Below are 114,180 nucleotides of genomic sequence, written 5' to 3'. Positions count from 1 at the left end.
TGCGAAGGCCGAAGGGCTCCTGCAACCGTATAAGGTCTCGACGTGGAATTCGATTCCGAAGGAGTCGAAGGATCCGGACGGCTACTGGTATGGCGACTACTACGGCGTGCTCGCATTCGAAGTGAACGCCGACATGATCGACAAGGCGCCCGCCGACTGGAGCGACCTGCTCAAGTCCGACTACAAGAACGCTGTGTCGCTTGCCGGCGACCCGCGTTCCGCGAACCAGGCAATCCAGGCGGTTTATGCGGCGGGCCTTTCGCAAAGCAAAGGCGACGCGTCCAAGGCCGATAAAGCTGGCCTCAAGTTCTTCGCCGACCTGAACAAGAGTGGCAACTTCGTGCCGGTGATCGGCAAGGCGGCCTCGCTTGCGCAGGGCACAACGCCAATCGTCGTGCGTTGGGACTACAACGCGCTCGCCGACCGCGACACGCTCAAGGGCAACCCGAAGGTTCAGGTGGTGATTCCGAAAACGGGCGTGGTGGCGGGCGTCTATGTTCAGGCGATCAGCGCCTACGCGCCGCATCCGAACGCAGCCAAACTGTGGATGGAATACCTGTATTCGGACGAAGGCCAGATCGGCTGGCTGACCGGCTATTGCCATCCGATGCGCTACAACGAACTGGTGGCGGCAAAGAAGGTGCCGCAAGCGCTGCTCGACAAACTGCCGCCGCCGAGTTCATACAAGAACGTGGTGTTCCCGACACTGCAGCAGCAGGACGCGTACAAGGAAACCATCACCAAGCATTGGGACGAAGTGGTGGGCGCGAACGTCAAGTAATTGCAGCTTGACTGAGGTCGCGTGATGGAAGTGCGCCGCGGTGCCGTTCACAACGGACGGCAATCCGCGGCATTGGTTTTCAAGCCCAGAGGGTGAGCTATGAGCGCTTCATCGGATGCTGGATCGGTGCAGCCGGATTTGCCGGTGCCTGTGCCCACGCCGGCGCCGCGCGTCGACGGGCCGGGCCGCGCGTCGCAGATGCTGGCCTGGATCGGCGTCGTGCCGTTCTTCACATTCGCGCTGTTGTTCCTGATTTTGCCCACCGGCTTTCTGATGGTCGGTGCATTCCAGGATGCGCAAGGCCACTTCACGCTCGCCAATCTGCGCGATCTGTTGCAGCCCTCGGTGCTCGACGCCTACTGGATCAGCTTCAAGGTGAGCGCGGCGTCCGCGGCGGGCGGTGCGCTGATCGGCTCGCTGCTCGCGTGGGCCGCGGTGCAGGGCAAGCTGCCGCGCTGGATTCGTCCTACGTTGATGACCTTCTCCGGTGTCGCGTCGAATTTCGCCGGTGTGCCGCTCGCGTTCGCGTTCATCTGCACACTGGGACGCGTTGGGCTCGTCACGGTCCTGCTGAAGAAATACCTCGGCTTTAATTTGTATTCGACGGGTTTCAGCATCCTCAGTTTTTCGGGCCTTACGCTCACCTACCTGTACTTCCAGATTCCGTTGATGGTGCTCATCGTCACGCCCGCGCTAGACGGCCTCAAGCGCGAGTGGCGCGAAGCCTGCGATTGCCTTGGCGGCACCGCCTTTCAATACTGGCGTCATGTCGCGCTGCCGGTGCTGTGGCCGAGCGTGCTCGGCGCGACGCTGCTGCTGTTTGCCAATGCATTCGGCGCGGTGGCGACAGCGTACGCGCTGACCGGCAGCTCGCTGAACATCGTGCCGATCCTGCTGTTTGCGCAAATTCGCGGGGACGTCATGCATAACCAGAATCTCGGCTACGCGCTCGCGTTGGGCATGGTGCTCGTCACGGGCCTGTCGAACGGCGGCTACATCTGGCTGCGCTCGCGCGCCGAAAGGGGCCGCCGATGAAAAGCCAATCGCGCGTGGGCGCATGGACCGCAACGGTGATCGGTTCGCTGTACTTTCTGATTCCGCTCATCGCCACCTTCGAATTCAGCTTGCGGATGAAGCGCGGCACTTACAGCTTCGAAGCGTACAGCGTGGTGCTGAGTGATCCGCGCTTTCAGGCGTCGTTTGGCTATTCGATCCTGATGGCCTTGCTGACGATCGTTGTCGGCATTCTGCTCGTCGTGCCGACGGCGTACTGGGTGCAATTGCGTTTGCCGAAGCTGCGGCCGGTGGTCGAATTCATAACGCTGCTGCCGCTGGTGGTGCCGGCCATCGTGATCGTGTTCGGCTATCTGCGCATCTACAACAGCAGTTCGATCCTGCCGCTCACGAGCAACGAGCGCGCGACGGATCTGCTGCTCGTATTCGGCTACGTGACGCTCGCGCTGCCCTACATGTATCGCGCGGTGGATGCGGGCTTGCGTGCGGTGGACGTGCGCTCGCTCACGGAAGCCGCCGAGTGTCTCGGCGCGAACTGGCCGACCATTCTCTTCAAGGTGATCTTTCCGAATATCCGCTCGGGCATTCTGTCCGGCGCGTTTCTCACGTTTGCGGTGGTGATCGGCGAATTCACGCTCGCGAGCCTGCTCGACCGGCCCGCGTTCGGCCCGTACCTGCAGCTGATCGGCGCAAACCGCGCATATGAGCCGTCGGCGCTTGCGATCATCGCGTTCATGATCACGTGGGCGTCGATGGGGCTGATCCAGGTGTTCGGCTCAGCCCGCGCGGCAGCCGGCCAGAAACTTTGAGGCGCAAGCTTCGCACACTGCGTTTGACTCACTGAGGCGGCGAATCATGGCATTTCTCGAGATCGAAAATCTGCACAAGTCGTTTGGGGCGAACATCGCGCTGCATCACTTCGACATGAAGATCGAGCGCGGCGAGTTCATCACGTTTCTGGGGCCGTCGGGGTGCGGCAAGACGACCGTGCTGCGCATGATCGCCGGCTTCGAAACGCCCACGCGCGGTGCGATCCGGCTCGACAACAAGGACGTCACGCATTTGCGCACGCGCCAGCGCAAGGTCGGCATGGTGTTCCAGTCGTACGCGCTGTTTCCGAACATGACGGTGGCGGAGAACATTGGCTTCGGATTGAAGATTACGCACCGGCCGCAGGCGGAGATCAGTCAGCGCGTGGAAGAAATGCTGCATCTGATCAAATTGCCGCAGTTGGGCGGCCGTTATCCGTGGCAATTGTCGGGCGGCCAGCAACAGCGCGTCGCCCTTGCGCGCGCGCTCGCGGGCAAGCCGCAGGTGTTGCTGCTCGACGAGCCGCTCTCGGCGCTCGACGCAAAAATCCGCATCTCGTTGCGCCAGGACATTCGCGCGTTGCAGCGTGAGCTCGGCATCACGTCGATTTTCGTCACGCACGACCAGGAAGAGGCGCTGTCCATTTCCGACCGCATCGTCGTGATGAACGAAGGGCGCGTCGAGCAAATTGGCTCGCCTTCGGAGATCTACAACTATCCGCGCACGCGCTTTGTCGCGTCGTTCGTCGGCACGCTGAACATCCTGGCCGGCCACGTCGTCGACCCGGCAACCGGCAGGATGGCGGTGGACGGCCAGGAGCTCATCACGACCCAGGAACTGCCGGCCGGCGATGCAGGCAAAAAGCGCCTGCTCGCGCTGCGCCCGGAAGCGATCGTGCTGGAGCCGGCGGCGCCCGGCCGCAACACGCTGAATGCGACCGTGGAGGAAGTGAATTTCCTCGGCGCGGTGGTGCGTATCAGAACGCGCGTGAAAGACGCCGTCATTTCGCTCGACGTGTTCAACGACCCGAATCGCGGTTTACCCGAGCGGGGTCAGCCTGTCTCGCTCGGTTTCTCGCACGAGAACCTGCTGGTGCTCGAGGAAGGCAACGCCTGAAAACCGGGGGAAGCCCGCCAGAAAAGGCTCCGGGTTTTCCCGGACGCTGTGCAGTTATCCATTCCGGGTTTCCCGACGCGTGGAATCCGGATTTCCGGAATCCCGGAAGCCTTACGCCGTGCCCTTGTGGAAAATCGTTACGAATCAAGGGTATGTCTTAGGCATCAAGCTGGCATCGACCTTGCAAAATAGATGGCGCGGCCGCAACGGTCCGACAACTAAAGCAAGGAGACAACGATGTCCGATTTCCCTTCCTGGTATTTCTGAATTCGTCGTCTTGTCGCGGCCTAATGCCGTGCAGAGGCGACGATCATTCGTTCGCATGATGCGCAGCGTGGCAGGCCATGAGCTCACCCACATCGCAGGAAACATCGTGAAGAAACCTATCCACAAAGTGCTGTACGTCCAGGTGATCGTGGCGATCATCATCGGCATTGCGCTCGGACATTACTATCCGACTCTCGCCGTCGATATGAAGCCGCTCGGCGACGCATTCATCAAGCTCATCAAGATGGTGATCGGACCGATCATCTTCTGTACGGTGGTGACGGGCATCGCTGGCATGGAAGACATGAAGAAGGTGGGCCGTGTCGGCGGCAAGGCGCTCTTGTACTTCGAGGTCGTCTCCACGTTCGCGCTGCTGCTCGGCCTCGCCGCGACGCACCTGCTGCGTCCGGGCGTCGGCTTCAATGTCGATCCCACTACGCTGAACGGCAAGGAAGTCGCGTCGTACGCCGCGAAGGCGCACGGCCAGACCACCGTCGACTTCCTCATGCACATCATTCCGGACACGCTGGTGTCGGCGTTCTCGCAAGGTGAGATCCTGCAGATCCTGCTGATCGCGCTGCTGTTCGGCGCGGTGCTCGCCCATGTCGGCGAGCGCGGCAAGCCGGTGACGAGCTTCATCGAAAGCCTGTCGAGCATCCTCTTCGGCATGGTGGGAATCATCACGAAGCTGGCGCCGATCGGCGCGTTCGGCGCGATGGCGTTCACCATCGGCAAGTACGGCATCGGCTCGCTGCTGCCCATGCTCAAGCTGATCGGCACGTTCTATCTGACGTCGATCGTATTCGTGGTCGTGGTGCTCGGCATCATCGCGCGCGCGGTGGGCTTCAATGTGCTGCGCTTCATCGCGTACATCAAGGAAGAGATGCTGATCGTGCTCGGCACGAGCTCCTCGGAAGCCGCGTTGCCGCAACTGATGCTGAAGCTCGAGAAGCTCGGCTGCTCGCGCTCGGTGGTGGGTCTCGTGGTGCCGACCGGTTACTCGTTCAACCTCGACGGCACCAACATCTACATGACGATGGCCGTGCTGTTCATCGCCCAGGCAACCAACACCGACCTCACGTGGACGCAGCAGCTCACGCTGCTCGCGGTGACCATGCTGACTTCGAAGGGTGCTAGCGGCGTGACCGGCGCGGGCTTCATCACGCTGGCCGCAACGCTCGCCGTAGTGCCGACCATTCCGCTGTCGGGCATGGTGCTGATTCTCGGCATTGACCGCTTCATGAGCGAATGCCGTGCGCTGACCAACATCGTCGGCAACGGCGTGGCGACGGTGGTCGTGTCGGCATGGGAAAAGGAACTCGACCGCAGCAAGCTGAACGCCGCGCTGAAGGGCGACGTGCCGCTCAAGGAACCGGCCGGCGTCTGAGCCGGACCGTGTCTGGCATTGCCTGAAAAAACATGATCCTTGCGGCCGCGGACACCTGAACATGCAACCGGTGACCGCGCGCCCAACCCCAGTGCCCTCGGCCGAGGAAGCTCACGCCGAGGGCACTTCGCCTTATGCCACAATATCCGATCACACCCCTTCGGATATTGCCAACGTGACCCGCCGCCTGCTGATCCTCTTCGCGCTCGTCGCCGGGCTCGTTGCGGCGTGCTGGCTCACCTACAGCGTCGCGTGGCAAAGCGGCATCGACAGTTTGCGGTTGAATGCCGCCGGGCGCGTCGACCGCACCACCAGTTCGCTGAAAAGCACGCTCGAGCGCTATGAGTCGCTGCCGTATCTGCTCGCCGAGCATCCGATCGTGCAGGACGTGCTGGTCGATCCGTCGCCCGCCAACGTGAAGCGCGCGAATCTCTATCTCGAAGACCTGAACCGTCACGCACGCGCGACGGTGACCTACATCATTCCGCTGAACGGCTACTGCGTGGCCGCGAGCAACTGGCACGGGCCGGGCAGTTTCATCGGCGCGGGCTATCACTTCCGGCCGTATTTCGTCGATGCGATCAAGGGCGGCGTGGGCCGCTTCTTCGGCATCGGCACGATTTCGCAGGCGCCGGGCTATTACATTTCGCAGCCGGTGAGGCGCGACGGCAAGATAGTCGGCGTGGCGGTCGTCAAACTCGATCTCGAGTGGTTTCAGGGCGCGGACGCGTTCGAGCCGCTCGTGGTCACCGACGATCATGGCGTGATCTTTCTGTCGTCGGTGCCGGCGTGGAAATACCATACGATCCGGCCGCTCTCCGGGCAGGTCGCGGATTCCATCTACCAGGCGCGCCAGTACGCGCAGCAGCCCATCGAGCCGCTGCCGGTGACGATCGAGCGCAAGCTGGAAGGCGACGCGCAGATCGTGCGCGTCGGCGGCGGCCGCTACGCGCCGCGTTATCTCGCGTCGCGGCGCGGCATGGGCGAGCCGGACTGGCATCTGATCACCATGGCGCCGGTGAGCCCCGTCGACGCCGACGCGCGCAACGCGACCATCGTCACGGGCTTTGGCTACGTGTCGCTGGTGCTGCTCGCGTTTTACTGGAGAATGCGTCGCGCGCGCGTGCGCGAGGTCATGCGCAGCCGCGCGCTGCTGCAGAAGGCATATGCTGAATTGAACCAGCGCGTCGCCGAACGCACCGCGGATCTCTCACAGGCGAACGAGCAGTTGCAGAAGGAAGTCTCCGAGCGCACGCGCGCCGAGCAGGAACTGCGCGCCGCGCACGACGAACTGATCCAGGCGAGCAAGCTGGCCGCGCTAGGTCAGATGGCGGCCGGCATCACGCATGAATTGAATCAGCCGCTCGCTGCACTGCGTGGCTTTTCCGACAACACGCGGGTGTTGCTCGAGCGCGGCGATCAGGCGTCGGCGCGCGAAAATCTGGAGGCGATCGCGGCGCTCACCGAACGCATGGGCAAGATCACCAATCAGTTGAAGCTCTTTGTCGGACGGGCGCGGCCGCGCAGCGCGCGCGCGCCGGCGGTGAGGGCGCTGCGCAATGCGCTGGCGCTGCTGCAGAAGCGCTTGCAGGGCGTGGAGCTGGATCTTGCATTATTCGACGTGGAAAGCGGCACGCGCTCGCCCCTCGATCTTGCCGACGATCATCCCGACCTGATCGCGCATTGCGACGATCTGCGCCTCGAGCAGGTGCTGATCAATCTGCTCGGCAATGCACTCGACGCCACCGCGGGCATGGCCGCGCCGCGCATTTCGGTTCACATCGAAGTGACTGGCGGCAGCCTCTCGTTCGCGGTCGGCGACAACGGTCCAGGCATTCCCGAGGACGTACTGCCGCGGCTATTCGAACCGTTCTTCACCACCAAGGAAATGGGGCAGGGCCTTGGGCTCGGCCTGGCGATTTCGTCTTCGATCGCGCGCGATTGCGGCGGCACGCTGGTGGCGCGCAATGCGCCGCAAGGCGGTGCATTATTTGTACTGACGCTGCGCCGGCCGCGCGTGCAGACGAGCCATACCGCAGACCCGCTCACCACGGGCTCCTGAATCCGATGAGAAAGACATGCTGAACGACGGCTTGCAAGTGCTGTATATCGAAGACGACGAACTCGTGCGGCGCGCCAGCGTGCAGAGTTTGCAACTGGCGGGCTTCGACGTGGTCGGCCATGCGTCGGCGGAGTCCGCGGCTAAGTCGATCAGCGCGGACTTCTCTGGCGTGATCGTCAGCGACATACGGTTGCCCGGCGCAAGCGGCCTCGAACTGCTCGCGCAGTGCCATGAACGCGCGCCTGACGTGCCGGTGATTCTGGTCACCGGTCACGGCGATATTTCGATGGCGGTCCAGGCAATGCGCGACGGCGCCTACGACTTCATCGAAAAGCCGTTTGCGTCCGAACGCCTGATCGAAACCGTGCGGCGCGCGCTGGAGCGGCGCAAGCTGGTGCTCGAAAATCACGCGCTGCGCCGGGAGCTGGCGGGACAGAATACGGTGGCGCCGCGCATCATCGGCCGCAGTCCGGCTATCGAGCAGGTGCGGCGGCTCATCGCCAACATCGCGCCGACCGATGCGTCGGTGCTGATCAACGGCGACACCGGCGCGGGCAAGGAACTGATCGCACGCAGTCTGCACGAGTTGTCGCCACGACGCGACAAGCCGTTTATTGCTGTCAATTGCGGCGCGCTGCCCGAGCCGATGTTCGAATCCGAGATGTTCGGCTACGAGCCCGGCGCCTTCACCGGCGCCGCGCGGCGCCGCATCGGCAAGCTCGAGCATGCCTCCGGCGGCACGCTGTTTCTCGACGAAATAGAAAGCATGCCGCTCGCGCTGCAGGTCAAGCTGTTGCGTGTGTTGCAGGACGGCGTGCTCGAACGCCTCGGCTCCAATCAGCCGATTCGCGTGAATTGCCGCGTGGTTGCGGCGGCGAAGGGCGATATGGCAGAACGCGTCGCGGACGGCTCGTTTCGCCGTGACCTGCTGTACCGCCTGAACGTGGTGACCATCGCGTTGCCGCCGCTTGGCGAGCGTCGCGAGGACATCGTGCCGCTTTTCGAACACTTTCTGCTCGACGCGGCCGTGCGTTATCAGCGGCCGGCTCCGATACTGACCGACCGCCAGCGCGCGAGCCTGATGCAGCGCGACTGGCCCGGCAACGTGCGCGAACTGCGCAATGCCGCCGACCGCTTCGTGCTAGGGGTCGTCGACGATCCGGTCACGTCTTTCGGCGACGAAGGCGGCGAGCCGCAGCCGCTCAAGGAGCGCGTCGAGCAATTCGAGCGCGCGGTGATCGCCGAGGCGTTGGAGCAGTGCGGCGGCGCGGTGGCGCTCGCCGCGGACCGGCTGCAACTAGGCAAGGCGACGCTCTACGAGAAGATCAAGCGGTATGGGCTTGCGGCCAAAGGGGATGCGGAAAGGTGAAAATGAAAACGCCGGCAATTGATGCCGGCGTTTTTTTGTCGAGCTTAAACGGATTGCAGTGGATCCGGCGGGCTTTGCGACCCTTTGCGTTGCGAAGGTCAGCGAGCCGCCGTGACGCTCAGGCTGCGTTCAGGGCTTTTTCCAGCAATTGGTCGAGTTCCGCGAATTGCGGTTCGCCGACGTAGCGCTTCAGAATCTTGCCGTCCTTATCGACGAGGAAGGTGGTCGGCGTAAGTTGCACGTTGCCGAACTGCTTCGCGGCAGAGCCGTCGTCCATTGCGACCTTGAACGGCAACTGGCGCGTTTGCGTGTAGTTCGTCACGTACATGGGCGCGTCGTAGCTCATGGCCACCGCAACGAATTCGAGCCCTTTGCCCTTGAAGCGGTTGTATGTCTGCACCATCTGCGGCATTTCCTTCATGCAGGTGTCGCAGCTCGTCGCCCAGAAGTTGACGAGGTAAACCTTGCCTTTCAGGTCGCCCGTGGTCACTTTCTGCCCGGAGAGCAGCGTGAAAGTCGCGTCAGGCACGCGCTGCTGGCCGGCAAACGCGAAATAACCCGCCACGCCGATGGCGACCGCGACGGCGGCGATGATCAGGTAGCGAAGCGGATTCGTACGGGTGACGGCGCTGGTCGACGTAATAGAGCTCATGAAAGGAACCTCGGAAGTCGCGCCGGGGCGCGGGGCAGGGCTTCGGCCAAGACTACGAGCGCCCTGCGGAATGGCTTCGCTATTGTAGTCCGATTCCGGCGACGCGGCAGTGCAGGCGGCAGTGCGGGAGGCAGTGCAGACGGTGGTGCAGACGGTGGTGCAGACGGTGGTGCGGGCGGTGATGGAAACGGCGCCGTGTGACGGGCGGTGTAAATGACGACGGCTGAGCGACACGCTGCGGACCGCGGGTCGCGAGCCCGCGCAGGCCGGCGACAAAGAGTCGCACCCCGGCTTCCGGTGAACCGGACGACCGCGTGCGTTCAGGCCACCTCGACGCACGGCGACCGCTTGCAACGGATAATCACGCTTTATGCTGACGTCTTCCGATCCGCTTCACCGGCACCACTGTCCCATGCCCCAGACATTTTCCCGCGTTTTCCCGCTCCTCTCCCAATTTGCCTCGCGCTTCTTTCCTGATCTCGCCTCGAGCCGCAATGCTCCGAAGCGCGCGCTGCCCAGCCGGCCGCGCCTGCGCTCGCCTCTGCGCGTGGCGGCTTGCGCGCTCGCCGTCGGCGTAGCGCTGGGCGCCTGCTCGCCCACCTTCGATTGGCGCACCATCATGAATAACGACAACGGCTACACCATCGACTTGCCGGCCAAACCGGGCAACGATCAGCGCGCCGTGCAGGTGGACGGCACGCCCATGCAGATGGCCATGCAGACCGCCGAAGCTGGTGATGCCGTGTTCGCGGTGGGCACCCTGATGTTGCCGGACGAAAGCGAAGCGACGCAACGCAAGGCCCTCGAATTCCTGCGCACCGGTCTCGCGCGAAACGTGGGTGTGGCGCCGGAGGCGCACGCGGTGCAGATTCCGCTCGCGGCGGGCGGCAAAGTTCTGGGACTGGAAATGAAGCTGACGGGCGAGGCCGGCTCCGACCATGAGGCCCGGACCGTGTACGCGCGGCTCGTCGCGCGGGGACGGCACGTCTATCAGGCAGCGATCATCGCTTCAAAGCCGCTTCCGCCGGAACAGGTCGAGCAGTTTTTCTCGTCCTTCAAACTGTACTGAAAGCGGTAGTTTTGGCCGATTGGCCTTTTGCGCGACGCAGCTTCGCAGTGAAAGTTCCTTCGCAGCTTCTCGCGCTAATTTGCGGTTTACGTTGAAGTTTTCCCCGTCCCCGCGCTGCCTGTGGATAACTCTGTTGAGAAGTCCCGTTTTTTTGCCGAAGATGCCCGCCGGGCGGGCATTCCACGAGCGTGGACGCTCACTGACACAAATAAAATATCCTTCAAAATCAATGACCTGATACGAGCACCTTGGAGAAACCTTTCAGATGTTTCTAAATTTATCTGGAACGCGGGCGTGTGCATAAGTCAAGTCTTGACAGCATCTTTTTCTCCTTATCCAGAGCCAAAAGCGCGTCGGTACTGAACTGCCTCGCCGACCTGCGCCGCGCTTGGCATGCGCGCTCCTGCGAGGTCGGCGATCGTTCGCGCGACCTTGAGGACGCGATAATAGGCCCGCGCCGACCAGCCGAAACGTTCGCCGGCCTCGCGTAGCAGCGCCTCGCCGGCGCTGTCCAGACGGCAGACTTCGTCGACTTCCCGGCCATTCAACTCGCGGTTGGTCTTGCTTTGCCGCGCCAATTGCCGCTCGCGCGCGGCAAGTACGCGGCTCGCGATCACCTCGCTCGTTTCACCGGCGGCGTTCGCTCGCGCCGACAACTCCGCGGACGTGAGCGCCGGCACCTCCAGTTGAATGTCGATGCGGTCGAGCAGCGGGCCTGAAATTTTGCGCAGATAGCGCGCTGCGACCTCCGGCGTGCAACGACAACGTCCGTTCGGATCGCCGCGCCATCCGCAGGGGCAGGGATTCATCGCGGCGATGAGTTGGCACGCCGCCGGAAAGTCGGCTTGCAGCGCCGCGCGCGAGATCGTAATGCGGCCCGCTTCCAGCGGTTCGCGCAAGGTCTCCAGCACATCGCGGTCGAACTCGGGCAATTCGTCGAGAAATAGCACCCCCAGGTGCGCGAGCGTGATTTCGCCCGGCTGCGGCGGGTTGCGCCCGCCGACCAGCGCTGCCGCGCTCGACGAATGATGCGGTGCGCGAAACGGCCGCTGGCGCCACTGCGCGGGCGTAAAGCCCGCGCGGCTTGCGGAGAGCAGGGCGGCCGAGCAGAGCGCTTCGTCGTCGGTCATGGGGGGCAGCAGACCGGGCAGGCGAGCGGCGAGCATCGACTTGCCCGCCCCCGGCGGGCCGATCAGGAGGACGTGATGGCCGCCGGCGGCAGCCACTTCGAGCGCGCGGCGCGCGCCCCGCTGGCCGATCACATCGCCCATGTCCGGCATGGCGGCAGGCGTGCTGAGCGCCAGATCCGGCGCGGCGACGGGGTGAAGGCGCGCGTCGGGTGCATTCGCAAGGTGAGCGCACAGCGACGGGAGATCCGTCGCACCATACACATCGACGCCGGGGACGAGCGCGGCTTCGGCCGCGCTCGCTGCGGGTAGATACAGCTCTGGGGGGCGCTTGTTCGAGGCTTGGCCGGCCGTCGTGTCGGCGGCAGTAGTGGCAAGGATGGCAGACGCTCCGCACGCAACAGACGCACCGGACGCCGGACTCCCAGCCGCAGCACCCACCGCAGCGTTGCCAGCAGCGCTCGCACCGCCAGCACCCCCTCCCATCGCCGCCCCGCGCGCCGTACCGCAAGCCATCGCAAACGCCCCTCGCATGGGGCGCAGCGCACCGGTCAGCGATAGCTCGCCGGCGAACTCGCGCTCAAGCAGAGACTCCACCGGTATCTGCCCGCTTGCGGCCAGGATGCCCAAGGCGATCGGCAGGTCGAAGCGCCCGGATTCCTTGGGCAAGTCCGCCGGGGCGAGATTGACCGTGATGCGTCGCACGGGAAAATCGAAGTTGCAGTTTTGCAGCGCCGCGCGTACGCGCTCGCGGCTTTCGCGGACTTCCAGATCAGGAAGTCCGACGATGGAAAAAGAGGGTAGCCCGTTGGCGAGGTGAACCTCGACGGTTACTTCGGGCGCGCGGCCGGCGGCCGGCGCGCGACTGCGCACCACGGCAAGCGACATGTTTTCTCCCGTCGGACGGCGCGCGAGTGGCGCGGCTCAATCCCCTTAATACGCTGATGACGTCACGGCTCGCTTGCCTGTGATGTGCAGCCCGATGCAGCTGAAAGCGCCGCTTGCGAAACCGTCAGACGGCTTGCGAGGTAACCGGCAGCTTCTGTTCGAGCTCGGCGACGCGGCGCTCCAGTTCCTCGAGGCGCGCACGCGTGCGCACCAATACTTGGGTCTGCGTATCGAATTCCTCGCGCGTGACCAGATCGAGCTTCGAGAAACCTTGCGACAGCATGGCTTTTACGTTGCGTTCGACATCTTTGGCAGGCGAGTTTTTGAAGAGCTCGCTCATGCGCGCCTGAATGTCATTAAAAACATCGTTCGGTTGTTTCATGGTGTTCCCCTTGATGCACAAAAAATGTGCGGCGTTTCGTTACGTCTGTGCCTCGCTCCTCGCGATGCGCTCACTTGGTGCGTGTCCGCCGGGCGTGCCACCCGGCATGAGCCCCTTTGGTGCGCGGCTTTGCTTGTGGAGTCTGAGGACACTCTAGCAACGATCCCTGCGCCGCGCCACCGGGCGGGCCGCGCGTTGGCCATCTGGACAAGGGCCGCTGCGCCTTATCCGGCCACGCACGGCCGCAGTCTGACACAACATGGCATACGAGTTGCTCTTACTGCCCCGCGCGCTCTACCGGCACGGATTCCGGTAGAGCAACGAGACCACGTCAACCGGCTCTGAATGACGCCTGGCTTGCGCGAGCGGGTCCGTGGCGGCTTACGCAACGGTTACGGAAGCGGCGTCGAGCAGTGGCCATGCAAGCCGCTCGAGCAGCGCTCAAGCAAGCAGATTGAGCCGCGGAATGCGCAAAGCAGCGCAATTCGCAAGCAGGCAGGCAAGCAGGTAAGCAAACGCGCACGCAAACGGGTTACGCAAAAAGGTTTACGCAACTAAGCGAGGGGATTTCATGAAACTCATCACCGCAATCATCAAGCCGTTCAAGCTCGATGAGGCGCGCGAAGCCTTGTCGGCCATCGGCGTCTCGGGCATCACGGTTACCGAAGTCAAGGGGTTCGGCCGTCAGAAGGGCCATACGGAGCTGTACCGCGGCGCGGAGTACGTCGTCGACTTCCTGCCGAAGGTGAAGATCGAGGCGGCTGTCTCGGACGACATCGTCGACCAGGCGATCGAGGCGCTCGAGCGCGCTGCGCGCACGGGCAAGATCGGCGACGGCAAGATCTTCGTCACGCCGATCGAACAGGTCATCCGGATCCGCACCGGCGAGACCGGCGCGGACGCTCTGTAATACCAAAAGATAGCGACACAGATAGCGACAAGAGGAAACGAAAGATGCGCAAATTATTGATGTCCTTGCTGATGGCCGGTTCGCTGCTCGCGGGCGGTATCGGCGCCGCCCTCGCGGACGACGCTTCCGCCCCCGTAGCCGCCTCGGCCGCTGTTTCCGACGCAGCAGCAAGCGCGCCGGCAGCGGACGTTTCGGCCGCACCGGCTGCGTCGGCTCCCGCCGCGGCCGCGCCGGCAGCGAGCGCTGCGGCAGCAACGACGCCGCCGGCCCCCACCGCGCCGTTCTCGGTCGACTCGTCGAAAATCAGCTCGGGCGACACTGCCTGGATGCTGACCTCCACGGCTCTCGTGCTGTTCATGACGATTCCAGGCCTCGCGCTCTTCTACGGCGGCATGGTCCGCAAGAAGAACGTGCTCGCGACGCTCATGCAAAGCTTTGCCATCACCTGTCTCGTGACGATCATCTGGGCCGTGGTGGGCTACACGCTGGCGTTCACGCCGGGCGGCTCGTTCATCGGCGGCTTCTCGCGCTTCTTCATGTCGGGCATGAACTACATCAAGGGCGACACGACGACGCTGACGGTCAGTCATCTCGCGCCGACCATCCCGGAATCGGTCTACTTCGTCTATCAGATGACGTTCGCGATCATCACCCCGGCGCTCATCACCGGCGCGTTTGCCGACCGCATGAAGTTCTCGGCCATGCTGGTTTTCATGACGCTGTGGTCGATCATCGTCTACTCGCCGGTCGCGCACATGGTGTGGGAACCGACCGGCTGGCTGGCTAGCGCGGGCGTGCTGGACTTCGCGGGCGGCACGGTGGTGCACATCAACGCCGGTATCGCAGGTCTCGTCTGCTGCCTCGTGCTGGGCAAGCGCGTCGGCTACGGCAAGGAAGCCATGGCTCCGCACAACCTCACGCTCACGCTGATCGGCGGCGCGATGCTGTGGGTGGGCTGGTTCGGCTTCAACGCGGGTTCGGCAGTCGCGGCAGACGGCCGTGCCGGCTTCGCGATGTTCGCAACGCAAGTGGCAACCGCAGCGGCAGCGCTCGCGTGGATGTTCGCCGAATGGGCCGCCAAGGGTAAGCCTTCGGTGCTCGGCATTGTGTCGGGCGCGGTTGCCGGTCTGGTGGCAATCACGCCGGCTTCGGGCTTCGTCGGCATGACGGGCTCGCTTGTGATCGGCATCGTCGCGGGCGTGGTCTGCTTCTGGTCGGCAACGTGGCTCAAGCACAAGCTCGGTTACGACGATTCGCTCGACGCCTTCGGCGTGCACTGCATCGGCGGTATCGTGGGCGCGTTGCTGACCGGCGTGTTCGCGGTCAAGGACATTGGCGGCTTCGACGGCAGCGTCGTGCTGCAAGCCAAGGGCGTACTGACGACGCTCGTCTACAGCGGCGTGATGAGCTTCATCCTGCTGAAGGTCATCGACATGGTAATGGGCATCCGCGTGACGGAAGAAGAAGAGCGCGAAGGCCTGGACGTGAGCCTGCACGGCGAACACGTCGAATAAGAACGATGTCGCGCGGGCCCGTGCTCCCGGGCCCGACCATCGGCCCATGCCACCTGCCGCGCCGCCCGGCGCGGCGCCACTGGCGAGGGCAGCAACAAGCCGCAACAGGTAGTAGGCAACAGGCAACACAAGCGCAACGATTCGGCCCGCCTTCATGGCGGGCTTTTTTCTTGCTCGCCATCTTGTTAACAGCGCTTTGTGCTACCTATCATGGCGATAGTAAGAATGCATTCCGGCTAGCTTGCGAATGGAGAAACCATCCCCAATTGGGAAAAGCATTTGCTCTACAATCTTTTTTCTCCAGTCTGCGAGTGATCAATGGTTCCGCACCTAGTTACGGCGTTAAACGGCCCGCTGCTCGATCTCGAGCGGAAGATCCTCGACGCCACTCCTGCAATCGAACGCTGGTTCCGGCTCGAGTGGCAGGAGCACACACCGCCTTTCTACTGTTCGGTCGACCTGCGGAACGCGGGGTTCAAGCTGGCGCCCGTCGACACCAATCTGTTTCCCGGCGCCTTCAATAATCTGCCGCAGGAAGTGCTGCCGCTTGCCGTGCAGGCCGCGATGGCGTCCATCGAAAAGATCTGCCCGGACGCGAAGAATCTGCTCGTCATTCCCGAGCGCCACACGCGCAACGCGTTCTATCTGGAGAATGTCGCCCGGCTGGCGGCCATCATGCGGCAGGCAGGCCTGAACGTGCGTTTCGGCACGCTCGACGAAAGCATCAACGGACCCGTCACCATTGCGCTGTCAGACGGCCAGAAACTCGTGCTCGAACCGCTGGAGCGTTCGCAGCGGCGTCTGGGCCTGAAGAATTTCGACCCGTGCTCGATTCTGCTGAACAACGATCTGTCGGGCGGCATTCCGCCCGTGTTGGAGAATCTGCACGAACAGTATCTGCTGCCGCCGCTGCACGCAGGCTGGGCGGTTCGCCGCAAATCGACGCACTTTTCGTGTTATGACGACGTCGCCAAGAAGTTTGCGAAGATGGTCGAGATCGACCCGTGGATGATCAATCCGTACTTTGCACACGTGGAAGGCGTGGATTTCCAGGAGCGCACCGGCGAACAGGCGCTGGCGGAAGCGATTGACGGCGTGCTGAAGAAGATCGCGAAAAAGTATCGCGAGTACGGCATATCCGAGAAACCGTATGTCGTCATCAAATCGGACGCGGGCACCTACGGCATGGGCGTCATGACGGTGCACGACGCGTCGGAAGTCGCCGCGCTCACCAAGCGCGAGCGCGCGAAGATGGCGGCCACTAAAGACGGCCTGGAAGTGCACGACGTGATCGTGCAGGAAGGCGTCTACACCTTCGAGCGCATCGGCGAGGAAGTGGCCGAGCCGGTCGTCTATATGATCGACCGCTACGTGGTGGGCGGTTTCTACCGCGTGCACGGCAGCCGCGAGCGCGATCAGAACCTCAACGCACCGGGCATGCACTTCGTGCCGCTCGGCTTCGAGCATACGGCTTTGCCGGACGCGCACGCCAAACCCGGCGCGGCGCCGCCCAACCGTTTCTATATGTACGGCGTGGTGGCGCGCCTCGGCTTGCTGGCCGCATCGGTCGAACTGGAAAAGACCGATCCGGAAGCCATCCAGGTGTGAGCGCGGCGGCGCGGCTAACGCCCGCGCCGTTGCTCTCGCCACCTTCGCGGTAACTCACGATTAACGCCAGGCCCAGCAGGGCGCAACGGGACCTTCATGGACATTCTTTTCATCGCCGATCCGCTCACGCAGTTCAAGATCTACAAAGACTCGACTTACGCGATGATGGCCGAGGCCGCGCGCCGCGGCCATACGCTGTACACGTGCGAGCCGAAGCATCTGGCGTGGACGGGCGGCGACGTCGAAGCCAACGTGCGGCGCTTTGCGATCACCGGCGACGTGACCGATCTGCATCGCGACGAATGGTATGCGGCGGAAAGCGCAGCGCCGCGCGCGCTAAAAAGCTTCAGCGCCGTGGTGATGCGCAAAGACCCGCCGTTCGACATGGAATACGTGACCTCCACGTGGCTGCTTGAATTGGCGGAGCGCGCGGGCGCACGCGTCTTCAACAAGCCGCAGGCGATTCGCGATCATTCCGAAAAGCTCGCGATCGGCGAATTCGCGCAGTTCGTCGCGCCCACGCTCGTGACCCGCGATCCGGCGCGCCTGAGGGCGTTCCACGAGCAGCACGGCGACGTGATCCTGAAGCCGCTCGACGGCATGGGCGGCATGGGCGTATTCCGCGTGAAGGCGGACGGCATGAACCTCGGCTCGATCATCGAAATGCTGAGCCACGACGGTGCGCGCACGGTGATGGCGCAAAAGTTCATTCCCGAGATCAAGGACGGCGACAAGCGGATTCTGCTGATAGGCGGCGAGGCGGTGCCGTATTCGCTCGCCCGCATTCCGCAAGGCAACGAGGTGCGCGGCAACCTGGCGGCCGGCGGGCTGGGCGTGGCTCGTCCGCTTACCGAGCATGACCGCAAGATCGCGGACACACTCGCGCCCGTGCTGGCGGCGCGCGGCCTGCTGCTGGTCGGGCTCGACGCGATCGGCGACTGGCTCACCGAAGTGAACGTGACGAGCCCGACGTGCTTTCGCGAGATCATGGATCAGACGGGCTTCGACGTGGCGGCCATGTTCGTCGACGCGCTGGAGCGCGCGGCGGGCTGATTGCGTGGCGAATCGAGCCGCCGGGCTTGAAAGCGGGCCGCGGCTCCCAAACTGGGTAACAGGATCTGCACGATGTCCGCTGCGGGCGGGACGTCGGCGTGGGCTCGAAAACGGGCCTGCTACAATGCCCGCTCTCCGCATGCATTCGTGGCAGCGGGCTCCCGTCGGAGCCGCCGGCATGAACAGCGGAGCGTTGAGCAGGCAGGTTTGACAGGCGCTGGTGCAGCGCCGCGGTCAACCTCCTGCGCGTGAACTGTTGCAGTTCCGGCCCTCATGGCCCACGGCCGGCCGAGGGCGCGAGCATTCCGGACAAGGTTCCGACCCGCGTTTGGGGCCGTCTTTTTGCAGTAGGCTGACATGGCAGGCATTCTGATCATTGCGCACGCTCCGTTCGCCACCGCGTTGCGCGACTGTATTTCGCATATTTACGGCGGTTTGCCGGCTCGCATCGGCGTGATCGACGTATCGCCCGACTGCGATCCGGCACAAATGGTTTCTTTTGCGGAGTCGGAGATTGCGCGTCTGAAGGAAGAGAACGGCGCGCTGGTGCTCACCGACATGTTCGGCGCGACGCCCGCGAACATCGCGGGACGGCTTGCTTCGGTGCCGGACGTGCGCGTGCTGTGCGGCGTCAATTTGCCGATGCTTGTGCGCGCGGTCTGCTATCGCGCAACGCCGCTCGACACGCTGGTGGACAAGGCGCTTGCCGGTGCGACCAAGGGCATCCATGCGATCGGCCCGGCTACGCCCGCGCCCGCCGAGGCGGTGGCTGTAGCGGGCGACTGTCTGCCGGCCCTGCCGGCCGACGCCGACCTCACGCAAAAGAGTGGGACGGCGGGTCTATAGCCGCTCGCCCGGCGAGCCGCAGCGTAATGCGCGTTGCAGCTTGCATCTTCAACCGCTTGGCGCCTGACTGGCAGTTTCTTTTTTCACAACAACACTTACCCGCGCTTCGGACCATCACATGCTGCAACAGGAAACCACTATCGTGAACAAGCTGGGGCTGCACGCGCGTGCGTCGGCCAAATTGACGCAACTTGCGGGCAGTTACCAGTCCGAAATCTGGATGAGCCGCAACGGCCGCCGCATCAATGCGAAAAGCATCATGGGCGTGATGATGCTGGCTGCGGGCATCGGCAGCACGGTGCTGATCGAAGTCGAAGGCGCCGACGAAAAAGAAGCGATGGACGCACTGCTGAAACTGATCGCTGATAAGTTCGGCGAAGGTCAGTGAGCTTGAATCGCATGAAGACGAGTGAAGACGCCGCGGCCATCCGCGGCGTTTTTTTTAGCGCGCGACAATGTGCGGTTGGGGAGCGAACCGCCGACGCCAGGCAGGTGATGCGTGCATGCCGCCGCATTCCGCGCGGCAACTTGCCTACGCGCTTTCGTGCTGCGCTGCACACAGCATTCGCACACGAACAGCAGGCCGTGGAATTTATAATGACGACGAGAGTCTGAGAGCACTGCAGCGGTTTGCCGCGGCATCACACAACTAGAGGAGGTGCGCGTGTCGTTCACGCTGCATGGAATTCCCGTGTCACGCGGTATCGCCATCGGGCGGGCTTATCTGATCGCCCCGGCTGCACTTGACGTAGACCACTATTTGATCGAACCCGCGCAAATCGAAGGCGAGGTCGAGCGCTTTCGCACGGCGCAGCAACGCGTTCATGAGGAACTCGACGCGTTGCGTGCAGACCTCGCAGCCGACGCGCCCAGTGAAATGGGCGCGTTTATCAACGTACATTCAATGATCCTGAACGATGCGATGCTCGTTCAGGAAACCATCGACCTGATCCGCACGCGTCGATACAACGTCGAGTGGGCGCTCACGGAACAGCTGGAACGGCTGTCGCGCCATTTCGACGATATCGAAGACGAGTATCTGCGCGAGCGCAAAGCCGACATCGAGCAAGTGGTGGAGCGCGTGCTGAAGGCGCTTGCGGGCGCGTCCGCAACGCTCGTGGACGGCGTGCACGGCGCCTGTGACGAAATGATCGTGGTGGCTCACGACATTGCACCGGCCGACATGATGCAATTCAAAACGCAAACGTTCCAGGGCTTCGTCACGGATCTCGGCGGCCGTACTTCGCATACGGCTATCGTTGCGCGAAGCCTGGGCATTCCCGCCGCAGTCGGCGTGCAGCACGCAAGCGCGTTGATTCGCCAGGACGACCTGATCATTGTCGACGGCGATCATGGCATTGTGATTGTCGATCCCGCGCCGATCGTCCTCGAAGAGTATTCGTACCGGCAAAGCGAAAAGGCCCTCGAGCAGCGCAAGTTGCAGCGCCTCAAGTTCTCGCCTACGCAAACGCTGTGCGGCACGCGTATCGAGCTGTGCGCGAATATCGAGTTGCCGGACGACGCGCGCGCCGCGCTCGACGCCGGCGCGACCGGCGTCGGCCTGTTCCGCACGGAGTTCCTGTTCATGAATCACAAGGACCGGATGCCGGAAGAGGAGGAGCAGTTCGAAGCCTACCGGCGCGCGGTCGAGTTGATGAACGGCCTGCCCGTCACGATCCGCACCATCGACGTGGGCGCCGACAAGCCGCTCGATTCGATGAGCGGCGGCGACGGCTACGAGACAGCGCCGAACCCGGCGCTCGGGCTCAGGGCGATTCGCTGGAGCCTCTCCGAACCGCAGATGTTCCTCACGCAACTGCGCGCGATTCTGCGCGCGTCCGCGTTCGGTTCCGTGAAGATTCTGGTGCCGATGCTCGCGCATGCGCAGGAGATCGACCAGACGCTCGACCTGATCCGCGAAGCGAAACGGCAACTGGACGACGCCGGGATTGCCTACAACCCGAACGTGCAGGTCGGCGCGATGATCGAGATTCCGGCGGCCGCGATTGCCTTGCCGCTGTTCCTGAAACGGCTCGATTTTCTGTCCATCGGCACGAACGATCTGATTCAGTACACGCTCGCTATCGACCGCGCGGACAATTCCGTCGCGCATCTGTACGACCCGCTGCATCCAGCCGTGCTGCATCTGATCGCGTTCACGCTGCGCGAGGCGAAGCGCGCGGGCGTCCCGGTGTCCGTGTGCGGCGAGATGGCGGGCGATCCCACGCTGACGCGTCTGTTGCTCGGCATGGGGCTCACCGAGTTTTCGATGCACCCGAGTCAGCTGCTCGAGGTCAAACAGGAAGTGTTGCGCTCGCATCTGAAGACGCTGGAAAAGCCGGTGGCCGATGTGCTTGCATCGTTCGAACCGGAAGAAGTGCAAGCTGCGCTCAAGCGTGTCGCGCAAGCCTGATTCTGATCGACCGTGGCCGCTTGAACGACAAACGCCGCACTTGTGCGGCGTTTGTCTTTGCTGGCCTGGCGTTTGGTCGTTTGATTGTTTGGTCGCTTGCTTTTTCGTCAGGCGCGGTGGCGTTCCTTGCAGACCGGGCAATCCGTCTGCCGGCTAATGCGCATGGTGGTCCACTCCATTCGCAACGAATCGAGCATGGTCAGGCGGCCGCTGAGCAGCGTGCCGATCCTGCCGATGACCTTAAGGGCTTCGGCCGCCTGCATCGACCCGATGATGCCCACCGTGGGCGCGAATACGCCCATAGTCGAACACGCGACTTCCTCGAACGGCTGGTCTTCCGGAAACACGCATGCATAGCATGGCGATGCTTCGTCGCGGAAATCGAACGTACTGATCTGGCCGTCGAAGCGCAACGCCGCGCCTGACACGAGCGGCACGCCGTGCTTCACGCAGGCCCGATTGATCGCGTGACGCGTGGCGAAATTGTCGGTGCAGTCGAGCACAACCGTCGCGCCCGGCACTTCGCGATCGAGCCATGCGTCGTCGACGCGTTCGGCTACTGCCTTCACGTTCACTTCAGGATTGATTTGCGCAAGCGTGTCGCGACCGGACTCCACCTTCTTGCGTCCGACAGACGCGCTCACATGCAGGATCTGTCGTTGCAGATTGGTGAGGTCTACCGTATCGGCATCGACCAGCGTCAAGCGTCCGACGCCCGCCGCGGCAAGGTACATCGCCGCGGGCGAACCCAGCCCACCCGCGCCGACGATGATCGCGTGCGCGTCGATAAAGCGCTGCTGCGCCTCGATGCCGATTTCGTCGACGAGAATGTGGCGGGAATAGCGAAGGAGTTGATCGTCGTTCATGGCGGGAGCCAGCGTGTCTTCGCGGTATTGCACCGCGAAGACACGCGAGGTGGTGCTGCGTGCGCTGCTTACTTGCTTTGCGTTGCCGGAGCGGAAGCCGGCGCCGTATTCGACGCACCCGGCACCGGTTGCGTGGGCTTCACGGCGACCGGCGCGGACGCCGACGTGGCCGGCTTGTTCTGCGCGAGACGGCGCTCGGTGATCGACTTCGACTCCTGCACCGGCTTGCCTTCCAGTTTATTCAACGCTTGCGCCAGCATGAAGTCGTCGGCGGAACCGAATTCGACCGGCTTGCGTTCACGATCTTTCTGACGCTGCTCCGGCGTTTTCTTGTCGTTCTGCTCTTCCAGCAGACGCAACTGGTCCATACGATCCTGCTCGCGCTTCTCGGCTTCCTTCTTCTCGTTCGGATCTTGCGTGTTCGCAAGGTGATTCGAGTAGTCGACTTCGCGCGTGACGAGTGCGTCGTCCGGATCGCCTTCCGCGTACTGGTCCACCGCGATGTCAGGACGGATGCCCTTGTTCTGGATGGAGCGGCCGCTCGGCGTGTAGTAGTACGCCGTGGTCAGGCGCAACGCGGTGTCGGCGGTCATTGGGCGCACCGTTTGCACCGAGCCTTTGCCGAACGTGGTCTTGCCGACGATCAGCGCACGGTGCTGATCCTGCAGCGCGCCCGCGACGATTTCCGATGCCGACGCCGAATAGGCGTTAGTCAGCACGACCATAGGCACCGTCTTGAAGATCGGCGCCTCGTCTTTCAGCGGGTCGGTGTCGAAAGATTGCAGACGGTAGTTGTCGTAAGTGTCGCGATAGACCTGCTTGGAGTCCGGAATCTGCCCGTTGGTGGACACGACAACCGAATTGGGCGGCAGGAACGCGCCGGCCACGCCGACCGCGCTTTGCAGCAGACCGCCGCCGTTGTTGCGCAGGTCCAGCACGAGGCCCTTCAGATTGGGTTGCTGACGCGCGATGTCCTGCAGCCTTGCGGCGAGGTCAGGCGTGGTGCGTTCCTGGAAGCTCGTGATACGCACGTAGGCGTAGCCCGGCGCAAGAATCTTCATCTTGACCGACTGCACCTTGATAAGGGCGCGTGTGACGGTGAGCGGGAACGTGCGGTCGTCGGTCTTGCGGAAAATGGTGAGCGTGACTTTGGTGCCAGGCTCGCCACGCATCTGCTTGACGGCCTGGTCGAGCGTCATGCCCCGCACCGGTTTGTCGTTGATGCGCGTGATCAGGTCGCCCGGACGGATGCCGGCGCGGAACGCAGGCGTGTCTTCGATCGGCGAGATCACCTTGATCAGGCCGTCTTCCGACGAAATTTCAATGCCGAGGCCCGCGAAGCGGCCCTTGGTCTGCTCCTGCAGTTCTTCGTAATCCGTCTTGTCCAGGTAGGACGAATGCGGATCGAGGCTCGACACCATGCCCTTGATGGCGGCGGTGAGGAGCTTTTTATCGTCGACAGGTTCGACATACTCGTGCTTGATCTGCCCGAACACTTCGGCAAAGAGCCTGAGCTGGTCCAGCGGCAACGGCGTGGCCGCACTGGCGGGTTGCTGCGCCGAGGCCGAAAGTTGCAGGGTGGCAAATACACCGGTAGCAAGGCCCGCGGCGATCAGGCCGATATTTTTCAGGTTCTTTCGCATAGAGTCTGTTGCGGTCGGAAGCGCGTGGCAGCGTCAAGAGATGGGGACGGACAAGTATAACTGCACACCCGCCAGTCGAGGGCGGGGCGCAGGCAATCGTGGTTCGACAGCGCGACGGCTGCCGGGTTCGGCGTAACGCGCGTGCGGGGCGAAGTAATCTGCGGTAACGGCGCGCGGTGGGAAGAATGGCGCCGTTCCGGGGAAGCAGGCGGTGCCGACCGGTAGGTGTTGCCGGGCGGCGCCGCTAATGCGCGCCCCGAACGCGCCCTGAACGCGCGGCGCGCCGGTCGGAATCAGCCCGCCTTACCCTGCTTGGCGACGGCTGCCTGCGCCTTCGCGATGGCCTCCTGGTCGCCCAGATAGTAATGCTTGATAGGCTTCAGGTCCTCGTCCAGTTCATAGACGAGCGGCACGCCGTTAGGAATGTTCAGCCCGACGATGTCGTCGTCCGAGATGTTGTCCAGGTACTTCACCAGCGCGCGAATCGAATTGCCGTGCGCGGCGATCACCACCTTGCGGCCCGACTTGATGGCCGGCGCGATGGACTCGTTCCACAGCGGCAGGACACGCGCGACGGTGTCTTTCAGGCACTCGGTGAGCGGCAACTGTTCGCGCGGCACCTTGGCGTAGCGCGGATCGTCGTAGGGCGCGCGCTCGTCGGTCGGCTCTAGCGCCGGCGGCGGCGTGTCGTAGCTGCGGCGCCAGACGAGCACCTGTTCGTCGCCGAACTTCGCCGCCGTTTCTGCCTTGTTCAAGCCCGACAGCGCGCCGTAATGGCGCTCGTTCAGTCGCCACGAATGGACGACCGGAATGTACATCTGGTCCATCTGGTCCTGCACGTGCCACAGGGTGCGGATCGCGCGCCGGAGCACCGACGTGTACGCGATGTCGAACGTGTAGCCGGACTCCTTCAGCAGCACGCCCGCCTGCTGCGCTTCGCGATTGCCCTGCTCCGTGAGGTCGACGTCGACCCAGCCCGTGAAGCGGTTTTCCTTGTTCCACGTCGATTCGCCGTGGCGGATGAGAACGAGTTTGTACATAAGATTGCCGGTCGGTAGTAAGGAAGCGGTAAGCGCTGCGAAGCGCCCGTCGGGGAGCGCCGCCATCGCGTCAGACGGTTATTTTATAATGGGCGGATTGCCCTTTCCGATTTCTCTCTTTTTCGGCGGATTTTCCGTGAAGTTTTTCACTGATTACACAAACCTTGTTCTGATCGCGATCGTCCTCATCTCCGGTGGGTTGCTGCTGTGGCCGAGCATCAGCCGGCGCGGCCGCGGCGGCCTGTCGGCGGCCGAAGCCACGCAGCTGATCAACCGGCGCAATGCTGCCGTCATCGACCTGCGTCCGTCGGCCGACTTCGCCAAGGGGCATTTGCCTGCGGCGCGGCACCTTGAATTCGCCGAGTTGCAAGCAAAGGTCGCGCAACTGGTGAAGAATAAGAACAACCCCGTGCTGCTGGTGTGCCAGACCGGCCAGCAGTCGAACAAGGCAGCGCGTCTCGTGCAGGACGCGGGATATGCGGAAGTCCACGTTCTGGAAGGCGGCGTAGACGCCTGGCAGAAAGCCGGCATGCCGGTTGTGAAACAAGGAGTAGCCAAGTGAACAAAGTGATCATGTACAGCACGCAGGTGTGCCCGTATTGCCAGATGGCCGAACGTCTTTTAAAGTCGCGCGGCGTCGAGAATATCGAAAAAGTACTGATCGACAAGGACCCGGCCCGTCGTGAGGAAATGATGACCAGGACCGGTCGTCGCACGGTGCCGCAGGTGTTCATCGGCGAGAAGCATGTCGGCGGTTATGACGATCTGTCCGCGCTCGATCGCGCGGGCGGTCTGACGCCTCTGCTCGAAGCCGCCTGAACGCACGCGCCTTTGCGCGCGTGTACGGGCGGGTGAAACACAAGCCGGCGCAACGTCGCTCTTAGCGGAGCAGGCGGCGCGCCGCAACGATCCGGCGGCCACGGTAACGCGTGGGCTGCCGCTACGCATATCTATCAGGGAACCACACAATCATGTCCGACGAGAATAACCAGCCGTTCTTCAACATCCAGCGCATCTACTTGAAGGACATGTCGCTCGAGCAGCCCAATTCGCCGGCCATTTTCCTTGAGCAGGACATGCCGTCGGTCGAAGTGGAAGTCGACGTGAAGGCCGAGCGCCTCGCGGAAAGCGTGTTCGAGATCCTCGTGACCGGCACGGTGACGGCCAAGGTGTCGGACAAGGTTGCGTTTCTGATTGAAGCAAAACAGGCCGGCATTTTTGACATTCGTAACATTCCTGCTGAGCAGATCGATCCGCTCGTCGGCATTGCGTGCCCGACCATCCTGTTCCCGTACCTGCGCTCGAACATCGCAGACGCCATCACGCGCGCCGGCTTCCCGCCGATCCACCTCGCCGAGATCAACTTCCAGGCGCTCTACGAGCAACGCCTCGCGCAGATGAGCGGCCAGGACGGCGCAGCGCAAAACGGCGCGACGCATTAAGTGTCCCAGGCAGTGCCGGCCATGAAGGTTGCTGTTCTCGGAGCCGGCGCATGGGGCACGGCCCTCGCCGGCCATCTGGCCGTTCGGCATGACACGGTGTTGTGGGCCCGCGAGCCCGCGCTGGTTGCCGAGCTGTCCGCTTCGCACGAAAACGCCCGCTACCTGGCGGGCGTTGCTTTACCGGCGACGCTTCGGTATGAGGCGGATCTGAGCGCGGCGCTCGACCACGCGCTCGCCGACGATGCGTTGTGCGTCGTCGCCACGCCGGTGGCCGGACTGCGCAGTCTCATCCAGTCCATGCGCGCCGCCGGCAAAGTACCGGCGCATGTCGTGTGGCTTTGCAAGGGCTTTGAAGCGGACTCGCAGCTATTGCCGCATCAGGTGGTCGCGGCGGAGCTGCCGCAGCACGGCAGCAATGGCGTGCTGTCGGGGCCGAGTTTTGCGCGCGAAGTGGGGCAGGGCTTGCCGGTTGCGTTGACTATCGCCAGTGCTTCGGCCGCCTGCCGCGAGCGCACGGTGGCCGCATTCCATCACGGCGCGATGCGCATCTACACAGGCGACGACGTGATCGGCGTGGAAGTGGGCGGCGCGGTGAAGAACGTGCTGGCCATTGCCACGGGTATCGCGGACGGCCTCGGTCTCGGCCTGAACGCCCGCGCGGCGTTGATTACGCGCGGTCTCGCTGAAATGTCGCGCCTTGGCGTAACGTTGGGCGGACGTGCCGAGACGTTCACGGGTTTGACTGGGCTCGGCGACCTGATTCTGACGGCGACGGGCGACCTGTCGCGCAATCGCACAGTTGGCGTGCAGCTTGCCGCGGGCCGTTCGCTCGCCGATATTCTGGGTGGCCTCGGGCACGTGGCCGAGGGCGTGCGCTGCGCGCAGGCAGTTCTGGCTATTGCGCGCGCGCATTCAATTGAAATGCCGATCACCCAGGCCGTGTGTGCCGTGCTGTTCGACGGCGTGGCGCCTCGCGACGCCGTCAGCGCTCTGCTGCGGCGTGATTCCAAGGCTGAATGATCCGGCGGCACTGCTGCTCGAGTTCCGTCAATCAGCCGTTCGGCGGGCAAAACGCTGAACGGCTGCCTGCGCTCGCTGTCCATTGCATATTGACGCTTCGGACAAGCGAGGTTCCCATGCTCAGTATCGATCGTTGCACGCTGGAAGCACGCGTTGCTGACATCACGACGCTTGATGTGGATGCCATCGTCAACGCGGCCAATAGTTCGCTGCTGGGCGGCGGCGGCGTGGACGGCGCGATTCATCGCGCAGCCGGTAAAGAGTTGCTGCGCGAATGCGAAATGCTTGGCGGTTGCGCGACCGGCGACGCCAAGCTCACGCGCGGCCACGGCTTACCCGCGCGCTATGTGATTCACGCGGTGGGCCCTGTGTGGCGAGGCGGCACGCATGGCGAGCCCGATTTGCTCGCCTCATGCTACCAGCGCTCGCTCGAAGTGGCGCGCGAGGCGAATTGCGCCAGCATCGCATTCCCCGCCATTAGTTGCGGGATCTACCGTTTTCCCGCGGATCAGGCGGTTCGCATTGCGGTGGAAACGGTGCTTGAAAATCTGCCGCGCATGACGCAGCTCGAAAACGTGATCTTCGCCTGTTTCGACCATGCGATGTTCGAGCGCTACGCGGCTGAATTGAAAGGCCGTCAGGCGCCGCCTTCGAAGCCGGTCTGACGCCACGCTTCGAACACTACGATGGCAACCGTGTTAGACAGATTGAGGCTGCGGTTGCCCGGACGCATGGGCAGACGCACGCGCTGCTCGCCGGCGAACTGGTCCAGCACCGCGTCGGGCAGCCCACGAGTTTCCGCGCCGAAAACGAACCAGTCGCCCGCCCCGAATGCATGCTCGTGAAAGCGGCCTGAGCCGCGCGTGGTGAACGCGAACATGCGCGACGGATCGGGCGACTCCTTGGCGATAAACGCGGCCCAATTTGCGTGCACATTCATTTGCGCATACTCGTGATAGTCGAGGCCGGCGCGGCGCAGCTTGGCGTCGTCGAGCGGAAAGCCGAGCGGCTCGATCAGATGCAGGCGGGCACCCGTGTTCGCGCACAGGCGGATAACGTTGCCGGTGTTCGGCGGAATTTCCGGTTCGACAAGAACGACATTGAACATAAAGTGACCAGGTAGAAACTAGTTTTTCGGTGTGCGCAGCGCGACGAAGTTCGTGACCCGCCGCGCGCCGGCTGCCTTCAACGTGCGAGCCAGCGCTTCGAGCGTGGCGCCGGTCGTCATGACGTCGTCGACAATGCCGACGTGCAGATTCCCGACGTTTCCCGTCAGCTGGAAGGCGCGTCCCACGTTCATTCGGCGCGCGTCCAAGTCGAGCCGCGATTGCGGCGCCGTCTCGATCACCCGGCGCAGCAACGTTGCGTCGGCCGGCACGCGCAACGCGCGCGCGAGCGGTCTCGCAATCTGCCACGCCTGGTTGTAGCCGCGCTCGATCAGGCGTCGCCTCGCCAGCGGCACCGGTGCGATCACGTCCGGACAGTCAGACGGATCTTGCCAGGCGTCTTGCGCGAGACGCGCGAGGCGCCGCGCGAACTCCCCCGCGAGCATGAGCTGCGCGCGAAACTTCAGGCCGACCGCGAGCGCGTCGAGCGGCGCACGGTAGTCGGCAAGCGCGAAGGTCGCGTCGAACGGCGGCATTTCGGTGCTGCAGTCTGCACAACGATAAGACGCACGGCGTCCTCGAAACGTGACAGGCAATGGAACCGCGCACACACGGCAACGCAAGGCGCTGTCATTCCAATAGGATTTGTCGCAAAACGCGCACAGTGGCCTATGCGACAAATTGCCGCATAACGCGCAGGCGTTCGGCAACAGCGCCTGCGTGGCATGCGGCCACGCCAGCGCGAAGCCGTGGGCGAATCGCGCGAAGCGGCTTCGGAAAGACGAGGAAGAGTCGCGGAATGGCATGCGTTGACGGCGGCAAAGGCCTGTTGCGCTGAATCGGCGGAAGCGAACGAGTATACTTCGGGCTCTACGCCAGTACGACACCCATGTCCCCAACGCCCCCCCAATCTGGCCGTCCGGCCTACGACTCCCGGCGCCTGCGGCAGATTTTCGACCGCCGTGCAGCGAATTTCGACGACGTCGCCTTCCTGCCGCGCGAAATCGCGCAGCGCATGCGCGAGCGGCTCGAGTACATCAAGGTCGCGCCGGCGAGCGTACTCGACGCCGGTTGCGGCGCAGGCGAAGATATACCTGCACTGCGCGAGCGTTTTCCAGAGGCGCCGGTATTCGGCACGGATCTGTCGCGCGGCATGCTCGAGCGCGCGCGTCATCATGATTCCGGCGACACCAGTTGGCGGCGCTTCCTGCCGGCCACGCTCGGCAAAGCGCTGGGCGCACGCGGTCCACGCTTCGCACAAGCCGACTTTGCCGCGTTGCCTTTCGCGGCCGGCGCGTTCGACTTCATCTGGTCCAATCTCTCACTTCACTGGCACTCGCGGCCCGACCTCGTATTTCCGGAGTGGCAGCGCGTGCTGAGGGTGAACGGGCTGCTGATGTTCAGCACGCTCGGCCCCGACACGCTCAAGGAATTGCGCGGCGCCTACGCGGAAGTCGAAGCGGCGCATGGCGTGAGCTCGCGCAAGCATGTGATCGACTTCGTCGACATGCATGATCTGGGCGACATGCTGGTCGAAAGCGGGTTTGAAATTCCCGTCATAGACCAGGAAACCATCACAATCACCTATAAGTCGCCCGAGTCGCTGCTTGCGGACGTGCGCCGTTGGGGCGCGTATCCGTTCGAGCGCGAAGCTATTGCGGGCGCTGCGGCACGCCGGTTGCGCGAGGCGTTGCTGGCGGCGCTCGAGGCGCGCCGCCGCCCCGACGGCACGATCGCGCTGACGTTCGAGGTGATCTACGGGCACGCGTGGAAGGCCGTACCGCGCACGACGGCGGAAGGGCATGGCATCGTGCGCATCGAGGACATTGGACGAGGTTCGTCGAGGAATCGCTGAAACGGTAAAGAGGGCAACTGTTATGTCTGAAATTACCGTTTCCGGACACCTGCAAAAGGTGCGGCAAAACGGCGCGGAGGCTTGTCGCGCCTGGCTTGTGAGGCAGCCGGGGCTTGCTTGTGGATGCTATGGATCGCGCCTATAATGCGTCAGTTTGTCGCCCGGAGTTCCCACATTTGGGGCGGCAGGCCCGAGGCAAAGAACCGCCAGACGAGTGGGTCGAGTACGGCTCAGGCGGCAGCAACATGAGGGTGTGCTCGGGCTATCGCAGGCGGCCTTTGGGACGATCGGCGGGAGGCAGCGATGGAAGCATCTGATCTGCTGGCGGATTCAGAACCGGTCCTCAAGGACTGGACGATGAAACGCAACTGTTCCATGTCGCCGCGGCAGTTCATATGTTTCTACGTGTCGCTTGCGTTGTTCTCGTTGGCAATTGCTTTCATGCTGGTTCTGGTCGGCGCCTGGCTGGTGTTGCCGTTCACCGGAATCGAGTTGCTGGCGGTGGGCGTCGCGTTCGCCATTTACGCGCGTCATGCTGTCGATTACGAACGCATCCGGCTGTTTCCCAACCGGCTCGTAATCGAACAGGTGAGCGCGGAGCAGGTCACGCAGTTCGAGTTCAATCCGCGCTGGGTGCGGATCGAGGCTGGCGCAACACCGCGCGATCAGATCAGGCTGGTTTCGCGCGGCGAGACGATCATGATCGGGCAGCACCTCGCGCAGCACCGGCGCGCGCAATTCGCCGGCGAGTTGCGCACATGGCTTGCACGCTGCTAGACGCGGGCCGGCATGCACGGTTCAGGTTAGCGGGGTTGGCGGGTCAGCGGCGGGCCAGCGGGGTCGAGGGTTTGAATGGAAATTTTGGGTAAGGAAGCTATGAAAACAATCAAGCGAGCGCTCATGGGCGTGCTGGCGATGAGCGGACTGCTTTTCGCCGGTGCCGCCCTGGCAGTGGGCGATGTTCCGGGCGGCCCCGCCGTCAACGAGATCAATCTCCAGCCGCCCGCGACGAAAATCGCTGAGGAGCTCTACAGCCTCCACACGTTGATGCTGATCCTGTGCACGGTGATTTTCGTCGGCGTGTTCGCTGTAATGTTCTATTCGATCTTTGCTCACCGCAAATCGAAAGGTCACAAGGCTTCGAATTTCCACGAAAGCACCACCGTTGAAATCATCTGGACGATCGTGCCGTTCATCATCGTCGTGTTGATGGCGCTGCCCGCCACCAAGACGGTCGTCGCGATGAAGGATACGACCAACGCCGACGTCACCATCAAGGTCACCGGCTACCAGTGGAAGTGGGGCTATGACTACGTGAAGGGGCCGGGCGAGGGCATCAGCTTCCTCTCCACGCTGGCCACGCCGCGTGCCGAAACCGACGGCCGTCAGCCGATTTCCACAACGTATCTGCAGGAAGTCGACAATCCGCTCGTCGTGCCGGTCGGCAAGAAAATCCGCATCATCACCACTGCGAACGACGTGGTTCACTCCTGGTACGTGCCGGCCTTCGGCGTGAAGCAGGACGCGATTCCGGGCTTCGTGCGCGACACGTGGTTCAAGGCCGAGAAGGTGGGCACGTTCCGCGGCTTCTGTACGGAACTGTGCGGCAAGGAACATGCGTTCATGCCGGTCGTGGTCGAAGTGCTTTCCACGGACGACTACGCGAAGTGGGTCGACGCGCAGAAGAAGAAAATGGCCGCGGGCCAGGACGATCCGAACAAGACCTATACGATGGCCGAGCTGATGGAGCGCGGCGGCAAGGTCTACGCGGCGAACTGCGCAGTCTGCCATCAGCCCACGGGTAAGGGCGCCGGCGCGTTTCCCGCACTGGACGGCAGCAAGGTTGCCAACGGCGCAATCGCCGAGCACGTCAGCATCGTGCTGAAGGGCAAGAACGCAATGCCTTCCTGGGCGCCTACGCTGAACGACGTCGAAATTGCTTCGGTCGTCACGTTCGAGCGCAACTCGTGGGGCAACCACACGGGCGACATTCTCCAGCCGAAGCAGGTCGCCGACGCACGTAACGGCAAGCTGCCCGAAGGCGGCAACCATCTGGCCGACGCGGGTGCCGCGGCAAGCGGCGCGGAAGCTGCATCGGGTGCGGCAGCGGGTGCGGCGGCTTCCGAAGCAGCGGGTGCGCAAGCCGCCACAGCGGGCTCGGAAAGCGCGGGCGCAACGCAAGCGGCCCTGCCGGCGAGCGTCTACTTTGACACCGGCAAGAGCACTCTGCCGGCCGACGCGAAAGCTGCGGTCGAGGCGGCTGCGGCGTATGCGAAGGCGCATCCGGACGCGAAGTTCACGCTGTCGGGCTTCACCGACGCCAGCGGTTCCGCCGACACCAACGCGAAACTGGCGAAGAGCCGCGCCGAAGCCGTGCGCGACGCGTTGAAAGCGGCCGGCATCGCCGAAGACCATATTATTTTGAAGAAGCCGGAAACGATCACGGGCGGCAGCGACGCAAAAGAAGCCCGCCGTGTCCAGATTAGCCCGGCTGCCTGACGTGTCATGGTCAGCACCGCAGTATTCGCTTTAGGAGATTGTCATGTCTAGCATCGGACACGATGTAGTCGCGGGCCACGAGCACGTGCACGGCGACCATGCCCACGAAACGCCGCATGGCTGGCGTCGTTGGCTGTTCGCAACCAACCACAAGGACATCGGTACGCTGTACCTGATCTTCTCGTTCACCATGTTCCTCTCCGGGGGCGTGATGGCGCTGATGATCCGTGCCGAGCTGTTCGAGCCGGGCCTGCAGATCATGCGCCCCGAGTTCTTCAACCAGTTGACCACCATGCACGGCCTCATCATGGTGTTCGGCGCGATCATGCCGGCCTTCGTCGGCTTCGCGAACTGGATGGTGCCGCTGCAGATCGGCGCATCGGACATGGCTTTCGCCCGTATGAACAACTTCAGCTTCTGGCTTCTGCCGGTGGCGGCTGTTCTGCTGGTCGGTTCGTTCTTCTCGCCGGGCGGCGCGACTGCCGCAGGCTGGACGCTGTACGCGCCGCTCTCCACGCAGATGGGCCCGGGCATGGACTTCGCGATTTTCGCAGTCCACCTGATGGGTGCCTCGTCGATCATGGGCGGGATCAACATCGTCGTGACGATCCTGAACATGCGCGCGCCGGGCCTCACGCTCATGAAGATGCCGATGTTCGTCTGGACGTGGCTGATCACCGCGTACCTGCTGATTGCCGTGATGCCGGTTCTGGCGGGCGCTATCACCATGGTGCTGTTCGATCGCCACTTCGGCACGTCGTTCTTCAACGCGGCAGGCGGCGGCGACCCGGTCATGTACCAGCATATCTTCTGGTTCTTCGGGCACCCCGAGGTGTACATCATGATCTTGCCGGCGTTCGGGATCGTCTCGCAGGTGATTCCGGCGTTCTCGCGCAAGCCGCTGTTCGGCTATAGCTCGATGGTGTACGCAACGTCGTCGATCGCGATCCTGTCGTTCATGGTCTGGGCGCACCACATGTTCGCCACCGGCATGCCGGTCACGGGCCAGCTGTTCTTCATGTACGCAACCATGCTGATCGCCGTGCCGACGGGCGTTAAGGTGTTCAACTGGGTCGCGACGATGTGGCGCGGTTCGCTGTCGTTCGAAACGCCGATGCTGTTCGCCGTGGGCTTCCTGATTGTGTTCACGTTCGGCGGCCTGTCGGGTCTGATGCTCGCCATGGCGCCGCTCGACATCCAGTATCACGGTACTTACTTCGTGGTGGCGCACTTCCACTACGTGCTGGTGGCGGGGTCGCTGTTCGCGCTCTTCTCCGGCTGGTATTACTGGGCGCCGAAGTGGACTGGCTGGATGTACAACGAAACGCGCGGCAAGATCCACTTCTGGGCGTCGCTGTTCTTCTTCAACCTTGCGTTCCTGCCGATGCACTTCGTCGGTCTGGCAGGCATGCCGCGTCGTTATGCCGATTACCCGGCCCAGTTCACGGACTGGAACCAGGTGATCACCATCGGCGCGTTCGGCTTCGGTCTCGCGCAGGTTTACTTCCTGTTCGCGGTCGCGCTGCCCGCCTATCGCGGCGGTGGCGATCACGAAAAGGCTGGCGACAAGCCGTGGGATGGCGCAACGGGCCTCGAATGGACCGTGCCGAGCCCGGCTCCGTTCCACACGTTCGAAAATCCGCCGACCGTCGAGTAATCGGCGTCGGGCGAGGTGTCCGGTTCCGAAGCGGCGGTGGTGCCGCTCCGAGCCGGATAGCCGCGGTGGCGGCAGCGGCAAGCACGGCGATCGTGCAGCAACGGCCACAGTAAACGCAGCAGCAAGCAGCAAGCAGCAAGCAGCAAGCAGCAAGCAGCAAGCAGCAAGCAGCAAGCAGCAATCGTCGCATTGATCGCCGCGATAATCAGCGCAGCACCGGTCGCCGTAACAAGCGTAAAACGGTATTCAGAAACGTGAGCATGACGCGCAATCCACAGGAAAGACGTACCCCGGAGCAGATTCGCGCGGGCAACAGGCGGTTGGGACTTGTGCTGCTTGCCATCGCGGCGGTGTTTTTCGCCGCTGTCATCGTCAATCAAGGCTGGTTTTCCTGACCAGGGCGGGTAAGCCTCGTTTGCAGGTTTGTTGAGGATTGAGATGTCGACGCAGCCGCCGGCTCAGGCCGATCGCTCTTTTAACCGTTCGATGCTGATCAAGCTGTTCGTGGTCGCGTTGATGATGTTCGGTTTCGGATTCGCTCTGGTGCCCATGTACCGCGCGATCTGTCAGATCACCGGTATCAACAACCTCGTGCAGCGCGACGCGACGGCGCGCGAGGCGAAGAATACGCAGGTCGACATGAGCCGCACGATTTCGATCGAATTCGATGCGAACGCGCGCGGCCCGCTGGGTTTCAAGCCGGAGCAGCACAGTCTGGACGTGCATCCGGGCGAAGTGACGACCGTGATGTACGAGGTCAGCAACGAACAGGCGCGCACGATTCAGGCGCAAGCCATTCCGAGCTACGCGCCGAAGCAGGCGACCGAGTACTTCAAGAAGATCGAGTGCTTCTGTTTTACGCAGCAGACGTTGAAGGCGAACGAGACGAGGCGTATGCCGGTTGTGTTCGTCGTCGATCCGAAGCTGCCGAAGGACGTCAAGACGATCACGCTGTCGTACACGTTCTTCGAGTTGAACACGCCGGCAACGGCAAAGGTCGGCAGCGCGGCGCTTCCGGTCGAGACGGCGGCAACGACCGCCAATCCCGCCTGAGCGTCAAAGCCCTGGCGAAGGAAGACAATAATGAGCGATAACAGCGGTGGCCCGCGCAAGAGCAGTTTTGGTCAGTCGATGCGGGCGGTGTTCTGGTCGTTTTTTGGAGTGCGCAAGCGGCGCGATCTCGAAAGCGACGCCACGCAGCTGAACCCGCTGCATGTGATTGTCGCCGCACTGATCAGCACAGCAATTTTCATCGGCGTGCTGATTCTGGTGGTGCGTGCGGTGGTCGGCCACGGCGGCTGACACGGTCGAGCCGCACCACAATGCAGGGCCGGGCGCAGGGCGCCCACGAATTAGAGTGAAGCGGTGCGGATAGACGCGCCGTCGAAGAAGCAGCCGGAGCTTCCGGAACAACTGGACTGAAGTGGAGAATCAAGAATGAGCGGTCAAAACGAGAGCCCGTACTATTTCGTACCGCATCCGTCGCGGCATCCGATCAGCGCCGCCGTCGGCTTGCTGATCATGCTCGGATCGCTGGCGGCCTGGATCAACGAACATGAACTGGCGCCGATCGGCGTTGTGGTCGGTCTGTTGTGGCTGCTCTTTACGTTGTGGCACTGGTTTGGCGACGCAATCGCCGAGTCCGAAGGCGGCATGTACGGCAAGAACGTCGACAAGTCGTACCGCTGGAGCATGAGCTGGTTCATCTTCTCCGAAGTCATGTTCTTCGGCGCTTTCTTTGGCGCGCTGTTTTACGCACGCGCCATCGCGCTGCATGAACTCGCAAGCCTCGATTACAAGCTGATCTGGCCGGATTTCTCGGCAGTGTGGCCGAACAACGGGCCGGCGTCCCTCGTGTCCACGTTCAAGTCCATGACGCCGTGGCCCGTGCCGACCATCAACACGGCGTTGCTGCTGTCGTCGGGTGCCACGCTTACCGTGTCGCACCACGCGCTGCGTGAAAATCATCGCAGGAAGGCGATCATCTGGCTGGCCGCTACGCTCGTGCTTGGCGTTTGCTTCCTGTTCCTGCAAGGCTTCGAATATTTCCACGCCTACAACGAACTGAACCTGACGCTGGCTTCCGGCGTGTATGGCTCGACCTTCTTCCTGCTGACCGGTTTCCACGGTTTCCACGTGTTCCTCGGCGGCACGATGCTGGCGGTGGTGCTGGCGCGGATGATCCGCGGCCACTTCACGGCGGAGCACCACTTCGCGTTCGAAGGCGCAGCATGGTACTGGCACTTCGTGGACGTGGTGTGGCTCGGACTGTACGTCGTCGTGTACTGGCTGTGAGACTTGCTGTAAGGCGGGCTGGCCCGCGCAGAACCGGCGGGCCAGCTAATGCGGACCACCGCGCGTGGCCTGCGGCGTAGTGTGTATCGGGCTGCGCCGCCAACGCGGCAAGTGCGTGCAGCGCCGCCGCTGCCAGGCATGGCGAGTTGTACGCGAGACGCGTCCACAGCAGGTGAGACGAATATGGATGCAGCGCCGCCCTCGACCCTGTCAGGGCGGCTTTTTGTTTAAAGCCGGGGTTTGGCAGCGGTTTTGAGCAGCGGCTCAGGGCAGCGAAGTATCGCCTAAGACTCAGCGCCCGTATGGAATACCGGTCGAGTGAATCCAGCCCATCCAGTAGGCGAACAGGATGAAGAGGAACAGCGAGATCGACAGTCCGACTCGCGTGGCGAGCGACCAGACCATCCGCTTGGTTTTGCCCTTGTCATGCATCATGAAGTACAGCGCCGACACCATGCTGGCGATGATCAGTGCAAAGGCAATGGGAACGAGAATGTGCATGGAAGCTGCTGAAACGGGAAAGCGCGTAGGCAAGATGGTCATTATCTCACCGCGCGGAGGCGTTTGCCCGGCGTTCGTCGCGACGCTTCGCGCGGGCGTGGAGCATGATCGATGAAATTCCGGCTCATTCCCGCATTGTTGATCCTGATCGTGGTCGCGCTGACCGTGCGGCTCGGTTTCTGGCAGCGCGAGCGCGCCCAGCAGAAAGAAGCGCTCGAGGCGCGCATCACGCAGTTCGAAAACGCGCCCGCTCAAGCGGTGACCGGCGTGCCGGTGGCGCTGAAAGACATCGAATTTCACCGCGTGAAGGCGCGCGGTACTTTCGTCGCGGGCAAGGTTGTCTATCTCGACAATCGTCCGTATAACGATCAGCCGGGCTTTTACGTCGTCATGCCGTTTAAACTCGCCGATGGCGGGTACGTGCTCGTCAATCGCGGCTGGCTGCCGCGCAATATGAACAATCGCGAGACGATCGCCCCGTACGCAACGCCTTCGGGCGAGGTCGAAATAGAGGGCATTGCGCGCGCGGATGCTTCGCGCGCATACGAACTGGGGCAGGGCGGGTCGGCCGCGCATCAGTTGATTCGGCAGAATCTCGACGTTGCCGCTTACGCCGCCGAGACCGGACTGCCTCTGCAACCGTTCGTTATCCAGCAATTGAGCGACGACGGCGACCGGCTCGTGCGCGACTGGCCCGCTCCCGCGAGCGGCGTCGAGCGCAATTACGGCTACATGTTCCAGTGGTGGGGCATGGCGGCTGCGGCGCTGGTGTTCGGCCTGTACGCCGCGCGCCGCGCGGCCCGCAAAGAGCACGTGCCCGGTGTCTGATGCAGCGCGCGCCGCGGAGCCCCAGGCGGGTTCGACGCCAACCGCACAATCATTGAAAGAGGTCATGTAGTGTCTACGCAATCTCCCCGTTCGCCGCAATCCGGCAAGCCCGCCGCCACGACATCCGCCGCCGCGCCGGCTGCGCCGAGGCCGATGCCCGGCCAACCGAATGGCGGCGGCTCGTGGCAGCGCGGCCGGTGGATGCTGCTGCTGGTTGCCATTGTCTGCGGGGCGCCGATCGCTATCTCGTACTTCATGTACTACGTGGTCAAGCCAACGGGCGGGACCACGAGCTACGGCACGCTGGTGGAACCGCAACAGCCGATTCCCGAGTCGCTCGTCGTCACTGGTGAAGACGGCAAGCCGGCGAAGCTCGCGTCGCTGCGCGGCCGCTGGCTGCTGATCTCCGTCGACAACAGCGCCTGCGACAAAGCGTGCGCCACGAAGCTCTACTTCATGCGGCAAATCCGCGCGGCCCAGGGCCCGGAACGCGAGCGCGTCGTGGAAGTGTGGCTGCGCACGGACACGGGCAACGTGCCGGACGTGATACAAAAGGCTTACCCGGGCACCAACATGCTGATTGCTGATCTGGCGCAGGTATCGGCGTGGCTGCCGGTCGACAAGGACACCAAAGTCTCGGACCATATCTATATGGTCGATCCGAACGGCAATCTGATGATGCGTTTCCCGAAAGATCCGAACCCGAGCAAGATCAAAGGCGACGTGACCAAGCTGCTGAAGTGGTCGCGCATCGGCTGATGCCGCAACAAGGGTAAAACAAGATGTTCGTACTGCAATTGGGCCTGATCGGCTTGTGTATTGCGTTGTTGCCGCTCTCCTACGTATGGGTGAAAGCGGACGACAACAAATTCCGCAAGCTCGTCTGGCTCACCACTTTCCTCACGCTCGACCTCGTGATGTTCGGCGGCTTCACGCGTCTCACGGATTCCGGGCTTGGCTGCCCCGACTGGCCGGGCTGCTACGGCACGTCGTCGCCGTTCATTGCGCATGCTGCGATCACCGCCGCGCATCAGGCCATGCCCACCGGCCCGGTCAGCATGACGAAGGCCTGGATCGAAATGATCCACCGCTACTTCGCCATGGCAATCGGGGTGCTGATCATCGCGCAGACACTCATTGCGTGGGTCGCGCGTATCAAGCGTCGCCCGTTGCACGTGTCGCCCTGGTGGCCGACTTCGTTGCTGCTGCTGATTCTCGTGCAAGGCGCATTCGGCGCGTGGACCGTGACCATGAAACTGCAGCCGGTCATCGTGACCACGCATCTGCTGCTCGGTCTCGCGCTGCTCGGCACGCTCGGCTGGCTCGCCGCGCGGCAAACGCCGCTGCCGGCCTACGAGCCGGAGGCCGCCCGCTGGCGCGCCGCGGCTCTCGCGGGTCTTGTGCTGCTGATCGCGCAGATCGCGCTGGGCGGCTGGGTCAGCACGAACTATGCAGTACTCGCGTGTACGGATTTCCCGACCTGCAACGGCCAATGGGTTCCGCCCATGGACTTTACGCACGGCTTCCACCTGTGGCGTGCACTCGGCATGACGGGCGACGGCGACATCATCACGCAGGACGCATTGGTCGCCATCCACTGGACGCATCGTACGTTCGCGTTCGTGGTCATTGCGTACCTGGTGTGGTTCGCGCTGAAACTGCGTCGGTTCGAGTCGCTGCGTCGTCCCGCGGACGGCGTATTGCTGGTGGTGCTGCTTCAGTTCGTCACCGGCTTGTCGAACATCGTCCTGCAATGGCCGTTGCCTATTGCGGTAGCTCATAACGGAGGCGCGGCGGTCCTGTTGCTGCTACTCGTTATGTTAAACTTTCGAATCGCTTATAGCCGTCCCGGCCGCGCCGTGTTGCCCGCGCGCGATGCCGCGCCAGCGTGACTCCACATGGACAGCACAACACTCTCCCAAACGCCCGGCAGCCGGATGTCCCAGTACATCGCACTGACCAAGCCGCGCGTCACGCAACTCGCGGTGTTCTGCGCGGTGATCGGCATGTTTCTGTCGACGCCGGGCATGGTGCCGTGGACCGTTCTGATCGGCGGCACCGTCGGCATCTGGCTGCTGGCCGGCGCCGCGTTTGCCATCAACTGCCTCGTTGAACAGAAGATCGACGCGAAGATGCGGCGCACGTCGTGGCGTCCGTCGGCGCGCGGCGAAATCACCACTGCGCAGATTCTGCTGTTCTCGGCCGTGCTCGGCGGCCTCGGCATGTGGACGCTCTACACGTTCGCAAATCCGCTCACCATGTGGCTCACGTTGGCCACCTTCGTCGGCTACGCGGTCATCTACACGCTGCTGCTCAAACCAGCCACGCCGCAGAACATCGTGATCGGCGGTGCGTCGGGCGCCATGCCGCCGGCGCTCGGCTGGGCCGCCGTGACCGGCCACGTGCCGGGCGACGCGTGGATTCTGGTGCTGATCATTTTCGTGTGGACCCCGCCGCACTTCTGGGCGCTAGCGCTGTATCGCCGCAAGGATTACGAAGACGCCGGCCTGCCCATGCTGCCGAACACGCACGGCGAAAAGTACACGCGTCTGCATATCCTGCTTTACACGGTGATCCTGTTTGCCGTCACGATGATGCCGTTCATCTCCGGCATGAGCGGCGTGGTGTACCTTGCCGCGGCCGTCCTGCTCGGTGCGGTGTTTCTCGCCTATGCGTGGAAGATCTACCTCGAGTATTCGGACGATCTGGCGCGCCGCACCTTCCGTTATTCGATCGTGTATCTGTCGCTGCTGTTCGCGGCGCTACTGGTCGACCACTATGTGCGCGTTCTGATCGGCGCGTGATTCCCTATGCTCCATACCCGCTTCGCGCGCGCGGCGCGTGCTGCTGTGATTGCTTGCGCGCTCGGCGGCGCGTTATTCGTCGCTGGTTGCGGCAAAGAGCAGCCGGCATTCCAGAATCTCGACATTACCGGTAACACGCAGTTCGGCAGCAATTTCTCGCTGCCGGATACGTCGGGCAAGATTCGCACAATGGCGGACTACAAGGGCAAGGTGGTCGTGCTGTTCTTCGGCTATACGCATTGCCCGGACGTGTGTCCGACCACCATGGCGGAGCTCTCGCAAGCGCTGCAGCAACTGGGCCCTGAAGATGCGAAGCGCGTGCAGGTGCTGTTCGTCACCGTCGATCCCGAACGCGATACCGCCGCACTGCTTGCGCAATATGTGCCGGCGTTCAATCCGACCTTTGTCGGACTGCGGCCCGCAGACGATGCACAGGTCAAGAAGGTGACGAAAGACTTCCGCATCTACTACGCAAAGGTGCCGGGCAAGACGCCTGACAGCTACACGATGGACCACACCGCAGCGAGCTATGTGTTCGACCCCGAAGGCAAGCTGCGCCTCTTCGCGCGCGACGGCCAGGGCGCCGCGCCCTGGGTGCACGACATCAAGCTGCTGCTAGACTGACGCGCGTTCAATCGCAGCCGGCAGGGCTACATTCACGCCGCACGACTGCTGCATTGGCGCGCAATAAAAGCGGTGCGAAAACTGCACAGCGGCCGAGTTCGAATCGCACCTCAGCCTCTTCTAAATCACATGCCCGGGCAAAACCTCAAGCCGGTATCGGCAGATTCAAGCCCGGCGCGAGCCGCGTGGTCTTGAACTCCGTCACTTCGTAGCGCGCGAGCTTCTGCACGGCGAACGGATCGGTCGCGAGAATCGCGTCGAGTCTGTCGCGCTCGATGCGCACTGCGAGAATGATGCCGCCGTCGCGCGGCACTTTCGGGCCGGCGGCGACGAACACACCGTCCTCGAACTGCTTTGCGACGAACGCGCGATGCGCTTCGAGCGCGTCGTCGATCCGCTCGAGCGGCGCGGTGTAGATCAGGTTGATGACATACATGGATGGGCGTCCTCGCACGCAAATGAACATGCCGCGGAACTCGCGGCAACGTCTGCGATTATCGGCCACGGCGCGGCGCTTTCGCCAGCGCGCATCGCATACTCATATGCGATTGCGGTATTTCCCATCTTGCGCAGCATGTGAGACGATTTATGGTCCAGCCGGCGCACGCCTTCATTTGTGCCGCACATGTGTGTGCTCAGTAGCGGCGTCCGGCTATCACCTGCATCCGTCTTCCGATGGATCCGTTTAGAAACAGCGAGAATTACATGCAGCGCAGAAACATCCTCAAAGCTCTCTCCGCAGTGATCGCCAGCGCGGCGATCGTCACCAGCTTCGGCGCTCATGCCGACGAGAAAGCCATCAAGGTCGGCACCATCAGCGGCCCGGATGCGCAGATCTGGGAAGTGGTCACGAAAGTGGCAAAGCGCGAAGGCTTGAACGTGAAGGTCGTGGAATTTAACGACTATGTGCAGCCGAACGCCGCGCTCGACGCAGGCGATCTCGACGCCAACAGCTTCCAGCACCAGCCGTATCTCGACAGCCAGATCAAGCAGCGCGGCTACAAGATTGTCAGCGCAGGGCTCACGTACATTTCGCCGCTTGGCATCTATTCGAAGAAGCTGAAGTCGGTGAAGGACTTGCCGCAAGGCGGGAAGGTCGCGGTGCCTAACGACCCGTCGAACGAGAACCGCGCGCTGCTGCTTTTGCAAGCGCAGGGCGTCATCAAGCTCAAGGCCGGTGCTGGCACGAACGGCAATAACGCGACGGCGCTCGATGTGGCCGAGAATCCGAAGAAGATCAAGCTGGTCGAACTGGATGCCGCACAATTGCCGCGCTCGCTCGCTGATGTGGACGCAGCCGCAATCAACACCAACTTCGCGCTGGCTGCCGGCCTGCAGCCCACCAAAGACGCGATTGCACTCGAGGACATTCACAGCCCCTACGCGAATCTGATCGCGGTGCGCACGCAGGACAAGGACAAGCCGTGGGTGAAGAAGCTGGTTGCCGCGTATCAGTCGGAGGACGTGCGCCAGTTCATCAAGACGCAGTTCAAGGGTTCGGTGGTACCGTCGTTCTGAGGCCACGGCCTACAAGCCGAGCTCCCAGCGTTCGATCATCAGGTCCTTGCCGAAACGGCGCTCGGGCGCCGCGTTGACGAGCTCGAAACCGGCGCGCTTGCACAGGCGCCGCGCTTCTACCAACGTGCTGGCCGTGGTCAGCGTCAACTTCGTATAACCCGCGCGCTGGGCAAAGCGCGTCGCTTCCGCCACTATCCGCATGCCGATGCCACGGCGCTGCAGATCCGGCTCGACCCACAAGAGCCGCAAGCCTGCCACTGTGGTCGATACCGCGACCACGCACACCGCCCCAACCACCGCGCCGTGCTGATCCGCGACGACGCAGAACTCGCGCACCGTATCATTGCGCTGCGTGTAGTCGGCGACCACGCGCGCCAGCAGCCCTTCGAACGACTTGTCCCACCCGTATTGCCCGGCAAACCACTGCGCCTGCCGATGCACGAGCCAGCCGCATTCGCCTGGGCGCGGCGCGCGCAGTTCCACGGCGTCCGCTCGCGGCTTGTCGCCGAGCAGCCTTTCGACCAGGTTCATCGCGCCAATCAACTGCTCCTGCGATGCTTCGCTGAGTTTGTCGAGCAACGCCAGCACTTCCTGATTGGCGGCGGCGTCCAGCGGGGCGTAAGCCGCGTGGCCGTTGTGCGTGAGTGCGATCAGCGATTGGCGCGCGTCCGTCTCGGACGGCCGGCGCGTGATCAGATCGCGTCGCTCGAAGTTGGTCAGCAAGCGGCTCAGATAGCCGCTGTCCAGTCCCAGTGCGCGGCCGAGCACCGACGCCGTCTGCGCCCGCCCGCGCGACAGCTCGTGCAGCACACGCACCTCGGTCAACGAGAAGGAACTCTGTGCGAGGTGCTCGTGCAGAGCGCCGATAAGCCGCGTGTAAAAGCGATTGAAGCGGCGGACTGCCTGTGCCCGCTGCAGCGCCTCATAATCGGTCAAAGGCTGATCTCCGGTGTTTTTATGTATTCGCCTATCACTATATTGGAACGCGCACTTATAAACAAAAGACGCGCCGGGCCCAGTCCGGATTAACCGCTAACACCGTTGAGCGCGCGCATCGCAACAGGCGTCTGAAACTGGTCTGCAATTGGCGACATGTCTCCCGCTTTCTGTCTCGAATACGGGTAAGTCCTGGGCCCCCAGGTCGTGCTGCTATAGTCCTTCGCCGCGCCAAAACGCAGACGCGGCAAGGCTTTGCGCGGCTCAAGGCGGCGTATGACCTGTTGGTTGACTGGTATTATTGTGGTTATATAATGGGCTCTCATTTTTGCAGGCCGAATCTTTTCGGCGTCGCCCGGAGCGCCATGGAAACTCGCTGGTCCGCACTCATGCCTGACGCTCGCAACGTCACGCCGCTATATCTGCAGCTTGCGCGCAATCTGGCGACGGCAATTCATTGCGGCGTGTGGTCGGCGGGCGAGGCGCTGCCTTCGGAGCGCACGCTGTCCGATGCGATCGGCGTGTCGCGCATCACCGCGCGCAAGGCGATCGAACTGCTGGTCGAGCAAGGCTTGATCCGGCGCGCGCGCGGCGCTGGCAGCTTCATCACGCCGCGCGTTGAAGATCCGCTGTCGCGGCTTACCGGCTTCACCAAGAAGATGCAGCAACGCGGCTTCCGGCCCGACTCGGTATGGCTCGAGCGCGACATACGCGCCGCGAGGCGCGATGAACTCGTGCATCTCGGCCTGTCACCCGGCGCGGCGGTGGCAAGCCTGCGCAGGCTGCGTCGCGCGGACGGCATCGTGATGGCGGTCGAACATTCGGCACTGCCCGTCGCCGTCGTTCCCGATCCGCTTGCCATCGGCGTCTCGCTCTACAGCTATCTGGAACAGCGCGGCGCGGCCGTCGTGCGCGCATTGCAGCACTTTCGCGCGGTCAACGCATCGAGCGAGATCGCTTCACTAATGGATATCGAACCCCGTTCAGCGCTACTGGTCATCACTCGTATCGGCTACAGCGCCGACCAGCGCGCCATCGAGTTGACGGACACCTATTGCCGCGACGACTACTACGACTTCGTCGCTGAATTGCGCACCTGAGCCGCGTCCCGCTGCTCCGCGCGGGTTGCGCTGTGCACCCGGCTTTGTCGAGCGCAATTCAGCTTCGCCCTGTATCACGCCTTGCAAGAGAGACTCATGCTGACCGGAAACATACTCACCACCGACGGGTGGATTCACGGCACGCTCGAATTCGAAAACGGCCGCATTACGGCGCTCACCGGCGAGCGCGTCGATCCCGCGACGAACGACGCGCCATACATCCTGCCGGGCTTCATCGACCTGCACGTGCACGGCGGCGGCGGCTCCGACGTCATGGAGGCCGGCGACGCGATAGAGACCATCACCCGCACCCATGCGCGCTACGGGACGACGAGCCTGCTCGCCACCACCATGACCGCGCCGCGCGACGAGCTGATGAGCGTGGTGGCCGGTCTCGGCGACGTCGCGCGCGTGCGCACGCCGGGCTGCTCGCGCGTGCTCGGCGTGCATCTTGAGGGGCCGTACATCAACCCCGGCAAGCTCGGCGCGCAGCCCGACGCGGCCGTTTCCGCGGTGATGGACGAGGTGCTCAAATATCTGTCCATCGCGCCGATTCGCGTGGTGACGCTCGCGCCCGAGATCGCGGGCCACATGGACATCATTTCGGAAATGGCGGCGCGCGGCGTGCGCGTGCAGCTCGGCCACTCGCTCGGCACGTACGACGACGCCGTCGCCGCGCTCAAGCACGGCGCGTGCGGCTTTACGCATCTGTTCAACGCCATGTCGCCGCTGCATCACCGCAATCCCGGCCTCGTGGGCGCTGCGCTTGCGCACGCGGAGTTCGCCGAAATCATTCCCGATTTGCTGCACGTCCATCCGGGCGCGATCCGCGCCGCCTTGCGCGCGATTCCGCGCCTGTATGTGGTGACGGACAGCACGTCGGCGACCGGCATGCCCGATGGCGAATACCGCCTCGGCAGCCAACACGTGACGAAGTGTCTCGGCGGCGTGCGTCTTGCCGACGGCACGCTCGCCGGCAGCACCCTGACGATGGATCAGGCGCTGCGCAATCTGGTGTCGATCGGTCTGCCGATCGCCGATGTATCAAACCGTTTGTCGCGCTATGCCGCCGACTACCTCGGCATCGAAGACCGCGGCCGTATTGCGCGTGGCGCGTGGGCCGACGTCGTCGTGTTCGATCGTGAGCTGGCGCTCTGCGCGACCTACGTCGAAGGAGAAGCAATTGTCGAACATGCTTAAAGAGGCGCTCGCGTCCGCTGAAACGGTCGCCGCGCAACTCAAGGACACCTCGCGCGTCGAGGCGCTGGCCGCCCGGCTTGCCGAGAAGCCGCGCCACGTCGCGCTGACAGTCGCGCGCGGCAGCTCGGACCACGCGGCGAGTTACTTCGCATCCCTGACGATGAGCCGCCTCGGCGTGCCCGTCGCCTCTTTGCCGATGTCGGTGGCGACGCTGCAGCAGGCGCCGCTGCAGGTGCGCGAGCAACTCGCGCTGGCCTTCTCGCAGTCGGGCAAGAGTCCCGACCTGGTCGGCACGATGCAGGCGCTGCGGGCCGCAGGCGCGCTGACCGTGGCCGCGGTCAATGCACCGGCCTCGCCGCTTGCGGACGCGTGCGAATGGCATCTGCCGCTCGTCGCCGGCCCCGAGCTGAGCGTCGCGGCGACCAAGAGCTATATCGCGATGCTTTCCATTTCCGCGCAACTGGTCGCACACTGGCAGCATGACGCGGCGCTGCTCGGCGCGTTGAACACGCTGCCCGACGCGCTGCAGGCAGCGGGCACACTCGACTGGTCGCAGGCCGTGGAGCAACTGCGCGGTGTCGAACGCATGATCGTGATCGGACGCGGTCTCGGTCTTGCCATTGCGCAGGAAGCTGCGTTGAAGCTGAAGGAAACCTCCGGCATTCAGGCCGAAGCGTTTTCGAGCGCGGAAGTGCGCCACGGTCCGATGGAACTGATCGATCGCGACTATCCGCTCTTCGTTTTCGCGCCGCGCGGACCGGAGCAGGCGAGCCTGCTGCAACTCGCGCGCGACATGCAGGCGCGCGGTGCCCGCGTGCTGCTCGCGGCTCCGGCGGATATCGGCGAGGCCACGCTGCCGCTTGCCACCACAGCTCATGCGGCGCTCGATCCGATCGCCGCCATTCTGTCCTTTTACGTGATGGCCGCGGGCCTCGCGGCCGCGCGCGGGCGCAATCCCGACGCGCCGCGCCATCTCAACAAAGTCACCGAAACTCACTGACGAGAAATCAGATGCGACGTGTCGAGGAGTCCCGCTTGATGAGCCATTCTGAAGGCCATATTGTTTTGCTCGCGCCGCTGACCGGTCCGGTCGTGCCGCTTGCGAACGTGCCCGATCCGGTGTTTTCGGGCGGCATGTTCGGCGACGGCATCGGCGTCGATCCGCTTGAGGGGCGGCTCGTCGCACCATGCGACGCCACCGTCACCCATCTCGCGCGCACCGGCCACGCGGTGACGCTCGCCACCGCGGAAGGCGCGGAGATTCTGCTGCACATCGGTATCGACACGGTGGAGCTGAACGGCAAAGGCTTTGCGCCGATGGTCGAGCAGGGCGCGCAGGTGCGTGCCGGCGACGTGCTGATCGAGTTCGACCAGGATCAGGTGGCGCTGCGTGCGCCGAGCCTCGTTTCGGTGATCGCGATTGCCAATTCCGAGGCGTTCGAGATTGTCGAGCGCGCGCAGGGCGGCATGGTGAAAGCGGGCGAAACCCCGTTGTTGCAGCTGCGTGCCCGCGACGGCGCGGCGGCCGCGGCATCGCGCGAGTTGAGCGCGACGAGCGTCACTGAAGAAGCGCGCACCCAGGTCACCCTGGTGCACGCGGGCGGCTTGCATGCGCGGCCGGCGGCGCGCGCTCGCGAAGCGGCGCGGGGCTTCAACGCGCGTGTCGAAGTGCGTTACGACGGACGCAAGGCGCCCATCGAAAGCGTGGTCGGCCTGCTCGGGCTTGGCGCGGGCCAGGGCGCGACGGTCGAGTTGCTCGGCGTCGGTCCGCAAGCCAAAGCCGCGGTCGACGCAATCGCGCACGAACTGACGCGCGAAGCGCTCGGCGAAGTCGAAGAAAAGCCGGCGCGGCAAAGTTCTCCCGCGCCGCAAACCACTGCCCCGGCCGCCGACGGCGGCGCGGCGCTTGCGTCGCACACGCTCGCGGGTGTGTGCGCAGCGCCTGGCGTCGCGGTGGGCAAGCTGGTGCGCTGGGACGACGCGGACCTCGATCCGCCCGAACAGGCGAGCGGCACCTCGGCGGCGGAAAGCCGCTTGCTCGACAACGCGATTGCCAGCGTGGACGCCGATCTCGGCACCACGGTGCGCGACGCGTCGCAACGCGGCGCGGTTGGCGAGGCGGGCATTTTCGCCGTGCATCGCGTGTTGCTCGAAGATCCGACGCTGCTAGACGCGGCGCGCGACCTGATCAGCCTCGGCAAGAGCGCGGGCTTCGCGTGGCGCGAAGCGATCCGCGCACAGACAGGCATCCTGAGCAAGATGGAAGACGCGTTGCTCGCCGAACGTGCCGCCGATCTACGCGACATCGAAAAGCGCGTGTTGCGCGCGTTGGGTTACACCAACGCGGCCGGGCGCACGCTGCCGGACGAGGCGGTGCTCGCCGCGGACGAATTCACGCCGTCCGATCTGTCGACGCTCGACCGTTCGCGCGTCACCGCGCTTGTCATGGCGCGCGGCGGCGCGACCTCGCATGCGGCGATCCTCGCGCGCCAGGCGGGCATTCCGGCGCTGGTCGCGGTCGGCGACGCGCTGCATGCGATTCCCGAGGGCACCCAGGTGGTCGTGAACGCGACCACAGGCCGCCTCGAGTTTGCACCCACCGAACTGGACGTCGAGCGTGCGCGCCTCGAGCGCAGCCGCCTTGCCGGCGTGCGCGAGGCGAACCGCCGCATGTCGCAGCAAGCGGCCGTTACCGCCGATGGCCGCGCGATCGAAGTGGCCGCCAACATCGCGACGCTGGAGGACGCCAACATCGCCGTGGAAAACGGCGCCGATTCCGTCGGCCTGTTGCGCACGGAGTTACTGTTCATTCATCGCGCGGCTGCGCCGAACGCGCAAGAGCATCAGCAAAGCTATCAGGCCATTGTCGACGCATTGAGCGGGCGCACGGCGATCATCCGCACGCTCGATGTGGGCGCGGACAAGGAAGTGGATTATCTGACGCTCCCGCCGGAGCCGAACCCCGCGCTCGGCTTGCGCGGCATTCGTCTCGCGCAGGTCCGCCCGGATCTGCTCGACGATCAACTGCGCGGTCTGCTTGCCGTCAAGCCCTTCGGCGCCGTGCGCATTCTGCTGCCGATGGTGACCGACGTAGGCGAACTGATCCGCATCCGCAAGCGCATCGACGAATTCGCTCGCGAGCTGGGGCGCGCCGAGCCGATCGAAGTGGGCGTGATGATCGAGGTGCCTTCGGCGGCGTTGCTGGCCGATCAACTGGCGCAACACGCGGACTTCCTCTCCATCGGCACCAACGATCTCACGCAATACACGCTCGCCATGGACCGCTGTCAGGCCGATCTCGCCGCGCAGGCCGACGGTCTGCATCCGGCCGTGCTGCGGCTGATCGCCACGACCGTGCAAGGTGCGAACCGGCACGGCAAATGGGTCGGCGTGTGTGGCGCGCTGGCGGGCGATCCGCTCGCCATGCCGCTCCTCGTCGGCCTTGGCGTAACCGAGCTTTCGGTCGATCCGGTGTCCGTGCCGGGCATCAAGGCGCGCGTGCGCAACCTCGATTATCAACTGTGCCGCCAACGTGCCGAAGACGCGCTGGCGCTGGAATCGGCACAGGCGGTAAGAGCAGTCAGCCGGGAAACCTGGCCGTTGGACTGAACCCCTCGGTCCAGTCAGGCCGGCCACATAACTCAACGACGTCCGTCGACAACGAGACAAGGATTGGAGGTAATCAATGGATGGGAATCCGTTTCTGAAAATACAGCGGCTGGGACGCGCGCTGATGCTGCCTATCGCGGTGCTGCCGGTTGCCGGCCTGCTACTTCGGCTCGGGCAACCCGATGTGTTCAACATCAAGATGATCGCCGATGCGGGCGGCGCGATCTTCGACAACCTGCCGCTGCTGTTTGCGATCGGCGTGGCGGTCGGCTTTGCGAAGGACAACAACGGCGTGGCCGGTCTTGCGGGCGCGATCGGCTATCTGATCGAAGTCGCGGTGATGAAGGACATCAACGACAAGCTCAACATGGGCGTGCTGTCCGGCATCGTGGCGGGCATTGTCGCGGGCTTGCTGTACAACCGCTACAAGGACATCAAGCTGCCGGATTACCTCGCGTTCTTCGGCGGCAAGCGTTTCGTGCCGATTGTCACGGGGGTGGTGTGTCTCGTGCTCGGCATTGTGTTCGGCTACGTGTGGCAGCCGGTGCAGGCCGTGATCGATACGGCCGGCCATTGGCTGACCACGGCGGGCGCGTTCGGCGCGTTCGTGTTCGGTGTGCTGAACCGGCTGCTGCTAGTGACCGGTCTGCATCACATCCTCAACTCGCTCACGTGGTTCGTGTTCGGCACCTTCACGCCGCCGGGCGGCGCAGCGGTGACGGGCGACCTGCATCGCTTCTTTGCCGGCGATCCGACTGCCGGAACGTTCATGACCGGCTTCTTCCCGATCATGATGTTCGGCCTGCCCGCCGCATGCCTCGCGATGTTCCATGAAGCACCGAAGGAGCGCCGCGCAGTGGTGGGCGGCCTGCTGTTTTCGATGGCGCTCACGTCGTTCCTGACGGGCGTGACGGAGCCTATCGAGTTCAGCTTCATGTTTCTTGCGCCGGTGCTGTACGCGATCCACGCGCTGTTGACCGGGCTCTCGCTCGCGATCTGCTCCGCGCTTGGCATTCACCTCGGCTTTACGTTCTCCGCAGGCGCTATCGACTACGTGCTGAACTACGGTCTCTCGACGAAGGGCTGGCTGGCGATCCCGCTCGGCCTCGCGTATTCGGTGGTGTACTACGGGCTGTTCCGCTTCTTCATCCGCAAATTCAACATGGCGACGCCGGGCCGTGAGCCTGCGGCTGCCGACGAGCAGGCCGAATCGTTCACCGCGGGCGGCTTCGTTTCGCCGGCCGCCGGTGCGGCCCTGCCGCGTGCGCAGCGCTATATCGCGGCGCTGGGCGGCGCGTCGAATCTCTCGGTGGTGGATGCGTGCACGACGCGTCTGCGTCTGTCGGTCGTCGATTCGAACAAGGTTTCCGAGAACGAGCTCAAGACGATTGGCGCGCGCGGCGTACTCAAGCGCGGCGCGACCAACGTGCAGGTGATCATTGGACCTGAGGCGGACATCATCGCCGACGAGATTCGCACAGCGATTGGGCAGGGCAGCAACGGCGCGGGTCTGGCTGGTACTGCAGTGGCTGCTTCGGCACCGACGGCTTCAGCAGCGGCAGGCGCGGGCGCGCCGACGCTCGCAGCCAACGTGGCCAACGTGGCCAATGGTCCGCTCGATCCCGATCCGTTGCGCTGGCTCGCCGTGTTTGGCGGCGCGGGCAATGTGCTGTCGCTCGACGCCGTCGCGGCCACGCGCCTGCGTATTGTGGTGCGCGATCCGTCTGCGGTGGATCGGCAGCGACTCGCCACGCTCGACACCGCGTGGGTCTCGGCAGACACGTTCCACATCGTCGTCGGCGATGCCGCGCGGCGTTACGCCGAAACGCTCGCAACGCGCATGCCGACAGGCGGGGCGGCGCCTGTGCCGGCCTGAGGTTCTGACGGAGGGCGGAGCGCCGGCTGGTTTGCGCTCTGCGGGCTGCGCTGCGGGTGTGGCTTAGGCTTCTGGCTCTGGCTCTGGCTCTGGCTCTGGCTCTGGCTGCGGCCTCGGCCTCGGCTCAGGCTCAGGCTGCGGCCTCGGCTCTGGCTCTGGCTCTGGCTCCGGCTCCGGCTGCCGCTGAAGCCGCAGCGCGGGAAAGCCCGCGCCGCACAGCCGCGGCAAACAAAAAAGCCCTGCCGTCGCAAGACGGCAGGGCTTTGCTACTTACGGCGCTCATTCAGGCCAAGCCGCGGGAACCTCCCTATGGCACAGCCGATAAAACTGCCGCGAGCGTTACGCGTACTCGCTCAGCGCACCGCGCATCTTCTTCATGGCGCTGGCTTCGATCTGGCGGATACGTTCGGCCGACACGCCGAACTCGTCGGCCAGCTCGTGCAGCGTCGAGCCGCCCGAACCGTCGTCCTGCACCTTCAGCCAGCGAGCTTCGATGATGCGGCGGCTGCGGGCGTCCAACGCCTCCAGTGCCGTCGCAATACCGTCGCTCTGCAGTTTGTCGCGCTGGCGCGAAGCCAGCACGGCGGTCGGCTCGCTGTGCGAATCCGCGAGATACGCGATCGGCGCGTACGACTCTTCGCCATCTTCGACCTGGCCTTCTAGCGCAATATCGCCGCCCGACAGGCGCGTTTCCATTTCCGCGACTTCTTCGCGCTTGACGTTCAGTTCCTTGGCGAGACCTTCGATCTCGTCCGGCGTGAAAGCGCCCAGACCTTGCTTGTGACTGCGCAGGTTGAAGAACAGCTTGCGCTGCGCCTTGGTCGTGGCGACCTTCACCATGCGCCAGTTGCGCAGAATGTATTCGTGAATTTCAGCCTTGATCCAGTGCATGGCGTACGAGACGAGGCGCACGTTCTGTTCGGGATCGAAGCGCTTCACGGCCTTCATCAGGCCGATATTGCCTTCCTGGATCAGGTCGGCGTGCGGCAGACCATAGCCCAGGTAGTTGCGTGCGATCGAAACGACCAGCCGCAGGTGCGACAGCACCAGGCGGCGCGCCGCCTCGAGGTTGTCGTGCTCGCGGAATTCGGTGGCGAACTGGCGTTCTTCCGCGGGCGTCAGCATCGGAATCCGGTTTACGGCCTGGATGTAGGCGTCGATATTGCCCAGTTGGCCGGGCAGCAGGGAGGAATGCGAGAGCGCCAGCGCACCTGCCGGAGCGGCCTTAGCCGACGACGGGCTCAGAGTACTCGGAAGGGTCAATGCATGGCTCACGTGGAAAACTCCTTTGGAATCAGGCAAAAGCTTGTTCAGGTAACGACTCCAGCGTTGGATGTTAGCACTCTCGTTTTCCGAGTGCTAATACTTAGAGGCCGTAAGGACATCAAAGTTCCATAAATTCCTATCAAACTGCGCGTTTCAATAGTAATCATACGCCCCTATGCGGCGGCTTGCAGACGGCGTACAAATTACCTGACAAAGCGCCTTCAATCTCACTTTCGACCGATTTTTTCAGTTTTTAGCGTGAGTAATTGCAAAAATTTAAGTTTCTTAAGATGATCCACCGAGTTCCGAATGTCTTTAGAATAAGCAAGAGTGTTACAGAATGTTCAACCTTTGCTGAGCTCGGGTGTCAGATGAACAACAAAAAGAAACGCTTGCGTGGTCTGGCTCTAAAAAGCAGCTGCGCGGCCTTGCTGCTTGGCCTGTCTGCCGCTGCCGCGGCTGATCAATTCGGAATTCAGGTCACCGGCGGCCTCGGCGATCACCATGTCAAGAAGCTGGACCTTGGCATCGTGTGGGACCCGAATCTGACTTGGTGGCAGATCGGCGACTGGCACTTCGCGCTGATCGGCGAGGCGCACGTGGCCTGGTGGCATACAAACGAAGGCAATGTGCACGAGAACATCGGCGAGTTCGGTGTGACGCCTATCATTCGCTTCATCAAAGGCTCGGGATCGATCAGGCCGTTCGTCGAGGCCGGAGCCGGCGTGCGTCTGCTGTCGAGTCCCAGAATTTCTTCGACCTTTACGCTGTCCACAGCGTTCCAGTTTGCCGATATGGCGGGCGTCGGCGTGCAGTTCGGCGGCCATCAGCAGTATCAGGCGGGCTACCGCTTCCAGCATGTGTCGAATGGCGGTATCAAAGAGCCGAATCCTGGTATAAATTTCCACCAGCTATATCTGCAATATAACTTCTGACCGTGGCCGCCTTCGGCTCACCGGTACAAGGGGCTGAGCAATGGCGGCAAAGACAATCGAGGCGATTCGCGGGCTGGAGAGGGAACGCTTCCGCGCGATGGTCGACGGCGACGGGCAGTCGCTCGACGCGCTGCTCGCAGACAACGTGAGCTACGTGCATACCAACGGCAAGCGCGAAACGAAGCGGCAGTTCATCGACGGTATTACCGCGGGGCGCCGCCGCTACCGGCAGATCGAAGTGCAGTCGCAAGACGTGCTGCCGGTTGGGCGGGAAACCTGCGTCGTGACCGGCCGCGCGCTGATCGAGATGGAAGCGAACAACGGCGCGCTGCTTTTCCCCATTGCCTACACGGCGATCCACACGCAGGAAGACGGTCAGTGGCGCCTCATTGCGTGGCAGGCGACGCGTTGCGCCATCGAGTGAGCTTACGCCGACGCTCTGGCTACATCCACGATCACCTCGACCTGGCGCGCGATAGCGCCTGGCACGGGTGCCTCGCCGCGCAGCACTGCGCCGATCCAGGCCGCAGTGGTCGCGGCGTCGCGCGCTTCGGGTAACTCGACTTCGGGTGCGTCGCGGGAAGAACGCTCATGCGGCACGCGCGTCTCGCAAATGCCGTCGTGCAGCCAGTCGATCTGCACCTGGCGCCGTGTGTCCGCCACGGCTTCCCCTTCCGTGCCGCGCGCGAGCAGGGCGCCGCCCACCGCGGCATCCGGATGCGTGCTGAAGAGCTGCGTGAGGCTGTCCCGATACGGTGGATGCGTGTAGTTGACGAGCCGCAGTCCGGCGGGCGCGAACGGCTGGAGGATTTTCACGAGCGTATGCGTCGAATTGCGCACCCCCATGCGCCGGCGCAGCGCGAGCAGGCGCGCGAGCCTGGGCGCAAGGACGTCGATCGACGCGAACGCCACGCGGCGCTCGGCGAGTCCGTCTTCAATGTCGTCATGCGAGCCCGCGTGCGGAATCCGCAGATGCGTGAAAATTTCGGCGCTCGTCACGCGGCCGGGATCCTCCGTCACGCCGTGCACGAGAACCGGCACGCCTTCGCGCGCGAGCAGCAGCGCGAGCAGCGGCACGAGATTCGGCTGCTTGCGCGCGCCGTTATAGCTCGGGATCGATACCGGCCGGAACTCGCCCGGCGGCTGATGAACCGGTTCGAACGACGCGTGAGCGCCCGCCAGCATCGCGGCAAGCTCCTCGGCGGTTTCGCCTTTCACGCGATACGCAAGAAGGATCGCCCCCAGCTCGAGGTCGCCGACGCGGCCGTCGAGCATGGCGGTGTATAGCTCGCGCGTGTCGTCGGCGGTGAGCGCGCGGGCGCCGTGGGGCCCACGGCCGATTTCCTTGATGAAGCGGGCGCAGGGGAACGGATTGGCGGTGTCGGCGGAGTCTGTCATGAGTGCAATTGACTTGCTGGCGTGCCGCTGTCGAGCCGGCCGCCGCGGTATTCAAGGGACGTTGTCTGGTGTGAGTATCGCATCTATGGCCGTCGGGCGAGACGCCGGCGGCGCCGCGCCGCTGACTCGAAGCCCTGCTGGACTGGCGCGCACCGCCTTGTGCCGCGCGTTACACTCGCTGTTTAGCGCCGCGCCGCGGCTCATTTCCAACCAGGAACGGAGAATCGGATGAGTTACGTATTTGCGCCCGCACCAGTCGTTGCGGTGCCGGTGGTGGGGTCGAGCGAACAATTCCCTGTGCGCCGCATTTACTGCGTCGGCCGCAATTACGAGGCGCACGCCCGTGAGATGGGACACGATCCGGACCGCGAGCCGCCGTTTTTCTTCAGCAAGCCCGCCGATGCCGTTCTGTACGTGGCGCCGGGCGAGACTGGCGAATTCCCGTATCCGTCGTTGTCGAAAAACGTCCACTTCGAAATGGAGCTGGTCGCGGCGATCGGCAAGGGCGGCAAGAATATCCCGGCTGAGCGCGCACTCGACCACGTTTATGGCTACGCACTGGGCCTCGATATGACGCGTCGCGACCTGCAGGCGGAGGCGAAGAAACTGGGGCGTCCGTGGGATACCGCGAAAGGTTTCGATCACTCGGCGCCGCTCGGGCCGATTCATCCGGTTTCGACAGTCGGCCACGTGGGACAAGGCGCGATCTGGCTGTCCGTCAACGGTGAGGACAAGCAGCGTTCCGACGTGTCGCAGCTCATCTGGTCGGTGGCCGAGACCATTGCCTACCTGTCTACGCTTTTCGAGCTGCAACCCGGCGATCTGATTTTTACCGGCACGCCTGAAGGCGTCGGCGCGGTGGTGCAAGGCGATCTGATGAAGGGCGGCGTGGACGCGCTCGGCGAGTTGAGCGTGCGCGTCGTGTGACACGCTTTTGGGGGAGGAGACAAACAAATGAAGCTCTACAGCTATTTCCGCAGCTCGGCGTCGTATCGGGTGCGCATCGCGCTGAATGTGAAGAAGCTGCCGTACGACTACGTGCCTGTGCACCTCGTGCGCGATGGCGGCGAGCAACTGAAGCCGGAATACCGCAAGATCAATCCGGACGGCGTCGTGCCGACTCTGGTCGACGGCCACGACCTGGTGCCGCAGTCGCTTGCGATCATCGAGTATCTGGAGGAAACGCACCCCGAGCCGCCGCTTTTGCCCGAGGCACCCGCCGACCGCGCTTACGTGCGTTCGGTGGCTTTACAGGTGGCGTGCGAGATTCATCCGCTGAACAATCTGCGCGTGCTGAAATATCTGAAACACACGCTGCGCGTGGACGACGATGCGAAAGACGCGTGGTATCGGCATTGGGTGGAAGCCGGATTTGCGGCGCTGGAGGCGCACCTCGCAGGCGAGCCGCGAACAGGCAAGCTGTGTTTTGGCGACACGCCTACGCTCGCCGACGCGTGTCTGATTCCGCAGGTGTTCAACGCGCAACGCTTCAAGGTCGACACCGCGCGGTTTCCGACGATTCAGCGCATCTACGACCACGCCATGCAGATCGACGCGTTCGCGCGCGCGGCGCCGGGTGCGCAGCCGGACGCGGAATGAAGCCGCAGCAGTGGTTGTGGTGAAGGAAAAAAGGGCACTCCGCGGAGTGCCCTTTTTGCTCGCCTGAATGCTCGCCCGAGGGCAGCGCTGTGATGAGTGTCCGTTGAACGAGCGCTCAGCCGCCGAGCAACGCGTCCGAAAACTCTTCGGCGCTGAAGGGCTGCAAATCTTCCACTTTTTCGCCGACGCCGATGAAGTACACCGGAATCGGCCGTTGTCGCGCGATAGCCGCGAGAATACCGCCCTTCGCCGTGCCGTCGAGCTTGGTGACGATGAGGCCGGTGAGTCCCAGCGCGTCGTCGAACGCCTTGACCTGCGCGAGCGCGTTCTGCCCGGTATTGGCGTCGATCACGAGCAGCACTTCGTGCGGCGCGCCGTCCTGCGCTTTGCCGATCACACGCTTGACCTTGCGCAACTCTTCCATCAGATGCAACTGGGTGGGCAGGCGGCCGGCGGTGTCCGCCATCATCACGTCGATCTTGCGCGCGCGCGCAGCGCCGACCGCGTCGAAAATCACCGCGGCCGGGTCGCCGCTTTCCTGCGCCACTACCGTCACGTTGTTGCGCTGACCCCAGATGGCCAGTTGCTCGCGTGCGGCCGCGCGGAACGTGTCGCCGGCGGCCAGCAGCACAGACTGGTTGAAACTCTGCAGATGCTTGGCGAGCTTGCCGATGCTGGTGGTCTTGCCTGCGCCGTTGACGCCCGCGATCATCATGACGAGCGGCTTCGCGCGTCCGAGCATCAGCGATTTTTCGAGCGGTTTCAGCAGATCGACCAGCAGCGCGCGCAGCGCGGCCTTGACCTGTTGCGGCTCGGTGAGACGCTCGGTGCGCACTTTCTCGCGCAACGCCTCGAGCAGGAATTCCGTTGCGTCGACGCCCGCGTCCGACATGAGCAGCGCGGTTTCGAGCTCTTCATACAGCTCTTCGTCGATCTTCGTGCCGATGAAAATGCCGGTGAGGCTCGAACTGGTCTTCGACAAGCCGGTTTTCAGGCGAGTCAGCCACGAGCGCTTGGCGCTCGCGTCCTGAACCGGCGGCGGCACGATTTCTACGGTTTCGAGCGACGATTCCTCGAATACCGCTTCGGGCTGCGCAGCAGGCTGCGTTTCTGTTCGTGGTTGGCTGTCGGGCTGCGTTTCTGGCGCAAACGGGGTTGTAAACGGCGGTGCAGCGTCAGCCGGGGGCGCGGCCAAGGCTTGCCTCGTGAGGTCGTCTACTAGCGCGTCAGGAACGTCGGGCGCGTCTTGCGATTCGTCTGGCGTGTTTTCGGACTCTTTCGAACCCTTGAATCGTTTGAAAAAGCTGAACATGATCTGGCGTGGTGAGAGTGCGCGTCAATGCGCGCAGCCGGCACGGCGCCGGCGGGAGCGGCAGGCAGCGCTGCAATGGGGAATGCAGGACGCTGGAAGCCGCACATTTTATCAGGCGCGCCGTCGCGCGTCGTATCGGCCGAACGGCCAGGCTGGACGCGCGGCGCCCCTGTGGTAACGTTGGCGCTCCAGTGTGCTCGCTTTGCCTTTGTGTGAATGCGGCGGGCACCTCCACCAACGTAATCGATTCTGCATGCCCCGTTCAGCACCTTCCCGCGCCCACGGCGCTTCGCCCAAAGGCGGTAAACCGCACGCCATCCGCATTATCGGCGGCGACTGGAAACGCACGCCCTTGCCCGTGCTCGACCTGGAGGGGCTGCGTCCCACGCCGGACAGGGTCCGCGAAACGCTGTTCAACTGGCTGGGGCAGCGTCTGGACGGCGAGCGTTGCCTCGACCTGTTTGCTGGCAGCGGCGCGCTGGGTTTCGAGGCGGCCTCGCGTGGCGCTGCGCGCGTGCTGATGGTCGAGCGCAACGCGCGCGCGGCCGCCCAATTGCGGGCGAACCAGCAACGCCTTTCCGCACGCGTGATTGAGATTGCCGAGGCCGACGCTTTGCGGCTCGCGGCGAGCCTGCCGCCCGCTTCGTTCGACGTGGTGTTCCTCGACCCGCCTTTTGGCGACGATCTGCTCGACAAGGCGCTTGCGCTCGCCGCGCCGCTCGTCAGTGAAAACGGCTTTCTTTACGTGGAGGCCGGCGCGACCCTTGAACTCGATGGGAACGAAGCGCTCACTGGGTGGAAAATCGTGCGGGAAGGGAAAGCCGGCGCTGTCCACTTCCATTTGCTGCAGCGCGAAAATGAGGAATAATGCGCCTTCCATAACAAGCGCCGGACGGTTTGACGTCACGCGCGCGGCCGGTGCCAAATGCGTCGAGTGGACGCTTTGACGTGCCCATCTGTCTGAAGAGAGGAGAAATCTCATGGTAGTCGCCGTGTACCCGGGCACGTTCGATCCGCTGACACGCGGTCACGAAGACCTCGTTCGGCGCGCGTCGAGCATCTTCGACACGCTGGTGGTCGGCGTTGCCGACAGCCGCAACAAGAAGCCGTTTTTCACGCTGAAAGAGCGTCTGGACATCGCCCATGAAGTGCTGGGCCATTACCCGAACGTGCAGGTCATGAGCTTCAAGGGGCTGCTGAAAGATTTCGTGCGCACCAACAACGCGCGCGTGATCGTGCGCGGCCTGCGGGCGGTGTCCGACTTCGAGTATGAGTTCCAGATGGCCGGTATGAACCGCTATTTGCTGCCGGACGTGGAAACCATGTTCATGACGCCGTCCGACCAGTATCAGTTCATCTCTGGCACGATTGTCCGCGAGATCGCGCAACTGGGCGGCGACGTGAGCAAGTTCGTGTTCCCGTCGGTCGAAAAATGGCTGAAGGAAAAGGTCGCAGCATTGGACTCCAGTAACGGCGCTCCGGCGGGGCAGCCGTAACCGGCGTAAACTGTCGGTTTGACGGAACGAAGCCGGCCGCAGCCGGTACGAAGTGAGAGAAGTATGGCTTTGATGATTACCGACGAGTGCATCAATTGCGACGTGTGCGAGCCCGAGTGCCCGAACGACGCCATTTCGATGGGCCCGGAAATCTATGTGATCGACCCGAAGAAGTGCACCGAGTGCGTCGGGCATTTCGACGAACCGCAGTGCATCCAGGTGTGCCCGGTCGAATGCATTCCGCGTGATCCCGAGCATCTGGAAACGCCGGAAGGCTTGATGGCGAAGTATCACGCACTGCAGGCAGCAAAGAGCGCGTGAGCTCCGGCTCGACGCACAATGAAGTACGGAAAAGGAAACGGCGAGGCGTGGGCCTCGCCGTTTTTTTTGCCGGTTAGTCCGGCGATTAACCGGCTAGGCGTTCAGGATCGCGCGCAATGCGTCGAGCAGAACGTCGCACTCTGCGTCGGTTCCCACCGAGATGCGCAAGTGCTGGTCGATTCTCGGCGCGTTGAAGTGGCGCACAAAAATCTCTCTTTCGCGCAGCCGCGATAGCAGCGTTGTTGCGTCGTGCCCCTTGTGGCGCGCAAACAGTAGATTCGCCGCCGACGGCACGACGTCGAAGCCCAGTTCAGTCAGGCCGCCAGCCAGCCGTTCGCGGCTCGCAATGACTTTCGCGCAGATGTCGCGAAACCACTCGTCGTCTTCGTATGCTGCACACGCCGCAACTTGCGCGAGGCGGTCCAGCGGATATGAATTGAAGCTGTCTTTTACCCGATTGAGCGCGTCGATCAATTCTGCATTGCCGAACGCGAAGCCGACGCGCATGCCCGCGAGCGAGCGTGACTTGGACACTGTCTGCACGACGAGCAGGTTCGGGTAGCGGTCGATCAGCGTGACGGCCGACTGCGCGCCGAAATCCACATACGCCTCGTCGATCACGACGGCCGAATCGGGGTTCTTCTGCAGCAGGCGCTCGATATCCGCAAGCGGCAGCGGGCGTCCGGTCGGAGCGTTCGGGTTCGGAAACAGGATGCCGCCGTTGGCCACGGCGTAGTCGTCGACATTGATCGCGAAGGCGTCGTCGAGCGGAATGGTCTGATACTCGACGTCGAAAAGTCGCGCGTAAGTAGGGTAGAAGCTGTACGTGATGTCGGGGAACAACAAGGGCTTGTCGTGCTTCAGCAAGGCCTGGAAGGTGAGCGCGAGGACCTCGTCAGAGCCGTTGCCGGCGAAAACCTGCTCGGCGCGGATGCCGTGATACGCGGCCACGGTTTCGCGCAGTTTCCGTGCGGTCGGGTCGGGGTAACGACGCAACGATTCGCCGCCCGAGCCTAGCTCTTCGCGAATCGCCTCCAGTACGCGCGGCGATGGCGGGTATGGATTCTCGTTGGTGTTCAGCTTCACCGGATGCGCGAGCGCGGGCTGCTCGCCCGGCACATACGGCGTCAGGCGGTGAACGATGTCACTCCAATATCGGCTCAAAGGCTTCTCCCATGCGACGCGGTCGACTTGGCGTCTGGTCGCGGATCAATGTGCTCAGATGCTGCCGGGGGCGGTGGCGGGTGGCCGGTGCTGCCTTGGCGCAATGCGGCCGAACTTCGCCCGCTAACGTCGCCAACGTGCGTTACGAATTGCGATGCAGCTGCATCATCGCGCGTTCCAGCTCGCCCTTGATGATCTGCGGCATGACGGCGAGCGCCCGCTCGATGGAGGCGTCAATCACCTCCTGCTCTTCGCGGCGCGGTGGCTTGAGCACGTAGTTGGCGACGTCGGGCTTCGCGCCTGCACGTGCGCTCTCCGGAATCAGGTCGCGTGGGTGCCCGATGCCGATGCGCAGCCGCCAATACTGTTGCGACGACAGATGCGCGGTGATGTCCTTCAAGCCATTATGACCGCCGCTGCCGCCGCCAAGCTTGAGCTTCACACTGCCGGGCGGCATGTCCAGTTCGTCGTGCGCGACGAGAATCTCGTCGGGCAGAATCTTGAAGAATTGCGCAAGCGCGACAACCGACTGGCCTGAGCGGTTCATATAAGTCTGCGGCTCGAGTAGATGCACTTCCTCCCCGTGCAGTCGTGCTTTCGCGTAAAAGCCGTGGAAGCGCCGCTCGTCGCGCAGCGTCGTGCCTGCTTCGCGCGCCAGCTGGTCCACCAGCCAGAAGCCGGCGTTATGGCGCGTCGCGGTGTATTCGGCGCCCGGATTGCCGAGTCCGACGATCAGCTTGATCATGATTGCGTGGGTCCATCTGGCCCGGGAACCGGCGACGGCCGAGCCGAAAAAAACCGAAAAAAAACCCGCCGGGGCGAACCTCGGCGGGTCACGTCGACCGTCTCATGCAGACGGATCGCGAGAATTGCTTGCTCAGTGCGCGAAGGGCGCTCAAGCAGCCGGCGTTTCGCCTTCTGCGGCAGCAGCGTCGCTTTCCGACACGGCGCCAGCCGGGATCGTTGCCGAAGCGACGACCGGGTTTTCAGCTTCGACGTGAGCAACCAGCGACACGCCTGCGGGCAGCGGGATGTCCTTGGCGTGAACCGATTGACCGGCTTCGATCTTGGCCAGATCGACTTCGATGAATTCCGGCAGTGCCGACGGCAGGCACTCGACTTCCAGTTCGTTCACGACGTGCGAGATCACCGCGCTCGACAGCTTCACTGCCGGGTTGGTTTCCTGGTTCATGAAGTGCAGCGGCACCTTGGTGTGCAGCTTCTTCGTTGCGTCGACGCGCTGAAAGTCCACGTGCAGCACGAGCTGACGGAACGGATGGTATTGCACGTCGCGCAGCAGAACCTGTTGCGACTTGCCGCCGACTTCCAGATCGAGAATCGACGAGTGGAAAACTTCTTTCTTCAGCGCGTGCCACAGCGCGTTGTGGTCCAGTTCGACCAATTGCGTTTCAGCACCAGCGCCATATACGATGCCCGGGGTCTTGCCCGAGTTACGCAGGCGGCGGCTCGCACCCGTACCTTGCAAAGAACGCTCGAAAGCGACAACTTTCATTTTGAATCTCCAATGCACTGCCCGCGACCAGGCAGTAAAAACGGGGCCCGCAAGCCGTTATGGCTGAGGCCCCAGAGCTGCGGCACGAACCTTCGTTCGTTCATGCCGATTGTGCAAAAGCGCGCCACGCCGCATGAAGCGGCAACCGCGCTTTCACAAATACTTAACTTTCAGCGAACAGCGACATCACCGAATCGCCCCGGCGAATGCGCGAGAACGTTTCGGCCAGCAGGCCGGCGCTGGTCAGCGAACGGATCTTGGCGCACGAGCGGGCTTCTTCGCCGAGCGGGATCGTGTCCGTGACGACCAGTTCGTCCAGAGCGGATGCAGCGATGCGCTCGCCTGCGCCGCCCGACAGAACCGGGTGAGTGGCGTAAGCGAAAACCTGTTTCGCGCCACGTTCCTTCAGAACCTGTGCTGCCTTGCAAAGCGTGCCGGCGGTGTCGACCATGTCGTCCATGATCACGCAGGTACGGCCTTCAACCTCACCGATGATGTTCATCACTTCGGCAACGTTCGCCTTGGGGCGGCGTTTGTCGATGATCGCGAGGTCGCAGTTCAGCTGCTTCGCCAATGCACGGGCACGCACCACACCGCCGACGTCCGGCGACACGACCAGCAGATTCTCATAGTTCTGCTTGCGCAGATCGCCGAGGAGCACCGGCGTAGCGTAGATATTGTCGACCGGGATGTCGAAGAAGCCCTGAATCTGGTCGGCGTGCAGATCCATCGTAATGATCCGCTCGACACCCGCGATTTCCAGCATGTTCGCCACGATCTTTGCCGAGATGGCGACGCGCGCCGAACGGGGGCGGCGATCCTGGCGGGCATAACCGAAGTAGGGGATGGCTGCGGTGATCCGGCCGGCAGATGCGCGCTTGAGCGCGTCGACCATGATCATCAGTTCCATCAGGTTGTCGTTCGCCGGTGCACACGTAGACTGCAGAACAAACACGTCTTTGCCGCGCACGTTTTCCTGAATCTCGACCTGGATTTCACCGTCCGAGAAACGGCTCACCATTGCTTTGCCGAGGGGAATACCGAGGATTTTGACGACTTCCTGTGCAAGCGCGGGATTTGCGTTGCCAGTAAAAACCATCAGGCCGTCATGGCTGCTCATCGTGCACCTGCTTCAGGCTGGGGGCGAGGGGAAATGCGAGAAATTTTGGCAGGGGAGAAAGGATTCGAACCTTTGCATGCCGGAATCAAAATCCGGTGCCTTAACCAGCTTGGCGACTCCCCTACACTAACTTTGAGCTCCGCCGAACGTGGAGTTTCGTTCGACGATGCAAAACCTATGACGCGAAAGCAAAGAGTGGATGCACTTCCAGACTGGCGGCCACTGCGCTGTTCCATTCGGCTGGCAGTTTGGCTTGCGCCGCTTCTGCTTCAGCTTTGCTACGGAACGCTGCAAAGACACTTGCACCAGATCCGGACATCCGCGCCGGCGCGATATTTTCAAACCATCGCAGCACTTGCGCTACTTCCGCGTACTTTCCGACGACAACCTGCTGCATGTCATTGCGGCCAAAACTTTCAGGCCATTCAGTGTTGCAGCTAAGTTCTGCAGGAAAGTCCGTAATTGTGAGGGCTTTTGAATCTCTTGTCAACGCTTTTTCGGAAAAAATCGCTGCAGTCGGAACATGAACCCTCGGCGTCACTACCAGGAAATGACGCGGCGGCAATTGTACAACGTCTAATGCTTCTCCGACACCCTGCGCGAACGCATTTTTTCCGAAAACGAAGAACGGGACGTCGGCGCCGAGCTTCAGTGCCAGCTCCTGCAATTCCAGCCGCGGCAAGTGAAGGTTCCACAGCCGGTTCAACGCGAGCAGCGTGGTGGCCGCGTCGGAACTGCCGCCGCCGAGCCCTGCGCCCATCGGCAGGCGCTTTTCGATCTCTATATCGACGCCTTGCGGGCAGCCTGTATGTGCTTTAAGCAGGTTGGCAGCGCGTACGGTGAGGTCGTGTTCGGGCGGCACGTCGGCGATTTCGGTGCTGCGCGTGATCAGCCCGTCGTCGCGCCGCGTGAAGTGCAGCGTGTCGCCCCAGTCGAGTAGCTGGAAGACCGTTTGCAGCGTGTGATAGCCATCCGGCCGGCGCCCGGTGATGTGCAGGAAGAGGTTGAGTTTCGCTGGCGCGAGGCAATCGCGCAGCGAGTTGGTTGTTTCGATCATGAGTCGAGGCTACATGCGCCGACAAGGCGCCGAATAAGCGGCAGGAGCGCGCGATTTACTGGTCCAGCACGAGCTTGATGTCGAGCGGCGGCTCGTCACGCGTCAGGTTCACGCGCTTCACGCCGGTGGCGGGCGCCTCGGCGTAGGCCAGATAGTCGATCGTCCAGCCATCCTGGGTAATCTCCTTCAGGCGCGACGGCTGCTGCGGGTCCTTTTCCGTTTTCGCGCGCGAAGTAGGCGCGGGCGAAGGCTGCAGCCAGTAGCGCAAACCTTCGACAGGCAGCGCGAAGCCCAGCGCGTTCTGCATCAGCGTAGACACGTTGTCCGCGGTGAGCGGCTGACGGTTGGGCAACTCGAGCGTAGCTGAGGCTGGCGACGAGGTCACGATGGCGAGCGTCTGCCCAAGCGGATTGCGCAATTGCAGGGTGACGGTGTCACCCGTTTCCTGCCACGAGAAATTACCGTACGCATTGCGCTGCTGGCCGTTCTGATCGTTGTACTGAACGGCAAAACGGCCCTGGTAAGCGCGGCTTGTTTGCGCGGTTACCGCGGTGGCGGCATTCGACGTGGACGGCCCTTGCGGTTTTACCGAAGCACAGCCGGACAGTACGAGGGCGGCGGCTGCGGCGAGCCCGAGCGCCGCACGACGCGGCGCCCGCAAAAAAGTATCAAGACTGGAAAGACGCATTAAAGATCATTCACCTGAAGACGTTGCAGCGTTTTGACGAGCGTTTCGTTGTCCGGTTCGAGCTTGCGCGCCTCACGAAAGGCGGCGCGAGCCTGGTCCTGGTCGCCGGCTTTCCACAGCACTTCGCCGAGGTGCGCGCCGATTTCGGCGTTCGGCTGAATGGTGTAGGCCTTGCGCAGCACCCGGATAGCGTCCGTCGTATCGCCCATGCGGTACTTGACCCAGCCCACGCTGTCCATGATGAATGCGTCGTTCGGCGCTAGTGACGAGGCCTTTTCGACCAGCTTGTCGGCTTCTGCGAGACGCTGGTTGCGATCGGCAAGCGAATAGCCGAGCGCGTTGTACGCCTGGGGATTGTCCGGCTGCGTCTGGATTAGCTTGCGCAATTGCGCTTCCATGGTGTCGAAATGGCCGTTCTTTTCGGCGGCCATCGCGTAATCGTAGGTCAGGTCGGGGTCGTCCGGGAACGCAGCCGTGGCTTGTTGCAGGCGCGTTTCAGCTTCCGGATAGCGCTTCGCGTCGAACAGGATCGCCGCGTCGGTGCGCGCGACAAGCGCCTGGTCGCGCGGATCGGCGGGCCGCAGGCTGGCGAGCTGGCGGCGCGCGTCGTCCGGCTTGCCCTGCTTTGCGAGCAGCTGCGCACGCGTTATCTGCGCGGAGAGATACTGCTGGCTCGACGGCGAGATTCTGTTGAGCCAGTCGGCGGCGGCCGCCTCGTTCTTCTGTTCCAGCGACATCTGCGCAAGATAGATATACGCCTGGCCCGGATCGGCGCCCGGAGTCTTCTCTGCCTGTTGCGCGTATTGCGTCAGATAGCCCTGCGCGTCGTTGAGATTCTTCTGCTGGATCTTGATGAGCCCGAGCGCCATGAGCGGCGTGAGGTCGCTTGCGTTCGCCTTATGCATTACCTCGAACTGCTTTTGCGCGTCGTCCAGACGGTCGCTCGCCAGATACATTTGCGCGAGCGCGAGGCGCGCATCATGCGATTTCGGATTCTGCTGCACGTATTTTTCGAGGGACGCAATGCCTTCCTTGCGCTCCTCCGGGCCCATTTGCGACAGCATCAGCGCTGCCGGCAGATAGTCGGGCTTCAGCGCGAGCGCCTGCTGCAGCGACTTGTGGGCGCCCGGCGCGTCGTCTGCGACCAGTTGCTGACGCGCGATGGCCAGTTGCGCTTCCGGCCGGTTCATGTCGTTCTTCAGCATGTCCTGCAACACATGCAGGCCACCGACCCGGTTCGGTCCGCGCGACAGCAGCAATTGCAGCGCGAGAATGGCGTTACCGCGATTGTCGGCCGGCACGCGGGCAAGCTCGCGCGCGAGCAGCGGCTCGGCGTCATCAGGCTTGCCCGACAGCACCAGCAGCGACGCGTCCAACTGGGCGGCGCGCTCGGAGTTCGGCGCATACTGCTGCCAGAGTTGTGCTGCGGCCAGTGCGTCCGACGGGCTTTGCGCGGCCAGCGCGATTTCGGTGGCGCGCTGCGCCATGCGCGGATCGTGCGTGTCGCGCGCGAGCGCAAGATACGTCTGGTAAGCGGGCGCTGGCTGATTGCGTTGCAGTGCCACTTCGGCGGCGAGCACCTGGAATACGATCTGGCTCGTCAGCTGCACGTTGGGCAGCGCCTTTTGTTCGTCCGCCGACGGCGGGCCGAGCGGATCGCTCAGCGTGACCGACGTGTCGTCCGCGTCCGGCGACGGGTCCTGCGCGTGCGCGGGCACCGCGGCGAACGCCCACAGGGCGAGCGCGGCGGCACCGAGCGAGCGCCGTGCGGACACTGCGTGCGGCACGCGGAATGCGCTGGCCGGGCGCTTCAAAAACAGCTTCACGAAGGACAAGTTCATGGAAATCCGTTCAATGTTTCGGACGATTGTAACGCGCTCGCTACAATACGCGCACAACCACTCACGCAAGTTGCAGACCAGTTAGACATGCCAGAGTTGCCAGAAGTTGAGGTTACCCGACGGGGAATCGAACCGTATGTGGCCGGCCGCAAGGTCGAGCGCGTCGAGGTGCGCACGCCTGCGCTGCGCTGGCCGATTCCGGCGGACCTTGCGAAGACCTTGCGCGGCCACGTGGTACGCAACGTCGAGCGGCGCGGCAAGTATCTGCTGTTCGAAACCGACTCCGGTTGGTTCATCGTGCATCTTGGCATGACAGGGACGCTGCGCGTGTTGCGCCATGTGCCGCATGCGCCGGCCGCTGCGAAACACGACCACGTCGACTGGATTTTCGACGACTTCATTTTGCGCTTTCGCGATCCGCGGCGCTTCGGCGCCGTGCTCTGGCATCCGCGCGAGGCGGGCGACGTGCTCGGGCATCCGTTGCTTGCCAGTCTGGGCGTCGAGCCGTTTTCACCGGCGTTCTCCGGCGCGCTGATGCATCGGCTTACGCGCGGGCGCAAGGTGTCGGTGAAGCAGGCGCTGCTCGCCGGAGAAATCGTAGTCGGCGTGGGAAATATCTATGCGTCAGAAAGCCTCTTTCGCGCGGGCATCCGGCCGACTACCGCAGCGGGCCGCGTCTCGCTCGTGCGCTACGGCCTGCTGGCCGACGCCGTGCGCGTGACGCTGGCCGCGGCAATCGAAAAGGGCGGCAGCACGCTGCGCGATTTCGTCGGCAGCAATGGCGAGAGCGGTTACTTCCAGCTGGATTATTTCGTCTATGATCGCGCGGGCCAGCCGTGCCGTGTGTGCGCCACACCGATCAGACAGATCGTGCAAGGTCAGCGCTCTACTTACTTTTGTCCCACCTGCCAGCGCTAATTTTCGATGCCTTCCCGCCTGACTCCGCGCTCCGCGCAGCAGTTGTCGCCCGCCGCTGCGCCTGCTTTGCCCGTGTCCCCGCTCACGTCGCCGCTCGCGCCGCATTTCGCTCCACGGCTGATCGCCTGGCAGCGCGAGCACGGCCGCCATGACCTGCCGTGGCAGAACACGCGCGATCCCTATCGGATCTGGCTGTCGGAAATCATGTTGCAGCAGACCCAGGTGTCGACGGTTATTCCGTACTACGCGAAGTTTCTCGCACGTTTTCCGGATGTCGCCGCGCTGGCCGCCGCACCCGTCGACGATGTGATGGCGCTATGGGCCGGGCTCGGCTACTACACGCGCGCGCGCAACCTGCATCGCTGCGCGCAGACAGTCGTCGAGCAGCACGGCGGCGCGTTTCCGGCTTCGGTGGAAGAGCTTGCCGAACTGCCGGGAATCGGCCGGTCGACGGCAGCGGCGATCGCCTCGTTTGCGTTCGGCGCGCGCGCGACGATTCTCGACGGCAACGTGAAGCGCGTGCTCGCGCGGGTGTTCGGCGTGGAAGGTTTTCCCGGCGAGAAGAAGGTCGAGAACGCGATGTGGACACTGGCGGAATCGCTATTGCCCTCGAATGCATCGGACGACGAAGTCAGCGCATACACGCAAGGCTTGATGGACTTCGGCGCGACCTTGTGCGTGCGCGGCAAGCCGGACTGCCTGCGCTGTCCGTTTGCCGCTGACTGCGTCGCCAACGTGACGGGCCGTCAGCGCGAACTGCCCGCGGCCCGCCCGAAGAAAGCCGTGCCGACCCGCCGCACGTGGATGCTGGTGCTGCGTGACGGCGACGCGGTCATGCTTGAGAAGCGACCGCCTTCGGGTATCTGGGGCGGACTGTGGAGCTTGCCCGAAGCCGCCGACGAAGCCGCGCTGGCGGCCCGCGCTGCGGAGTTCGGCAACGCCGGCGGCGTGTACAGACTGGCGCCGCTCACGCACGTGTTCACGCATTTCAAGCTGGACATCGAGCCGCGCCTCGCGGAACTCGAGAGGGGCGTCGGCGCGCTCGCCGCGCTCGGCGATGCGCAGACCGCGTGGGTCGCGCTCCGCGATCTCGACTCATTCGGGGTGCCGGCGCCCGTGCGCAAACTGCTGGACAGCCTGCAAGGTTCGCTGATCTGAAAAACCGCGTGCGTGCGCGGTCGTTTGGGCGTCGTCGCTACAGCCTAAAGCAGTTGATGCTGCTGCATATAACGATGAACCACTTCGATGCGCGCGCCGGCGTCTTGCATTTCCATGAGTTTCTGACGCGCGCGCAGTGCGATCGGTAGCACTTCGGCAAGGCGGTTCGACACCCACGAAGGGTCTTCAAGCCTGAATGGCTCGGCAAACGGCAGGCTATCCGGATCGCGCTCGCGGATCGTCGCGATGATCCGCTCGAGCACTTCCGCGCATGCGCCGAACTTGGCCAACTGCTGATTGTCTTCGAGCGGCCGGTCTTCTCCGAGCGGCTCTGCCATGCCCACCAGCAAGCCGCTGCTTTCCACGCGGTGCGACAGCAAGCGGAAGCGCCGCGTGCCGCGGGCGCGAATCAGCAACATGCCGAAAGTCTCAACGTCGCATTGGTCGATTTCCGCCAGGCAGCCGATCGATTCGGGCACCGAAGATTCGTTCTCCCGCGCGACTTCCGCACCGCTTTTCAGCAGGCACACGCCGAATGGCGTCTTTTCGCGCAGGCAGTCGCGCGCCATGTCCAGATAGCGCGCTTCGAAAATCTTCAGCGGCAGGATTCCGTCAGGAAACAGAACCGTGTGGAGCGGGAACAGCGGCACATCGGCGAGCACAGTAGAAGTAGATGACATGGCGCAACGCTTCGAGTTGAGGCCGCGCGATGCGGCCGGTTAAGCCACTAACTTCGATGACGCGCCGGCCTCGACCGGTGCGTCGCGGTGCCGCACGATTACATTCGCTACATTGGCGAGACGCGCGGCGAGCGTCTCCGCAATAAACACCGAGCGGTGCTGACCACCCGTGCAACCAATCGCGACCGTCAGGTAACTACGATTGTCGTCGCGGAAATGCGGCAGCCATTTCGCGAGAAACTTCTGAATGTCGTCGATCATTTCATGCACGACCGGCAGGGCGCCGAGAAAATCGATTACCGGTTTGTCGAGGCCCGTAAGAGGGCGCAATTCATGATCGTAGTATGGGTTCGGCAGCGTGCGTACGTCGAACACAAAATCGGCGTCGAGCGGCACGCCGCGTTTGAAGCCGAACGACTCGAACATCAGCACGAGCCCTGCGTGCTCCTGCTCGATAAAGCGCTTGACCCATTGACGCAGCACGTTCGCACGCAGATTGCTCGTGTCGATCTGGTGGCCGAACTCGGCCAGGCCCGCGACGAGCTCGCGTTCCCGTTCGATCGCCTCGGCAAGCGACGTGAGCAGGCCGACATCGGCATCGTGAGCAGTGGAGCCCGACAGCGGATGGCGGCGGCGCGTTTCGGAAAAGCGTTGAATCAGCGACTGCGTGCTCGCGTTGAGGAACAGCACGCGCACGTCATGCGCGCGCGACAGGTCGCGGATCATGGCCGGCATGTCGTCGAGCGACGCGCTCGAACGGGCGTCGATCGCCACTGCAAGGCGGTCGTGTCCGTCTTCGGCAAGATACGACGCGAGCTCGGGCAGGAAGCGCGGCGGCAGATTGTCGACGCAGTAATAGCCCGCGTCCTCGAGCGCGTTCAGCGCGACGGACTTGCCTGAGCCGGATATGCCAGTGATGAGGATTATGCGCATGGAGTCGTGAAATCGGTCCGTTTCATCATAGCATCTGAGCCTCTCGCGCGTGCCCGCGGCAGGCCGCGGGCGAGGGCTTCGGGTACCGCATGAAAACGCATGAACGCCGTGCTCGGCTCAGATCAATTTGCCGGGAAACTGGCTATCCGGATCCTGCATGGCAAGACGCTGGCGATCCATGAAATCGCGCAATGTGTCGATGCCGCGCAATTGCAGGATCGTGTTGCGCACAGCCGCTTCGACCAGCACTGCGAGGTTGCGGCCCGCGGCCACCTGAATCGTTACCTTGCTGATGGGCAGCCCCAGAACGTCGACGGTCTGGCTCTCCAGCGGCAGCCGCTGGAACTCGCCGTCAGGGCGGCGCACCAGTTGCACGATCAGCTTCAGCTTCATTTTGCGGCGCACGGCGGTTTCGCCGAAAATCGTCTTGATGTCGAGCAGGCCCAGGCCGCGCACTTCCAGCAGATTCTGCAGAAGCGGCGGGCAGCGTCCTTCGACGAAGTCCGGGCCGAGGCGCACGAAGTCCACGGCGTCGTCGGCGACGAGTCCGTGGCCGCGGCTGATCAGTTCGAGACCGAGCTCGCTTTTGCCGAGGCCCGAGTCGCCGGTCAGCAGCACGCCCATGCCGAGGATGTCCATGAACACGCCGTGTAGCGTGGCGCGCGGCGCGAGAATGCGCGACATGTAAAGGCGCAGGCTGTCGATCACCGCCGCCGCCGACATGGGCGTGGTGAAGAGCGGTGTTGACGAGCGCGTGCAACGCAGCACCAGTTCGGGCGGCGCGGCAACGCCCCCTGCCACCACCAGGAACGGCGGTTCCAACGCGATCAGCTCGGCCATGTGGCGCGAGCGGTCTTCGTCGGTCTGGCGTTTGTAGTAGTCGATTTCGGCGTCGCCGAGCACCTGGATCCGGTTGGGGTGGATCAGGTTCAAGTGGCCGACGAGGTCGGCGCTCGACGTGGCATTGGCGACCGATTCCGAAGAAAAGCCGCGTTCCCAGCCTTCATGCCCTGTCAGCCAGCTTAGTTTCAGCGTGGCGGCGTTATCGTCGAAAATGCTCTGGGCGTTGATGCTGGACGTATCCATGAGTCAGTGACTCCAGTGTTGGCCGCTTGCCGGACACAGCGCCGGCCGCACTAATGCGGGCCGTGAGCCGGACCTGGCTGTACCCGCACGCGCCCGGTTGGCCGTGCAGGCAGGCGGCGTGCGGATAACCGCCGCTGCATCAAGGTTGCCACTGAGTGAGCAGGCGATGCAATGATTCGCGGTCTTCTTCCGTATGCAGGCGCTCGCGTGCCTCGCGATCGGACAGCAACTGCGCGATTTCCGAAAGAATTTCGAGGTGCTGCTGCGTGGCCTGTTCGGGCACGAGCAGGAAGATGAGCAGCGAGACCGGCTGACCGTCGGGCGATTCGAAGGGAATGGGTTCAGCGAGACGGACAAACGCGGCGAGCGGCTGCTTGAGCCCTTTGATCCGGCCGTGCGGAATCGCGACGCCTTCGCCCAGCCCCGTGGATCCGAGGCGCTCGCGCGCAAACAGATTGTCTGTGACCGTGCTGCGGGCGATGCCGTTCTGGTTCTCGAAGATGAGGCCCGCTTGCTCGAACACGCGCTTTTTGCTGGTGACCGATAGTCCGACGACGACGTTCTCGAGGGGAAGAAATTTGGCTAAACGATTCATGTTGACAGGCGAAAACGTGGCCTGGGTTCTCCTCGCTGGGGCGTTTGATTGGCGTTCCATTCGTTTGATGCTCACGGCGACGTACGTCGGAGTCCGAAAGCACAGGACTCCGGCAGACCGCCTTGGTGCGAGCTAGACCCCGATGGTAACCGGAACATTATAGAACAGGGCGACGGCGTATGGTGCGGCGCGCCATCAATGCGCAATAGGTTCTTTCTTCAGGTTTCGCAAACGTGGATCGGCAATCAAAGCCGCAACGAAAAACCGCCCGTCAGGGCGGTTTCAGGCGAGCAGTTTGAAGCAGTGCTTCTGAATTTGCTTACTGCGGCGGCACGTCCAGTTGCGGCGCCGGTTGATACTTGATCGCTTCGTGCTGATGGCCTTGCAGGCGATCCTTGTGGCGTATCACTTGCCGGTCGAGCTTGTCGATCATCAGATCGATCGCAGCGTAGAGGTCGCTGTCACAGCTCTCGACAAAAATGTCCTTGCCCTTCAGATGCAGGTTGATTTCAACCTTTTGCCGCTTTTCCTTTTCCTTGTGGTTGTCGACCGAGAGGACCACACTGCCGTCGATGACCTGATCGAAATGTCTTAGCACCCTATCCAATTTGGAGATCACGTATTCGCGCAACGCAGGCGTAACTTCGAGGTGGTGTCCACTGATCTGCAGATTCATAGTGCTTCTCCAAGCTAGTGGCCGCTTGGTCCGCACGATGACGAAGGTCCGGTCGATCTGTCGGCTTGCCTGAGTCGCCCCCCGGTGACTGACTTCTGGCAGGTCGCATCGGCCGGCCTGTCCGCCAACTTGCGGAGCGGCCGGTAAATGCCCGCCACGGAAGGCGACGGGCTACAGAGACTTGCGCAGGTTGACTGCCGGGATTCTGAGCGCTTCGCGATATTTCGCCACGGTGCGCCGTGCGACCACGAAGCCCTGTTCCGCCAGCAGTTCGGCTATGCGGCTGTCTGAGAGAGGCGTTTTTGCGTTTTCCGCTCCTATCAGTTGCTTGATGAGCGCGCGAATGGCCGTTGAAGACGCCGCGCCGCCCGTATCCGTCGAAACATGCGAACCGAAGAAGTATTTGAACTCAAGCGTCCCGAACGGGGTGAGCATGTACTTACCGGTTGTCACACGCGAGACAGTTGACTCGTGTAGGCCCAGCGTATCAGCAATTTCCCGCAAAACCAAGGGGCGCATGGCAATTTCGCCGTGCACAAAAAAGCTCTTTTGACGCTCGACAATGGCTTGCGCGACCCGCAGGATTGTTTCAAAACGCTGCTGGATATTCTTGATCAGCCAGCGCGCCTCTTGCAGTTGCTGGCGCAACGAACCGCTGCCCGGATCGCCCCGGTTATTGCGCAGAATGTTGGCGTAAAGGTGGTTGATGCGCAGCTTCGGCACGACCTCGGGATTCAGTTCCGCCTGCCAGCCCTGGGCGGTTTTGCGCACCATGATGTCCGGCACGACGTAGTCCGCCTCGGCCTTGCCGTATGCGGCGCCCGGAAACGGCTCGAGTGAGCGGATCAGCGCGTGCGCGGCGCGCAGGTCGTCGTCGTTGGCTTTCAAATGCTTGCGCAGACGCGTGAAATCGCGCGCGGCCAGCAGTTCCAGATAATGGGCAACGATGTCGAGCGCCAACGCCCGCGTAGGCGACGGCTCGAGCCGCAACAATTGCAGCTTCAGGCATTCGGACGCGGAGCGCGCGCCGACGCCCGCGGGGTCGAAGCTGTGCAGCAGCGCGAGTGCTGCGTTCAGCTCGTCGAGATCGACTTCAAGCTCTTGCGGCAGGTCCGCAAGCACTTCTTCGAGCGTGGCGGCAAGGTAGCCGTCGTCGTCGAGGGATTCGATCAGGAACGTGACGAGCGCGCGATCGCGCTGACCGGCCTGAGTCACGCGCAATTGCGCCATCAGGTGATCGCGCAGCGAAGTACTCGATTCGTGAATTTGCAGCGGCGGCAGGTCGTCGTCGTCGGAGGCATTGCCGGAGCGGCCGTAGTCGTCGAGGTTCCACTGCGACGAGTCGCCGTTGCCGTCGCCCGCGAGGCCGTTGTACTCGTCCACGCTTTGCGGCTCGCCGCTCTCCGAGCGCTCGCTGCTGCTGGAGGACGACGAGCCGTTGCCGCCCATCTGGTCGGGCGGCGCGGCCGAGCTGGGCGCCTGCGCGATCAGCGAGCCGTCGGCAGCCACGCGCAGCGGGCTCGCGATCCAGTCGTCCTCGTTTTCAAGCAGCGGATTCTGCGAGATCGCCGTTGCCACTTCCTGCTGCAGTTCGAGCGTGGACAGCTGAAGCAGCCGGATGGACTGCTGCAGTTGCGGGGTCAACGCAAGATGCTGCGATAGGCGGAGTTGGAGGCTGGCTTTCATGGCAAGTTCAGATTCATTGTAGAGAGTTTGCCACGACCGCGATACCTTGCGAATTCGCAATTACACATGCGTCCGCTTTCGGTGGCGCCGGGGCGCGAGCCCGCCCGGCAGGAGAACGCCCAGCAGGACGCCCAGAACAACGCCGAGGATAACGACCGCAAAACGGAGGCGGCGCGTGATGCGCCGCCGTTTCCCGACTGCGCTTACATGCGGAAATGCTCGCCTAGATAGACGCGCCGCACGCTTTCGTTTTCGATGATTTCGCTCGGCGCGCCGGCCGCGAGCACGCTGCCGTCGCTGATGATGTACGCGTGATCGCAGATGCCGAGGGTTTCGCGCACGTTGTGATCGGTGATTAGCACGCCAATATTGCGCTGCTTCAGAAATTTGACGATTTTCTGGATTTCGAGCACCGCGATCGGGTCGACGCCCGCGAACGGTTCGTCGAGCAGAATGAAGCTCGGGTTGGTGGCGAGCGCCCGCGCGATTTCCACCCGGCGGCGCTCGCCGCCCGACAGCGAAAGCGCCGGATTTTCACGCAAATGCGCGATTTGCAGTTCGTCGAGCAGCGCTTCCGTACGGCTCGTGATGGCGTCTTTGGACAGGCGCTTGCCATTTTCCTCGTGCTGTAGTTGCAGCACGGCGCGAATGTTTTCCTCGACGGAAAGCTTGCGGAACACCGACGCTTCCTGCGGCAGATACGAAAGCCCGAGCGAAGCGCGCTTGTGGATGGGCAGCAGGCTGATGGACTTGCCGTCCAGGTCGATGTCGCCGGCATCGAGCGGCACGAGTCCGACGATCATATAGAACGACGTGGTCTTGCCCGCACCGTTCGGGCCGAGCAGACCCACCACTTCGCCGCTTTTCACATCGAGGGAAACGTCTTTGACGACCGTGCGCGAACCGTAGCGCTTCTTCAGATTACGTACCACCAGCGAACTGCTCGTGCCCGCCGGCTTGCGATTGGGAAGGGACGCTGAGGTGCTCACTGATTCGGCGCTCCCTGAATGGTGGTGGACGGCGCGAGCGTGGCCGACGCGCCGTTCAGCGGCGCGGCGCCGCCGTTGCGCGGCGACAGCATGGCGCGCACGCGGCCGCTGGGATTGCCCGGGCCGGCGACGTCCTTGCCTGCCTTCGCGGTATAGAAGTCTTTCTGGCCGTCATAAGTGATGACGCTGCCGTGCACCTGATCCATTACCGTCGAAAGGCCTTGCAGGCGCTTGACGGTAGCGTTCGTGGTGAGCGTGGTCAGGTCCTGTTTGCCGTCGTAGTCGATACGAACGGCCGTGCCTTCGATGTATTCGTCGAGGCCCTCGCGCTTCTGGCGGAAATACGACAGATTGGCGCCGCTCGAGGTGCCGGTCGCGTACTGATAGCCCTGCGGGTCTTGCGTGACTTCGACACGGTCGGCCTTGATCACGATCGTACCCTTGGTGGCGACCACATGGCCGGTGAAAATGTTGACCTGTTTGAGGTCGTCGTAAGTCATGTTGTCCGCTTCGATATTGAGCGGCTTGTCCTTGTCGGCGCGGTCCGCGTGCGCGAGCGGCGCGAAGCCGGCAAGCGGCAACGCGACCAGCAGCGCAGCGAGTGCGGCGCGGCACGCGGACAGGGTGCGCGAGCGGCCGGTATCAAAACGGGGGAACGATTCGTTCATGCAGTCACGCCTGGAATGGGATTACCCGGGTTGTCTGGGCGAGCTGCCGCCGGCGTCGGACGCGGCGATCGCGCCTTTCACATTGCCGAAGAGCCGCATGACCCGGGTGACGTTGTTGTAATTCATGCCGCTGGCTGTCATCACGGACATGCCGCGCTGAAGTTTAACCGGCTTTTCCGTCTCGATCACATCGTCGTTCACGAGCACGCGGAAATGCTCGGAATCGGCCTGCATCTGCGGGTCGCCGTTGCCCGCGGAGCGCAGGATGCGGGCGTTGCCGTACAGGTCGACGATGGACGCGTCGCCGTTCACCTTGCCGGTGTCGCCGGTCGCCGTGACTACCGGCTTGCCTGGCTGGAACGCGCGCATGGCGGGTTTCACGAGGTCGCTGAGTTCGTCGTCTTCGTAATGAATCAGCGACTGCGCGGTCAGGCGGTACTGCGTCGAGCCCGACTGATCGAGTTCGGAAACCGAGAAGTTGTCGGCAAAGTAGTCCGGCGTGTGCTCTTTGGCACGCACCACGCCTTCGTTTTGCCGCGGCAGCGTGGCTTGCAGCAGCCACCACGTGACGCCCGCGAGAGCGGCCATTGCGACAAGCGGAATCAGCGAGGTGAGGCGAAACTGGTTATTCATCCGACGAGGCCCCGCTGTTCGCCGCTACAGGCGGCCGCGAGCAGCGCCTCGTACTTGTGCTGGGCGCGCAGCAGGGTGTCGCACAGTTCCCGCGCTGCGCCGTGGCCGCCGCGCGCCTCGCTGACCCAGTGAGCGCGCGCGATCACTTCAGGATGCGAATTGGCCGGAGCGGCCGCAAAGCCCACCTTCAGCATCACGCCGAGGTCGACCCAGTCGTCGCCCATATAGCCGCATTGTTCGGCGCTCATGCCGGTGGCTTTGAGCAGATCCGCGAACGCTTGCGGCTTGTTTTCGATGCCCTGATACACATGCGTGATGTGCATTTCCTTCGCGCGAGCCGCGACGATGCCCGATTTGCGGCCGGTGATGATGGCGGTTTCAATGCCGGCCTGGCGCAACAGCTTCATGCCGTGGCCGTCCATTGAATTGAAGCCTTTCATCGTGTCGCCTTCCGCCGTGAAGAGCAGGCCGCCGTCGGTCAGCACGCCGTCGACGTCGAAAATCATCAGCTTCACGCGGCTTGCGCGTTCGGTAGCGGTAGGGGGCGCGACGGCCATCAGATCACCTTCTTCGAAAACAGGTCGTGCATGTTGAGCGCGCCGATCAGCTTGCCCGCTTCGTCGACGACCAGCATCTGATTGATACGGTGGCGCTCCATCAGTTCCACGGCTTCGACCGCGAGATGATCCGGACCAATGGTGCGCGGGTCGGCGGTCATGACGGCGGCGATGGGCAGCGCGCGGAAATCGCCATCGCGCTCCAGCACGCGGCGCAAGTCGCCGTCGGTGAAAATGCCTTTCACGCGCTCTTCGCTATCGACAATCGCGGTCATGCCCATGCGCTTGGCCGTCAACTGGAAGAGCGCATCGCGCACGGTGGCCTCAGGCATGACCTTTGGCACCTGGTCGCCAGTGCGCATGACGTCGCTGACATAGGTGAGCAGACGCCGGCCGAGCGCCCCGCCCGGATGCGAGCGCGCGAAATCGTCGCGGCCAAAACCGCGCGCGTCGAGCACCGCGACCGCGAGCGCGTCGCCGAGCGCAAGTGCCGCAGTGGTGCTCGCGGTGGGCGCAAGATTCATCGGACAGGCTTCTTTGGCGACGCCTGAATTCAGATGTACGTCCGCAAGTTTGGCGAGACTCGACGACGGGCGTCCGGTCATTGCAATCAGCTTCGCGCCAAGCCGTTTGATGAGCGGCAGGATGGCCACGAGTTCCTCGGTTTCGCCGGAATTGGACAGCGCGAGGAAGACGTCGTCGGCGGTCACCATGCCGAGGTCGCCGTGGCTTGCTTCTGCGGGATGCACGAAGAACGCCGGTGTGCCCGTGCTCGCGAGCGTGGCCGCGAGCTTGCGCGCCACATGCCCCGATTTGCCGATGCCGGAGACGACCACGCGCCCACGGCAACCCAGGATGAAGTCAACCGCCCCGACGAAGGCGCCGTCGAGCTGGTCGCGAAGCGCGCGCACGGCGTCCGCTTCGATGTCGAGCACGTCGCGAGCGAGCGCAAGTGCCCGGTCGCCATTGATTTTCGCTATCATTCGCGAAGTATAGCAAAGGCGCCTGTTCGCCGCGCCGGGCCTGCTGTGCATCGCGGCTGCCTTCATCGCCTTCTTAATCGCCCCCCTGTAACGGCCCCTCAACCTTGTCGCACGGCCTCTTGCGTGCACGGTTCCGCTGACGAACGAGGACGCTTCACCCATGCGTTTTTGCCGATGATTTCCCCGCTGGAAATGACGCTCTTCCTGCTGCTGGCATCAGTAGCGGGCGTGGTGATTTTTCGCTTTCTGAATCTTCCGCCGATGCTCGGCTATCTGAGCGTCGGCATTGTTGTCGGCCCGAATGCGCTCGGGCTCGTGCCCGATTCCGTCGGCGCGCAGAACCTCGCGGAATTCGGCGTCGTGTTTCTGATGTTTTCCATCGGCCTGGAGTTTTCGCTCGCGAAGCTACGCTCCATGCGCCGCCTCGTGTTCGGCATGGGCCTCCTGCAAGTGCTCGGCACGATAGTGGTCGCGGTGTCGCTTGGCTTCATGTTCGAGCGCTGGGTGCACATCAAGTGGCAGGCGAGCATTGCGCTTGGCGGCGCGCTGGCCATGTCGTCCACGGCGATTGTGAGCAAGATGCTCGCGGAGCGCCTCGAGATCGAGACCGAGCACGGCCGCAATATCTTCGGCGTGCTGCTGTTCCAGGACCTCGCAGTGGTGCCGCTTCTGATCATCATTTCGGCGCTGGGCGGTGATTCGAAGGACCTCGTGAGCTCGCTCGGCGTCGCGGCCATCAAGATCGTCGTCGCGTTGTCGCTGCTGCTGATCGTCGGGCAGCGTTTCATGACGCGCTGGTTCAACGTGGTCGCGCGGCGCCGTTCGCAGGAACTGTTCATTCTCAATCTGCTACTCGTCACGCTCGGCGCAGCGTTCATTACGGACAAGTTCGGTCTTTCGCTCGCACTGGGCGCGTTCATCGCCGGCATGCTGATCGCGGAAACGCCGTATCGCCATCAGGTGGAAGAAGACATCAAGCCGTTTCGCGACGTGCTGCTCGGCCTCTTCTTCATCACCACCGGCATGTTGCTGAACCCGCTCGTGATCTGGCAGCATCCGTTCGTCGTGCTTGGCTTCCTGATCGGGCCGACCTTGCTGAAAGTGGTCATGATCACCGGGCTGTCGCGTCTGTTCGGCGCGTCGCCGGGCGTCGCGATGCGCACCGGCATTGGCCTTGCACAAGCCGGCGAGTTCGGTTTCGTGCTCCTGAATCTGATTCTCGACAAACATCTCGTCGATGCCACGCTGTTGCAGGCGATTCTCGCGGCGATGCTGCTGTCGATGCTCGCCGCGCCGTTCCTGATCCAGAACGCCGACCGCATCGTGCTGCGCCTGTCGTCGACAGAATGGATGATGCAGTCCCTGCAGATGACGCGCATCGCCACCCAGAGCCTGAAGCAAAGCGGCCACGTGATCATTTGCGGCTATGGCCGCTCGGGTCAGAACCTTGCCCGCATGCTGGAGCACGAAGGTCTGTCGTATGTCGCGCTCGACCTCGACCCGGACCGTGTACAGGCGGCGGCTGCTGCGGGCGAATCCGTGGTGTTCGGCGACGCGGGGCGGCGCGAGTCGCTGCTCGCAGCCGGCATTCACCGCGCCGCGGCGATCGCCATCACCTATGCGAATACGCCGTCGGCGCTGCGCGTGTTGCACAACATTCACGAACTCGAGCCTACTTTGCCGGTCATCGTTCGTACCGTCGACGACGCGGATCTCGAGAAACTGCTCGCCGCGGGCGCGACCGAGGTGATTCCGGAGATCGTCGAAGGCAGCCTGATGCTCGCGTCGCACACGCTCGTGGTAATGGGCGTGCCGATGCGGCGCGTGGTGCGCCGGGTGGAGGAAATGCGCGACGAACGCTATGCGCTGCTGCGCGGCTATTTCCACGGCGCGGACGACATGGACGACGACGACGGCCACGAACAGGTGCGGCTACAATCGGTTCCGGTCGACGAGAGTGCCGACGCGGTCGGCCGCACGCTCGCGGATCTGGGCCTTTACGAACTCGGCGTGGAAGTGACGGCGATTCGCCGGCACGGCATTCGCGGCGTGGAGCCGGACCCGTCGACCAAGCTGCGCGCGAGCGACATTGTCGTGCTGCGCGGCTTGCCGGAGCAACTGGCGCAAGCCGAGGAGCGCCTCTCGAAACATCGTCGCGCGGGTGCCGCCGCGGCCTAGCCAAAGTGCGGCCCGATTCGTCCGGCGCCGCTGATTCAGCTTTTCATGGGACCTCGCGGGGTCCATCCGGAGACATCATGTCAAACGCGCTGGCGAGCGCGCCGCTCGACGCGGCCGACTACATCAAGAGTCACATTCGCACCGTTCCCGACTGGCCGCAGCCGGGCGTGCAGTTTCGCGACATCACGCCGTTGTTGCGCGAGCCGAAGTCGCTGCGCGTGCTGATCGACCTGTTCGTGCAGCGGTATATCGACGCGAAGCTCGACTATGTTGCCGGACTCGACGCGCGCGGCTTCATCATCGGGCCGATTCTCGCGTATGAACTGAACCTCGGTTTCATTCCGATCCGCAAGCAGGGCAAACTGCCGTACAAGCGCGCGTCGCAGTCGTATGAACTCGAGTACGGCACGGCCACCGTCGAGATTCACGAGGACGCGTGCGAGCCGGGCGACCGCGTGGTGATCATGGACGACCTGATCGCGACCGGCGGCACGATGATGGCCGGCAAGATTTTGCTGGAGCGGCTCGGCGCGGTCGTCGTGGAAGGCGCGGCGATTATCGACCTGCCCGAACTCGGCGGTTCCAAGCTGCTCGCGGGCGGCGGTTTGCCGCTGTACACGGTGACGAGTTTCGCGGGCCACTGAGCGCATGACGTTGCGGCCCATGCAGTGGTGGCCAATCCGCTTGGGTTCGCTTGGGGTTCGCTTCGGGTCCACCGTGGCGTGCAGAGCTTCTGGCATAAAGAAAGGTAGATAGCAATCGTGCCCAACTTCGCGTTGTTTCTCGCTACATCAATTGCCATCACGATGGCGCCCGGTCCGGACAATCTACAGGTGCTGGCGCGCGGCATCTCGCAGGGCCGCGCCGCGGGCCTCGTCGCGGCGCTTGGCTTCGCGGCGGGCATCACGTTTCACACGACACTCGCTGCGCTCGGCGTGGCCGCGCTGCTGCGCTCCTCGCCGCTTGCGTTTCACGGCATCAAGCTGGCCGGCGCCGCCTATCTGGTCTGGATCGGCATCAAGGCGCTGCGCAGCGAGGGGCTCGCGACCGCTCACGAACGCGCGCCCCAACCATTGCTCAGCGTGTTTCGCCAGAGCGTTCTTGGCAATCTGCTCAATCCGAAGGTGACGCTGTTCTTCGTCGTGTTTCTGCCGCAATTCGTGCAGACCGATGGCGCACAAAGCGTCACGGTGCAGATGCTCGAGCTCGGTGCGCTCTTCATGTTGCAGACGCTGGTGGTGTTCTCGCTGTTCGGCGTCTGTGCGGGAATGATCGGCGCATGGTTGAGGCGTCGTCCGCGCGTGGGCGTGTGGCTTGACCGTCTCGCCGGCGCCACTTTCATCGCGCTTGGCATTCGTGTCGCGTTGCGCGATTGAACGGCGAATGGTTGTCCGTGCGCTGAGTGCCGCGCGTTTGCCGAAAGTCTGGAGTATTGAATGAGTTTGCCTTGCCTCACTGCCGCGCGCCGCTTCGATGTTCGCGCGCATCTGCCGTTCCGGATCGACGCCGAACAGGTCGGCTGGATCCGCTCGGACGACGTGCATCTGCTCGCGCGCTGGCCAGACGTGTTCGAAATCGACGGCACGCGCGTCACACTCGCGCCGGCCTTCAATACCGTCGATCTTCGCAGCGCGGCGCTCGCTTCGGTGATCGGCGCGCTCGCGGCCGAGGGGCGCATTCCCGGCTGGCGTAACGAGACCTACGCGATCCGCAACGCCTTCGACGCGCGGCCGCTCGCGTACATCGAGCGCGCGGCGTCGCGCTTCTTCGGCACGATGACCTACGCGGTGCATCTGAACGGCGTCGTAGAATATACAAACGGGGGCGCGCCCTCCGGCGGAGCGCCGCGCTTATGGATCGCGCGCCGCAGCGAAACCAAGGCGACCGATCCGGGCATGCTCGACAATGTGGTGGCGGGCGGGATCGGCTGGGGCTTCAGCGTGGAGACGACGATCGTCAAGGAGTGCTGGGAAGAAGCCGGCATTCCCGAAGAGATCGCCGTGCGCGCCGTCGCGGGCCGCACCGCGCATGTGCTGCAATCGTTGCCGGAGGGCACGCAGGCCGAGCAGATTTTCATTTACGACCTGGTGTTGCCGGCCGACTTCGTGCCGCGCAATCAGGACGGCGAAGTGGGCGAGCATCGCCTTGCGCGCATCGACGAAGTGGCGCGCTGGATCGAAGAAGGGGCGATGACTGTGGACGCGAGTCTCGCTACGCTCGACTGCCTGCTGCGCCGCCGCTGGATAGACGAAGAAGCGTGCGCGGGCATAGAAACCCTGTTCGCGCCGCCGCTGCAGACGGTACGCGCGCCGTAACGCCGAAGCCACGCACCATCCAGCAACACGAACAAACCACGCATTGAAGAAGGGAGTCACTCAGGTCATGTCGACCGATCACAGCTTTATTCTCAAACTGTCGTGCGCCGACCGGCCCGGCATTGTCCACGCCGTGTCGGGCTTTCTGTTCGAGCGCGGCAGCAATATTCTCGACTCTGCGCAGTTCGGCGACAGCCGCACCGGCGAATTCTTCATGCGCGTGCATTTCCAGCAGGTGGGCGGCGATCCGGGGCTCGAGGCGCTGCGCGCGTCCTTCGCGACGCTCGCCGAGCAGTTCGCCATGAGCTGGGAGTTGCACGATGCATCCGTGAAGCCGCGCGTCGTGATCATGGTCTCGAAGATCGGCCATTGTCTGAATGACCTGCTGTTTCGCTACCGCACGGGTCAGCTGAACATCGAGATTCCGGCGATCATCTCGAACCACAAGGAGTTCTATCAGCTCGCGGCGAGCTACGACATTCCGTTCCATCATTTTCCGCTGCTGGGCGGCACGCCGGAGGCGAAGGCCGCGCAGGAAGCGCGCGTGCTGGAAGTGATCGACGAACACCAGGCCGACCTCGTCGTGCTCGCGCGCTATATGCAGATTCTGTCGCCGAAGCTGTGCGAAGCGCTTGCAGGCCGCGCAATCAATATTCACCACTCGTTCCTGCCGAGCTTCAAGGGCGCGAAGCCGTATTACCAGGCGTTCGACCGCGGCGTGAAGCTGATTGGCGCAACGGCGCACTATGTGACGACCGATCTGGACGAAGGTCCGATCATCGAGCAGGAAGTGGAGCGGGTGGACCACAGCATGACGCCGGAGCAGTTGACGGCAATTGGCCGCGACGTCGAGTGTGTAACGCTCGCGCGTGCGGTGAAGTGGCACGTCGAGCATCGCGTGGTACTGAACGGCAGCAAGACGGTGGTGTTCCGCTAGAAGCCGACGGTGGTTTTTGCGGTGGTTGCGCGGCGGCGCTGCCGCCGCGCATGTTCATTCAGCCGCGATCTTTCCTGCTGCCGCCGCGTTGACTCATTCCGCGCGATCTCGCCCGCTGCCGACGCGTTAGCTCGTTCCGCGCGTTTTCTCCCGCTACCGCCGCTTTAGTTCATCCCGACGTAGCTCTCCCGTTGCCGCCGTATTGGCTCATTCCGCCGCTATCTCTTCCCGTGGCCGCGCCGGCGTTCTGCCGGGCTCGCGAGTCACCGGCGCCTTCTGCGCTTCGTCTGGCTTGTGCGCCGCTCGGCGCCGCGCATTCAACTTCTTCAGCCAGATCAGCAGGCCCGTCGCGCTCAGCACGGCGACTGCAATGCCTACCGCGCTGATCAGGATTCGCCCACCGATACCGAGGATGCGTCCAGAGTGCAGCGGATACTGAACCTGCATGAAGATGTCGCCGGCCGTGCCCTTGCCTGGAATCTGCCTGCCGAGGAGTTTGCCGGTGGCCGTGTCCCAGTACATCCACGGGTTGCCCAGGCCCATGTCGCCGTGGTCGTTGCCAGTCTGGAAGAAGCCGACGCCATACGCATGCACGAACTCCGCGTAATAGATACCGCCCGGCGGCGCGGCGATGTGCTGCGCCTTGCCCGCTTCTTCGGCGATCTGCAGGATGCGCTCGCGACTGAGCACACCGTCGCCCGGTTGCGGTGCACGGGCGATTTCCGGGTTGTTGATCGGGTCCGGCGTGAGCGTTGAAAACATCGAGACGATGGGACGCACGACCGGTGCGGCTAGGTTCATCGACACCGAGGTCAGCGCCACCATCAGCAGCAGGCCCCAGATCCATACGCCGCCGGAGCGGTGCAGGTCGAAGGTGAGCGCATAGCCGCCGCGCCCGAAGCGGAACGCAAACGACTTGCGCCACGACTTCACGCTCGGAAACGACAGCCACAACGCAATCACGCTGTCGAACAGCCAGATGATGCCGACCACGCCCATCAGCCACACGCCCAGGTCGACGCCGCCCGTAAAAGGCAAATGCAGCGTGTAGTGCAGCTTGTAGACGAACGGGAGAAGGTTGATTCGCGAAAGGGAGAAGGCGCCCCATTCGCGGCGTCCTTGCACCTCGCCAGTGGCCGGGTCGACCGCGATCTGATTGAAGTCGAGTTTGTAGGGTTCGCGCGTCGCCGGATTCGTGCGCGGCAGCACCATCATCTGAAGCGTGTGGCCCGGCTCCGCGGCGAGCGGCAAGTAGGTTACTTGCACACGCGGATCGGCGGCTTCGACTCGCCGTGCCAGTTCCAGCCCCGACAACGCCGGCCCTGCCGTGCGCGCTTTGAAGAATGACGGGTTGAGCGCGGCGTCGAGTTCGTGATCCCACGCGATGATCGCGCCGGTGAGCCCAGCGACGAACAGGAACAACGCCGTGGCCACGCCGAGCCAGCGATGCAGGCGAACGAGCTGACCCCTCATGAGCGGGCCGGCAGGAGGAAACGGGACTTCGGACGATGTATCACTGCGAGCGGTCTAATGGAAATAGGAATTGTTCGCATCTTATGCGAAGCGCGTTGCAAGCAGCAAGTTCTTCGAAAGCTTTGCGCGACACACCAGCGGCCGAGTGCCGCGGCCTTTCAAGCCTCACCGTTCCGGGCACATGCGCCGGACGACCACGGACGATGCGACAAAATGTCGCATAGCGAAGCTTACAATTCGCATAGTTTTTTGGCATCATCGCGTCCCGTAGAAATGGGAATGATTCTCATTTGGTAGGTGAATCAGCGAGATGAAACAACAATGAACAAGCACAGCGGGGTAACGCATCCGCGTAAAACACGCAGGATCCACCGATTGAACTGGGCGGCGTGTCTCGCGCTGACCGCCACTCAGGCCGCGTTGGCGCAGCAGGTGCCGGCGGCGCCGGCCGCGGCCTCGACCCCGGCGGACGGCGACGACAAGGCGCTGCCCACAGTGAAGGTCACCGCCGCGCAGGACACGGCGCAGCATCTGAAAGAGGACGTCGGTAGCGGCGCACTTGGCAGCCGCTCGCAACTCGATACGCCGTTCTCGACCACAGTCGTGACGAGCGAGGAGTTGCAGGATCGCCAGCCGTCCAAACTCGGCGACGTGTTCGCCACCGACGCCTCGGTGTCCGACAACGGCAACGCATACAACGCGTGGGCCACGTATCTCACCGTGCGCGGCATGCAGCTCGACTGGCAGTCGGGCTTCAAGATCGACGGCATGCCGTTCAACAGCTACGGCGTGACGATGCCCTACGAGCAGCTCGAAAAAGTGGAGTTGCTCAAGGGGCTGACTGGCTTCATGTACGGCTTCGGCGCGCCCGGCGGCGTGGTCAACTACGTCACGAAAAAGCCGCCGGTGTCGACAACCCCTGTGCGCAGTGTCGATGTCGGCTATTACACGGACGGCGTATGGACCGAGCACGCGGACCTCGGTGGCCGCGTTGGGCCCAATGGCATGTTCGGCTACCGTCTGAATGCGACGCATGAGGAAGGCAAGACGTATAACGACGGCAACGTGCGGCGCGATTCGGTATCGGTCGCGCTCGACGCGCGCCTCACGCGCGACCTGAAAGCGACGTTCGGTGCGTTGTACCAGGAGCGCCACTCCACCGGCATTACCGGCGCGATTTCGACGGCCCAATACACCGGCACCAGCCTGCCGCATACCCTGAGCGGCGGAACGGGCGACCTTTCCGGCCCGGACCAGCACCTGAACACGAACCTCCAGTTGTACACGGCGGGGCTTCAGTACAACCTCGGCGAGGACTGGACGCTCAACGCCAGCTACAGCTACAGCAAGAGCTCGCGCGATCGCAACGAGAGCACCTATTACCTGCTGAACGGCGCGGGCGATTACACCGACAGCCGTTTTGCCGGCAAGGAAGGGCATCAACTGAGCTTGTGGCAGGTGTCGGCGGAAGGGCACGTAAAGACCGGGCCGCTGGTGCACCAACTCGTGCTGGGCGCGGCCTATCAGCGCCAGACCAACGACTACGGGGCGAACAGCTTCTTCGGCCAGATCGGCACGGGCAACATCTACCAGCCCAACACCAATACGTTCTACAGCGCGTCGAACTACTACACGTACCGCGACAGCGACATCACGCAAAAGGCGCTGTTCGCGAGCGATACGATCCAGTTGACCCAGCGCTGGTCGGTGCTCGGCGGCGTGCGCTACACGAACTACGAGCAGCACGGCTACTCGACCACGGGCGCAACCTCGTCGACGTATAGCCAGAACGGCGTGGTCACGCCGACCGTCGCAGTCATGTTCAAGCTCGCGCCGACCACGACCTTGTACACGAGCTACGTGGAGTCGCTGGAGGCTGGCACGGTGGTCGGCGACACGTATGCGAATCGCGGCGAACTGCTCAAGCCGTTGCGCAGCAAGCAGTACGAAGTGGGCATCAAGACCGAACATTCCCGCTGGAGCGCGACGGCCGCGCTGTTCCGGATCGAGCGCGGCGCGGCATATGCCAACAGTGCGAACGTCTATACGCAGGACGGCGAGTCGATATTCCAGGGTATCGAAATGGGCGGCGACGTGCGTCTCGGCAGCCACTGGAACGTGGGCGGCGACCTCATGTGGATCAATACAAAGTACGAACGAGGCGCGGCCAATAACGGCAATCGCGTGGCGGGTGCGCCGCAGTTCGTGGTGGCCGGTCATGCGACTTACTCGGTGCCGTACGTGCCGGGGCTGCGCATTGGCGCGGACGCCAAGTTCACCGGCAATACCAACGTGCGGCCTTCTGCGAACCTGAACGCGCCGGGCTATATGCTGGTGAATCTGGGCGCGAGCTACGCGACTCGCATCGCCGGCTACGACGTGACCTTCCGCGCTGCGATCGACAACCTGCTCAACCGCCGTTACTGGGAATACCAGTACGCGGACTACGTGACGCCGGGCGATCCGCGCACCCTGTCGCTGAACGCTCGCATCGACTTCTGAGCGAAAAAAAACGGCACTGCGGTGCCGTTTTTTTTGCCGGGCAAGCCTGCGTCTATCGCAGGCTCAGACCAGCCGAAGGTAAATCAGCTCGCGTTTGATATACGCATAGAAGATGGGCGCGGCGACCACGCCAGGCAAACCGAATGCGGCTTCCATAACGAGCATGGCCACGAGCAACTCCCACGCGCGCGCCTCGATCTGCCCGCCCACAATGCGCGCATTGAGGAAATACTCAAGCTTGTGAATCAGAATCAGGAACGCGAGCGACATGACCGCGGCCGGAAAGCTCACCGATAGCGCCACCGCCACGATAATTGTGTTCGAAATCAGATTGCCGATGACCGGCAGCAAGCCGACGATGAACGTGACCAGCACCAGCGTTTTGGACAGTGGCAACTGGTCGTGAAAGATCGGCAGCACGACAAGCAGGAAAATGCCGGTAAACACTGCGTTGATCGCGGAAATTTTCACCTGCGCGAACACGATGCGGCGGAACGCGTCGGCGAACCGGGTCACGCGCGTGACGAACGCAGTGGAGAGCGGCAGCCGCTGCATCTGCTTTTGCGCGCTGACGGCGATAATCGCGCCGATGATCATGCCGATCAGAATATGCGTGAACGCGCGCGCCGCCGTCTTGCCGCTTTGCTGAAGCATGTTCGCATGCGTCTGCATCAGTTCGGCGGCCTTGGTTTTCATCTGCTCGGTGTCCACCGGCAGCGTGCTCGCGATGAACTGCGGAATCCGGCCACGCGCCTGGTCGATCAGCTGCATGGCCTGGTCGAGCAGCTTCTGCACGCTCGGCACGTCGTTCTCGAAGTGCTCGATAATGCCGAGCGTGAGACCCGTGAGGGAGCCTACGATCACCGTGGCGAGAAACACCACCGCCAGCCAGCGTGCCCGCCCGCTTGACATATGGCGCTCGATGCGCGGCGCGATGGTATGCACGAGCTGGAACACCAGCAGCCCGGCGAGCAGCGCGCCCAGCAACCGCAGCTGGATCACCGCCCACATGCCGAACAGCATCAGCACATAACTGCCGATCTCGACCGCCGACAGTTTCGGCAGGCTCATGTTGCTGGTCAGCCTGACCGGGCGTGGGCGCAAGTCCTGCACTTGCCCGTTTTCGCTCGCCTGATTCCGCTTGGCCATGGCTTATCCGTCTCCAACCCGTGTTATGCAGCGTTACTTTTTGCTGGCCGCGCGTTTCAGCAGAGGCGCCAGGTATCTACCGGTAAAACTTGCTTTGGACTTCGCGATCTGCTCCGGCGTGCCTTGGGCGATGATCTGGCCGCCGCCCGCGCCGCCCTCCGGACCCATGTCGATGACCCAGTCGGCAGTTTTGATTACATCGAGATTATGCTCGATGATCACGACGGTATTACCCTGGTCGCGTAACCGATGAATAACTTCGAGCAGCAGCGCAATGTCATGAAAGTGCAACCCGGTGGTGGGCTCGTCGAGAATGTATAGCGTGCGACCCGTATCGCGCTTGCTCAGTTCCAAAGATAGTTTGACGCGCTGCGCCTCGCCGCCCGACAGGGTGGTCGCCGACTGGCCGAGCCGGATATAGCCGAGGCCGACGTCGAGCAAGGTTTTCAGCTTGCGCGCGACGACCGGCACCGGCTTGAAGAACTCGTACGCGTGCTCGACCGTCATGTCGAGCACCTCGCTGATGTTCTTGCCTTTGTATTGCACGTCCAGTGTTTCGCGGTTGTAGCGCTTGCCGTGGCAGACGTCGCACGGCACGTACACATCGGGCAGAAAGTGCATCTCGACCTTCAGCACGCCGTCGCCCTGGCAGGACTCGCAGCGTCCGCCCTTCACGTTGAACGAGAAACGCCCTGGATCGTAACCGCGCTCCTTGGCGGCGGGCACGCCCGCGAACAGCTCGCGGATCGGCGTGAAGAGCCCCGTGTAGGTGGCGGGATTGGAGCGCGGCGTGCGGCCAATCGGCGACTGGTCGACGTTGATGACCTTGTCAAAATGCTCGAGCCCCTCGATCGACTCGTACGGCGCCGGCTCCGTGGACGACCCGTAAAGATGATGCGCGACCGCCTGGTAAAGCGTGTCGTTGATGAGCGTGGACTTGCCCGAACCGGACACGCCGGTCACGCAGGTGAGCAGGCCAACCGGCAGATCGAGCGTGACATGGCGCAGATTGTTGCCGTGCGCCTCGACGATGCGCAGCCGCCGCTCGTCCGGGTCCCTGCGCTCGTCCGGATACTCGATGGTGCGCGCGCCCGACATGTACTGCCCGGTCATGGACGCCGCATTGCGTTCCACCTCTTTCGGCGTGCCCTCGGCGATCACCATGCCGCCGTGCTCGCCGGCGCCCGGACCCATGTCGACCACGTAGTCGGCCATGCGGATCATGTCTTCGTCGTGTTCGACGACGATCACCGAGTTGCCCAGGTCGCGCAGGTGCTTGAGCGTGGCGATCAGCCGGTCATTGTCGCGCTGATGCAGTCCGATGGACGGCTCATCGAGCACGTACATCACGCCGGTAAGGCCTGAGCCGATCTGCGACGCGAGGCGGATGCGCTGCGCCTCGCCGCCCGACAGCGTTTCGGCGCTGCGCTCGAGCGACAGATAATCGAGCCCGACGTTGTTCAGGAACATCAGCCGCGCGACGATTTCCTTCACCACCTTGTCGGCGATTTCGCGCTTCGAGCCTTCGAGGCGCAGTGTCTGGAAATAGCCGAGCGCGTCGCGCAACGGCCAGCCGCTGATTTCGTAGATGCCGCGCGCGTCGCCGTCCGCGCCGATGCGCACGAAGCGCGCCTCGCGGCGCAGCCGCGTGCCCGCGCAAGCCGGGCACGGTTGGTTGTTCTGGTATTTGGCGAGCTCCTCGCGCACCGCGGCCGAATCCGTCTCGCGATAACGCCGCTCCAGGTTGGGAATGATGCCTTCGAACACATGCTCGCGGACCGACGCGCGCCCGCGCTCGTTGATGTACGAGAAGGGAATCTCCTGCTTGCCCGAGCCGAACAGCAGGATCTTGCGGACTTTCTCCGGCAGGTCTTCGACAGCCGTGTCGATGTCGAAATCGTAGAAGGCCGCGAGGCTTTGCAGCATCTGGAAGTAGAACTGGTTGCGCCGGTCCCAGCCCTTCACGGCGCCCGCCGCCAACGACAGTGACGGATGCGCGACCACCCGCTTCGGATCGAAGAAGGTGATCTGGCCAAGGCCGTCGCATTCCGGGCAGGCGCCCATCGGATTGTTAAACGAGAAGAGCCGCGGCTCGAGTTCCTGCAGCGAATACGAACAGATCGGACAGGCAAACTTCGAGCTGAATAGATGCTCCTTGTCGGTGTCCATTTCAAGCGCGATGGCGCGGCCGTCCGCAAGACGCAACGCGGTTTCGAACGATTCCGCGAGACGCTGCTTCATGTCGGGCCGTACCTTCAGGCGGTCCACCACGACGTCGATGGTGTGCTTGTCGTTTTTCTTCAGCTTCGGCAGCGAGTCCACTTCATGAATCTTCGCGGCGCCTTCGTTGGCCGTGCCGCCGCCCGAGCGCACCCGGAAACGGATGAAGCCCTGCGCCTGCATTTCCTCGAACAACTCGACGTGCTCGCCCTTGCGGTCCGCGACCACGGGCGCGAGGATCATCAGTCTCGTTTCTTCCGGCAGCGCGAGCGCCGCGTCGACCATTTGCGACACGCTTTGCGCCTCCAGCGGGATCTCATGGTCCGGGCAGTAGGGCGTGCCGACGCGTGCGAACAATAGCCTCAGGTAGTCGTGAATTTCGGTGACTGTGCCCACCGTGGAGCGCGGATTGTGCGAGGTGGCCTTCTGCTCGATCGAGATGGCCGGCGAAAGGCCTTCGATCAGATCCACGTCGGGCTTTTCCATTAGCTGCAGGAATTGCCGTGCGTAAGCCGAGAGGCTTTCTACGTAGCGCCGCTGTCCTTCCGCATACAGCGTGTCGAACGCGAGCGACGATTTCCCCGAGCCGGAAAGACCGGTAATAACGACGAGCTGATGGCGTGGTAGGTCGAGATTGACGTTCTTCAGGTTGTGGGTGCGAGCCCCACGAATACGGATTTGTTCCACGGATTTATTCCATGAACTGCGGAAAGAGGAAGAGGCTAAACCTGCTACTATAACGACTTTTCAAGGCCGCCGTTACGGCTTCCTGACGGCCCGGACAGGACCTCAGGCATGCTGTAAGTCCGCGGTTCAGCGCTGCGGCAAAAGACCTAACTGGGGCCGTTTTCCGTCGGTACAAGGCGCCGCGCACGAGGCGAGGGCAATTGCTCCCGCCGCGAGGCACTAGCAACGCACGAACAGCAGCGCCGGGTTGGTGTCCGGCTGCCGGCGAGGCCTCGCCGCGTGCCGCGCGGCCTTCACGTGCAAAGCCGTCCGGTCGTGGCGTGCGCGCTGCGTCACCAGCTCATTCAAAGAACGCTTCCGATGTCCAATCCGTCCGCCACATCTTCACGCATGAGCGCGCCTGAACTGCGCGCGACCGTGTCGCTTGCCGCCATCTTCGCGCTGCGCATGCTCGGTCTTTTCATGATCATGCCGGTGTTCTCGATCTACGCGAAGACGATTCCCGGCGGCGAGAACGTATTGCTGGTCGGCATTGCGCTCGGCGCATACGGTGTCACGCAGTCGATGCTTTACATTTTTTACGGCTGGGTTTCCGACAAGGTGGGCCGCAAGCCGGTCATCGCGACGGGGCTGCTGATTTTCGCGCTCGGCAGCTTTGTTGCGGCGGGCGCGCACGACATGACATGGATTATCGTGGGCCGGGTGATCCAGGGGATGGGCGCGGTGTCCTCGGCGGTCATCGCATTCATTGCCGACCTGACCGCCGAGGAGCACCGCACCAAGGCAATGGCGATGGTCGGCGGCAGCATCGGCATTTCGTTCGCGGTTGCTATTGTCGGCGCACCGATCGTTTTTCATTGGGTCGGCATGAGCGGCCTGTTCACGCTCGTCGGCGTGTTTTCGATTCTGGCGGTGGGCGTCGTACTATGGGTCGTGCCGGATGCGCCGACGCCCGTGCACGTGCGCGCGCCGTTCGCCGAAGTGCTGCACAACGTCGAGTTGCTGCGCCTGAACTTCGGCGTGCTCGTGCTGCATGCCACTCAAACGGCGCTGTTCCTCGTCGTGCCGCGCATTCTGGAGGCCGGCGGCCTGCCGGTGGCGTCGCACTGGAAGGTATATCTGCCCGTCATGGGGCTTTCGTTCGTGATGATGGTGCCCGCTATCATCGCCGCCGAAAAGCGCGGACAGATGAAGACGGTGCTGCTTTCGGCCATTGCTCTTATCCTGTTCGGACAGTTGTTATTGGGCGTCGCTCCGCATACGATTCTGAGTGTGGCCGCCATCCTTTTTGTGTACTTTCTCGGCTTCAATATTCTCGAGGCGTCGCAGCCTTCGCTGGTGTCGAAGCTGGCACCGGGCAATCGCAAGGGAGCGGCGGCCGGCGTGTACAACACCACGCAATCCATCGGTCTGGCGCTCGGCGGCATGATCGGCGGCTGGCTGCTGAAAGTAGATGGGCAAAGCGCGGTATTTTTCACCTGCTCGGGGCTCGTCTTATGCTGGCTTATAATCGCCGCAAAGATGAAACAGCCGCCGCGCAAGGCATAAGAGGATTTTTCGCGGTGCGACCGGCGTCTCCGCATCGCGAATCGCGCTCGGGGCATATCCCGGCATCACCCAGAACTCACCCGGCGGCGGGCAGAGGCGCACTTTCAGTCTCGGGCCCTTTGGCCACGAGACGGGAACCGCGAATCGCCGTGCCGCCCGCAATGGAATCAACAGGAGAAACTCATGGCATCCGTGAACAAGGTCATTCTCGTCGGCAATCTCGGAGCCGATCCGGAAGTCCGTTATCTTCCGAGCGGCGACGCAGTGGCGAACATCCGCCTTGCCACGACGGATCGGTACAAGGACAAGGCTTCCGGCGAGATGAAGGAGGCCACCGAATGGCACCGCGTGTCGTTCTTCGGCCGCCTCGCGGAGATCGTGTCCGAATATCTGAAGAAAGGCTCGTCGGTCTATCTGGAAGGGCGCATCCGCACCCGTAAGTGGCAAGCGCAGGACGGCACGGACCGTTATTCGACGGAAATCGTTGCTGAACAGATGCAGATGCTCGGTGGCCGCGGCGGCTCGATGGGCGGCGGCGACGAAGGCGGCTACAGCCGCGGCGAGCCGTCCGAACGTAGCGGTGGCGGTGGCGGTGGCGGCGGCGGCCGCGCGATGTCGGGCGGTGGGTCGCGTGGCGGCAGTGGTGGTGGCGGCGGCGGTTCCAGCCGTCCGAGCGCGCCGGCAGGCGGCGGGTTTGATGAGATGGACGACGATATTCCGTTTTAAGCTCACGCTCGCGACATCTCCCAGAAAAACCCCGCGTATTCCGCGGGGTTTTTTCATGCCGCCCCGCGCGCGCTACCGCTCCAGATGCACCAACGCATCCCGCATCGGCGAACTGGAAATCATGATCGGCCCGGTCAGCGGCGTATCCAGATCCACGATCACGTAAATCGCGGACGCGATCGACACTGCGCCAAGCGAAATGGTCACCAGCGCCAGCGCATTGCGCGGAGCGATCAGCCCGAAGCTCAGGAAAATCACGCAGAGCCAGAACGTCAGCGTCTTGAAGAAGGGCTGCGAAATCGAGCTGTGCGCTTCCTCGATGATCTTCCAGCGCGCGTCCACCACGCGGCGAAACTGCGTCAGACCGTCGTCGAGCGCGCGCTGCTGCAGCGGGTCATGCGCGCGCAACTGTCGCAATTGCTGGCCCACGGCCGTCAGCAGTTCGCCAAGCCGCGCGTTTTCCAGCTTCTGCGAGTTGACGGTCGTGCCGATGTTTTTCGGATAGTCGCCGGCCGGAGCCGGCTCTTGCGGCCATGTCGATGCAATTGCCGCCGCCGTGTAGACGCGCAACAGTTTGCGCGCCGTGTCCGTATCGCTGCCGTACTCCCGCAACGTCATATCGAGTTCGATGATGTCGGCGGCATACGTGCGCAGATCGTTGGCCGCCGTGTCGAAGCTCGATTTTGCCGACGCCGTCATCAGACCGAGCACCAGCGCCGCGAACGTCACCAGCATGCCGATTACCAGTTGCACGAGTTGCACGGTTTCGTGCGCCTTGTGTTCTTCGGGCAACAAAGGCCGCACCCAGACGCCGAAACCCGTGGCCGCGAGCAGCAGAACGAAGACCAGTAGAGCCGAGCCAATTTCCGACATAGAAATGCTCCTATTGATGCTCGCGTCGTTTGCTGCCACGCTCGCGCGAGGGCACGAGGCAAACACGCCGTCGCCGCGCTCGAGGCGCGGCTCGCTGCCGTCGTCATTTGATGTGACGCAAACGCTTGCGGCCCCACCATAAAGTTTTCAGGTAATCAGCCGTAGTCCCTATGTGTGGCATTCGCTTAAATTCTGACAAAAGTTGCGAACCATGCCGGAAGGGGCTTGGGCGCAGCATGCGTGGCCGGGGCACATTCACACTGAGTATTCGGTCAGGCAGCCCATATGGAGACTAGCCCGATGCTGAAAAACCTGTCGATTCGCAGTTGCCTTACCTTGATGATCGCGTTCTTTGCCGTTGCGCTGCTGCTAGGCGCAGCGGCCGGGCTTCTGTCGCTGCGCTCGAGCAATGCGTCGCTGCAGCAGATGTACACCGTCGATACCCCCGCCGTCGCGGATCTCGAGGGCAGCGCCGGCCAGTTGTTGCGGCTGCGCCTCGCGCTGGCCACCTACGCGTCGCTCGTCGACCTGAACGATCAGGACGGCGCTGATGCGGTGCTCAAGCGTTTCGCTCAATATCAGAAGGGCTCCGACGAGCGGCTTGCCCACTATGTGAGCCGCGCGAGTGCCGACGACGACGAGCAGCGTCTCATCAAAGACATGCAGACGAAGCGTGACACGTTCCTGCACGAGGGCGTCGAGCCGGCGTTAGCCGCGCTGAAGGCGGGCGACCGCCCCACGTTCCAGCAACTGCAGGCGCACAAGCTGCCCTCGCTGTACAGCGCGTACGAAAAGGCGATGCTCGCGCTCGAACAGTTGCAGCTCGACCACGGCGCGCAGCGCTATCAGAGCGCGCAAGACCTGTTTTACGCGATCTGCGTGACGGTCGCGATCGGCATCGTCGTTTCGCTGGTGGGCTCGCTGATCGGCCGTGCCGTGCTGGTTCGTGCAATCGTGAGTCCGGTCGATGCCACCATCGCGCAATTCCAGCGGATCGCCAACGGCGACCTGACGGGCCGCATCGTCGTGACGAGCAATAACGAAATGGGACGTCTCGCCGCGGCGCTGCGCAAGATGCAGGAGTCGCTGATCGCGACAGTCAGCTCGGTGCGTCAAGGCACGGAATCTATCGATAGCGGCGTGAGCGAAATCGCCGCCGGCAATACGGATCTGTCGCAGCGTACCGAGGAACAGGCCGCGTCGCTCGAACAGACGGCCGCGAGCATCGAGGAGCTCACGTCGACAGTCAAGCAGACTGCCGACAATGCCAAAGAAGCGAGCTCGCTTGCGCAGGGCGCGTCGACCCTGGCCGCACAGGGCGGCGAGCTAACGGAGAAAGTGGTGGGGACGATGCACGAGATAGTCGACGACTCGCGGCGCATCGCCGACATTGTCGGCGTGATCGAAGGGATCGCTTTTCAGACCAACATTCTGGCGCTGAACGCGGCCGTCGAAGCAGCGCGCGCCGGAGAGCAGGGCCGCGGTTTTGCGGTCGTCGCGAGCGAGGTGCGTTCGTTGGCACAGCGAAGCGCTGCGGCCGCCAAGGAGATCAAGGCGCTGATCGAGGCATCGACGGCGCGGGTCGAAAACGGCTCGCAACTGGTCGAACGCTCCGGCTCGACGATGAGCGAGATCGTGCAGGCCATTTCGCGCGTCAGTTCGATCATGGGCGAGATCGCAGCGGCGGCAAACGAGCAGAGCACCGGCATCGACCAGGTGAATCTCGCCGTCGCGCAAATGGACGAAGTCACGCAGCAGAACGCTGCGCTCGTCGAGCAAGCGGCGGCGGCCGCGAGTTCACTGGAGGAACAGGCGCGAAGGCTGAGCGCGGCGGTGGCGGTGTTCAGGACGGATGGCGGTTCGTCGGCGCCGCATGGTCTCGGGGGCTTGCGCGATCGCAGCGGCGAGGGTGTCAGGGAGCCGTCGGTGCCGAAGCCGGCAGATGAGTGGGCCGCGGCTTGAGGTTCGGGGGCCCGGGGTGCTTTGGCTGCGAGGGTGGGGCGCGTAGGGCAGGTCGCGTAGGCCGGGGCGTTAGGTCACGGCCGGTAGGTCGCGGCTCGTGGCTCGTGGCTCGTAGGTCCCCGCACAAAAGTCACGGCACAAAGGCCACGGCGCAAAGGTCACGGCACAAAGGTACGGCAAGGAGGTGACGGCACGTAGGTCGTGGCTCGTAGGTCCCCGCACAAAAGTGCCCGCACAGAGGTCACGGCACAAAGGTCACGGCACAAAGGTCACGGCACAAAGGTCACAACCGGCGCCTAGCTCACGACGCGGGGGTCGTATAGGCGTGGTGCCGTCAACTCCTGTCATGTCACACCTCGCCGCGCTGCTCCCATCGCTTGAAGGCGCCCTCATCAGCGAATGCGCGCCGAACGCGCTGCCCCGGCCATGACGGCCAGACGCGCCGCTCGGCTCTCTACTGCATGGTCGCGTAATACTTCGCGAGGCTGTCGATCTCCGCGGACGTCATCTTCCGCGTGACATTGCGCATCTGTTCATTGATGTCGTTGTGACGTGCGCCTGAAGCAAACGCCCGCATTTGCGCAGCAAGATAAATGGATGACTGCCCGCCGAGCCACGGTGCAGAGCCCTTGCGGTCGAGTTGTCCGTGACACGCGGCGCACGGCGCGATATTGCGCTGCGGGTCGCCCTGCATCGCGAGGCGCACGGCAGTCGCATCGGGCGTGCTGCCGGTAGGCGCGACTTCCGCCGCCGGACTTCGCGGCAGCGACGCGTAGTACGCCGCGAGATCGTGCAGGTCCTGGTCGCTGCGCGCGGCAACAATGGGCTGCATGATTGCGTTCTGCCGCACGCCTTGCTGGTAATCGCGCAACTCCTTGTAGACCACGTCCGCGTATTGGCCGGCCAATGCCGGCGCGGTGATCTGCACGTTGCCGACGACGCCGTGGCACATCGAGCAATTCTGCGTGGCGATGGTCGCGCCACGGCCGATAGAAATCGCATCGGCTCGCACGCGACGCAGCGGCGGCAGCACGACCACGTCGCTCGGTGCCGGGCCGCTGATATTCGCGCCGCTATACCAGCTCGACGGCACGCCCGCCGCGCCGCAGATGGTTGCCCACAAGCCACGGTTCGCGAAGGCACTGTTAGCGGAAGGCAGCCAGACAAAGCCGATCAGGATAGAAACGGCGGCAATGGCGACCGTGCCGCCGACGCTCACCGTGAACCAAGGGTTGCGCAAGCTGAAGACGCGTTCCTGACTCATCGCTGTGCTCCAACGACGACCGCTGGCACCGAAGTCTGCGGTAGTGTCAGCAATTGAAAGATCGGCACGCTGTAGTTGACGACAGTGAGGCCGATCATCAACGCCACCCACAAGCCGAAAGTGTTGAGTGCCGCCGGCACGCGTTCCACCGGATGCACGGGGCTTGCAAACCGGAACCCCTGTTGCGCAACCGCGGGTCCGAATTGCGACTTCGCCAGAATATAGATGAAGAGCGCGCCCGATACGGCGAGCACAAGGCCGCCCACCGCCGACATGCCGACCCAGAACGCCTGCGCTTCGAGGCCCGGCATCTGGTAGTCGTAGTAGGCCATGCGACGCGGCGCGCCGAGCAGGCCGACGTAATGCCACGGCAGCGTCACCACGAGCATGCCGATGAACCACAGCCACAACTGGGTGCGCACGAGTCTCAGAGAGACGATGGCGCGGCCCGTCAGTTGCGGCCACAGTTCATAGGCAATCGCGAAGTACATGATCACGATTGCGCCGCCGAAGATCAGGTGAAAGTGCCCCGTGACCCACTGCGTGTTGTGCACCGTGGTGTTCAGTTGATAGCTCATGTTGATCAGGCCGCCAGCGCCGCCGAGCCCGAGCATGACAAACGAGAACGCGACTACGAGCATCATCGGGTTTTGCCAGGGCAAGGCCGTGAGCCAGCCGAACGCACCCTTGCCGCCGCGCAGCCGTCCAGCAATCTCGACCGACGCGCAGATCGTGAACACGGTCAGCAGCGTGGGCACTGAGACCATGCCGGTGAAAACCGCGTGCAGGAATTTGAAGCCCGAGCCGACCTGCGGGTCTGCGAACAGATGGTGAATGCCGATCGGCATCGCGAAAACGAGAAACAGAATGAACGAGACGCGCGCCATCGAATCGCTGTAAAGCCGTCCGCCGATTGCGCGCGGCACGAGCGTGTAGTACGCGATATAGGCGGGAATCAGCCAGAAGTAGACGATGGCGTGCAGCGTCCACGAGAACAGGACGCGTGACAGGCCAGCGTCGATCGTATTCTTGAGGCCGAACGCAACCGGCAGGATCTGGAACAGAATTTCGAGCGCCGCACCGACGGCGGTCCACGCCCACAGATAGGCGCCGGCGACGTTGGCGAACATGGCGAGCGGCACGGGCTTGCCGGGGTTCGCGCGCCTCCAGATCCGCAGATTCACGTGCATCAGCGCGACCCAGATCCAGGAGCCGACCACGACCAGCACGACGCCGAGATAATAGAACGGACTGCCGATCATCGGCGGATAGAAGGTGTAGAGCACCGAGGCCTTGCCGAGCGCGACGGGCACCATTGCCATCACCGCGCCGACCGTCAGCATGATGAACGCGGCCCACGCCCATTTGAGGCCGGCGAGGCGCTGACCGAGTGCGAGCTCGACAATTGCGTAGCCGAAGCCCATCGACACCAGAGTCGGCAGCACGTAGGCCATGACCGAACCGTGCGCGGTCACGGAGCGGTAGTAGAGCTCGGGGTCGCCGATCCACGGGGCGAGGGGGCTGCGCACCAGCATCTGCCACGCGCCGAGAAAGAGCGCAATGAGAAACGCGATGAAGGCGAGCCAGAAATGTGCGAGAACGAGTCGCTTAGCGTGAAACACAGCTCAGCCTCCGTGATTGTCGTGCCTGTTCGAAGAAGGCCGCCTTGTCGATCACCTTCACGTGCGCCCACATGGCCTGATGACCGAAGCCGCAGAACTCGTGACAGGGCATGGTGTGGTCGCCGGGCGCGTCGAAGCGGGTGTCGAGTGTGGCGACGTAGCCGGGTACGACCATCGTGTTGATGTTGGTGTCCGTAATGAGCAGGCCGTGCACGACGTCCGCGCTCGTCGCGCGAATCGTGATGGGCGTGTCTGCCGGCACGAGCAGGCACTGTGGCGTGAACGAATACTGCTGCGCGATGAAGCGCACCACCACCGAGCCGTCCGGCTCGACCGCGCTGCCGAGATTGTCTTCGACGAATTCGCCCGAGAGTTGCAGCCGCGACGGGTCGATCGTTTCCACACGTGATGGCGGCATCATCGCCCAGTGCAGCCCGGAGAAAACGATCACGGCGAGCATCAGCAGGATCAGCGCGCTCACAAAGATGGCCCAGCGGCGTTCAGCGCGGGCGGCGACTGCGTGGCCGCTGCCTGGCGGGTGTTGGGAGTCGGGGGAATGAGTGGACATGATCAGTGCACGACGCCGCGCGGCAGGAACACGAGGAAATAGAAGGCAAACCAGATCGCCATGACGATCAGCGTGGCGACGCCCGCCACGGCAACCGCGCCGTGCGGACCGGCGGCCACCACGCGTTCGAGCTCTTCTTCCGTGGGCGGGCGCGCGCTGCGCGTTTCGTTCGCTTCCATTTTCAAGGCTTCTCCAGGTTCCGATGCAGGGGCGGTAGCGGCCGCCGTGTCGTTAATGCAGCGGCGCGTTGCGCAGTTCGTTGATCTCGTGCGCGGTCACGGGCTTGCCGTGATTGCCCCACGCGGTGCGGATATAGGTCACGACGGCTGCGGCCTCGGTGTCGTTCAGTTCCTGCGCGAAAGGCGGCATGCCGTAGGGCTCCGGATTGCGCTTCGTGCCGGGCGGGAAGCCGCCGTTCAGCACGATGCGGATCGGGTTGACCGCGGAGTCCATTTCTATCGACTGGTTGCCTGCGAGCGGCGGGTAGTGCTGCAACTGGCCCTCGCCCTTCGCGCCGTGACACAGCGCGCACTTGTCGCCGTAGATTTTTTCGCCGAGCGCGAACAGGTTCGTGTCCGTGGCTGCACTCGGGCCGGTCTTGCGGCCGCTGTTGTCAGGCAGCGTTTTCAGATACACGGCCATTGCCCTGACGTCTTCGTCGGTCATGTATTGCAGGCTGTGATACGTGACCTCGGCCATCGGGCCATAGACCGCACCACGGTCAGAGATCCCCGCTTGCAGCAGATCGACGATGTCCTTGATGCTCCAGTCGCCGAGACCGCCGTCCTTGTCGGACGTGAGCGAGGGCGCGTACCAGTTTTGCACCGGAATCAGCCCGCCGGCGAACTGCTCGCTTTGCGACGAGCCGCCCAACATGTTGATCTTGGTATGGCACATCGTGCAGTGCCCGAGCCCTTCGACGAGATACGCGCCGCGGTTCCATTCGACCGAACGGCTCGGGTCGGGCTTGAATTCGCCCTCGCGGAAATACAGCGTGCGCCAGCCGTACAGCAATTTGCGCTGGTTATACGGAAAGCGCAGCGTGTGCTTGCGATTCGCCTCCCGCACCGGTTCGACGGATTTCAGGTAGGCGAAGATCGCGTCCGAGTCCTCGCGCGTGACCTTGGTGTACTGCGCGATCGGCATCGCGGGGTACAGCAGGTTGCCTTCGGGTGTGATGCCTGTGCGCATCATGCGGAAGAAGGCCTCCTCGCTCCATGTGCCGATGCCGTATTGCGCGTCCGGCGTGATGTTGGGCGAATAGAGCGTGCCGAACGGCGTTTCCATCGCGAGGCCGCCCGCGAACAGCTTGCCGCGCGGCGCAGTGTGGCATGCCACGCAGTCGCCGGCGCGCGCAAGATACTCGCCGCGTTTGACGATGTCCGGGCGGGTGTCGGTGGAAGTGCTGGCTTTGGCTGGCTGCGCTTTTTCCGCTGCACGTGCTTCGGCGACCAGAAGCGGCGCTGGAGCATACATGCGGCCGAGCAGCGCGCTGCCGGTCACGAGCGCGACCGCGACCAGCAGAGAGAAGCGGCGACGCGTCAGCAGGCGAGGAGAACGAAGTAGCGATTTCATTGCGGTTGGCTCCCGCATGCGAGAGGCAAGCGCTTCGCCGATGCCGGCGCGGGTCGCGGGTCGGATGGACGCGGTTGCCGCGCAAGCCACGTGGAGACGGCGGTGATGTCCTTGTCGGTTAGTTTCACGGCAATCGAGCGCATGCAGTCCGGCGCGAGCGCATGGCGGGTGCCCGAGCGCCATGTGCCCATCTGCCCAGCGATATAACTGGCATGCAGACCGAGCAGACCAGGAATGCCCGGCTGCTGACCGGTCATGCGCTCGCCGTGGCACGCGATACACGCGGGAATCTTGCGCGCCGGGTCGCCTTGCTGCACGAGCCGCTGACCCGCGGCAAGCACGGCCGGCGTGACGTCGGACTGATCGGCATTCGGATAGGGCGGCTGAAGGTCGGCGAAATATTGGCTGATCTTGCGCAGGTACTCGTCCGGCAGAAACGCGACCAGATAACCCATTGGCGGATAGGTGCGGCCGCCGTCGCGAAATGCGGTTAGCTGATTGAACAGATACTCGGCGGGCTTGCCCGCGATGCGTGGAAAATAATCGTTGTTCAGGCCTTGACCTTGCACGCCGTGGCACGAGGTACAGGCGCGCACGCGTTCGTCCATGGCCGAAGGCATGGCCCCGGCCACTGCACCGGCCGCGAGCGCGGTGCCGCTCCACAACAGGTGAAACACGAACACAACGGCAAATCCCAAAGCTCTACGATGCACGTCGGGCCTCGCTGGGGAACGTTCTTTTATAGGTTCTGCTTCAGCTGCATATCAGGCTGGATCGTGTTCCAGCCGTGATATGCCACGCACAAGCCGCTTTACCGCTTTCTCGACTTTCTCTATTACGGCAGCTTCAGACTGACAGTGTCGGACAGCAAAAGGAAGCTTATTCTGGATGGCAGAAGCTGATTCGCCATGGCAAAGCAATTGCTTGATCGAAATCAATCACGCTCGTGAATGCGCCCCGACGCGGCGGCTGATGCACGGCCTGATTGACGCCTGATTGCACAATGTTCGTGGCCCAGATTGCATGGGTTCGTTGATTCGTCTCTGACCATCATAGATGCGGTTCAGCGCGCTTTCAACACATCTATTAGCGAGGCATGGCAACAAGCATTGGCTTGCGAATGTGATCTTTTGATGTACTCAACTGAATAGCCGCATCAACGCTGTGCGCGCATTGCTCACCTGTTCACTCTCGCCAATGCGGCCAGGCAATAGATGAAATTCGACGGCTGGCAATGCGGGCAAGCCGATGCCGGGTGGGCACGCGACCACGCCCGCACCAATCGACGACTCATTCAGACACGAAATGCCGAGCCCGGCCTTCAGCGCCAGTTGCAACCCGGCCACGCCCGAGGCGGAGTGCGATACCACATAGGGCACCTTGTTTTCGTCGAGCAGCTTGACCACAAAGCGCTGCAACTGGCAGCTCGTGGGCAACAGCACAAGCTGATAGGGCACGGCCGGCCGCGGACTCGCGTCGGCGGCGCTCACCCACAAGAGCTTCTCGCGCCGCACGACGGTGCCCCGCACGCCGCCGCGCGGGGCCGGCGCATTCGGCTTGCCGGCGACGAGCCGTAACGACAGGCCGATGTCGAACGACGCGTCGTCGCCGGCCTGGCTGTCGATCACGGCGCTAGGCAGCACGGTGACATGAAGCTTGAGCCGCGGATGCTGCTCTGAAAACGTCTTGAGGATGCGGGCCACGTCGTGGGGGCGGTAGTAGTCCGTGACTGCAATGCGCAACTCGCCGTCGAGCAGGCGGCCTTGCAGGTCTTCGAACGCCGCTTCGTTCATTGCGATAATGCGTCGCGCGTGTTCGAGCAGACGGCTGCCGGCGGGCGTCGCGCTCACGCCCTGCTTGCTGCGCACGAAGAGCGGCTGGCCGACGCGCTCTTCGAGCTTCTTCAACTGTTCACTCACCGACGATTGCGATAGAAAGACGCGTTCCGCCCCTGCCGAAACGCTTCCCGAGTCGGCGACGGCGACGAAGGTGCGCAACTGCGCGAGCTCGAAACCGCGTTGGCTCATATTTCGGTCGCTCCGATGGATGACATCTGAATTTCCGGCTTTTCCGATGTTGCTGGTCGCCGTAGCATACCCTCGAACTCATCGTGGAGGGAAGCATGGCAAATGGATTGACGGCAAGCCGCCTGATAGCAGGCAGCCGCCCGGCGAGCCACAGGTGGAAGGTGCTGGGCGTGGGCTTCGCGGCGAACGCGAGCTTTTCGGCGGCGTTCTCGGGTATTCCCATGACAGCCGTCTATCTGCGCTCCGGTTATCACCTTGGTAACGACGGCTTGGGATTCGTGCTCGGCATGCTTGGTCTGGGCATCGCGGTGAGCGAACTGCCGTGGGGGCTGCTGACGGACCGTTGGGGCGACCGCCGCGTGTTGCTGTTGGGGCTTCTTTCGACGGCAGCGGCGCTCGCCGGCCTCGCGGTGTTTGTCGCGCCGTTCGGCTCGCATGTGCCTCACATCGCGACGCTTGCGCTCGGTTTGTTGCTGGTGCGGCTGCTCGGGGGCAGCGTCAACGGCTCGAGCGGTCGCGCCGTAATGGCATGGTTTCAGGAAGGAGAGCGCGGGCTGGCGATGAGCATTCGTCAAACGGCGGTGCCCGCGGGCGGCGGACTGGGTGCGCTGCTGTTGCCAGTGCTGGCGGCCAGGTTTGGCTTCGTGAGTGTATATGCGGTGCTGGCGCTGGCTTGCGCGATAACGGCGGCGTTTGCATGGCAATGGCTGCATGAGCCTGTGCAAAGTGAGGCTGGCGAGGCGCACGTGCACGATGAAGAGGAGGGGGCTCGCGTGCCGCGGAGGATGAGTGCTGACAATGTGCTGAGCGGCGCGCCTGCTTTGCGCGTTCCTGACGCCACACGCGAACTCCGTGCGCCTGCCCGCTCGCCGTTGCGCGAGATCGGCATCTGGCGTGTCGCGCTCGCAGCCGGCGCCCTGTGCGTGCCGCAGCTTGCGGTCGTGACCTTTGGAACCGTGTTCCTGCATGACTTCGGCCACGCCGACGTGTTGCTGATCAGCATTGCAATGGCCGCTGTGCAGGTGGGCGCCGGCATCGCGCGGGTCTGGAGCGGCAGGTGGACCGACCGGCGCGGCAATCGGCGCGCCTACATGCGCGGCTGCAGTCTGCTGACGGCGGTGCTGTTCGCCGCGCTGGCGCTTGCGACCGCAGGCGCCGGAATGCAGCACGCCGCGGTCACGACAATCACGTGGCTGCTCGCGTCGATGACCGTGCTTGGCGGCGTTAGCGCGTCCGCATGGCACGGCGTGGCATTCACCGAACTCGCGACGCTCGCCGGCACGAAGCGCGCGGGGACCGCGCTGGCAATCGGCAATACCTGCGTTTTCCTCACGCTTTTCCTGACGCCGCTCGCCATCCCGCTGTTGCTATCGCTCGGGTCATGGCCGATGGTGTGGGCGGTGGCCAGCGTCAGCGCGCTGATCGCACTGCCGGTTTTCCCTCGCCCGCAGCGGACCGAGCGCCCGCTCGTGGGTCAAACCTGCGATGCTGGATGACGGACGTCAACCGGGCTGGCGGCGTCGGCGCGTTGCCGGCCTGCGCGGCGCTTATCTGCATGTTGCGCATGTTGAACATGTGGCGAATGTCGGCATTAATGGCAGGCAAGTTTCCTGCGCTAATCTCATTGCGCGGATTCTCTCGAATTATTCATTCTGAATATTTAGCTTTTTTCTCGTCGACGCGCCGCACTTCAGAATCCTGAACGTTCCCATTTCTGTTCTGTGCCCGATGGTGATTTATTGGGCGCACCTCGTGCTCGCATCGACAATCGTTCGCGCCGAATGTGCGTCGAACGTCTCAATCTTTCGACGTACGTAACAACTATTCCTACACTGCGCGAGAGTATTCCGAGCGCGCGTTCGAATCATCCTCACCCGTCGTCGGGATGCCGGTCTCAGGCAAACTGCCACCGCTACATGCGCCCGCATCGCGGCGCGCCACCCGCTTGCCGAGCAGGACGGAGTCGACGCGCGAATTGCCGCATATGATCGGCGAGGCTACCAGCATCGTCCAGTGCATCGGTGGCGCGCTTTTGCGGATGCCCGGAAGACCATGCGAAGTCGAGCTTGATCGACCGCTTGCACTGCCTCTGTCGGGACCGCAGGAGGCGATCGTCAGAATGTTCGTCGAAGGTGAGTTCATTGCGGAAATTGCCACTGCTTCGGGGTGTCATCGCCGCACTGTTATTCGGCAAATTCACGATGCACCCAAAACACTTGGCGTTACTAACGATCATGGTTTATTCTCACCCGTCTCGATTCACTGCGATTCTTATATATGTATCGTATATCTAAGGAATAATCGGCTGAATGACGCAGGCTGTTTCGGATCGCTCTTATGTTTAATCCCGCCGGAATGTTCAAAGATCAAGCAGGGCCAGTCGCCCGCCGGATGGTGAGGGGTAGTCAGGATATGGAGAAGAGGCAGACGATGGGCGACACCGCTGAAATAAGCACGCCGGTCCGGGCGATCATCGCAGACGATCATCCGCTCGTGCTGTTGGCAATAGAAAATTTGATGAGCGGCTACCCGAACGTGGAGGTAGTCGGTCGCGCAGGCGACGCGACCGAACTGCTTGCCGAGGTCGAGCGCACAGGTTGCGACCTGGTAGTCATGGACCTTTACATGCCCGGCGGCGCCGATGGCAATGGAATCGAAGCTGTGCGGCAGTTCCGGAAACGTTATCCGGACGTGGCTCTCGTCGTCCTCACCATGGAAACCGAAGCCACAGCGCTGCAAAGCGTGATCTCCCTCGGCGTGCACGCGCTTATCAGCAAGCGCGACCGCATCGACCTGATCCACGTGGCGGTCGTGACGGCGCTCGCGGGCGAGTGCTATCTCGGCCCCGCCGTGCGTGCGGTGATTGCCGAGGCAACCGCTATGCAGCGGCTCGATTTTGTGCGCTCCGTCTTGTCGCGGCGCGAGCTCGAAGTGTTTACTCAATATGCGTCAGGGCTTGGCGTTACCGAAATCGCGAGCAGGCTGGGACGCAGCGTAAAGACGATTAGCGCTCAGAAGTGCACTGCCATGCGCAAGCTTGCACTTCATAGCGACGCTGAACTGTTCCGTTTCGCCGTGGAGCACGGTGTGGTATCCGAGACGCGTACTGAAGGCCGTTAGCGTACCGGTAGGTGTGAGAGAGGTCGCCCGCGGGCCGCGTGGCGAACATAAAAATGCATTGGCGTTGTCCGGGGAAGTACTTCTGTACTGGGCGGGCCAGTCGATAACACAACAAAACAATGGCAAACAAAATCCGCGTGATCGTGGCGGACGACCACGACTGCGTCCGTGTCAGCGTGACAAGGCTGTTGCGTGCCCGACCGGACATCGAGGTCGTCGGGGAAGCCTGCGACACCCACGGCCTTGCCGAATTGCTCGAGGTCTGCGAGTGCGATGTGATCGTCACCGATATCGGCATGCCGGGGCTCGACGGCGGTGACAACGCAGTTTCGTTTCTGCGCCGCGTGTTGCGCGGTCGCGCACATCCGCCTGTCGTCGTGCTAACCATGATTGGCCGGGCGCACATGCTCTCGGGCCTGCTGCGTCTAGGCGTGAGTGCCATAGTCGACAAACGCGACACGACAGCCGCGCTGATCGACGCGATTCAGGCGGCAATGGCGGCAGACGTCTATCTGTCAGAGAACGTGCGCATTGCGATGAAAGACACGCAGGGAGTGCCGCAATTGCGCGATGGCATTCTGAGCGCGCGCGAATGGGAAATTTTCCAGCTGTACGCGCGGGGTCTGGCGGTACATGAAATTGCTGATCGCCTGCAGCGCAGCGGCAAAACGATCAGCACTCAGAAACGTACCGCCATGCGGAAGCTCGGCCTCGACACCGACGACGATCTTATCGAGTACGCGCGCCGGATCGGTCTGACATAGTGACATTCGTCGTGCCGCCCCCCTTATACCGACAACTTGCGGTCCCAAAATTAGGAGTCTTCTGATTGGTCGACAAGCCTTGTCGCTCCATAGTTGCGAATTAGCTTGGGCTTTTGCGAAGGTTGACCTCATAGAAGCAGTGTTTTCTTGAGGCCGAACCGTCCAAAGCCGGGAACCTGAGGCGGTGTCCTGCGGAATCACGCGGTGTCGTTTGCCTCGCATAGCGACAGGAGGGCGGCATGGCCGTGCTAGGGAAGCGGTTGTTGGTCGAAGGCGTGGGTACCGCATGGCTTGTGTTTATCGGCTGCGGCAGCATCGTGTTGAACACCGGTTCGGCTCAGCAGGGATACGGCGTACTGGAGGTCTCGCTTGCATTCGGTCTTGCGCTCGCCACGGCCAGCTACTGGTTCGGCGAAACGTCAGGCGCGCATTTCAATCCGGCCGTCACAGTCGGTTTCACAGCCGCGCAACGGTTTCCGGTCAAAGATCTTCTGCCCTACATCGCCGCGCAGATTCTCGGCGCCGTCGCGGCTGCGGCGCTGCTCGTCTATGTGGCGAACGGCCGCCCCGGCTTTGAACTGGGCGCAAGCGAATTCGCAGCTAACGGTTTTGGCGACCATTCTCCTTCGGACTACAAACTTCACTCGGCGCTCGTAATCGAATTCGTTCTGTCGTTTGCGTTCGTCATGGTGAGTCTCGTGGTGGCCTCGCGATACAAGACGGAGCCGGGTGGGCCGGTGGTCGTCGGCGGATGCCTGGCGCTCATTTATCTGGTGTCTATTCCAGTTACCAACGGTTCCGTCAATCCGGCGCGCTCCACGGCGCAGGCGCTCTTCGTCGGCGATTGGGCGCTCGACCAGCTGTGGCTCTTCTGGGCTGCGCCCATGTCCGGCGGCGTGGTCGCGGGCTTTCTGTTTTCGTTCCTCGGCGGCAGGTCGGATCAGTCCGCCGCCGCGCTTGCCGATGGGCACAGCGAAGCCGTCTAACCCGCACCATGTCGCTTCATCTCATTTTCATGCGCTTCAAAAGCGCCGCGGCGGCGCGTGCGCTTCGGCGCGTGTCGATTTGGCTCGTTGGGCTATCTTTATTCGCCGCCGCGCAGTTGACGGCCGTCGCGGAGCCGCTCGGAGGATCTGCATCGGGGCGGACCCCAACGGCATTCCCGCAAAAGATTGTTGTCGGCGTACTCGTGGACAACTGGCTGCCGTTCGACGCGCTGCAGGACGGCCAGCTCAGAGGACTGAGCGTCGACTATCTGCGCGCGCTCGTCGGCCCCGGCGTCGTGCTCGAGGCCAAGGCGTTTCCGGACATGCCGCAACTGCTCGCCGCCGCGTGCGCGGGAGAAGTCGATCTGCTGCTGAGCGTCGCGCGCACACCGGAGCGTGAGCGCTGCATTAGTTTCACGGTGCCATATTTCCGCGCGTCGACCTCGGCGGTGGTTCGCAGAGACGGTGAATCGTACGAAGGCCCCGCGCAGGTTGCGGCGGCATCCATATCGATCGAGAAGGGTTTTGCGCTCGAGCGCTCGTTGCGCGAGCGCTTTCCGCGCGCCGAGATCAGTGCCTTCACGTCGACACATGCGGCACTCGCCGCGGTGGCCCACGGCGATTCGGACGTCTACATGGGATTTACGCCGGCCGTCCAATATGCGCTCGCGACTGAAGAATTTCGCGGTCTGCGCGTGGCCTTCGAGGAAAGGAGCCGTAGCGCGGAACTGCGCTTCGGCGTGCCACGCAGTCGGGTAGCGTTGCGCGACAGCCTCGATCGCGCGCTGGCATCCATGACGCAGGCCGAGGAGACGGCAATCCGCGTTCACTGGCTTTCCGGCAGTTTCGGCGCAAAGCCCGAGCCAGTCACGCCGCGTCTGGAGTTGACGGAACAGGAGCAGCTCTGGCTACGTTCGCTGCCGCCGTTGGAGGTCGGCTTCGACAGTAGCTGGCCGCCTTTCAGCTATATCGACAGTTCGGGGCAGCCTGCCGGTATTACCGCCGACTACCTGGCATACCTGAGCCGCACGCTGGGCGTGGTGTTCAATCGTGCGCGGCAACCCGACTGGCCGAGCACGATCGACGCATTCCAGCGCGGCCAACTCGCGATTCTCACCACGGGCTCGAGCGCCGACCCGCGTCTGGCACAGGCCCAGCATACGCGCGCGTACGAGAGCTATCCACTAGTGATGGTCGGCCGCGACGATGAGCCTGCCGCACGTTCGCTCAGCGATTTCGCCGCGCGGCGCGTCGTGGTGTCGTCGCATGTTGCGGGTGTCGATCCGCTCGCGTTCCAGCGCATTCCCGCTGATCATCTGGCCGTCGCCCCAAGCCTCGACGAGGCGCTCCGCATGGTCGCTTCTGGCGAAGCGGACGTAGTGGTGGAAAACGTCGCAGCGGTGGACGTCGTGCTCAAGCGGCAATACGCGGGTGTGCTCAAGATTCTCGGCACCGTGGGCGAGTCGGATGCGCTCGACTTTGCCGTGCGCGCCGACCTGGCTCCGCTCGCCGGGCTGATCGACCGTGCGTTGCTGGCCATGCCGCCGGCCGAGAAGCAGCGTATCCGGCGGAATTGGGTGACCGGCAATGCGGTGGGAACGGGTACGTGGAGCGTTTCAGCCGTGCGGCTGTTGCCTGTGCTCATCGGCATCGGCGTGGCGCTGCTTGTCACGTTGCGCGCATATCTGCTTCTGCAGCGCGAAGTCAGGCGTCGCAAGAAAACCGAACGCGAATTGGCGCTACAACTGAACTTCCAGGAAACCATGATGAAGATGGTTCCCTATCCGCTCGTCGCGCAAGATCTACAAGGCCGCTATATCGCCGTCAACGGAGCCTATGAGCAAGCGTGCGGGCATGGCCGCGAGGCGGTACTCGGACGCACCACGATGGAAGTGCAGACGTGGGGCGAGACCAATAGCAAGGTGCTCGACAAGATGCGGCGCGACTTGCTGGAAGGCGGCGACATGGCCCAAGTCGAGCTTCAGTTCGAGCGTGCCCCGGGGGACCTGCGGCACGGCCTGTTCTGGACGAGCATCTGCCGCGGTAATGACGGTCAGCCGGTCTGTTCGCTCGGCACCATGGTGGACATTACCGACATCCGGCGCGCCGAGATGCGCGCGCGCGACACGGAACGGCGACTGTTCGATGTCACGCGTTCGTTGCCGGCCGTGGTGTTCCAGCTGCGCCGAACGCCTGAGGGCGCCTACTCGTTCCCCTACATCGGCGGCGCGCCGCAGTTGCTGCTTGGCGCGGGACAGATCAGACGTGCCTGCCGCGATCACGCCGACTTCGAACGCATCTGCAGTGAAGACCGCTCGTTCGTGATCGCCGAACTCGAGCGTTCGGCGCGTCTCGAAACCCCGGTGCTCATCGAGTTTCGTATGGGCCCCGAGCAGGGGTTCAAGTGGACCCGTGCGGAACTGGTCCCGCGCCGCGAAGCAGACGGAAGCGTCGTGTGGAGCGGCTATTGGGTGGACGCGAGCATCGAACATGCACGTGCTGAAGAGCTTGCTCGCGCGCGCGACGTAGCAGAGGCGGCTTCGCGCGCTAAAGACGACTTCTTTGCCATGATGAGCCACGAAATCCGCACGCCGATGAACGGCGTACTCGGGCTCGTCGAAGTACTGGAGCGCACGCCGCTCAATGCAGACCAGGGCGAAATGCTTGGCATGATCCACGAGTCGGCCGGCGCGCTTCTGCAAATCCTGGACGACCTGCTCGATTACTCGAAGATCGAGGCGGGGCGGTTGACCATCGAAGCCGAGCCTATCGACCTGCGCGAACTCGTCGACAACGCCGTGGGCCTGCTCGCCGGGCGCGCGCACGAGAAGGGGCTGAAAGTTCGCGTGGACATTGCGCCTGATGTGGCCGCCACCCTGCGCGGCGACAGTGTCCGGTTGCGGCAAGTGCTCTTCAACCTGCTTGGCAACGCGATAAAGTTCACGCCTGAAGGCAAGGTGGAAGTAAGCGTATTGGTCGCCGAGCAGACGGAGGGGCAACAGACCATCGAGATCGTCGTTGAAGACACCGGTATCGGCATCGCGGCCGACGTTCAGGCCAAGCTGTTCGAGCCATTCGTGCAGGCGGAGTCGTCCACTACCCGCCGCTTCGGCGGTACAGGGCTCGGTTTAACCATTTGCCGCAAGCTGATCGAATTGATGAACGGCTCGCTGACGCTCGACAGTGAATTGGGCCGCGGCACTCGCATGACAGTGCGGCTTGCCCTGCCAGTCGAGACGCCGGGTTATTCGGTGAGCGGTCTGCGCGACAAGCGCTGTCTCGTTGCAACCAACGACGCGCGAGTCAGCCAGGCGCTGGTCCACTTCGGCCAGGCGCTCGGGCTGGATCTGCGCCGTGTTCCCGCCGACGCTGCCGAATTGCGCTGCAGCGCTGCCTTGGGTAAAGTGGATTTGCTGTTTGTAAGCGAGGACATAGCATTGCCAGCGAACGTCAAGCGCAAGCTGCGCGTGATATCGCTGACGGAAAAGGTGAAGCCGACTGGCTATCGCGTTCTCGAAGACAACGTGCGCCTGAGCGTCAACCCGATATCGTGGCGCGGCCTGGGCGCGGCTTGCGCGGCGGCCATGACGGGGCTTCAGTCGACGCCGCCGTCTTCGGCTGGTGCGGCCCGCGTGCCTGAAGGCATTACCACGCCACCCGACCGCGAGCGGGCAATGGCGAGCGGTCGTCTGATTCTCGTCGCGGAAGATCATCCGGTGAATCAGGAGCTGATTCGCCATCAGCTGGCGCTGCTTGGCTTCGCGTGCGATGTCGCAAACGACGGCGCGCAAGCGCTGGCGGCGCTCGAGCACACCAGTTACGGATGCCTGATCACCGACTGCCACATGCCGAACCTGTCCGGCTATGAATTGACGCGTCGCATTCGCGAAAAAGAGCGCAAGCAGGGCGGTTCACATCGTCTGCCGATTCTCGGCATTACTGCGAACACTGCGCCGGAAGACCTCCGCCAGTGCCGCGAAGCAGGCATGGACGAGAGCCTTGTCAAGCCGACCCGGCTCGCCACGCTACGGGAGTATCTGAGCCGCTGGTTCGGCACTGACAGCGGCTGGCAGTCCGCATCGGCCGATATCGCCGACGTGTCGGAAACTGCCGGATCGTCGACGGCGGCGGAGCCGTTTGTCCCTGTGGACCTGGGTCATATGACGCAATTGTGGGGCAGCGAATCGACGGTCAAGGCTTTGCTCGATTCGTTCGTTTCCTCCGTGCGCGAAGACATTCAGTCGCTGGCGCCGTTGCTCGAAAACGCAGACATGGTCCGGGTGCGCGAATGGCTTCATCGAGTGGTGGGCGCGGCGAGCGTGCTGCAATACCCACCTCTCATCAGCGCGCTCGAGGAGTATCGCCGCGGCATACTCAGGGCGCCGGAGCGCGCGCGCCGCGATGGACTGGAACTGATCGACAGATGCAATGCGATGCTCGACGGCATCGAGCAGCAAGCCGCGTTGCTTGCGTGAGCGCAGCGGTGCTGGCGGGCGAGCGCATTCGCGGAACAGCGCTGCCCGCGACCACGCGTCAACCACGCGGCGAAACAACGCAGGCGAAAAACGCAGGCGAAACAACGCAGACGAAAACACAGGCGAAAACACAGGCGAAAACACAGGCGAAAACACAGGCGAAAAAACGCAGGCGAAAAAACGCAGGCGAAAAAACGCAGGCGAAAAAACGCAGGCGAAAAAACGCAGGCGAAAAAACGCAGGCGAAAAA

Annotated in this window: 106 protein-coding genes, 1 tRNA gene and 1 pseudogene (1 of these 108 only partly in view); 63 read left to right on the top strand and 45 right to left on the bottom strand. The window is 63.3% G+C overall.

The window, feature by feature from the left end; translation table 11 throughout:
- The 7 genes from F757_RS0111770 to F757_RS0111740 form a co-directional block, all read left to right on the top strand.
- A protein-coding gene (locus tag F757_RS0111770) for an ABC transporter substrate-binding protein (protein ID WP_027211559.1) crosses the window boundary here: on the top strand, window positions 1-781 show its 3' portion. The gene continues 332 nt to the left of window position 1, outside the view; the window shows 781 of its 1,113 coding nt (coding positions 333-1,113); its start codon lies off the left edge, out of view; its stop codon occupies window positions 779-781.
- A gap of 99 nt (window positions 782-880) precedes the next feature.
- Window positions 881-1,816, top strand: coding sequence for an ABC transporter permease (locus F757_RS0111765; RefSeq protein ID WP_027211558.1), 936 nt, complete (start codon window positions 881-883; stop codon window positions 1,814-1,816).
- The gene (locus tag F757_RS0111760) at window positions 1,813-2,604 is read left to right on the top strand and encodes an ABC transporter permease (protein WP_027211557.1); all 792 of its coding nucleotides are present in this window, start codon (window positions 1,813-1,815) and stop codon (window positions 2,602-2,604) included. The genes F757_RS0111765 and F757_RS0111760 overlap by 4 nt, the downstream gene beginning before the upstream one ends.
- A 46-nt stretch (window positions 2,605-2,650) precedes the next feature.
- Window positions 2,651-3,721, top strand: a complete 1,071-nt coding sequence (locus tag F757_RS0111755; RefSeq protein WP_027211556.1) for an ABC transporter ATP-binding protein — start codon at window positions 2,651-2,653, stop codon at window positions 3,719-3,721.
- Between the two features lie 373 nt (window positions 3,722-4,094).
- A complete protein-coding gene (locus tag F757_RS0111750; protein WP_027211555.1) occupies window positions 4,095-5,375 on the top strand; it encodes a dicarboxylate/amino acid:cation symporter in 1,281 nt (426 codons plus the stop codon).
- Window positions 5,376-5,436: 61 nt separating this feature from the next.
- A complete protein-coding gene (locus F757_RS0111745; RefSeq protein WP_027211554.1) occupies window positions 5,437-7,437 on the top strand; it encodes a sensor histidine kinase in 2,001 nt (666 codons plus the stop codon).
- Between the two features lie 16 nt (window positions 7,438-7,453).
- A complete protein-coding gene (locus tag F757_RS0111740) occupies window positions 7,454-8,806 on the top strand; it encodes a sigma-54-dependent transcriptional regulator (RefSeq protein WP_027211553.1) in 1,353 nt (450 codons plus the stop codon).
- 118 nt (window positions 8,807-8,924) lie between these two features.
- Here F757_RS0111740 and F757_RS0111735 read toward each other — a convergent pair whose 3' ends face one another.
- Entirely contained in the window at window positions 8,925-9,458 is a 534-nt protein-coding gene (locus F757_RS0111735) for a TlpA disulfide reductase family protein (RefSeq protein WP_027211552.1), read from the bottom strand.
- A gap of 370 nt (window positions 9,459-9,828) precedes the next feature.
- On the opposite strand from F757_RS0111735, the gene F757_RS0111730 reads away from it, so the two are divergent.
- Window positions 9,829-10,527, top strand: coding sequence for a hypothetical protein (locus F757_RS0111730; RefSeq protein WP_232221397.1), 699 nt, complete (start codon window positions 9,829-9,831; stop codon window positions 10,525-10,527).
- A gap of 332 nt (window positions 10,528-10,859) precedes the next feature.
- Here F757_RS0111730 and F757_RS0111725 read toward each other — a convergent pair whose 3' ends face one another.
- Both F757_RS0111725 and F757_RS0111720 read right to left on the bottom strand, forming a co-directional pair.
- Window positions 10,860-12,542 carry a YifB family Mg chelatase-like AAA ATPase gene (locus F757_RS0111725; protein WP_027211550.1) on the bottom strand — a complete coding sequence of 561 codons (1,683 nt, stop codon included), beginning with the start codon at window positions 12,540-12,542 and terminating at the stop codon, window positions 10,860-10,862.
- A 124-nt stretch (window positions 12,543-12,666) separates the two neighbouring features.
- Window positions 12,667-12,924: an accessory factor UbiK family protein gene (locus tag F757_RS0111720; RefSeq protein ID WP_013337900.1), complete on the bottom strand. Its 258-nt coding sequence runs from the start codon at window positions 12,922-12,924 to the stop codon at window positions 12,667-12,669.
- 571 nt (window positions 12,925-13,495) lie between these two features.
- On the opposite strand from F757_RS0111720, the gene F757_RS0111710 reads away from it, so the two are divergent.
- The 7 genes from F757_RS0111710 to ptsP (F757_RS0111675) all read left to right on the top strand — a co-directional run bounded on the left by F757_RS0111710 (window position 13,496) and on the right by ptsP (F757_RS0111675) (window position 21,268).
- Window positions 13,496-13,834, top strand: a complete 339-nt coding sequence (locus F757_RS0111710) for a P-II family nitrogen regulator (protein WP_006048089.1) — start codon at window positions 13,496-13,498, stop codon at window positions 13,832-13,834.
- Window positions 13,835-13,878: 44 nt separating this feature from the next.
- Window positions 13,879-15,348 (top strand): ammonium transporter, encoded by a 1,470-nt coding sequence (locus tag F757_RS0111705; protein ID WP_027211548.1) that lies wholly within the window; start codon window positions 13,879-13,881, stop codon window positions 15,346-15,348.
- A 318-nt stretch (window positions 15,349-15,666) separates the two neighbouring features.
- Window positions 15,667-16,956: a glutamate--cysteine ligase gene (gene gshA / locus F757_RS0111700; RefSeq protein ID WP_027211547.1), complete on the top strand. Its 1,290-nt coding sequence runs from the start codon at window positions 15,667-15,669 to the stop codon at window positions 16,954-16,956.
- Between the two features lie 96 nt (window positions 16,957-17,052).
- Window positions 17,053-18,009, top strand: a complete 957-nt coding sequence (gene gshB / locus F757_RS0111695) for a glutathione synthase (protein ID WP_027211546.1) — start codon at window positions 17,053-17,055, stop codon at window positions 18,007-18,009.
- Between the two features lie 357 nt (window positions 18,010-18,366).
- Window positions 18,367-18,855 (top strand): PTS sugar transporter subunit IIA, encoded by a 489-nt coding sequence (locus tag F757_RS0111690; protein ID WP_027211545.1) that lies wholly within the window; start codon window positions 18,367-18,369, stop codon window positions 18,853-18,855.
- 118 nt (window positions 18,856-18,973) lie between these two features.
- Window positions 18,974-19,243 (top strand): HPr family phosphocarrier protein, encoded by a 270-nt coding sequence (locus tag F757_RS0111685; RefSeq protein ID WP_013337905.1) that lies wholly within the window; start codon window positions 18,974-18,976, stop codon window positions 19,241-19,243.
- Window positions 19,244-19,519: 276 nt separating this feature from the next.
- Window positions 19,520-21,268, top strand: a complete 1,749-nt coding sequence (ptsP, locus tag F757_RS0111675) for a phosphoenolpyruvate--protein phosphotransferase (protein ID WP_027211543.1) — start codon at window positions 19,520-19,522, stop codon at window positions 21,266-21,268.
- A 107-nt stretch (window positions 21,269-21,375) separates the two neighbouring features.
- Here the strand turns inward: ptsP (F757_RS0111675) and F757_RS0111670 are convergent, their stop codons facing one another.
- From F757_RS0111670 to gpmA, 3 genes are all read right to left on the bottom strand, one after another.
- Entirely contained in the window at window positions 21,376-22,134 is a 759-nt protein-coding gene (locus F757_RS0111670) for a HesA/MoeB/ThiF family protein (protein WP_027211542.1), read from the bottom strand.
- 68 nt (window positions 22,135-22,202) lie between these two features.
- Window positions 22,203-23,777, bottom strand: coding sequence for a S41 family peptidase (locus F757_RS0111665; protein WP_027211541.1), 1,575 nt, complete (start codon window positions 23,775-23,777; stop codon window positions 22,203-22,205).
- A gap of 293 nt (window positions 23,778-24,070) precedes the next feature.
- The gene (gpmA, locus tag F757_RS0111660; protein ID WP_025597877.1) at window positions 24,071-24,817 is read right to left on the bottom strand and encodes a 2,3-diphosphoglycerate-dependent phosphoglycerate mutase; all 747 of its coding nucleotides are present in this window, start codon (window positions 24,815-24,817) and stop codon (window positions 24,071-24,073) included.
- Between the two features lie 136 nt (window positions 24,818-24,953).
- Between gpmA and F757_RS0111655 the strand changes: the two genes are divergently transcribed.
- The 5 genes from F757_RS0111655 to F757_RS0111635 all read left to right on the top strand — a co-directional run bounded on the left by F757_RS0111655 (window position 24,954) and on the right by F757_RS0111635 (window position 27,944).
- Window positions 24,954-25,379 (top strand): rhodanese-like domain-containing protein, encoded by a 426-nt coding sequence (locus F757_RS0111655; RefSeq protein WP_027211540.1) that lies wholly within the window; start codon window positions 24,954-24,956, stop codon window positions 25,377-25,379.
- A complete protein-coding gene (grxC, locus tag F757_RS0111650; RefSeq protein WP_006048078.1) occupies window positions 25,376-25,636 on the top strand; it encodes a glutaredoxin 3 in 261 nt (86 codons plus the stop codon). Before F757_RS0111655 ends, grxC begins: the two co-directional genes overlap by 4 nt.
- Window positions 25,637-25,788: 152 nt before the next feature.
- The gene (gene secB / locus F757_RS0111645; protein WP_027211539.1) at window positions 25,789-26,259 is read left to right on the top strand and encodes a protein-export chaperone SecB; all 471 of its coding nucleotides are present in this window, start codon (window positions 25,789-25,791) and stop codon (window positions 26,257-26,259) included.
- A gap of 21 nt (window positions 26,260-26,280) precedes the next feature.
- Window positions 26,281-27,279, top strand: coding sequence for an NAD(P)H-dependent glycerol-3-phosphate dehydrogenase (locus F757_RS0111640; protein WP_027211538.1), 999 nt, complete (start codon window positions 26,281-26,283; stop codon window positions 27,277-27,279).
- 116 nt (window positions 27,280-27,395) lie between these two features.
- Complete coding sequence (locus F757_RS0111635; RefSeq protein WP_027211537.1) at window positions 27,396-27,944, top strand: O-acetyl-ADP-ribose deacetylase; 549 nt, start codon at window positions 27,396-27,398, stop codon at window positions 27,942-27,944.
- Here F757_RS0111635 and trmL read toward each other — a convergent pair.
- Both trmL and F757_RS0111625 read right to left on the bottom strand, forming a co-directional pair.
- Window positions 27,917-28,387: a tRNA (uridine(34)/cytosine(34)/5-carboxymethylaminomethyluridine(34)-2'-O)-methyltransferase TrmL gene (trmL, locus tag F757_RS0111630; protein ID WP_027211536.1), complete on the bottom strand. Its 471-nt coding sequence runs from the start codon at window positions 28,385-28,387 to the stop codon at window positions 27,917-27,919. The two genes, F757_RS0111635 and trmL, sit on opposite strands and share 28 nt — an antisense overlap.
- Window positions 28,388-28,405: 18 nt before the next feature.
- Complete coding sequence (locus tag F757_RS0111625) at window positions 28,406-29,191, bottom strand: ComF family protein (RefSeq protein ID WP_027211535.1); 786 nt, start codon at window positions 29,189-29,191, stop codon at window positions 28,406-28,408.
- Window positions 29,192-29,274: 83 nt separating this feature from the next.
- Here F757_RS0111625 and F757_RS0111620 point away from each other — a divergent pair, with 83 nt between their 5' ends.
- From F757_RS0111620 to F757_RS0111585, 8 genes are all read left to right on the top strand, one after another.
- Window positions 29,275-30,240, top strand: coding sequence for a methyltransferase domain-containing protein (locus tag F757_RS0111620; RefSeq protein ID WP_027211534.1), 966 nt, complete (start codon window positions 29,275-29,277; stop codon window positions 30,238-30,240).
- Window positions 30,241-30,543: 303 nt separating this feature from the next.
- The gene (locus tag F757_RS0111615) at window positions 30,544-31,017 is read left to right on the top strand and encodes a DUF2244 domain-containing protein (protein WP_027211533.1); all 474 of its coding nucleotides are present in this window, start codon (window positions 30,544-30,546) and stop codon (window positions 31,015-31,017) included.
- A gap of 75 nt (window positions 31,018-31,092) precedes the next feature.
- Window positions 31,093-32,739, top strand: a complete 1,647-nt coding sequence (coxB, locus tag F757_RS0111610; protein WP_027211532.1) for a cytochrome c oxidase subunit II — start codon at window positions 31,093-31,095, stop codon at window positions 32,737-32,739.
- Window positions 32,740-32,782: 43 nt separating this feature from the next.
- Window positions 32,783-34,396 (top strand): cytochrome c oxidase subunit I, encoded by a 1,614-nt coding sequence (gene ctaD, locus F757_RS0111605; protein WP_027211531.1) that lies wholly within the window; start codon window positions 32,783-32,785, stop codon window positions 34,394-34,396.
- A 260-nt stretch (window positions 34,397-34,656) separates the two neighbouring features.
- Entirely contained in the window at window positions 34,657-34,791 is a 135-nt protein-coding gene (locus F757_RS36535; protein WP_027211530.1) for a cytochrome oxidase small assembly protein, read from the top strand.
- A 43-nt stretch (window positions 34,792-34,834) separates the two neighbouring features.
- On the top strand, window positions 34,835-35,449 hold the full coding sequence (locus F757_RS0111595; protein ID WP_027211529.1) for a cytochrome c oxidase assembly protein: 615 nt from the start codon (window positions 34,835-34,837) through the stop codon (window positions 35,447-35,449).
- Window positions 35,450-35,479: 30 nt separating this feature from the next.
- A complete protein-coding gene (locus tag F757_RS0111590) occupies window positions 35,480-35,698 on the top strand; it encodes a DUF2970 domain-containing protein (RefSeq protein WP_013337923.1) in 219 nt (72 codons plus the stop codon).
- A gap of 135 nt (window positions 35,699-35,833) precedes the next feature.
- Window positions 35,834-36,691 carry a cytochrome c oxidase subunit 3 gene (locus tag F757_RS0111585; protein ID WP_027211528.1) on the top strand — a complete coding sequence of 286 codons (858 nt, stop codon included), beginning with the start codon at window positions 35,834-35,836 and terminating at the stop codon, window positions 36,689-36,691.
- A 291-nt stretch (window positions 36,692-36,982) separates the two neighbouring features.
- On the opposite strand, the gene F757_RS0111580 is transcribed toward F757_RS0111585, so the two are convergent.
- The gene (locus tag F757_RS0111580; RefSeq protein WP_006048064.1) at window positions 36,983-37,192 is read right to left on the bottom strand and encodes a twin transmembrane helix small protein; all 210 of its coding nucleotides are present in this window, start codon (window positions 37,190-37,192) and stop codon (window positions 36,983-36,985) included.
- A gap of 111 nt (window positions 37,193-37,303) precedes the next feature.
- Here F757_RS0111580 and F757_RS0111575 point away from each other — a divergent pair, with 111 nt between their 5' ends.
- The 5 genes from F757_RS0111575 (at window position 37,304) to F757_RS0111555 (ending at window position 41,448) form a co-directional block, all read left to right on the top strand.
- Complete coding sequence (locus F757_RS0111575; protein WP_027211527.1) at window positions 37,304-38,020, top strand: SURF1 family protein; 717 nt, start codon at window positions 37,304-37,306, stop codon at window positions 38,018-38,020.
- Between the two features lie 69 nt (window positions 38,021-38,089).
- Window positions 38,090-38,779, top strand: coding sequence for an SCO family protein (locus tag F757_RS0111570; RefSeq protein WP_027211526.1), 690 nt, complete (start codon window positions 38,090-38,092; stop codon window positions 38,777-38,779).
- A 23-nt stretch (window positions 38,780-38,802) separates the two neighbouring features.
- A complete protein-coding gene (locus tag F757_RS0111565) occupies window positions 38,803-39,912 on the top strand; it encodes a COX15/CtaA family protein (RefSeq protein ID WP_027211525.1) in 1,110 nt (369 codons plus the stop codon).
- Window positions 39,913-39,918: 6 nt separating this feature from the next.
- Window positions 39,919-40,824 carry a heme o synthase gene (gene cyoE / locus F757_RS0111560; protein ID WP_013337928.1) on the top strand — a complete coding sequence of 302 codons (906 nt, stop codon included), beginning with the start codon at window positions 39,919-39,921 and terminating at the stop codon, window positions 40,822-40,824.
- Window positions 40,825-40,830: 6 nt separating this feature from the next.
- Complete coding sequence (locus F757_RS0111555; RefSeq protein WP_027211524.1) at window positions 40,831-41,448, top strand: SCO family protein; 618 nt, start codon at window positions 40,831-40,833, stop codon at window positions 41,446-41,448.
- 145 nt (window positions 41,449-41,593) lie between these two features.
- On the opposite strand, the gene F757_RS0111550 is transcribed toward F757_RS0111555, so the two are convergent.
- Window positions 41,594-41,884, bottom strand: coding sequence for a YciI family protein (locus tag F757_RS0111550; RefSeq protein ID WP_013337930.1), 291 nt, complete (start codon window positions 41,882-41,884; stop codon window positions 41,594-41,596).
- A 269-nt stretch (window positions 41,885-42,153) separates the two neighbouring features.
- Between F757_RS0111550 and F757_RS0111545 the strand changes: the two genes are divergently transcribed.
- Entirely contained in the window at window positions 42,154-42,966 is an 813-nt protein-coding gene (locus F757_RS0111545; RefSeq protein WP_027211523.1) for a MetQ/NlpA family ABC transporter substrate-binding protein, read from the top strand.
- Between the two features lie 9 nt (window positions 42,967-42,975).
- Here the strand turns inward: F757_RS0111545 and F757_RS0111540 are convergent, their stop codons facing one another.
- Complete coding sequence (locus F757_RS0111540) at window positions 42,976-43,902, bottom strand: helix-turn-helix domain-containing GNAT family N-acetyltransferase (RefSeq protein ID WP_027211522.1); 927 nt, start codon at window positions 43,900-43,902, stop codon at window positions 42,976-42,978.
- A 365-nt stretch (window positions 43,903-44,267) separates the two neighbouring features.
- Between F757_RS0111540 and F757_RS0111535 the strand changes: the two genes are divergently transcribed.
- The 5 genes from F757_RS0111535 to nagE all read left to right on the top strand — a co-directional run bounded on the left by F757_RS0111535 (window position 44,268) and on the right by nagE (window position 51,687).
- Window positions 44,268-45,002 carry a GntR family transcriptional regulator gene (locus tag F757_RS0111535; RefSeq protein WP_013337933.1) on the top strand — a complete coding sequence of 245 codons (735 nt, stop codon included), beginning with the start codon at window positions 44,268-44,270 and terminating at the stop codon, window positions 45,000-45,002.
- A 96-nt stretch (window positions 45,003-45,098) separates the two neighbouring features.
- Window positions 45,099-46,202 (top strand): N-acetylglucosamine-6-phosphate deacetylase, encoded by a 1,104-nt coding sequence (gene nagA, locus F757_RS0111530; protein WP_027211521.1) that lies wholly within the window; start codon window positions 45,099-45,101, stop codon window positions 46,200-46,202.
- Complete coding sequence (locus F757_RS0111525) at window positions 46,195-47,202, top strand: SIS domain-containing protein (protein ID WP_027211520.1); 1,008 nt, start codon at window positions 46,195-46,197, stop codon at window positions 47,200-47,202. The genes nagA and F757_RS0111525 overlap by 8 nt, the downstream gene beginning before the upstream one ends.
- 38 nt (window positions 47,203-47,240) lie before the next feature.
- Window positions 47,241-49,811, top strand: a complete 2,571-nt coding sequence (ptsP, locus tag F757_RS0111520; protein ID WP_027211519.1) for a phosphoenolpyruvate--protein phosphotransferase — start codon at window positions 47,241-47,243, stop codon at window positions 49,809-49,811.
- Between the two features lie 76 nt (window positions 49,812-49,887).
- A complete protein-coding gene (nagE, locus tag F757_RS0111515; protein WP_027211518.1) occupies window positions 49,888-51,687 on the top strand; it encodes an N-acetylglucosamine-specific PTS transporter subunit IIBC in 1,800 nt (599 codons plus the stop codon).
- A gap of 339 nt (window positions 51,688-52,026) precedes the next feature.
- Here nagE and rpoH read toward each other — a convergent pair whose 3' ends face one another.
- Window positions 52,027-52,962 (bottom strand): RNA polymerase sigma factor RpoH, encoded by a 936-nt coding sequence (rpoH, locus tag F757_RS0111510; protein ID WP_027211517.1) that lies wholly within the window; start codon window positions 52,960-52,962, stop codon window positions 52,027-52,029.
- A gap of 362 nt (window positions 52,963-53,324) precedes the next feature.
- On the opposite strand from rpoH, the gene F757_RS0111505 reads away from it, so the two are divergent.
- Both F757_RS0111505 and F757_RS0111500 read left to right on the top strand, forming a co-directional pair.
- Window positions 53,325-53,888, top strand: coding sequence for an acyloxyacyl hydrolase (locus F757_RS0111505; RefSeq protein WP_027211516.1), 564 nt, complete (start codon window positions 53,325-53,327; stop codon window positions 53,886-53,888).
- A gap of 40 nt (window positions 53,889-53,928) precedes the next feature.
- Complete coding sequence (locus tag F757_RS0111500; protein WP_013337940.1) at window positions 53,929-54,312, top strand: nuclear transport factor 2 family protein; 384 nt, start codon at window positions 53,929-53,931, stop codon at window positions 54,310-54,312.
- Window positions 54,313-54,314: 2 nt separating this feature from the next.
- On the opposite strand, the gene ybiB is transcribed toward F757_RS0111500, so the two are convergent.
- Window positions 54,315-55,286, bottom strand: a complete 972-nt coding sequence (gene ybiB / locus F757_RS0111495; protein ID WP_027211515.1) for a DNA-binding protein YbiB — start codon at window positions 55,284-55,286, stop codon at window positions 54,315-54,317.
- A 228-nt stretch (window positions 55,287-55,514) separates the two neighbouring features.
- Between ybiB and F757_RS0111490 the strand changes: the two genes are divergently transcribed.
- Together F757_RS0111490 and maiA are read left to right on the top strand one after the other, a co-directional pair.
- On the top strand, window positions 55,515-56,213 hold the full coding sequence (locus tag F757_RS0111490; protein WP_027211514.1) for a fumarylacetoacetate hydrolase family protein: 699 nt from the start codon (window positions 55,515-55,517) through the stop codon (window positions 56,211-56,213).
- Window positions 56,214-56,240: 27 nt separating this feature from the next.
- On the top strand, window positions 56,241-56,885 hold the full coding sequence (gene maiA, locus F757_RS0111485) for a maleylacetoacetate isomerase (protein WP_027211513.1): 645 nt from the start codon (window positions 56,241-56,243) through the stop codon (window positions 56,883-56,885).
- Window positions 56,886-57,000: 115 nt separating this feature from the next.
- Here maiA and ftsY read toward each other — a convergent pair whose 3' ends face one another.
- Entirely contained in the window at window positions 57,001-58,197 is a 1,197-nt protein-coding gene (gene ftsY, locus F757_RS0111480) for a signal recognition particle-docking protein FtsY (protein WP_027211512.1), read from the bottom strand.
- A 253-nt stretch (window positions 58,198-58,450) separates the two neighbouring features.
- On the opposite strand from ftsY, the gene rsmD reads away from it, so the two are divergent.
- From rsmD to F757_RS0111465, 3 genes are all read left to right on the top strand, one after another.
- Window positions 58,451-59,065 carry a 16S rRNA (guanine(966)-N(2))-methyltransferase RsmD gene (gene rsmD, locus F757_RS0111475; protein WP_027211511.1) on the top strand — a complete coding sequence of 205 codons (615 nt, stop codon included), beginning with the start codon at window positions 58,451-58,453 and terminating at the stop codon, window positions 59,063-59,065.
- A gap of 112 nt (window positions 59,066-59,177) precedes the next feature.
- Entirely contained in the window at window positions 59,178-59,693 is a 516-nt protein-coding gene (gene coaD, locus F757_RS0111470) for a pantetheine-phosphate adenylyltransferase (RefSeq protein ID WP_027211510.1), read from the top strand.
- Window positions 59,694-59,756: 63 nt separating this feature from the next.
- Window positions 59,757-60,014 (top strand): YfhL family 4Fe-4S dicluster ferredoxin, encoded by a 258-nt coding sequence (locus F757_RS0111465; RefSeq protein WP_013337947.1) that lies wholly within the window; start codon window positions 59,757-59,759, stop codon window positions 60,012-60,014.
- Between the two features lie 93 nt (window positions 60,015-60,107).
- Here F757_RS0111465 and hisC read toward each other — a convergent pair whose 3' ends face one another.
- The 8 genes from hisC to F757_RS0111425 all read right to left on the bottom strand — a co-directional run bounded on the left by hisC (window position 60,108) and on the right by F757_RS0111425 (window position 67,397).
- Window positions 60,108-61,178 carry a histidinol-phosphate transaminase gene (hisC, locus tag F757_RS0111460; RefSeq protein ID WP_027211509.1) on the bottom strand — a complete coding sequence of 357 codons (1,071 nt, stop codon included), beginning with the start codon at window positions 61,176-61,178 and terminating at the stop codon, window positions 60,108-60,110.
- Window positions 61,179-61,320: 142 nt separating this feature from the next.
- Window positions 61,321-61,923 carry an aminoacyl-tRNA hydrolase gene (pth, locus tag F757_RS0111455; RefSeq protein ID WP_027211508.1) on the bottom strand — a complete coding sequence of 201 codons (603 nt, stop codon included), beginning with the start codon at window positions 61,921-61,923 and terminating at the stop codon, window positions 61,321-61,323.
- Between the two features lie 150 nt (window positions 61,924-62,073).
- A complete protein-coding gene (locus F757_RS0111450; protein ID WP_027211507.1) occupies window positions 62,074-62,691 on the bottom strand; it encodes a 50S ribosomal protein L25/general stress protein Ctc in 618 nt (205 codons plus the stop codon).
- Between the two features lie 163 nt (window positions 62,692-62,854).
- Complete coding sequence (locus F757_RS0111445; RefSeq protein WP_006048037.1) at window positions 62,855-63,811, bottom strand: ribose-phosphate pyrophosphokinase; 957 nt, start codon at window positions 63,809-63,811, stop codon at window positions 62,855-62,857.
- Between the two features lie 46 nt (window positions 63,812-63,857).
- Window positions 63,858-63,934 (bottom strand) — tRNA-Gln (locus F757_RS0111440).
- A gap of 52 nt (window positions 63,935-63,986) precedes the next feature.
- Complete coding sequence (ispE, locus tag F757_RS0111435) at window positions 63,987-64,868, bottom strand: 4-(cytidine 5'-diphospho)-2-C-methyl-D-erythritol kinase (protein WP_027211506.1); 882 nt, start codon at window positions 64,866-64,868, stop codon at window positions 63,987-63,989.
- A 55-nt stretch (window positions 64,869-64,923) separates the two neighbouring features.
- Window positions 64,924-65,556, bottom strand: a complete 633-nt coding sequence (gene lolB / locus F757_RS0111430) for a lipoprotein insertase outer membrane protein LolB (protein ID WP_027211505.1) — start codon at window positions 65,554-65,556, stop codon at window positions 64,924-64,926.
- On the bottom strand, window positions 65,556-67,397 hold the full coding sequence (locus tag F757_RS0111425; RefSeq protein ID WP_027211504.1) for a tetratricopeptide repeat protein: 1,842 nt from the start codon (window positions 67,395-67,397) through the stop codon (window positions 65,556-65,558). The genes lolB and F757_RS0111425 overlap by 1 nt, the downstream gene beginning before the upstream one ends.
- A gap of 87 nt (window positions 67,398-67,484) precedes the next feature.
- On the opposite strand from F757_RS0111425, the gene mutM reads away from it, so the two are divergent.
- Both mutM and mutY read left to right on the top strand, forming a co-directional pair.
- Window positions 67,485-68,315 (top strand): bifunctional DNA-formamidopyrimidine glycosylase/DNA-(apurinic or apyrimidinic site) lyase, encoded by an 831-nt coding sequence (gene mutM / locus F757_RS0111420; RefSeq protein WP_027211503.1) that lies wholly within the window; start codon window positions 67,485-67,487, stop codon window positions 68,313-68,315.
- A 6-nt stretch (window positions 68,316-68,321) separates the two neighbouring features.
- Complete coding sequence (gene mutY / locus F757_RS0111415; RefSeq protein WP_027211502.1) at window positions 68,322-69,473, top strand: A/G-specific adenine glycosylase; 1,152 nt, start codon at window positions 68,322-68,324, stop codon at window positions 69,471-69,473.
- Window positions 69,474-69,517: 44 nt separating this feature from the next.
- On the opposite strand, the gene F757_RS0111410 is transcribed toward mutY, so the two are convergent.
- The 11 genes from F757_RS0111410 to kdsD form a co-directional block, all read right to left on the bottom strand.
- A complete protein-coding gene (locus tag F757_RS0111410) occupies window positions 69,518-70,153 on the bottom strand; it encodes an LON peptidase substrate-binding domain-containing protein (RefSeq protein ID WP_027211501.1) in 636 nt (211 codons plus the stop codon).
- 39 nt (window positions 70,154-70,192) lie between these two features.
- Window positions 70,193-71,086 (bottom strand): RNase adapter RapZ, encoded by an 894-nt coding sequence (gene rapZ / locus F757_RS0111405; RefSeq protein ID WP_027211500.1) that lies wholly within the window; start codon window positions 71,084-71,086, stop codon window positions 70,193-70,195.
- Between the two features lie 117 nt (window positions 71,087-71,203).
- Window positions 71,204-72,172 carry an HPr(Ser) kinase/phosphatase gene (hprK, locus tag F757_RS0111400; protein ID WP_006048029.1) on the bottom strand — a complete coding sequence of 323 codons (969 nt, stop codon included), beginning with the start codon at window positions 72,170-72,172 and terminating at the stop codon, window positions 71,204-71,206.
- Window positions 72,173-72,311: 139 nt separating this feature from the next.
- On the bottom strand, window positions 72,312-72,827 hold the full coding sequence (locus F757_RS0111395; RefSeq protein WP_013337958.1) for a PTS sugar transporter subunit IIA: 516 nt from the start codon (window positions 72,825-72,827) through the stop codon (window positions 72,312-72,314).
- A gap of 259 nt (window positions 72,828-73,086) precedes the next feature.
- Window positions 73,087-73,443, bottom strand: coding sequence for a ribosome hibernation-promoting factor, HPF/YfiA family (gene hpf, locus F757_RS0111390; protein WP_006048027.1), 357 nt, complete (start codon window positions 73,441-73,443; stop codon window positions 73,087-73,089).
- Between the two features lie 171 nt (window positions 73,444-73,614).
- The gene (locus F757_RS0111385; protein WP_027211499.1) at window positions 73,615-75,129 is read right to left on the bottom strand and encodes an RNA polymerase factor sigma-54; all 1,515 of its coding nucleotides are present in this window, start codon (window positions 75,127-75,129) and stop codon (window positions 73,615-73,617) included.
- Between the two features lie 203 nt (window positions 75,130-75,332).
- Window positions 75,333-76,118 (bottom strand): LPS export ABC transporter ATP-binding protein, encoded by a 786-nt coding sequence (gene lptB, locus F757_RS0111380; RefSeq protein ID WP_013337960.1) that lies wholly within the window; start codon window positions 76,116-76,118, stop codon window positions 75,333-75,335.
- Window positions 76,115-76,786, bottom strand: a complete 672-nt coding sequence (gene lptA / locus F757_RS0111375) for a lipopolysaccharide transport periplasmic protein LptA (protein ID WP_027211498.1) — start codon at window positions 76,784-76,786, stop codon at window positions 76,115-76,117. The genes lptB and lptA overlap by 4 nt, the downstream gene beginning before the upstream one ends.
- A 21-nt stretch (window positions 76,787-76,807) precedes the next feature.
- Entirely contained in the window at window positions 76,808-77,419 is a 612-nt protein-coding gene (gene lptC, locus F757_RS0111370; RefSeq protein WP_027211497.1) for an LPS export ABC transporter periplasmic protein LptC, read from the bottom strand.
- The gene (locus F757_RS0111365) at window positions 77,416-77,976 is read right to left on the bottom strand and encodes a KdsC family phosphatase (protein WP_027211496.1); all 561 of its coding nucleotides are present in this window, start codon (window positions 77,974-77,976) and stop codon (window positions 77,416-77,418) included. The genes lptC and F757_RS0111365 overlap by 4 nt, the downstream gene beginning before the upstream one ends.
- Window positions 77,976-78,959 (bottom strand): arabinose 5-phosphate isomerase KdsD, encoded by a 984-nt coding sequence (kdsD, locus tag F757_RS0111360; protein WP_027211495.1) that lies wholly within the window; start codon window positions 78,957-78,959, stop codon window positions 77,976-77,978. Before kdsD ends, F757_RS0111365 begins: the two co-directional genes overlap by 1 nt.
- A gap of 174 nt (window positions 78,960-79,133) precedes the next feature.
- Here kdsD and F757_RS0111355 point away from each other — a divergent pair, with 174 nt between their 5' ends.
- The 5 genes from F757_RS0111355 (at window position 79,134) to purU (ending at window position 84,389) form a co-directional block, all read left to right on the top strand.
- Entirely contained in the window at window positions 79,134-81,137 is a 2,004-nt protein-coding gene (locus F757_RS0111355; RefSeq protein WP_027211494.1) for a monovalent cation:proton antiporter family protein, read from the top strand.
- A 77-nt stretch (window positions 81,138-81,214) separates the two neighbouring features.
- Window positions 81,215-81,781, top strand: coding sequence for an adenine phosphoribosyltransferase (locus F757_RS0111350; RefSeq protein ID WP_027211493.1), 567 nt, complete (start codon window positions 81,215-81,217; stop codon window positions 81,779-81,781).
- Between the two features lie 117 nt (window positions 81,782-81,898).
- Entirely contained in the window at window positions 81,899-82,513 is a 615-nt protein-coding gene (locus F757_RS0111345; protein ID WP_027211492.1) for a LysE family translocator, read from the top strand.
- A gap of 60 nt (window positions 82,514-82,573) precedes the next feature.
- Entirely contained in the window at window positions 82,574-83,452 is an 879-nt protein-coding gene (locus F757_RS0111340; protein WP_027211491.1) for an NUDIX hydrolase, read from the top strand.
- A 67-nt stretch (window positions 83,453-83,519) separates the two neighbouring features.
- On the top strand, window positions 83,520-84,389 hold the full coding sequence (gene purU / locus F757_RS0111335; RefSeq protein ID WP_027211490.1) for a formyltetrahydrofolate deformylase: 870 nt from the start codon (window positions 83,520-83,522) through the stop codon (window positions 84,387-84,389).
- Window positions 84,390-84,596: 207 nt separating this feature from the next.
- On the opposite strand, the gene F757_RS0111330 is transcribed toward purU, so the two are convergent.
- Complete coding sequence (locus F757_RS0111330) at window positions 84,597-85,862, bottom strand: PepSY-associated TM helix domain-containing protein (protein ID WP_027211489.1); 1,266 nt, start codon at window positions 85,860-85,862, stop codon at window positions 84,597-84,599.
- 321 nt (window positions 85,863-86,183) lie between these two features.
- Here F757_RS0111330 and F757_RS0111325 point away from each other — a divergent pair, with 321 nt between their 5' ends.
- On the top strand, window positions 86,184-88,364 hold the full coding sequence (locus F757_RS0111325) for a TonB-dependent siderophore receptor (RefSeq protein ID WP_027211488.1): 2,181 nt from the start codon (window positions 86,184-86,186) through the stop codon (window positions 88,362-88,364).
- Window positions 88,365-88,427: 63 nt separating this feature from the next.
- Here F757_RS0111325 and F757_RS0111320 read toward each other — a convergent pair whose 3' ends face one another.
- On the bottom strand, window positions 88,428-89,513 hold the full coding sequence (locus F757_RS0111320) for an AI-2E family transporter (protein WP_027211487.1): 1,086 nt from the start codon (window positions 89,511-89,513) through the stop codon (window positions 88,428-88,430).
- Between the two features lie 33 nt (window positions 89,514-89,546).
- Window positions 89,547-92,420: an excinuclease ABC subunit UvrA gene (gene uvrA, locus F757_RS0111315; RefSeq protein WP_027211486.1), complete on the bottom strand. Its 2,874-nt coding sequence runs from the start codon at window positions 92,418-92,420 to the stop codon at window positions 89,547-89,549.
- Window positions 92,421-92,780: 360 nt separating this feature from the next.
- On the opposite strand from uvrA, the gene F757_RS0111310 reads away from it, so the two are divergent.
- Both F757_RS0111310 and F757_RS0111305 read left to right on the top strand, forming a co-directional pair.
- Complete coding sequence (locus F757_RS0111310) at window positions 92,781-93,968, top strand: MFS transporter (RefSeq protein WP_156923599.1); 1,188 nt, start codon at window positions 92,781-92,783, stop codon at window positions 93,966-93,968.
- Between the two features lie 183 nt (window positions 93,969-94,151).
- Entirely contained in the window at window positions 94,152-94,694 is a 543-nt protein-coding gene (locus tag F757_RS0111305) for a single-stranded DNA-binding protein (protein WP_027211484.1), read from the top strand.
- 72 nt (window positions 94,695-94,766) lie between these two features.
- On the opposite strand, the gene F757_RS0111300 is transcribed toward F757_RS0111305, so the two are convergent.
- Window positions 94,767-95,567 (bottom strand): bestrophin-like domain, encoded by an 801-nt coding sequence (locus tag F757_RS0111300; protein ID WP_027211483.1) that lies wholly within the window; start codon window positions 95,565-95,567, stop codon window positions 94,767-94,769.
- Window positions 95,568-95,867: 300 nt separating this feature from the next.
- Here F757_RS0111300 and F757_RS0111290 point away from each other — a divergent pair, with 300 nt between their 5' ends.
- Window positions 95,868-97,529 carry a methyl-accepting chemotaxis protein gene (locus F757_RS0111290; protein WP_027211482.1) on the top strand — a complete coding sequence of 554 codons (1,662 nt, stop codon included), beginning with the start codon at window positions 95,868-95,870 and terminating at the stop codon, window positions 97,527-97,529.
- Between the two features lie 454 nt (window positions 97,530-97,983).
- Here F757_RS0111290 and F757_RS0111285 read toward each other — a convergent pair whose 3' ends face one another.
- The 7 genes from F757_RS0111285 to F757_RS0111255 all read right to left on the bottom strand — a co-directional run bounded on the left by F757_RS0111285 (window position 97,984) and on the right by F757_RS0111255 (window position 104,585).
- Window positions 97,984-98,793, bottom strand: coding sequence for a c-type cytochrome (locus F757_RS0111285; protein ID WP_027211481.1), 810 nt, complete (start codon window positions 98,791-98,793; stop codon window positions 97,984-97,986).
- The gene (locus tag F757_RS0111280) at window positions 98,790-100,415 is read right to left on the bottom strand and encodes a b(o/a)3-type cytochrome-c oxidase subunit 1 (RefSeq protein ID WP_027211480.1); all 1,626 of its coding nucleotides are present in this window, start codon (window positions 100,413-100,415) and stop codon (window positions 98,790-98,792) included. The genes F757_RS0111285 and F757_RS0111280 overlap by 4 nt, the downstream gene beginning before the upstream one ends.
- Window positions 100,402-100,983 (bottom strand): cytochrome c oxidase subunit II, encoded by a 582-nt coding sequence (locus F757_RS0111275; protein WP_027211479.1) that lies wholly within the window; start codon window positions 100,981-100,983, stop codon window positions 100,402-100,404. Before F757_RS0111275 ends, F757_RS0111280 begins: the two co-directional genes overlap by 14 nt.
- Before the next feature lie 2 nt (window positions 100,984-100,985).
- Window positions 100,986-101,162, bottom strand: a complete 177-nt coding sequence (locus F757_RS36145; RefSeq protein ID WP_198021387.1) for a hypothetical protein — start codon at window positions 101,160-101,162, stop codon at window positions 100,986-100,988.
- A gap of 52 nt (window positions 101,163-101,214) precedes the next feature.
- Window positions 101,215-102,558 (bottom strand): c-type cytochrome, encoded by a 1,344-nt coding sequence (locus F757_RS0111265; RefSeq protein WP_027211478.1) that lies wholly within the window; start codon window positions 102,556-102,558, stop codon window positions 101,215-101,217.
- On the bottom strand, window positions 102,555-103,271 hold the full coding sequence (locus F757_RS0111260; RefSeq protein ID WP_027211477.1) for a c-type cytochrome: 717 nt from the start codon (window positions 103,269-103,271) through the stop codon (window positions 102,555-102,557). The genes F757_RS0111265 and F757_RS0111260 overlap by 4 nt, the downstream gene beginning before the upstream one ends.
- Before the next feature lie 426 nt (window positions 103,272-103,697).
- Window positions 103,698-104,585 (bottom strand): LysR family transcriptional regulator, encoded by an 888-nt coding sequence (locus F757_RS0111255; RefSeq protein WP_027211476.1) that lies wholly within the window; start codon window positions 104,583-104,585, stop codon window positions 103,698-103,700.
- 95 nt (window positions 104,586-104,680) lie between these two features.
- Between F757_RS0111255 and F757_RS0111250 the strand changes: the two genes are divergently transcribed.
- Window positions 104,681-106,081, top strand: coding sequence for an MFS transporter (locus tag F757_RS0111250; RefSeq protein WP_027211475.1), 1,401 nt, complete (start codon window positions 104,681-104,683; stop codon window positions 106,079-106,081).
- Window positions 106,082-106,412: 331 nt separating this feature from the next.
- On the opposite strand, the gene F757_RS36140 is transcribed toward F757_RS0111250, so the two are convergent.
- Window positions 106,413-106,727 (bottom strand): hypothetical protein, encoded by a 315-nt coding sequence (locus F757_RS36140; protein ID WP_198021386.1) that lies wholly within the window; start codon window positions 106,725-106,727, stop codon window positions 106,413-106,415.
- A 288-nt stretch (window positions 106,728-107,015) separates the two neighbouring features.
- On the opposite strand from F757_RS36140, the gene F757_RS0111235 reads away from it, so the two are divergent.
- The 5 genes and pseudogenes from F757_RS0111235 to F757_RS33420 all read left to right on the top strand — a co-directional run.
- Window positions 107,016-107,705: a response regulator transcription factor gene (locus tag F757_RS0111235; protein WP_027211473.1), complete on the top strand. Its 690-nt coding sequence runs from the start codon at window positions 107,016-107,018 to the stop codon at window positions 107,703-107,705.
- Between the two features lie 119 nt (window positions 107,706-107,824).
- Window positions 107,825-108,469, top strand: a complete 645-nt coding sequence (locus F757_RS0111230; RefSeq protein ID WP_027211472.1) for a response regulator transcription factor — start codon at window positions 107,825-107,827, stop codon at window positions 108,467-108,469.
- Window positions 108,470-108,708: 239 nt separating this feature from the next.
- Window positions 108,709-109,455: an aquaporin Z gene (gene aqpZ / locus F757_RS0111225; protein WP_027211471.1), complete on the top strand. Its 747-nt coding sequence runs from the start codon at window positions 108,709-108,711 to the stop codon at window positions 109,453-109,455.
- Between the two features lie 8 nt (window positions 109,456-109,463).
- Entirely contained in the window at window positions 109,464-113,930 is a 4,467-nt protein-coding gene (locus F757_RS0111220) for an ATP-binding protein (protein ID WP_027211470.1), read from the top strand.
- Window positions 113,931-113,938: 8 nt separating this feature from the next.
- Window positions 113,939-114,180, top strand: a pseudogene (locus F757_RS33420) (hypothetical protein); the annotation flags it as partial.

The sequence above is a fragment of the Burkholderia sp. WSM2232 genome (genome assembly GCF_000472545.1).
Classification (GTDB): domain Bacteria; phylum Pseudomonadota; class Gammaproteobacteria; order Burkholderiales; family Burkholderiaceae; genus Paraburkholderia.
The sequence above is the reverse complement of the archived record's forward strand: the minus strand, read 5'-3'. Positions and strand labels throughout refer to the sequence as shown.

Coding starts and splice junctions, on each gene's coding strand:
- F757_RS0111765 (WP_027211558.1), top strand. CDS start 881: ATGAGCGCTTCATCGGATGCTGGATCGGTGCAGCCGGATTTGCCGGTG.
- F757_RS0111760 (WP_027211557.1), top strand. CDS start 1,813: ATGAAAAGCCAATCGCGCGTGGGCGCATGGACCGCAACGGTGATCGGT.
- F757_RS0111755 (WP_027211556.1), top strand. CDS start 2,651: ATGGCATTTCTCGAGATCGAAAATCTGCACAAGTCGTTTGGGGCGAAC.
- F757_RS0111745 (WP_027211554.1), top strand. CDS start 5,437: ATGCAACCGGTGACCGCGCGCCCAACCCCAGTGCCCTCGGCCGAGGAA.
- F757_RS0111740 (WP_027211553.1), top strand. CDS start 7,454: ATGCTGAACGACGGCTTGCAAGTGCTGTATATCGAAGACGACGAACTC.
- F757_RS0111735 (WP_027211552.1), bottom strand. CDS start 9,458: ATGAGCTCTATTACGTCGACCAGCGCCGTCACCCGTACGAATCCGCTT.
- F757_RS0111730 (WP_232221397.1), top strand. CDS start 9,829: ATGCTGACGTCTTCCGATCCGCTTCACCGGCACCACTGTCCCATGCCC.
- F757_RS0111725 (WP_027211550.1), bottom strand. CDS start 12,542: ATGTCGCTTGCCGTGGTGCGCAGTCGCGCGCCGGCCGCCGGCCGCGCG.
- F757_RS0111720 (WP_013337900.1), bottom strand. CDS start 12,924: ATGAAACAACCGAACGATGTTTTTAATGACATTCAGGCGCGCATGAGC.
- F757_RS0111710 (WP_006048089.1), top strand. CDS start 13,496: ATGAAACTCATCACCGCAATCATCAAGCCGTTCAAGCTCGATGAGGCG.
- F757_RS0111705 (WP_027211548.1), top strand. CDS start 13,879: ATGCGCAAATTATTGATGTCCTTGCTGATGGCCGGTTCGCTGCTCGCG.
- gshA (WP_027211547.1), top strand. CDS start 15,667: ATGGTTCCGCACCTAGTTACGGCGTTAAACGGCCCGCTGCTCGATCTC.
- gshB (WP_027211546.1), top strand. CDS start 17,053: ATGGACATTCTTTTCATCGCCGATCCGCTCACGCAGTTCAAGATCTAC.
- F757_RS0111690 (WP_027211545.1), top strand. CDS start 18,367: ATGGCAGGCATTCTGATCATTGCGCACGCTCCGTTCGCCACCGCGTTG.
- F757_RS0111685 (WP_013337905.1), top strand. CDS start 18,974: ATGCTGCAACAGGAAACCACTATCGTGAACAAGCTGGGGCTGCACGCG.
- F757_RS0111670 (WP_027211542.1), bottom strand. CDS start 22,134: ATGAACGACGATCAACTCCTTCGCTATTCCCGCCACATTCTCGTCGAC.
- F757_RS0111665 (WP_027211541.1), bottom strand. CDS start 23,777: ATGCGAAAGAACCTGAAAAATATCGGCCTGATCGCCGCGGGCCTTGCT.
- gpmA (WP_025597877.1), bottom strand. CDS start 24,817: ATGTACAAACTCGTTCTCATCCGCCACGGCGAATCGACGTGGAACAAG.
- secB (WP_027211539.1), top strand. CDS start 25,789: ATGTCCGACGAGAATAACCAGCCGTTCTTCAACATCCAGCGCATCTAC.
- F757_RS0111640 (WP_027211538.1), top strand. CDS start 26,281: ATGAAGGTTGCTGTTCTCGGAGCCGGCGCATGGGGCACGGCCCTCGCC.
- F757_RS0111635 (WP_027211537.1), top strand. CDS start 27,396: ATGCTCAGTATCGATCGTTGCACGCTGGAAGCACGCGTTGCTGACATC.
- trmL (WP_027211536.1), bottom strand. CDS start 28,387: ATGTTCAATGTCGTTCTTGTCGAACCGGAAATTCCGCCGAACACCGGC.
- F757_RS0111625 (WP_027211535.1), bottom strand. CDS start 29,191: ATGCCATTCCGCGACTCTTCCTCGTCTTTCCGAAGCCGCTTCGCGCGA.
- F757_RS0111620 (WP_027211534.1), top strand. CDS start 29,275: ATGTCCCCAACGCCCCCCCAATCTGGCCGTCCGGCCTACGACTCCCGG.
- F757_RS0111615 (WP_027211533.1), top strand. CDS start 30,544: ATGGAAGCATCTGATCTGCTGGCGGATTCAGAACCGGTCCTCAAGGAC.
- coxB (WP_027211532.1), top strand. CDS start 31,093: ATGGAAATTTTGGGTAAGGAAGCTATGAAAACAATCAAGCGAGCGCTC.
- ctaD (WP_027211531.1), top strand. CDS start 32,783: ATGTCTAGCATCGGACACGATGTAGTCGCGGGCCACGAGCACGTGCAC.
- F757_RS36535 (WP_027211530.1), top strand. CDS start 34,657: ATGACGCGCAATCCACAGGAAAGACGTACCCCGGAGCAGATTCGCGCG.
- F757_RS0111595 (WP_027211529.1), top strand. CDS start 34,835: ATGTCGACGCAGCCGCCGGCTCAGGCCGATCGCTCTTTTAACCGTTCG.
- F757_RS0111590 (WP_013337923.1), top strand. CDS start 35,480: ATGAGCGATAACAGCGGTGGCCCGCGCAAGAGCAGTTTTGGTCAGTCG.
- F757_RS0111585 (WP_027211528.1), top strand. CDS start 35,834: ATGAGCGGTCAAAACGAGAGCCCGTACTATTTCGTACCGCATCCGTCG.
- F757_RS0111580 (WP_006048064.1), bottom strand. CDS start 37,192: ATGCACATTCTCGTTCCCATTGCCTTTGCACTGATCATCGCCAGCATG.
- F757_RS0111575 (WP_027211527.1), top strand. CDS start 37,304: ATGAAATTCCGGCTCATTCCCGCATTGTTGATCCTGATCGTGGTCGCG.
- F757_RS0111565 (WP_027211525.1), top strand. CDS start 38,803: ATGTTCGTACTGCAATTGGGCCTGATCGGCTTGTGTATTGCGTTGTTG.
- cyoE (WP_013337928.1), top strand. CDS start 39,919: ATGGACAGCACAACACTCTCCCAAACGCCCGGCAGCCGGATGTCCCAG.
- F757_RS0111555 (WP_027211524.1), top strand. CDS start 40,831: ATGCTCCATACCCGCTTCGCGCGCGCGGCGCGTGCTGCTGTGATTGCT.
- F757_RS0111550 (WP_013337930.1), bottom strand. CDS start 41,884: ATGTATGTCATCAACCTGATCTACACCGCGCCGCTCGAGCGGATCGAC.
- F757_RS0111545 (WP_027211523.1), top strand. CDS start 42,154: ATGCAGCGCAGAAACATCCTCAAAGCTCTCTCCGCAGTGATCGCCAGC.
- F757_RS0111535 (WP_013337933.1), top strand. CDS start 44,268: ATGGAAACTCGCTGGTCCGCACTCATGCCTGACGCTCGCAACGTCACG.
- nagA (WP_027211521.1), top strand. CDS start 45,099: ATGCTGACCGGAAACATACTCACCACCGACGGGTGGATTCACGGCACG.
- F757_RS0111525 (WP_027211520.1), top strand. CDS start 46,195: ATGCTTAAAGAGGCGCTCGCGTCCGCTGAAACGGTCGCCGCGCAACTC.
- ptsP (WP_027211519.1), top strand. CDS start 47,241: ATGAGCCATTCTGAAGGCCATATTGTTTTGCTCGCGCCGCTGACCGGT.
- nagE (WP_027211518.1), top strand. CDS start 49,888: ATGGATGGGAATCCGTTTCTGAAAATACAGCGGCTGGGACGCGCGCTG.
- F757_RS0111505 (WP_027211516.1), top strand. CDS start 53,325: ATGAACAACAAAAAGAAACGCTTGCGTGGTCTGGCTCTAAAAAGCAGC.
- F757_RS0111500 (WP_013337940.1), top strand. CDS start 53,929: ATGGCGGCAAAGACAATCGAGGCGATTCGCGGGCTGGAGAGGGAACGC.
- ybiB (WP_027211515.1), bottom strand. CDS start 55,286: ATGACAGACTCCGCCGACACCGCCAATCCGTTCCCCTGCGCCCGCTTC.
- F757_RS0111490 (WP_027211514.1), top strand. CDS start 55,515: ATGAGTTACGTATTTGCGCCCGCACCAGTCGTTGCGGTGCCGGTGGTG.
- maiA (WP_027211513.1), top strand. CDS start 56,241: ATGAAGCTCTACAGCTATTTCCGCAGCTCGGCGTCGTATCGGGTGCGC.
- ftsY (WP_027211512.1), bottom strand. CDS start 58,197: ATGTTCAGCTTTTTCAAACGATTCAAGGGTTCGAAAGAGTCCGAAAAC.
- rsmD (WP_027211511.1), top strand. CDS start 58,451: ATGCCCCGTTCAGCACCTTCCCGCGCCCACGGCGCTTCGCCCAAAGGC.
- coaD (WP_027211510.1), top strand. CDS start 59,178: ATGGTAGTCGCCGTGTACCCGGGCACGTTCGATCCGCTGACACGCGGT.
- F757_RS0111465 (WP_013337947.1), top strand. CDS start 59,757: ATGGCTTTGATGATTACCGACGAGTGCATCAATTGCGACGTGTGCGAG.
- pth (WP_027211508.1), bottom strand. CDS start 61,923: ATGATCAAGCTGATCGTCGGACTCGGCAATCCGGGCGCCGAATACACC.
- F757_RS0111450 (WP_027211507.1), bottom strand. CDS start 62,691: ATGAAAGTTGTCGCTTTCGAGCGTTCTTTGCAAGGTACGGGTGCGAGC.
- F757_RS0111445 (WP_006048037.1), bottom strand. CDS start 63,811: ATGAGCAGCCATGACGGCCTGATGGTTTTTACTGGCAACGCAAATCCC.
- ispE (WP_027211506.1), bottom strand. CDS start 64,868: ATGATCGAAACAACCAACTCGCTGCGCGATTGCCTCGCGCCAGCGAAA.
- lolB (WP_027211505.1), bottom strand. CDS start 65,556: ATGCGTCTTTCCAGTCTTGATACTTTTTTGCGGGCGCCGCGTCGTGCG.
- F757_RS0111425 (WP_027211504.1), bottom strand. CDS start 67,397: ATGAACTTGTCCTTCGTGAAGCTGTTTTTGAAGCGCCCGGCCAGCGCA.
- mutM (WP_027211503.1), top strand. CDS start 67,485: ATGCCAGAGTTGCCAGAAGTTGAGGTTACCCGACGGGGAATCGAACCG.
- mutY (WP_027211502.1), top strand. CDS start 68,322: ATGCCTTCCCGCCTGACTCCGCGCTCCGCGCAGCAGTTGTCGCCCGCC.
- F757_RS0111410 (WP_027211501.1), bottom strand. CDS start 70,153: ATGTCATCTACTTCTACTGTGCTCGCCGATGTGCCGCTGTTCCCGCTC.
- rapZ (WP_027211500.1), bottom strand. CDS start 71,086: ATGCGCATAATCCTCATCACTGGCATATCCGGCTCAGGCAAGTCCGTC.
- hprK (WP_006048029.1), bottom strand. CDS start 72,172: ATGGATACGTCCAGCATCAACGCCCAGAGCATTTTCGACGATAACGCC.
- F757_RS0111395 (WP_013337958.1), bottom strand. CDS start 72,827: ATGGAACGCCAATCAAACGCCCCAGCGAGGAGAACCCAGGCCACGTTT.
- hpf (WP_006048027.1), bottom strand. CDS start 73,443: ATGAATCTGCAGATCAGTGGACACCACCTCGAAGTTACGCCTGCGTTG.
- F757_RS0111385 (WP_027211499.1), bottom strand. CDS start 75,129: ATGAAAGCCAGCCTCCAACTCCGCCTATCGCAGCATCTTGCGTTGACC.
- lptA (WP_027211498.1), bottom strand. CDS start 76,786: ATGAACGAATCGTTCCCCCGTTTTGATACCGGCCGCTCGCGCACCCTG.
- lptC (WP_027211497.1), bottom strand. CDS start 77,419: ATGAATAACCAGTTTCGCCTCACCTCGCTGATTCCGCTTGTCGCAATG.
- F757_RS0111365 (WP_027211496.1), bottom strand. CDS start 77,976: ATGGCCGTCGCGCCCCCTACCGCTACCGAACGCGCAAGCCGCGTGAAG.
- kdsD (WP_027211495.1), bottom strand. CDS start 78,959: ATGATAGCGAAAATCAATGGCGACCGGGCACTTGCGCTCGCTCGCGAC.
- F757_RS0111355 (WP_027211494.1), top strand. CDS start 79,134: ATGATTTCCCCGCTGGAAATGACGCTCTTCCTGCTGCTGGCATCAGTA.
- F757_RS0111350 (WP_027211493.1), top strand. CDS start 81,215: ATGTCAAACGCGCTGGCGAGCGCGCCGCTCGACGCGGCCGACTACATC.
- F757_RS0111340 (WP_027211491.1), top strand. CDS start 82,574: ATGAGTTTGCCTTGCCTCACTGCCGCGCGCCGCTTCGATGTTCGCGCG.
- purU (WP_027211490.1), top strand. CDS start 83,520: ATGTCGACCGATCACAGCTTTATTCTCAAACTGTCGTGCGCCGACCGG.
- F757_RS0111330 (WP_027211489.1), bottom strand. CDS start 85,862: ATGAGGGGTCAGCTCGTTCGCCTGCATCGCTGGCTCGGCGTGGCCACG.
- F757_RS0111325 (WP_027211488.1), top strand. CDS start 86,184: ATGAACAAGCACAGCGGGGTAACGCATCCGCGTAAAACACGCAGGATC.
- F757_RS0111320 (WP_027211487.1), bottom strand. CDS start 89,513: ATGGCCAAGCGGAATCAGGCGAGCGAAAACGGGCAAGTGCAGGACTTG.
- F757_RS0111310 (WP_156923599.1), top strand. CDS start 92,781: ATGTCCAATCCGTCCGCCACATCTTCACGCATGAGCGCGCCTGAACTG.
- F757_RS0111305 (WP_027211484.1), top strand. CDS start 94,152: ATGGCATCCGTGAACAAGGTCATTCTCGTCGGCAATCTCGGAGCCGAT.
- F757_RS0111300 (WP_027211483.1), bottom strand. CDS start 95,567: ATGTCGGAAATTGGCTCGGCTCTACTGGTCTTCGTTCTGCTGCTCGCG.
- F757_RS0111290 (WP_027211482.1), top strand. CDS start 95,868: ATGCTGAAAAACCTGTCGATTCGCAGTTGCCTTACCTTGATGATCGCG.
- F757_RS0111285 (WP_027211481.1), bottom strand. CDS start 98,793: ATGAGTCAGGAACGCGTCTTCAGCTTGCGCAACCCTTGGTTCACGGTG.
- F757_RS0111275 (WP_027211479.1), bottom strand. CDS start 100,983: ATGTCCACTCATTCCCCCGACTCCCAACACCCGCCAGGCAGCGGCCAC.
- F757_RS36145 (WP_198021387.1), bottom strand. CDS start 101,162: ATGGAAGCGAACGAAACGCGCAGCGCGCGCCCGCCCACGGAAGAAGAG.
- F757_RS0111265 (WP_027211478.1), bottom strand. CDS start 102,558: ATGAAATCGCTACTTCGTTCTCCTCGCCTGCTGACGCGTCGCCGCTTC.
- F757_RS0111255 (WP_027211476.1), bottom strand. CDS start 104,585: ATGAGCCAACGCGGTTTCGAGCTCGCGCAGTTGCGCACCTTCGTCGCC.
- F757_RS0111250 (WP_027211475.1), top strand. CDS start 104,681: ATGGCAAATGGATTGACGGCAAGCCGCCTGATAGCAGGCAGCCGCCCG.
- F757_RS36140 (WP_198021386.1), bottom strand. CDS start 106,727: ATGAACTCACCTTCGACGAACATTCTGACGATCGCCTCCTGCGGTCCC.
- F757_RS0111235 (WP_027211473.1), top strand. CDS start 107,016: ATGGGCGACACCGCTGAAATAAGCACGCCGGTCCGGGCGATCATCGCA.
- F757_RS0111230 (WP_027211472.1), top strand. CDS start 107,825: ATGGCAAACAAAATCCGCGTGATCGTGGCGGACGACCACGACTGCGTC.
- aqpZ (WP_027211471.1), top strand. CDS start 108,709: ATGGCCGTGCTAGGGAAGCGGTTGTTGGTCGAAGGCGTGGGTACCGCA.
- F757_RS0111220 (WP_027211470.1), top strand. CDS start 109,464: ATGTCGCTTCATCTCATTTTCATGCGCTTCAAAAGCGCCGCGGCGGCG.